This window comes from Streptomyces sp. NBC_00461, from assembly GCF_036013935.1.
In the GTDB taxonomy this organism is placed as follows: Bacteria; Actinomycetota; Actinomycetes; order Streptomycetales; family Streptomycetaceae; genus Streptomyces.
The window spans coordinates 2383938-2498027 of record NZ_CP107902.1; the positions used below are offsets into that span (position 1 = coordinate 2383938).

104 protein-coding genes and 1 pseudogene (1 of these 105 cut by a window edge) are annotated in these 114090 nt (G+C 70.5%); 42 read left to right on the forward strand and 63 right to left on the reverse strand.

Annotation, left to right across the window (positions count from 1 at the left end):
• The first annotated feature begins 199 nt into the window (after positions 1-199).
• From tkt to pgl, 5 genes are read left to right on the forward strand one after another with little or no spacing between them, the layout of a single operon-like run.
• Entirely contained in the window at positions 200-2287 is a 2088-nt protein-coding gene (gene tkt / locus OG870_RS11420; RefSeq protein WP_266841136.1) for a transketolase, read from the forward strand.
• 33 nt (positions 2288-2320) lie between these two features.
• The gene (gene tal / locus OG870_RS11425; RefSeq protein ID WP_266585518.1) at positions 2321-3439 is read left to right on the forward strand and encodes a transaldolase; all 1119 of its coding nucleotides are present in this window, start codon (positions 2321-2323) and stop codon (positions 3437-3439) included.
• Positions 3440-3443: 4 nt separating this feature from the next.
• Positions 3444-4982, forward strand: coding sequence for a glucose-6-phosphate dehydrogenase (gene zwf, locus OG870_RS11430; RefSeq protein ID WP_266512194.1), 1539 nt, complete (start codon positions 3444-3446; stop codon positions 4980-4982).
• Positions 4979-6091, forward strand: a complete 1113-nt coding sequence (opcA, locus tag OG870_RS11435; RefSeq protein WP_266585516.1) for a glucose-6-phosphate dehydrogenase assembly protein OpcA — start codon at positions 4979-4981, stop codon at positions 6089-6091. The genes zwf and opcA overlap by 4 nt, the downstream gene beginning before the upstream one ends.
• Positions 6088-6870 carry a 6-phosphogluconolactonase gene (gene pgl / locus OG870_RS11440; protein ID WP_266512205.1) on the forward strand — a complete coding sequence of 261 codons (783 nt, stop codon included), beginning with the start codon at positions 6088-6090 and terminating at the stop codon, positions 6868-6870. The genes opcA and pgl overlap by 4 nt, the downstream gene beginning before the upstream one ends.
• A gap of 147 nt (positions 6871-7017) precedes the next feature.
• Here pgl and OG870_RS11445 read toward each other — a convergent pair whose 3' ends face one another.
• The 5 genes from OG870_RS11445 to OG870_RS11465 all read right to left on the reverse strand — a co-directional run bounded on the left by OG870_RS11445 (position 7018) and on the right by OG870_RS11465 (position 13666).
• A complete protein-coding gene (locus tag OG870_RS11445; protein WP_266512208.1) occupies positions 7018-7857 on the reverse strand; it encodes a carbohydrate ABC transporter permease in 840 nt (279 codons plus the stop codon).
• On the reverse strand, positions 7854-9215 hold the full coding sequence (locus OG870_RS11450; protein ID WP_266512211.1) for a carbohydrate ABC transporter permease: 1362 nt from the start codon (positions 9213-9215) through the stop codon (positions 7854-7856). The genes OG870_RS11445 and OG870_RS11450 overlap by 4 nt, the downstream gene beginning before the upstream one ends.
• Positions 9216-9221: 6 nt before the next feature.
• The gene (locus OG870_RS11455) at positions 9222-10550 is read right to left on the reverse strand and encodes an ABC transporter substrate-binding protein (protein WP_327666808.1); all 1329 of its coding nucleotides are present in this window, start codon (positions 10548-10550) and stop codon (positions 9222-9224) included.
• A gap of 77 nt (positions 10551-10627) precedes the next feature.
• Positions 10628-12253 carry a glycoside hydrolase family 13 protein gene (locus OG870_RS11460; RefSeq protein ID WP_266512216.1) on the reverse strand — a complete coding sequence of 542 codons (1626 nt, stop codon included), beginning with the start codon at positions 12251-12253 and terminating at the stop codon, positions 10628-10630.
• A 141-nt stretch (positions 12254-12394) separates the two neighbouring features.
• Positions 12395-13666: an ABC transporter substrate-binding protein gene (locus tag OG870_RS11465; RefSeq protein WP_266585510.1), complete on the reverse strand. Its 1272-nt coding sequence runs from the start codon at positions 13664-13666 to the stop codon at positions 12395-12397.
• A gap of 123 nt (positions 13667-13789) precedes the next feature.
• Between OG870_RS11465 and OG870_RS11470 the strand changes: the two genes are divergently transcribed.
• From OG870_RS11470 to OG870_RS11480, 3 genes are read left to right on the forward strand one after another with little or no spacing between them, the layout of a single operon-like run.
• Positions 13790-14305 carry a PadR family transcriptional regulator gene (locus OG870_RS11470; protein WP_266512222.1) on the forward strand — a complete coding sequence of 172 codons (516 nt, stop codon included), beginning with the start codon at positions 13790-13792 and terminating at the stop codon, positions 14303-14305.
• 8 nt (positions 14306-14313) lie between these two features.
• Positions 14314-15063 carry an ABC transporter ATP-binding protein gene (locus OG870_RS11475; RefSeq protein ID WP_266520154.1) on the forward strand — a complete coding sequence of 250 codons (750 nt, stop codon included), beginning with the start codon at positions 14314-14316 and terminating at the stop codon, positions 15061-15063.
• A 39-nt stretch (positions 15064-15102) separates the two neighbouring features.
• Complete coding sequence (locus OG870_RS11480) at positions 15103-17637, forward strand: FtsX-like permease family protein (RefSeq protein ID WP_327690851.1); 2535 nt, start codon at positions 15103-15105, stop codon at positions 17635-17637.
• A gap of 18 nt (positions 17638-17655) precedes the next feature.
• Here the strand turns inward: OG870_RS11480 and OG870_RS11485 are convergent, their stop codons facing one another.
• From OG870_RS11485 to OG870_RS11550, 14 genes and pseudogenes are all read right to left on the reverse strand, one after another.
• Positions 17656-18624 (reverse strand): DUF3824 domain-containing protein, encoded by a 969-nt coding sequence (locus tag OG870_RS11485; RefSeq protein ID WP_327690852.1) that lies wholly within the window; start codon positions 18622-18624, stop codon positions 17656-17658.
• 100 nt (positions 18625-18724) lie between these two features.
• The gene (gene pgi / locus OG870_RS11490; protein ID WP_327690853.1) at positions 18725-20380 is read right to left on the reverse strand and encodes a glucose-6-phosphate isomerase; all 1656 of its coding nucleotides are present in this window, start codon (positions 20378-20380) and stop codon (positions 18725-18727) included.
• A gap of 52 nt (positions 20381-20432) precedes the next feature.
• Positions 20433-21704, reverse strand: a complete 1272-nt coding sequence (locus OG870_RS11495; protein ID WP_266841126.1) for an MFS transporter — start codon at positions 21702-21704, stop codon at positions 20433-20435.
• 163 nt (positions 21705-21867) lie between these two features.
• The gene (locus OG870_RS11500; RefSeq protein WP_003976875.1) at positions 21868-22203 is read right to left on the reverse strand and encodes an RNA polymerase-binding protein RbpA; all 336 of its coding nucleotides are present in this window, start codon (positions 22201-22203) and stop codon (positions 21868-21870) included.
• Positions 22204-22416: 213 nt separating this feature from the next.
• A complete protein-coding gene (gene secG, locus OG870_RS11505; protein ID WP_266520156.1) occupies positions 22417-22647 on the reverse strand; it encodes a preprotein translocase subunit SecG in 231 nt (76 codons plus the stop codon).
• A gap of 104 nt (positions 22648-22751) precedes the next feature.
• Positions 22752-23528 (reverse strand): triose-phosphate isomerase, encoded by a 777-nt coding sequence (tpiA, locus tag OG870_RS11510; RefSeq protein WP_266512232.1) that lies wholly within the window; start codon positions 23526-23528, stop codon positions 22752-22754.
• A 5-nt stretch (positions 23529-23533) separates the two neighbouring features.
• Positions 23534-24745, reverse strand: a complete 1212-nt coding sequence (locus OG870_RS11515; RefSeq protein WP_266512234.1) for a phosphoglycerate kinase — start codon at positions 24743-24745, stop codon at positions 23534-23536.
• A 133-nt stretch (positions 24746-24878) separates the two neighbouring features.
• Complete coding sequence (gene gap, locus OG870_RS11520; protein WP_266512237.1) at positions 24879-25889, reverse strand: type I glyceraldehyde-3-phosphate dehydrogenase; 1011 nt, start codon at positions 25887-25889, stop codon at positions 24879-24881.
• Positions 25890-26117: 228 nt separating this feature from the next.
• Positions 26118-29072, reverse strand: coding sequence for a M14 family metallopeptidase (locus OG870_RS11525; RefSeq protein ID WP_327690855.1), 2955 nt, complete (start codon positions 29070-29072; stop codon positions 26118-26120).
• A gap of 155 nt (positions 29073-29227) precedes the next feature.
• Positions 29228-30217 carry a DNA-binding protein WhiA gene (gene whiA / locus OG870_RS11530; RefSeq protein ID WP_266512242.1) on the reverse strand — a complete coding sequence of 330 codons (990 nt, stop codon included), beginning with the start codon at positions 30215-30217 and terminating at the stop codon, positions 29228-29230.
• The gene (locus OG870_RS11535; RefSeq protein WP_266512245.1) at positions 30208-31275 is read right to left on the reverse strand and encodes a gluconeogenesis factor YvcK family protein; all 1068 of its coding nucleotides are present in this window, start codon (positions 31273-31275) and stop codon (positions 30208-30210) included. Before OG870_RS11535 ends, whiA begins: the two co-directional genes overlap by 10 nt.
• The gene (rapZ, locus tag OG870_RS11540) at positions 31272-32240 is read right to left on the reverse strand and encodes an RNase adapter RapZ (protein WP_266512249.1); all 969 of its coding nucleotides are present in this window, start codon (positions 32238-32240) and stop codon (positions 31272-31274) included. The genes OG870_RS11535 and rapZ overlap by 4 nt, the downstream gene beginning before the upstream one ends.
• Positions 32237-34297: an excinuclease ABC subunit UvrC gene (uvrC, locus tag OG870_RS11545; RefSeq protein WP_266512252.1), complete on the reverse strand. Its 2061-nt coding sequence runs from the start codon at positions 34295-34297 to the stop codon at positions 32237-32239. Before uvrC ends, rapZ begins: the two co-directional genes overlap by 4 nt.
• A gap of 10 nt (positions 34298-34307) precedes the next feature.
• Positions 34308-34674 (reverse strand): annotated as a pseudogene (locus tag OG870_RS11550) (hypothetical protein); the annotation flags it as partial.
• A 331-nt stretch (positions 34675-35005) separates the two neighbouring features.
• On the opposite strand from OG870_RS11550, the gene OG870_RS11555 reads away from it, so the two are divergent.
• The 3 genes from OG870_RS11555 (at position 35006) to OG870_RS11565 (ending at position 38297) form a co-directional block, all read left to right on the forward strand.
• A complete protein-coding gene (locus OG870_RS11555; RefSeq protein WP_266512255.1) occupies positions 35006-35962 on the forward strand; it encodes a hypothetical protein in 957 nt (318 codons plus the stop codon).
• A 197-nt stretch (positions 35963-36159) separates the two neighbouring features.
• Positions 36160-37296 (forward strand): LacI family DNA-binding transcriptional regulator, encoded by a 1137-nt coding sequence (locus tag OG870_RS11560; RefSeq protein WP_266512257.1) that lies wholly within the window; start codon positions 36160-36162, stop codon positions 37294-37296.
• 89 nt (positions 37297-37385) lie between these two features.
• Complete coding sequence (locus tag OG870_RS11565) at positions 37386-38297, forward strand: carbohydrate kinase family protein (protein WP_327690856.1); 912 nt, start codon at positions 37386-37388, stop codon at positions 38295-38297.
• Positions 38298-38434: 137 nt separating this feature from the next.
• Here OG870_RS11565 and uvrA read toward each other — a convergent pair whose 3' ends face one another.
• The gene (gene uvrA / locus OG870_RS11570; RefSeq protein ID WP_327690857.1) at positions 38435-41500 is read right to left on the reverse strand and encodes an excinuclease ABC subunit UvrA; all 3066 of its coding nucleotides are present in this window, start codon (positions 41498-41500) and stop codon (positions 38435-38437) included.
• A 223-nt stretch (positions 41501-41723) separates the two neighbouring features.
• Here uvrA and OG870_RS11575 point away from each other — a divergent pair, with 223 nt between their 5' ends.
• The 5 genes from OG870_RS11575 (at position 41724) to OG870_RS11595 (ending at position 45997) form a co-directional block, all read left to right on the forward strand.
• A complete protein-coding gene (locus OG870_RS11575) occupies positions 41724-42410 on the forward strand; it encodes a maleylpyruvate isomerase family mycothiol-dependent enzyme (protein WP_266585498.1) in 687 nt (228 codons plus the stop codon).
• A 55-nt stretch (positions 42411-42465) separates the two neighbouring features.
• Positions 42466-43122 (forward strand): MBL fold metallo-hydrolase, encoded by a 657-nt coding sequence (locus tag OG870_RS11580; protein WP_266512268.1) that lies wholly within the window; start codon positions 42466-42468, stop codon positions 43120-43122.
• A gap of 327 nt (positions 43123-43449) precedes the next feature.
• Positions 43450-44334, forward strand: coding sequence for an ABC transporter substrate-binding protein (locus tag OG870_RS11585; protein ID WP_266512270.1), 885 nt, complete (start codon positions 43450-43452; stop codon positions 44332-44334).
• Positions 44331-45248, forward strand: a complete 918-nt coding sequence (locus OG870_RS11590) for an amino acid ABC transporter permease (protein WP_266841120.1) — start codon at positions 44331-44333, stop codon at positions 45246-45248. The genes OG870_RS11585 and OG870_RS11590 overlap by 4 nt, the downstream gene beginning before the upstream one ends.
• Positions 45245-45997 carry an amino acid ABC transporter ATP-binding protein gene (locus OG870_RS11595; RefSeq protein ID WP_266512275.1) on the forward strand — a complete coding sequence of 251 codons (753 nt, stop codon included), beginning with the start codon at positions 45245-45247 and terminating at the stop codon, positions 45995-45997. Before OG870_RS11590 ends, OG870_RS11595 begins: the two co-directional genes overlap by 4 nt.
• A gap of 25 nt (positions 45998-46022) precedes the next feature.
• Here OG870_RS11595 and aroQ read toward each other — a convergent pair whose 3' ends face one another.
• Positions 46023-46496: a type II 3-dehydroquinate dehydratase gene (gene aroQ / locus OG870_RS11600; RefSeq protein WP_266585494.1), complete on the reverse strand. Its 474-nt coding sequence runs from the start codon at positions 46494-46496 to the stop codon at positions 46023-46025.
• A 218-nt stretch (positions 46497-46714) separates the two neighbouring features.
• On the opposite strand from aroQ, the gene OG870_RS11605 reads away from it, so the two are divergent.
• On the forward strand, positions 46715-47986 hold the full coding sequence (locus OG870_RS11605) for an MFS transporter (RefSeq protein WP_266841117.1): 1272 nt from the start codon (positions 46715-46717) through the stop codon (positions 47984-47986).
• On the opposite strand, the gene OG870_RS11610 is transcribed toward OG870_RS11605, so the two are convergent.
• The 7 genes from OG870_RS11610 to OG870_RS11640 all read right to left on the reverse strand — a co-directional run bounded on the left by OG870_RS11610 (position 47976) and on the right by OG870_RS11640 (position 56672).
• Complete coding sequence (locus OG870_RS11610) at positions 47976-49076, reverse strand: calcium:proton antiporter (RefSeq protein ID WP_327690858.1); 1101 nt, start codon at positions 49074-49076, stop codon at positions 47976-47978. The two genes, OG870_RS11605 and OG870_RS11610, sit on opposite strands and share 11 nt — an antisense overlap.
• A 63-nt stretch (positions 49077-49139) precedes the next feature.
• Positions 49140-49439, reverse strand: a complete 300-nt coding sequence (locus OG870_RS11615; protein ID WP_443063460.1) for a hypothetical protein — start codon at positions 49437-49439, stop codon at positions 49140-49142.
• A 139-nt stretch (positions 49440-49578) separates the two neighbouring features.
• Positions 49579-50580: a TerC/Alx family metal homeostasis membrane protein gene (locus OG870_RS11620; protein ID WP_266512284.1), complete on the reverse strand. Its 1002-nt coding sequence runs from the start codon at positions 50578-50580 to the stop codon at positions 49579-49581.
• A gap of 230 nt (positions 50581-50810) precedes the next feature.
• Positions 50811-52805 carry a TerD family protein gene (locus tag OG870_RS11625; RefSeq protein ID WP_266585486.1) on the reverse strand — a complete coding sequence of 665 codons (1995 nt, stop codon included), beginning with the start codon at positions 52803-52805 and terminating at the stop codon, positions 50811-50813.
• A gap of 82 nt (positions 52806-52887) precedes the next feature.
• On the reverse strand, positions 52888-53466 hold the full coding sequence (locus OG870_RS11630; RefSeq protein ID WP_232648053.1) for a TerD family protein: 579 nt from the start codon (positions 53464-53466) through the stop codon (positions 52888-52890).
• A 160-nt stretch (positions 53467-53626) separates the two neighbouring features.
• Positions 53627-55765, reverse strand: coding sequence for an excinuclease ABC subunit UvrB (gene uvrB, locus OG870_RS11635; protein WP_266585484.1), 2139 nt, complete (start codon positions 55763-55765; stop codon positions 53627-53629).
• Between the two features lie 40 nt (positions 55766-55805).
• A complete protein-coding gene (locus OG870_RS11640) occupies positions 55806-56672 on the reverse strand; it encodes an MHYT domain-containing protein (RefSeq protein ID WP_266512307.1) in 867 nt (288 codons plus the stop codon).
• A 279-nt stretch (positions 56673-56951) separates the two neighbouring features.
• Between OG870_RS11640 and OG870_RS11645 the strand changes: the two genes are divergently transcribed.
• Both OG870_RS11645 and OG870_RS11650 read left to right on the forward strand, forming a co-directional pair.
• Positions 56952-57827 (forward strand): glycerophosphodiester phosphodiesterase, encoded by an 876-nt coding sequence (locus tag OG870_RS11645; RefSeq protein ID WP_327690860.1) that lies wholly within the window; start codon positions 56952-56954, stop codon positions 57825-57827.
• A 46-nt stretch (positions 57828-57873) separates the two neighbouring features.
• Positions 57874-58428, forward strand: a complete 555-nt coding sequence (locus tag OG870_RS11650) for a methylated-DNA--[protein]-cysteine S-methyltransferase (protein WP_327690861.1) — start codon at positions 57874-57876, stop codon at positions 58426-58428.
• Between the two features lie 427 nt (positions 58429-58855).
• Here the strand turns inward: OG870_RS11650 and OG870_RS11655 are convergent, their stop codons facing one another.
• The 3 genes from OG870_RS11655 to OG870_RS11665 all read right to left on the reverse strand — a co-directional run bounded on the left by OG870_RS11655 (position 58856) and on the right by OG870_RS11665 (position 60328).
• A complete protein-coding gene (locus OG870_RS11655) occupies positions 58856-59284 on the reverse strand; it encodes a VOC family protein (RefSeq protein ID WP_266512318.1) in 429 nt (142 codons plus the stop codon).
• 113 nt (positions 59285-59397) lie between these two features.
• Entirely contained in the window at positions 59398-60192 is a 795-nt protein-coding gene (locus OG870_RS11660; RefSeq protein WP_266512320.1) for a methyltransferase domain-containing protein, read from the reverse strand.
• A 7-nt stretch (positions 60193-60199) separates the two neighbouring features.
• Positions 60200-60328 carry a hypothetical protein gene (locus OG870_RS11665; protein WP_266512322.1) on the reverse strand — a complete coding sequence of 43 codons (129 nt, stop codon included), beginning with the start codon at positions 60326-60328 and terminating at the stop codon, positions 60200-60202.
• A 155-nt stretch (positions 60329-60483) separates the two neighbouring features.
• On the opposite strand from OG870_RS11665, the gene corA reads away from it, so the two are divergent.
• Entirely contained in the window at positions 60484-61611 is a 1128-nt protein-coding gene (corA, locus tag OG870_RS11670) for a magnesium/cobalt transporter CorA (RefSeq protein ID WP_266512325.1), read from the forward strand.
• Positions 61612-61629: 18 nt separating this feature from the next.
• On the opposite strand, the gene OG870_RS11675 is transcribed toward corA, so the two are convergent.
• The 3 genes from OG870_RS11675 to OG870_RS11685 form a co-directional block, all read right to left on the reverse strand.
• Positions 61630-62058, reverse strand: coding sequence for a CBS domain-containing protein (locus tag OG870_RS11675; protein ID WP_266512328.1), 429 nt, complete (start codon positions 62056-62058; stop codon positions 61630-61632).
• A 134-nt stretch (positions 62059-62192) separates the two neighbouring features.
• Positions 62193-62606 (reverse strand): PPOX class F420-dependent oxidoreductase, encoded by a 414-nt coding sequence (locus OG870_RS11680; RefSeq protein ID WP_266512331.1) that lies wholly within the window; start codon positions 62604-62606, stop codon positions 62193-62195.
• A 61-nt stretch (positions 62607-62667) separates the two neighbouring features.
• A complete protein-coding gene (locus OG870_RS11685; protein WP_266512334.1) occupies positions 62668-63309 on the reverse strand; it encodes a uridine kinase in 642 nt (213 codons plus the stop codon).
• Positions 63310-63447: 138 nt separating this feature from the next.
• Here OG870_RS11685 and OG870_RS11690 point away from each other — a divergent pair, with 138 nt between their 5' ends.
• The 3 genes from OG870_RS11690 to OG870_RS11700 all read left to right on the forward strand — a co-directional run bounded on the left by OG870_RS11690 (position 63448) and on the right by OG870_RS11700 (position 66498).
• The gene (locus OG870_RS11690; RefSeq protein WP_266512337.1) at positions 63448-64143 is read left to right on the forward strand and encodes a DUF2293 domain-containing protein; all 696 of its coding nucleotides are present in this window, start codon (positions 63448-63450) and stop codon (positions 64141-64143) included.
• Positions 64144-64344: 201 nt separating this feature from the next.
• On the forward strand, positions 64345-64824 hold the full coding sequence (locus tag OG870_RS11695; RefSeq protein WP_266512340.1) for an anthrone oxygenase family protein: 480 nt from the start codon (positions 64345-64347) through the stop codon (positions 64822-64824).
• Between the two features lie 186 nt (positions 64825-65010).
• A complete protein-coding gene (locus OG870_RS11700; protein WP_266512342.1) occupies positions 65011-66498 on the forward strand; it encodes a glutamate synthase subunit beta in 1488 nt (495 codons plus the stop codon).
• A gap of 80 nt (positions 66499-66578) precedes the next feature.
• Here the strand turns inward: OG870_RS11700 and OG870_RS11705 are convergent, their stop codons facing one another.
• Positions 66579-67097: a carboxymuconolactone decarboxylase family protein gene (locus OG870_RS11705; RefSeq protein ID WP_405626742.1), complete on the reverse strand. Its 519-nt coding sequence runs from the start codon at positions 67095-67097 to the stop codon at positions 66579-66581.
• Between the two features lie 89 nt (positions 67098-67186).
• On the opposite strand from OG870_RS11705, the gene pdxR reads away from it, so the two are divergent.
• Positions 67187-68674 (forward strand): MocR-like pyridoxine biosynthesis transcription factor PdxR, encoded by a 1488-nt coding sequence (gene pdxR, locus OG870_RS11710; protein WP_266585474.1) that lies wholly within the window; start codon positions 67187-67189, stop codon positions 68672-68674.
• Positions 68675-68820: 146 nt separating this feature from the next.
• Here the strand turns inward: pdxR and OG870_RS11715 are convergent, their stop codons facing one another.
• Both OG870_RS11715 and OG870_RS11720 read right to left on the reverse strand, forming a co-directional pair.
• Positions 68821-69075 carry a DUF397 domain-containing protein gene (locus OG870_RS11715; RefSeq protein ID WP_266512350.1) on the reverse strand — a complete coding sequence of 85 codons (255 nt, stop codon included), beginning with the start codon at positions 69073-69075 and terminating at the stop codon, positions 68821-68823.
• Positions 69076-69936, reverse strand: a complete 861-nt coding sequence (locus OG870_RS11720; RefSeq protein WP_266512353.1) for a helix-turn-helix domain-containing protein — start codon at positions 69934-69936, stop codon at positions 69076-69078. It lies immediately after the preceding gene.
• Between the two features lie 218 nt (positions 69937-70154).
• Between OG870_RS11720 and OG870_RS11725 the strand changes: the two genes are divergently transcribed.
• The 3 genes from OG870_RS11725 to OG870_RS11735 all read left to right on the forward strand — a co-directional run bounded on the left by OG870_RS11725 (position 70155) and on the right by OG870_RS11735 (position 73396).
• Positions 70155-70787: an ATP-binding protein gene (locus OG870_RS11725; RefSeq protein ID WP_266512355.1), complete on the forward strand. Its 633-nt coding sequence runs from the start codon at positions 70155-70157 to the stop codon at positions 70785-70787.
• Positions 70778-71218, forward strand: a complete 441-nt coding sequence (locus tag OG870_RS11730) for a hypothetical protein (protein ID WP_266512358.1) — start codon at positions 70778-70780, stop codon at positions 71216-71218. Before OG870_RS11725 ends, OG870_RS11730 begins: the two co-directional genes overlap by 10 nt.
• 315 nt (positions 71219-71533) lie before the next feature.
• Positions 71534-73396 carry an ABC transporter ATP-binding protein gene (locus OG870_RS11735; protein WP_266520160.1) on the forward strand — a complete coding sequence of 621 codons (1863 nt, stop codon included), beginning with the start codon at positions 71534-71536 and terminating at the stop codon, positions 73394-73396.
• A gap of 29 nt (positions 73397-73425) precedes the next feature.
• On the opposite strand, the gene OG870_RS11740 is transcribed toward OG870_RS11735, so the two are convergent.
• From OG870_RS11740 to OG870_RS11760, 5 genes are all read right to left on the reverse strand, one after another.
• A complete protein-coding gene (locus tag OG870_RS11740; RefSeq protein WP_266512360.1) occupies positions 73426-73611 on the reverse strand; it encodes a hypothetical protein in 186 nt (61 codons plus the stop codon).
• A gap of 151 nt (positions 73612-73762) precedes the next feature.
• Positions 73763-74452, reverse strand: coding sequence for a DUF899 domain-containing protein (locus OG870_RS11745; RefSeq protein WP_266585472.1), 690 nt, complete (start codon positions 74450-74452; stop codon positions 73763-73765).
• A 111-nt stretch (positions 74453-74563) separates the two neighbouring features.
• Positions 74564-75739, reverse strand: coding sequence for a cytochrome P450 family protein (locus OG870_RS11750; protein WP_266585470.1), 1176 nt, complete (start codon positions 75737-75739; stop codon positions 74564-74566).
• 56 nt (positions 75740-75795) lie between these two features.
• A complete protein-coding gene (locus OG870_RS11755; RefSeq protein ID WP_266585468.1) occupies positions 75796-76008 on the reverse strand; it encodes a hypothetical protein in 213 nt (70 codons plus the stop codon).
• A gap of 116 nt (positions 76009-76124) precedes the next feature.
• Positions 76125-77477, reverse strand: a complete 1353-nt coding sequence (locus OG870_RS11760; RefSeq protein ID WP_266512370.1) for an amidohydrolase — start codon at positions 77475-77477, stop codon at positions 76125-76127.
• A 137-nt stretch (positions 77478-77614) separates the two neighbouring features.
• Here OG870_RS11760 and OG870_RS11765 point away from each other — a divergent pair, with 137 nt between their 5' ends.
• Positions 77615-78568 (forward strand): endonuclease/exonuclease/phosphatase family protein, encoded by a 954-nt coding sequence (locus tag OG870_RS11765; protein WP_266923677.1) that lies wholly within the window; start codon positions 77615-77617, stop codon positions 78566-78568.
• A gap of 12 nt (positions 78569-78580) precedes the next feature.
• On the opposite strand, the gene OG870_RS11770 is transcribed toward OG870_RS11765, so the two are convergent.
• Positions 78581-78769: a hypothetical protein gene (locus OG870_RS11770; protein ID WP_266585464.1), complete on the reverse strand. Its 189-nt coding sequence runs from the start codon at positions 78767-78769 to the stop codon at positions 78581-78583.
• A 125-nt stretch (positions 78770-78894) separates the two neighbouring features.
• On the reverse strand, positions 78895-79686 hold the full coding sequence (locus tag OG870_RS11775) for a class I SAM-dependent methyltransferase (RefSeq protein WP_266512377.1): 792 nt from the start codon (positions 79684-79686) through the stop codon (positions 78895-78897).
• Positions 79687-79851: 165 nt separating this feature from the next.
• On the opposite strand from OG870_RS11775, the gene OG870_RS11780 reads away from it, so the two are divergent.
• Together OG870_RS11780 and OG870_RS11785 are read left to right on the forward strand one after the other, a co-directional pair.
• Entirely contained in the window at positions 79852-81093 is a 1242-nt protein-coding gene (locus tag OG870_RS11780; RefSeq protein WP_266585463.1) for a sensor histidine kinase, read from the forward strand.
• On the forward strand, positions 81090-81719 hold the full coding sequence (locus OG870_RS11785; RefSeq protein WP_266512383.1) for a response regulator: 630 nt from the start codon (positions 81090-81092) through the stop codon (positions 81717-81719). Before OG870_RS11780 ends, OG870_RS11785 begins: the two co-directional genes overlap by 4 nt.
• Positions 81720-81724: 5 nt before the next feature.
• On the opposite strand, the gene OG870_RS11790 is transcribed toward OG870_RS11785, so the two are convergent.
• Both OG870_RS11790 and OG870_RS11795 read right to left on the reverse strand, forming a co-directional pair.
• Positions 81725-83653 carry an FUSC family protein gene (locus tag OG870_RS11790; RefSeq protein ID WP_266512385.1) on the reverse strand — a complete coding sequence of 643 codons (1929 nt, stop codon included), beginning with the start codon at positions 83651-83653 and terminating at the stop codon, positions 81725-81727.
• Positions 83654-83929: 276 nt separating this feature from the next.
• Positions 83930-84724, reverse strand: coding sequence for a nucleotidyltransferase domain-containing protein (locus tag OG870_RS11795; RefSeq protein WP_266512388.1), 795 nt, complete (start codon positions 84722-84724; stop codon positions 83930-83932).
• 161 nt (positions 84725-84885) lie between these two features.
• Between OG870_RS11795 and OG870_RS11800 the strand changes: the two genes are divergently transcribed.
• From OG870_RS11800 to OG870_RS11810, 3 genes are all read left to right on the forward strand, one after another.
• Positions 84886-85293: a RidA family protein gene (locus OG870_RS11800; RefSeq protein ID WP_266512391.1), complete on the forward strand. Its 408-nt coding sequence runs from the start codon at positions 84886-84888 to the stop codon at positions 85291-85293.
• A gap of 69 nt (positions 85294-85362) precedes the next feature.
• Positions 85363-85962: a gamma carbonic anhydrase family protein gene (locus tag OG870_RS11805; RefSeq protein ID WP_266585461.1), complete on the forward strand. Its 600-nt coding sequence runs from the start codon at positions 85363-85365 to the stop codon at positions 85960-85962.
• Between the two features lie 65 nt (positions 85963-86027).
• The gene (locus tag OG870_RS11810; RefSeq protein WP_405623938.1) at positions 86028-86528 is read left to right on the forward strand and encodes a GNAT family N-acetyltransferase; all 501 of its coding nucleotides are present in this window, start codon (positions 86028-86030) and stop codon (positions 86526-86528) included.
• On the opposite strand, the gene OG870_RS11815 is transcribed toward OG870_RS11810, so the two are convergent.
• The 3 genes from OG870_RS11815 to OG870_RS11825 are packed head-to-tail and all read right to left on the reverse strand — an operon-like array spanning position 86510 to position 89796.
• Positions 86510-87541, reverse strand: a complete 1032-nt coding sequence (locus OG870_RS11815) for an MBL fold metallo-hydrolase (RefSeq protein WP_266841104.1) — start codon at positions 87539-87541, stop codon at positions 86510-86512. The two genes, OG870_RS11810 and OG870_RS11815, sit on opposite strands and share 19 nt — an antisense overlap.
• A gap of 24 nt (positions 87542-87565) precedes the next feature.
• The gene (locus OG870_RS11820; RefSeq protein ID WP_266512401.1) at positions 87566-88288 is read right to left on the reverse strand and encodes an aspartate/glutamate racemase family protein; all 723 of its coding nucleotides are present in this window, start codon (positions 88286-88288) and stop codon (positions 87566-87568) included.
• Between the two features lie 5 nt (positions 88289-88293).
• Positions 88294-89796 carry an NCS1 family nucleobase:cation symporter-1 gene (locus OG870_RS11825; protein WP_266512403.1) on the reverse strand — a complete coding sequence of 501 codons (1503 nt, stop codon included), beginning with the start codon at positions 89794-89796 and terminating at the stop codon, positions 88294-88296.
• A 145-nt stretch (positions 89797-89941) separates the two neighbouring features.
• On the opposite strand from OG870_RS11825, the gene OG870_RS11830 reads away from it, so the two are divergent.
• Positions 89942-90673: a GntR family transcriptional regulator gene (locus tag OG870_RS11830; protein ID WP_266841102.1), complete on the forward strand. Its 732-nt coding sequence runs from the start codon at positions 89942-89944 to the stop codon at positions 90671-90673.
• A gap of 11 nt (positions 90674-90684) precedes the next feature.
• Here the strand turns inward: OG870_RS11830 and pip are convergent, their stop codons facing one another.
• Together pip and OG870_RS11840 are read right to left on the reverse strand one after the other, a co-directional pair.
• Positions 90685-91647 carry a prolyl aminopeptidase gene (gene pip / locus OG870_RS11835; protein ID WP_266841100.1) on the reverse strand — a complete coding sequence of 321 codons (963 nt, stop codon included), beginning with the start codon at positions 91645-91647 and terminating at the stop codon, positions 90685-90687.
• 37 nt (positions 91648-91684) lie between these two features.
• Positions 91685-92392, reverse strand: coding sequence for a uracil-DNA glycosylase (locus OG870_RS11840; protein ID WP_266841098.1), 708 nt, complete (start codon positions 92390-92392; stop codon positions 91685-91687).
• Positions 92393-92465: 73 nt separating this feature from the next.
• On the opposite strand from OG870_RS11840, the gene OG870_RS11845 reads away from it, so the two are divergent.
• Positions 92466-92687, forward strand: coding sequence for a hypothetical protein (locus OG870_RS11845; protein ID WP_266512415.1), 222 nt, complete (start codon positions 92466-92468; stop codon positions 92685-92687).
• 44 nt (positions 92688-92731) lie between these two features.
• Here OG870_RS11845 and OG870_RS11850 read toward each other — a convergent pair whose 3' ends face one another.
• On the reverse strand, positions 92732-93487 hold the full coding sequence (locus tag OG870_RS11850; protein WP_266512417.1) for a PP2C family protein-serine/threonine phosphatase: 756 nt from the start codon (positions 93485-93487) through the stop codon (positions 92732-92734).
• Between the two features lie 208 nt (positions 93488-93695).
• On the opposite strand from OG870_RS11850, the gene OG870_RS11855 reads away from it, so the two are divergent.
• Entirely contained in the window at positions 93696-94217 is a 522-nt protein-coding gene (locus OG870_RS11855) for an RNA-binding S4 domain-containing protein (protein ID WP_266512419.1), read from the forward strand.
• A 97-nt stretch (positions 94218-94314) separates the two neighbouring features.
• Here OG870_RS11855 and OG870_RS11860 read toward each other — a convergent pair whose 3' ends face one another.
• On the reverse strand, positions 94315-94773 hold the full coding sequence (locus OG870_RS11860) for a DoxX family protein (protein ID WP_266841096.1): 459 nt from the start codon (positions 94771-94773) through the stop codon (positions 94315-94317).
• 98 nt (positions 94774-94871) lie between these two features.
• Complete coding sequence (locus OG870_RS11865; protein ID WP_266841094.1) at positions 94872-95771, reverse strand: acyltransferase domain-containing protein; 900 nt, start codon at positions 95769-95771, stop codon at positions 94872-94874.
• A gap of 69 nt (positions 95772-95840) precedes the next feature.
• On the opposite strand from OG870_RS11865, the gene OG870_RS11870 reads away from it, so the two are divergent.
• Positions 95841-96116, forward strand: coding sequence for a DUF6343 family protein (locus tag OG870_RS11870; RefSeq protein WP_266585451.1), 276 nt, complete (start codon positions 95841-95843; stop codon positions 96114-96116).
• A 16-nt stretch (positions 96117-96132) separates the two neighbouring features.
• Here the strand turns inward: OG870_RS11870 and OG870_RS11875 are convergent, their stop codons facing one another.
• The 4 genes from OG870_RS11875 to rpsA form a co-directional block, all read right to left on the reverse strand.
• Entirely contained in the window at positions 96133-96513 is a 381-nt protein-coding gene (locus OG870_RS11875) for a tetratricopeptide repeat protein (protein WP_266585449.1), read from the reverse strand.
• A gap of 50 nt (positions 96514-96563) precedes the next feature.
• Positions 96564-97193 carry a dephospho-CoA kinase gene (gene coaE / locus OG870_RS11880; protein ID WP_266841091.1) on the reverse strand — a complete coding sequence of 210 codons (630 nt, stop codon included), beginning with the start codon at positions 97191-97193 and terminating at the stop codon, positions 96564-96566.
• A gap of 48 nt (positions 97194-97241) precedes the next feature.
• Positions 97242-98180 carry a PAC2 family protein gene (locus OG870_RS11885; protein WP_266512435.1) on the reverse strand — a complete coding sequence of 313 codons (939 nt, stop codon included), beginning with the start codon at positions 98178-98180 and terminating at the stop codon, positions 97242-97244.
• A 284-nt stretch (positions 98181-98464) separates the two neighbouring features.
• Positions 98465-99976, reverse strand: a complete 1512-nt coding sequence (gene rpsA, locus OG870_RS11890) for a 30S ribosomal protein S1 (RefSeq protein WP_266512437.1) — start codon at positions 99974-99976, stop codon at positions 98465-98467.
• A 379-nt stretch (positions 99977-100355) separates the two neighbouring features.
• Between rpsA and OG870_RS11895 the strand changes: the two genes are divergently transcribed.
• The 3 genes from OG870_RS11895 to hrpB all read left to right on the forward strand — a co-directional run bounded on the left by OG870_RS11895 (position 100356) and on the right by hrpB (position 104186).
• Complete coding sequence (locus tag OG870_RS11895; RefSeq protein WP_266588479.1) at positions 100356-101168, forward strand: class I SAM-dependent methyltransferase; 813 nt, start codon at positions 100356-100358, stop codon at positions 101166-101168.
• Positions 101169-101323: 155 nt separating this feature from the next.
• Positions 101324-101650 (forward strand): hypothetical protein, encoded by a 327-nt coding sequence (locus OG870_RS11900; protein ID WP_266585447.1) that lies wholly within the window; start codon positions 101324-101326, stop codon positions 101648-101650.
• A gap of 37 nt (positions 101651-101687) precedes the next feature.
• A complete protein-coding gene (hrpB, locus tag OG870_RS11905; RefSeq protein ID WP_266585445.1) occupies positions 101688-104186 on the forward strand; it encodes an ATP-dependent helicase HrpB in 2499 nt (832 codons plus the stop codon).
• Here hrpB and OG870_RS11910 read toward each other — a convergent pair.
• The 3 genes from OG870_RS11910 to OG870_RS11920 form a co-directional block, all read right to left on the reverse strand.
• The gene (locus tag OG870_RS11910) at positions 104176-105168 is read right to left on the reverse strand and encodes a DUF3068 domain-containing protein (protein ID WP_266841089.1); all 993 of its coding nucleotides are present in this window, start codon (positions 105166-105168) and stop codon (positions 104176-104178) included. The two genes, hrpB and OG870_RS11910, sit on opposite strands and share 11 nt — an antisense overlap.
• Positions 105169-105189: 21 nt before the next feature.
• Positions 105190-105324 (reverse strand): SPW_0924 family protein, encoded by a 135-nt coding sequence (locus OG870_RS11915; protein ID WP_266512446.1) that lies wholly within the window; start codon positions 105322-105324, stop codon positions 105190-105192.
• Between the two features lie 156 nt (positions 105325-105480).
• Positions 105481-107205, reverse strand: a complete 1725-nt coding sequence (locus tag OG870_RS11920; protein WP_266512448.1) for a lytic transglycosylase domain-containing protein — start codon at positions 107203-107205, stop codon at positions 105481-105483.
• Positions 107206-107575: 370 nt separating this feature from the next.
• Here OG870_RS11920 and OG870_RS11925 point away from each other — a divergent pair, with 370 nt between their 5' ends.
• Positions 107576-108478: a DUF4184 family protein gene (locus OG870_RS11925; protein WP_266841087.1), complete on the forward strand. Its 903-nt coding sequence runs from the start codon at positions 107576-107578 to the stop codon at positions 108476-108478.
• 259 nt (positions 108479-108737) lie between these two features.
• Here OG870_RS11925 and OG870_RS11930 read toward each other — a convergent pair whose 3' ends face one another.
• Positions 108738-109106: a hypothetical protein gene (locus OG870_RS11930; RefSeq protein ID WP_266841085.1), complete on the reverse strand. Its 369-nt coding sequence runs from the start codon at positions 109104-109106 to the stop codon at positions 108738-108740.
• 228 nt (positions 109107-109334) lie between these two features.
• Complete coding sequence (gene polA / locus OG870_RS11935) at positions 109335-112067, reverse strand: DNA polymerase I (RefSeq protein WP_266585435.1); 2733 nt, start codon at positions 112065-112067, stop codon at positions 109335-109337.
• A 146-nt stretch (positions 112068-112213) separates the two neighbouring features.
• On the opposite strand from polA, the gene OG870_RS11940 reads away from it, so the two are divergent.
• Positions 112214-114090: the 5' portion of an FdhF/YdeP family oxidoreductase gene (locus OG870_RS11940; protein WP_266585433.1), read on the forward strand. Its footprint extends 403 nt past the window's final position; the window shows 1877 of its 2280 coding nt (coding positions 1-1877); it begins with the start codon at positions 112214-112216; the stop codon falls past the right edge of the window.

Consider the following 114090-nt stretch of genomic DNA (forward strand, 5'->3'; position numbering starts at 1 on the left):
ACTCGGACGAGCGCCTGCGTATTCAGTTGCCAAATGGCTGTCCAGCCCGGTCGGGAGGCAGATCTCGGCGACTCCCGGCAGTCTGGAATGACTCGAAAAGATGCACGTACTTACGGGGGTAGGCTCGACAACGGCCGGTGGGCGTCCAGTGCGCCGGCATTCGACATGCGTGACATGTGGAGAGGAGCCCTGACTCAGGGTGAGCACCAAGCCGACCACCACAGACCTCGAGTGGACCGAGTTGGACCAGCGGGCCGTGGACACCGCCCGCGTCCTGGCCGCCGACGCCGTACAGAAGGTCGGTAACGGCCATCCGGGTACGGCCATGAGCCTGGCGCCTGCCGCGTACACCCTCTTCCAGAAGGTGATGCGCCACGACCCGGCCGACCCGGACTGGGTCGGGCGCGACCGCTTCGTGCTGTCCGCCGGCCACTCGTCACTGACCCTGTACACGCAGCTCTACCTGGCCGGCTTCGGCCTGGAGCTGGACGATCTGAAGGCCTTCAGGACCTGGGGTTCGAAGACCCCCGGCCACCCGGAGTACGGCCACACCAAGGGTGTGGAGACGACGACCGGACCGCTGGGACAGGGTGTCGCCAACGCGGTGGGCATGGCCCTGGCCGCCCGCTACGAGCGCGGGCTGTTCGACCCGGACGCGGCGCAGGGCGAGTCCCCCTTCGACCACTTCATCTACGCGATCGCCGGTGACGGTTGCCTGCAGGAGGGCATCTCCGCGGAGGCGTCCTCGCTGGCGGGCCACCAGCAGCTGGGCAACCTGGTGCTGCTGTGGGACGACAACCACATCTCCATCGAGGGCGACACGGAGACGGCCGTCTCCGAGGACACCGTCAAGCGCTACGAGGCCTACGGCTGGCATGTCCAGCGCATCGCCCCGAAGCCGGACGGCGACATCGACCCGCACGCCGTCTACAACGCGATCGAGGCCGCGAAGAAGGTCACCGACAGGCCGTCCTTCATCGCGATGCGCTCGATCATCGCCTGGCCCGCCCCGAACGCGCAGAACACCGAGGCCGCGCACGGCTCGGCGCTCGGCGACGACGAGGTCGCGGCCACCAAGCGTGTCCTCGGCTTCGACCCTGACAAGAGCTTCGACGTCGCGGGCGAGGTCCTCAAGCACACCCGGCAGGCGCTGGAGCGCGGCCGCGAGGCGCAGGCGGAGTGGGACAAGTCGTTCCAGCTGTGGCGCCAGAACAACCCGGAGCGCGCGGTCGACTTCGACCGCATCCACGCGGGCGAGCTGCCCACCGGCTGGGAGGAGAAGGTCCCGGTCTTCGAGCCCGGCAAGGGCATCGCGACCCGCGCCGCGTCCGGCAAGGTGCTGCAGGCGCTGGGCGCGGTCATCCCCGAGCTGTGGGGCGGTTCGGCCGACCTGGCCGGCTCCAACAACACGACCATCGACAAGAACTCCTCGTTCCTGCCGGCGGACAACCCCCTGCCGGAGGCGGACCCGTACGGCCGCACGATCCACTTCGGCATCCGCGAGCACTCCATGGCCGCGGAGATGAACGGCATCACCCTGCACGGCAACACCCGTGTCTACGGCGGTACGTTCCTGGTCTTCTCCGACTACATGCGCAACGCCGTGCGCCTGTCGGCGCTGATGCACCTGCCGGTGACGTACGTGTGGACGCACGACTCCATCGGTCTGGGCGAGGACGGCCCCACCCACCAGCCCGTCGAGCACCTGGCCTCGCTGCGCGCCATCCCGGGCCTGAACGTGGTCCGCCCGGCCGACGCCAACGAGACCGCGATCGCCTGGCGCGAGATCCTCAGGCGCTACACCAAGGTCTACGGCAAGGGCGCCCCGCACGGCCTGGCGCTGACCCGTCAGGGCGTGCCGACGTACGAGCCCAACGACGACGCGGTCAAGGGCGGCTACGTCCTGTTCGAGGCCGAAGGCGGTGAGGCGCAGGTCGTCCTGATCGCCACCGGTTCCGAGGTGCACGTCGCCGTCGAGGCGCGCGAGCAGCTCCAGGCCGACGGGGTGCCGACACGGGTCGTGTCCATGCCGTGCGTGGAGTGGTTCGAGGAGCAGGACCAGGGGTACCGGGACAGCGTCCTGCCGCCGAACGTGAAGGCGCGCGTCGCGGTGGAGGCCGGTATCGGTCTCACGTGGCACAGGTACGTGGGGGACGCCGGTCGCATCGTTTCCCTGGAGCACTTCGGTGCTTCGGCCGACGGCAAGGTGCTCTTCCGCGAGTTCGGCTTCACTGCCGAGAACGTGGCTGCCAAGGCACGGGAATCCATCGCCGCCGCCCAGCGCTGACGCTCACATACGACACGTAGGAGATGTAATTCCATGACAGACGCACTCCAGCGCCTCTCCGAAGAAGGCGTCGCGATCTGGCTGGACGACCTGTCGCGCAAGCGGATCACGTCCGGCAACCTCGCCGAGCTGATCGACCAGCAGCACGTCGTGGGCGTCACCACCAACCCGACGATCTTCCAGAAGGCGATCTCCTCCGGTGACGGTTACGAGCAGCAGCTCACCGACCTCGCCGTCCGCAAGGTCACCGTCGAAGAGGCCGTACGCATGATCACCACGGCGGACGTCCGCGACGCCGCCGACATCCTGCGCCCGGTGTTCGACGCCACCGACGGCCAGGACGGCCGCGTGTCGATCGAGGTCGACCCGCGCCTGGCCCACAACACCAGGGCGACCGTCGCCGAGGCCAAGCAGCTCGCCTGGCTGGTCGACCGGCCCAACACGCTCATCAAGATCCCTGCCACCAGGGCCGGCCTGCCGGCGATCACCGAGGTCATCGGCCTGGGTATCAGCGTCAACGTCACGCTGATCTTCTCGCTGGAGCGCTACCGCGAGGTCATGGACGCCTACCTCTCCGGCCTGGAGAAGGCCAAGGAGCGCGGCCTCGACCTGTCGCTGATCCGTTCGGTGGCGTCCTTCTTCGTGTCCCGTGTGGACACCGAGATCGACAAGCGGCTGGACGACCTGGGCACCGCTGAGGCCAAGGCTCTGCGCGGCAAGGCCGCCGTCGCCAACGCACGTCTCGCCTACCAGGCGTACGAGGAGGTCTTCTCTTCCGACCGCTGGAACAAGCTGGAGAACGCGGGCGCCCGCAAGCAGCGTCCGCTGTGGGCCTCCACCGGCGTGAAGGACCCGGCGTACAAGCCGACCCTGTACGTCGACGACCTGGTGGCGCCGAACACGGTGAACACCATGCCGGAGGCCACCCTGCGGGCCACCGAGGAGCACGGCTCGATCACCGGCAACGCGATCGCCGGTACGTACGAGCAGGCCCGCGCGGACCTCGACGCCCTTGAGAAGCTCGGGATCTCGTACGACGACGTGGTCCAGGTCCTGGAGGACGAGGGCGTCGAGAAGTTCGCGGCGTCCTGGAACGACCTGCTCAAGTCGACCGAGGCGGAGCTGGAGCGCCTCGCCCCCTCGGAGGGCTGATCTCTTGGCTCCTTTCTCCGGTTCCGGAGCGAATCCGCTTCGTGACCCCGCGGACCGACGGCTCCCGCGCATCGCGGGGCCGTCGGGCCTGGTCATCTTCGGCGTCACGGGCGATTTGTCCCGAAAGAAGCTCATGCCCGCCGTGTACGACCTCGCCAACCGGGGTCTGTTGCCGCCGGGCTTCTCCCTCGTCGGCTTCGCGCGCCGCGAGTGGAAGCACGAGGACTTCGCGGCCGAGGTCCACGACGCCGTCAAGGAACACGCCCGTACGCCGTTCCGTGAGGAGGTCTGGCAGCAGCTCATCCAGGGGATGCGCTTCGTGCAGGGCACCTTCGACGACGACGACGCCTTCGAGCGGCTGCGCGCCACGATCGACGAACTCGACAAGGCACAGGGCACGGGCGGCAACTTCGCCTTCTACCTGTCGGTGCCGCCGCGCTCCTTCCCCGTGGTCATCCAGCAGCTGAAGAAGCACCACCTGGCCGAGCAGACCGGCGGCTCCTGGCGCCGCGCGGTCATCGAGAAGCCCTTCGGCCACGACCTGAAGTCGGCCGAGGAGCTGAACAAGGTCGTCCACGAGGTCTTCGCCCCGGACCAGGTCTTCCGCATCGACCACTACCTGGGCAAGGAGACCGTCCAGAACATCCTGGCGCTGCGCTTCGCCAACACGATGTTCGAGCCGATCTGGAACCGGTCCTTCGTGGACCACGTGCAGATCACGATGGCCGAGGACATCGGCATCGGCGGCCGGGCCGGGTACTACGACGGCATCGGCGCCGCCCGTGACGTCATCCAGAACCACCTCCTCCAGCTGATGGCGCTCACCGCGATGGAGGAGCCCGCCTCCTTCGACGCGGACGCGCTGGCCGCCGAGAAGACCAAGGTGCTCGGGGCCGTACGGCTGCCGAAGGACCTGGGCCGCGACACCGTGCGCGGCCAGTACGCGGCGGGCTGGCAGGGCGGCGAGAAGGCGGTCGGCTACCTCCAGGAAGACGGCATCGACCCGCAGTCGAAGACCGACACGTACGCGGCGATCAAGGTGGAGGTGGACAACCGCCGTTGGGCGGGCGTCCCGTTCTATCTGCGCACCGGCAAGCGCCTGGGCCGCAGGGTCACCGAGATCGCGGTCGTCTTCCAGCGGGCCCCGCACTCCCCCTTCGACCACACGGCGACGGAGGAGCTCGGCAAGAACGCGATCGTCATCCGCGTCCAGCCGGACGAGGGCGTCACGGTCCGCTTCGGCTCGAAGGTGCCGGGCACCTCCATGGAGATCCGGGACGTTTCGATGGACTTCGCCTACGGCGAGTCCTTCACCGAGTCCTCCCCGGAGGCGTACGAGCGTCTGATCCTGGACGTGCTGCTGGGCGACTCGAACCTCTTCCCGCGCACCGAGGAGGTCGAGCTGTCCTGGAAGATCCTCGACCCGATCGAGGAGTACTGGGACCAGAACGGCAAGCCCGCCCAGTACCAGTCCGGCACCTGGGGGCCCGTCGAGGCTGACGAAATGCTCGAGCGAGACGGACGGAGCTGGCGCCGGCCATGAAGATAGACCTCACGGACACCACGGCCAGCAAGATAAACAAGGCGCTGGTGCAGGGCAGGCGGGCCATCGGCACGCCTGCCGTGGGCATGGTGCTCACGCTGGTCATCGTCACGGACGAGGAGAACGCGTACGACGCCCTGAGGGCGGCGAACGACGCCTCGCACGAGCACCCTTCGCGCACCCTGGTGGTCATCAAGCGCGTCTCACGCACGCCCCGCGACCGTACGCAGTCCCGCCTGGACGCCGAGGTCCGGGTGGGCGCGGACGCAGGGTCGGGCGAGACGGTCGTCCTGCGTCTGTACGGCGAAGTGGTGCACCACGCGCAGTCGGTGGTGCTCCCCTTGCTGCTGCCGGACGCACCCGTCGTCGTCTGGTGGCCGGTGAACGCGCCCCTCGACCCGGCGAACGACCCCCTGGGCGCCCTCGCCCAGCGCCGCGTCACGGACACGTACGCCTCGGAACAGCCGGTACGGGAGCTGACGGCCCGCGCCGACACCTACACCCCCGGCGACACCGACCTCTCCTGGACCCGCATCACGCCCTGGCGCTCGATGCTGGCCGCCGCCCTCGACCAGGTCACCTGCAAGGTGGAGGCCGTCGAGGTGGAGGGCGAGGAGTTCAACCCGAGCTGCGAGCTGCTCGCGATGTGGCTGGCGGACCGGCTGGACGTGCCGGTGAAGCGGTCGCTGTCGAACGGCCCGGGTCTGACGGCGGTCCGTATGGCCACCGACACGGGCCAGGTCGTCCTGGACCGCGCGGACGGTTCGCTCGCCACCCTCTCCATCCAGGGCCAGCCGGACCGTGCGGTGGCGCTGAAGCGACGTGAGACGGCCGAGCTGATCGCGGAGGAGCTGCGGCGGCTGGATCCGGACGACACCTATGCGTCGGCGCTGCGGTTCGGGGTGGAACGGCTGAACCCGTCGGCGCCCTCGCCATCGGCGTCCGCATCGTCGGCGCAACCCGTGGCCGAGGATCCGGCCAAAGGAGAACCGGGCCGAGCGGGAGCCCCTGTCGAAACCCCTGTCGAGGACGCTGCGAAAGCTCCCGCGAAGGAAGCGGCGGAGGAGGCAGCGGTGACCGACGTGGCGAAGAAGGCGGCGGCGAAGTGAGCACTCCGCAGCTGGTCGTGCACCGCGACAAGGAACTGATGGCGCAGGCCGCCGCGGCCCGCCTCATCACGAAGATCGTGGACGCGCAGGCCTCCCGGGGCTACGCGTCCGTGGTCCTCACGGGCGGCCGCAACGGCAACGGCCTGCTGGCCGCCCTGGCCACCGCCCCGGCACGGGACGCGGTCGACTGGGTCCGGCTGGACCTGTGGTGGGGGGACGAGCGCTTCCTGCCCGAGGGCGACCCCGAGCGCAATGTCACGCAGGCCCGTGAGGCCCTGCTCGACGCCGTCGCGCTGGACCCGAAGCGCGTGCACGCCATGCCGGCGTCGGACGGCCCGTACGGCCCGGACGTCGAGGCGGCGGCGGAGGGGTACGCCCAGGAGCTGGCCCGTGCGGCCGGCCCCGAGAACCACGGTGCCGTGCCCACGTTCGACGTCCTGATGCTGGGCGTCGGTCCGGACACGCACGTGGCGTCCCTGTTCCCGGAGCTTCCCGCCGTCCGGGAGACGGAGCGGACGGTGGTGGCGGTGCACGGCGCCCCCAAGCCGCCACCGACGCGTGTGACCCTGACCCTTCCGGCGATCCGTGCGGCACGTGAGGTCTGGCTGCTGGCGGCCGGCGAGGACAAGGCGCAGGCCGCGGCGATCGCGCTCTCCGGGGCGGGCGAGGTCCAGGCCCCGGCGGCAGGCGCACGCGGCCGCTCCCGCACACTGTGGCTACTCGACGCGGCTGCCGCTTCACAGCTGCCGAGGTCGCTGTATCCGCCGGCTTCGCCGTAAGAACCCTGGGGGCTTCGGCCCTGAAGGGGCCTCGTCCTCAAACGCCGGACGGGCTGATTTCAGCCCCTCCGGCGTTTGAGGAGCAGGGGTCCGGGGGCGGAGCCCCCCGGGAACGGGACGGGTAGGGGCGGCGGGGGCGAAGAGCCCTCACTTCACCGACCCCGCCATGACCCCCTGCACAAAGTGCCGCTGGAACGCGAAGAACACGACGACCGGTACCACCAGCGACAGAAACGCCCCAGGCGCCAGCACATCGATGTTGCTCCCGAACTGCCGTATCTGCGACTGGAGTTGAACAGTCAACGGCTGCGAGGAACTGTCCGCGAACAGCAGCGCCACCAGCATGTCGTTCCACACCCACAGGAACTGGAAGATGGCCAGCGAGGCGATCGCCGGGCGGCCCACGGGCAGGACCAGCCGCGTGAAGATCCGCCACTCACTGCCACCGTCCATGCGAGCCGCTTCCAGCATCTCCTTCGGCATCTCGGCGAAGTAGTTGCGCAGGAGGAACACGGCGAACGGCAGGCCGTAGGCCACATGGAAGAGCACGACCCCCGGAATCGTCCCGAACAGCCCCAGCTCTCCGAAGAGTTTGGCCACCGGCAGCAGTCCGATCTGCACCGGCACCACCAACAGGGCCACCACGACCAGGAAGACGGCCTCCCGCCCGGGGAAGTCCAGCCAGGCGAAGGCGTATCCGGCCAGCGCCGCGAGGACGACGACCAGCACGGTCGCCGGCACCGAGATCAGCACCGTGTTCCAGAACGCCTGCGTCATCCCGGCGTTCTTCAGCAACGCCGAGTAGTTGTCGAAGGACAGCTGACCCGGACTGGTGAACACCGTCCACCAGCCACTGCTCGCCGAGTCCTGCGTGGACCGCAGCGAGGACAGGAACAGCCCCGCCAGCGGAGTGAGCCACACCAGGCCGATCAGGACGAGAAAGGCCTGCACCACACCGCTGCTCAGAGTGCGCCGCACCGCGTTCATCGCTGACTCCTTCGGAAACGACGGACGTTGAGGACCATGGCGGGCACGACCAGCAGCAGGAGCAGCACCCCGAGCGCACTGCCGAGTCCCTGGTTGTTGCCGCCGCCGAACGACACCAGCCACATCTGGGTGGCGAGCACGGTCGCGTCCTCCTGCACCGGGCCGGGCGCGATGATGTAGACGAGGTCGAAGACCTTCATCACGTTGATCACGAGGGTCACGAAGACCACGGTCAGCACGGGCGCGAGCAGCGGGACGGTGATCCGACGGAAGATCTGCCACTCGTTCGCGCCGTCCATCCGCGCCGCCTCCAGCGCGTCCCGTGGCAGAGCGGCCAGCCCCGCGCCGATCAGCACCATCGCGAAGCCCGTCCAGATCCACAGATACGCCCCGATGATCGCCGGGGTGACGAGCATCGGCCCGAGCCAGGAGACCCCGTCATACGGCTGCGCGAAGTTCGAGGCCGGCAACTGCACCGCGTACGAGCCGGACTTGAGGCCCGTGAAGCGGAAGGAACCGTCGGACCCGGTGGTCGTGTGCGCGGCTGTCGTACCGTCGTCCCGCACCGCCTCGACCCTCATCTGCGGCAGCCCGCTCTCCCGCCGGTCGACCTGCCCCTGCTTCCCTCCCCCGCCGGGTGTGAAGTCCAGGTAGACGACCCCGCGCAGTTCGTCGGCCGCCGCCCGCCGGTGCGCGGCCGTGTACGCGGGCCCCGCATCGCCCGGCAGGTCCTTCGGCGCGACGCCGACCAACCCCAGCGCCACCGAGTCCCCCGGCGACACGCGGTCGTTCGTGCGGTACGAGCCGTCCGGCCGCGCCGTCAGTCCCTGTCCCTCGCGAGCCCGCGCGGTCGGATACTCCGAGGTGCTCTTGAAGGCGTCGTGCACGCCGACCACGGCCGCGTTCAGCACACCCTTGTTCGGGTCCTCGTCGTAGGCGAGCCGGAAGATGATGCCCGCGGCCAGGAAGGACACCGCCATCGGCATGAACAGCAGCAGTTTGAAGGCCGTCGCCCAGCGGACCTTCTCCACCAGGACGGCGAGGATCAGGCCCAGGCCGGTCAGCAGCGCCGGGGCGACGACGACCCAGATGGCCGTGTTGCGGACGGCTTTGAGGGTCGCCGGGTCCCGGAACATCTCGGTGTAGTTGTCGCCGCCCACGAAGCGCGTGCCGGACGCGTCGAAGAAGCTGCGGCCGACGGAGAACAGCACCGGGTAGACGACGAGCGCGCCCAGCAGGAGCAGTGCCGGCAACGCGAACAGCACGGCGATGAACCGCGCCCGCCGCCGTGAGCGGCGAGCACGTTCAACCGCCCCGAGTCCAGGCGGACTTGTCTCTTTCACCAGAGTCGCGGTCATGGCCCGTCAGCCCTTGTACGCCTTGGCCGCCGCGGTCTCCAGCTGCGCCGCGGTGCCCTTCGGGTCGGACGGGTCGCGCAGGAAGTCCTGGAGCAGCTTCCACTCCCCCGCGCCCTTCGTCCCGCCGAAGGCCGCCGGCGCCTGGTCGGACATGTCGAAGCGGACCGAATCCCCGGCTCCGACAAGGGACTTGGCGGTGGCGCGGGTGACGTCGTCGCCGTACGAGTCGAGTGTCAGCTTCTTGTTCGGGGACAGGAAGCCGCCGGCCTTCGCCCACACGGCCGCGGCCTCGGGGGTCGCGAGGTACTCCAGGAGCTTCATGCCGGCCTTGGTGTTCTTGCCGTCCTTCAGGACCACCGCCGCGTCGCCGCCACTGACCACGGGCGCCTTGCCCCCGTCGACCGCCGGGAAGGGGAAGAAGTTCGCGTCCGCGCCGATGCTCCTGCCGAACTGGTCGTGGGCCACCCCGGCAACGAAGTCGCCCTCGTACACCATGCCCGCCTCGGGCTTGGGGCCGAACACCTTCTCCACGGAGCCCGGGAAGTCGGTGTTGAGGGCCCCCTTCTGGCCGCCGGCTATCAGCTGCCTGTCCTTGAACAGCTTGCCCAGCGTGCCGAGTGCCTTGACCACCGAGGCGTCGGTCCACTTCAACGTGTGGGCGGCCAGGGCGTCGTACTTCTCGGGACCGGCCTGCGAGAGGTAGATGTTCTCGAACCAGTCGGTGAGGGTCCAGCCGTCCTGACCGGCGACCGAGAAGGCGGCCAGGCCCGAGTCGGAGACGGTGTGTCCGGCCTTCAGCATCGCGTCGTACGTGGTCGGCGGCTTGACGCCGGCCTGGTCGAGGGCGTCCGGGCTGTACCAGACCGTCGACTTGTGGGCGGCCTTGAAGTAGAGGCCGTAGAGGTGGCCGTCGACGCTGCCGTACTTCTTCCAGACGGGCGCGTATCCCGCGTCCACGGACTTCTCGGTGGTGGCCGACAGCGGCTTGAGCCAGCCCTTCTTCGCGAACTGCTGCAACACGCCGACCTGCGGGACCATCACCACGTCCGGCGCGTTGCCGCCCTCGATCTTGCTGCCGACGACGGTGGAGACGTTGTCCCCGGTGGACGTGAACTGCGTCTTGGCGCCGGTCTTCGCGCTGAACGCGTCCAGCACCTTCTGGAAGTTCTTCTGCTCACTGCCGGACCAGACACCGGCCACGGTGACCGTCTGCCCGCTGAGCGCCTTGTCACCGCCGCCGGCCGAGACCGGACCGCCGCCTCCGCAGGCGGTAGCGCCGAGAGCCAGGGCGAGGGTGGTGCAGCTTGCGAGCATGGTCGTACGTCGTCGCATCATCGTTGATGTCCCTTCAAGGGGTGAGTAACTGACGAGCAATCAGGGGATGGGCGGTGATCAGCGGTCCGTGACGGTGGTCAGAGGTCGTTGATCCACCACGCGGCCGTCGAGCCGGGCAGCACCCCGATCGGGCACGGGCCGCTGGACAGCAGGGGGGTGCCGGAGACCGGCGCGGGTGTGGGCGCCGTACCGAAGTTGACGGCGCAGACGAGGCCGTCGCCCCGGGTGAAGGCGAGGACGCCCGGTGGGGTGTCCAGCCAGCGCAGCATTCCCTCGCCCAACTGGGGCAGCGCGGCGCGGAGTTGGAGGCCGTCGCGGTACAGGTGCCAGAAGGAGCGGGTGTCGGCGAGGGCACGGTCGGTGGCGTACTCGGCGAAGTACGACGGCTGCGGCAGCCACGGCCGGGCGCTCTCGGCGCCGGAGGTGAAGCCGAAGGGGGACGCCTGCCCGGACCACGGCAGTGGCACCCGGCAGCCGTCACGGATCCGGGCCCGGCTGCCGGTGCGGCGGAAGATGGGGTCGGTGAGCACGTCGTCGGGCAGGTCGACGACCTCGGGCAGACCCAGCTCCTCGCCCTGGTAGATGTACGCGGCGCCGGGCAGCGCCAGCATCAGCAGCGCGGCGGCGCGGGCGCGGGCGGCGCCGAGGCCGCCCCCGGTGGCGGGTTCGCCGTAGCGGGTGACGGTGCGGACCTGGTCGTGGTTGTTGAGCACCCAGGTGACGGTGGATCCCGTGCCTGCTATGTCCTGCATGGCCTCGGAGATGACCTTGCGGAAGGCGTCCGCGTTCCACGGGGCGCTGAGCAGGTCGAAGAAGAAGGCCTGGTGGAGCTCGTCCGAGCGTACGTACTTCGCGTGCTCGCGGGCGCTGGGCACCGACACCTCGCCGACCAGCAGCCGCTCGTGGCCGTCCCGTGCCGTGTACTCCTCGCACACCGCCCGCCAGTGCCGCCACACGTCGTGCACCTCGGGCTGGTTCCAGGCGAGCGGGTTCACGGAGTCGCGGGTGCGGGCGTCGGCCTCGGGGTCGTCCGAGTCGGGCAGGCCGGGGTGCTTGAAGAGGCCGGCGGCGACGTCGATGCGGAAGCCGTCGACGCCGCGGTCGAGCCAGAAGCGCAGCACCCGGTCGAACTCGGCGGCGACGTCCGGGACGCGCCAGTTCCAGTCGGGCTGCTCGGGCGCGAACATGTGCAGGTACCACTGGCCGGGGCGGCCGTCGGACTCGACGACCCGGGTCCAGGCGGGGCCGCCGAACATGGAGTGCCAGTTGTTGGGCGGCTCGCAGCCGTCCGTGCCGCGTCCGTCGGCGAAGTGGAAGCGGGCGCGGGCCGCGCTGCCGGGCGCCGCCGCGAGCGCCTCCTTGAACCACGGGTGCTCGCTGGAGCAGTGGTTGGGCACCACGTCGAGGAGCACCTTGACGCCGAGCCGCCGGGCGGCCGCCACCAGCAGATCGAACTCGGCGAGGTCGCCGAAGAGCGGGTCGACGTCGCAGTAGTCGGCCACGTCGTAGCCGTGGTCGTGCTGGGGCGAGGGATAGAAGGGGCTCAGCCAGATCCCGTCCACGCCCAGCTTCTTCAGATACGGCAGCCCGGCCCGGACCCCGGCCAGATCGCCGATGCCGTCGCCGGTGCTGTCCAGGAAGCTGCGGACGTACACCTGGTAGATCACCGCGTCACGCCACCAGCGGCGGTACTTACTCAACATGCATGCATGTTAGGTAGACGTGTCGAGAGGGTGTCAATGAAAAGACGGAACCTACCGAGGAGTCAACCCTTTATATGCGCATTTAATGGGTCAGAATCAGCCCAAGAGAGACCGTCGCGTTACCTAACAAGTAACTAGGAGCTATCGGCCGGGAATGGCGGCCAGTTCCCGCGCCAGCCGTCGCACCGCCGCCGAAGGCGTCTCGTGCCCGGTCATCGCGTCCTGCACGACCGCCTGCACCACGAGGCTGACCTGGTCGTAACGCGGGCTCTTGGGGCGCGGCTGGGCGGAGACGACGCTCTTGCGCAGGGTCGGCAGATACGGGAACTGCCGTATCAGCGCGGGATCTTCGTACAGCGCGGCGCGTACGGGCGGCAGCGCGCCGCGCGTGAGGACCTGGCGCTGGACGGGCTCGCTGGTGAGGTACGCGATCAGGCGGGCGGCCGAGTCGGGATGCCGGGTGTGCGTGTTGACGGCCAGGTTGGAGCCCCCGAGGACGCTCTTCCCCGGCCCGTGCGGCCCGGGCAGCGGCACCGCGCCTATCCTGCCGGCGACCGGGGAGCCCTTGGTGGACGCGGCGACATAGGCGTAGGGCCAGTTGCGGAGGAACAGCAGGTGGCCGTCCTGGAAGGCCTGCTTGGACTCCTCCTCCTTGTACGTCAGCGCCTTCTTCGGGATCCAGCCCTCGCGCACGCCCCGGGCGAGGAACCCGATGCCCTCGCGTGCGGCCGCCGAGTTCACGGTGACCCGTGCGCCCTCGTCGCCGAGGATGCTGCCGCCCGCGGAGTAGACGGCCTCCGCGGCGTTGACGGTGAGGCCCTCGTAGGGGAGGAACTGCCCCGCGTAGCCGTCGAGTCCGTACTTCGGCGCGACGGTCCTGGCGTCGTGCTCCAACTCGGCCCAGGTGCGCGGCGGCGGGACGCCCTCCTTGGCGAGGACGTCCTTGCGGTAGAGGAGCAGGCCGGCGTTGGTGACGTACGGGACGGCGTACAGATGGCCGTCGTAGGTCGCCGTGTCGACGACCGGATCCAGGAAGCTCTTCAGCGGGAAGCGGTCGCGGGGCAGTGGCCTTATCCAATCCGCCGCCGCGAACTCCGAGGTCCAGTTCACATCGATGTTGAGGACGTCGAACCGGCTGCGGTCGCCGCCGCGCAGGTCGGTGGCCATCTGGGCGTGGGTCTCGTCGGCGGAGTCCGGCAGTTCGACGAGGGTGACCTTCTCGCCGGGGTGAGCGCGGTTCCAGCCCTCCAGCAAGGGGCCGAGATAGCTGGTGAGGTCTCCCGCGGTGGCGAGCGTCAGGGGCCCGCGGCCGCCTGCCGTGCCCTCGTCGGCGCGCGCGCCGGAGGCGACGTACCCGGTCATGACCACGACGAGAACCAGGAGGCCCCTACCGGCGGCATGGATCCACCGCATAGGTTCCTCCCTGTACACCGGCACCACGGGCATCCTCGCCCGGGGACAGAGGCCATGTATACCTGTTAGGTATGCGCGATACTAGGGCCTGGAGCACATTACGAGGACGGGAGGACAGCACACGTGCGCCTGCCCCTCCTGGCACTCCTCGCACGCGGCCCGGCCCACGGCTACGAGCTGAAGCAGGACCTTGAGCAACTGCTGGGCTCCGCGTACCCTCAGCCGAACGTCGGCCAGATCTACGTAACCCTCGGCCGCCTCGAGAAGCAAGGGCTGATCGAGGGCAAAGACGTCGAGCAGTCGAGCAGGCCCAACAAAAAGGTCTACGACCTCACCGACACCGGGCGGGCGGCACTGCGCGCCTGGTTCGAGGAGCCCGAGGACGAGCCGCGGGTGCGGGACGAGTTCTTCATGAAGCTGGCACTCGCTCCGCAGACGGGTCTCGCCGAGCAGATCGCCCTGATCAACAAGCAGCGGCGCCAGTACCTCAACACCATGCGTGACCTGTCGAAGCTGGCGGCCGCCGAAGACCGCGACAACCGCATCGCCCATCTGCTGATCGAGGGCGCGATGCTGCACCTGCAGGCCGACCTCGACTGGCTGGAACGGTGTCAGGAAGAGCTGGAGGAGCTGGAGTGAGTGCTGGGTTGAGTGACGGCCCCGCTCCCGTGCTGCGCGCCGAAGGCCTGGTCAAGACGCACTACGGCGAGGGTGCCCCGGCGTGTGCCGTGCGCGGGGTCGAGCTGTGTGTGCGGCAGGGCGAGTTCGTGGCCGTCACCGGCCCGTCCGGCGCCGGCAAGTCGACGCTGCTGCACCTGCTGGGCGGACTGCAGCGGCCCGACGGCGGCAGCATCCTGCTGGACGGCGAGCGCACGGACGCCTGGAGTGAGGCGCGCTGGGCGGTGGAGCGCAGGAAACGGATCGGCATCGTCTTCCAGTTCTTCAATCTCGTATCCGGTCTGTCGGTCGCCGACAACGTGGAGCTGCCGGCGCTGCTGGCCGGAGTGGCGCCGAAGCGGGCTCGTGCCGAGCGGGAGGAGCTGCTGGCCGAACTGGGTCTTGAAGGCAAGGAGCGGAGCCTGCCGGGCGAACTGTCGGGCGGCCAGCAGCAGCGGGTCGCACTGGCCCGCGCCCTGGTCAACCATCCGCCGCTCCTGCTGGCCGACGAGCCCGCGGGCAGCCTGGACAGCAAGGGCACCCGCGAGGTGATGCGGCTGCTGTCCCGTTTCCACCAGCGCGGCCAGACGATCGTGCTGGTCACCCATGACGCGCGGCTGGCGAGCGCCGCGGACCGGGTGATCAGCTTCTTCGACGGCCGGATAGCCGACGACGCGGCGCTCGACGGCGCGCCGTCGCGCGGGACGGGCATATCCGGTGTGCTCGAACTCAGGGACTGACATGCGGGCGTACGACGACCCCCGGAAGGGCTGAGCCGCATGCGGGCGACGTTGCGCTGGGCGCACTCCGATCTGCGCACGCATCGCGGTGAGGCGCTGTTCCTGGTGCTCGCCACCGCTGGAATAGTGGTGTCGCTGCTGCTGGCCACGGCGCTGTTCGGGTACGCCACCAACCCCTGGCAGCGGATCTTCACGCAGGAGCGCGGGGCGCACGTGTGGATCCACACCAGCGAGTCCGCCAAGGTGCGCAGACTGGCGGACCTGGCCGGCGTCGAGTCGGTCTCCGGCCCCTACCCGACCGCCCCCACCACCCTCGCCTCACGCGGCACCCGCGCGTCGGTCGAACTGCGTGCGACGCCCGAGCGCCCCACCATCGGTCATCCGCTGCTCACCGCGGGCCACTGGCTGGACCCCGCCACGCCCGACGGCGTGGTCCTGGAAAGCCGACTCGCCCGCGCCCTGCTCGCCGAACCGGGCGACACGCTCACCCTGCCGGGCACGGCACGGACGGTGACCGTGCTGGGCGTGGCCGACAGCGCCGAGCCCCGCTACCGCCCCGGTGAGCAGCCGGGCCTGGTCTGGGCGCTCCCCTCCGTCGTGTCCCACCCCACCGGGCAGGTCATCGGCCTGCGCCTCAGCGACCCCGAGGACACGGCCTACGCCGTCCAGCGCGCCGTCACCGTCCTCGGTGCCGGCGCCATCGGCGAGGTCTCCACCTGGCAGCAGGCCCGGGCCGAGGCGCAGGGCGACAACCGGCTGCTCGGCCAGGTGCTGGGGCTGTTCGGGCTGGGCGCACTGATCGCCGCCGGGCTCGCCGTGCACGGCGCGATCGCCACCCGCATCCGCGGCCACCTGCGGGACATCTCGGTCCTGAAGGCGATCGGCTTCACCCCGGGCCAGGTCGTCCGCGTGTTCCTGCTCCAGCACATCGCCTACGCCGTCCTGGGCGCCGTGTCCGCGGCAACACTGGCCCAGGCCCTCGGCAGCCGCTTCCCGGGCCGCCTCGGAGACGCCCTCGGCGTATGGCAGAGCCTCCCCGGCCACACAGCGGCCCTCTTCGCCATCCCGGTGGGCGCGATCCTCTTCATCACCGGGACGACAGGTCTCGCGGCCTGGCGAGCGGGCCGAGTACCCCCGGTCCCGGTGACACGGCCTTCCGTGAGGGGCGGAGGGTTGTCGGGGGCGGCTCGGCGAGGAACAGGGACGGAGTCCCGGGAGCCGGGGGCGGGGTCCCCGGGGATGTCGGGCTTCCGACCGGCAGGTCTGGTGCGGCGGGCGTTCGGGCCAGGGCCGGCGACTCCGGCCGACGTCCAGGACACCGGCCACGTTTCGAGCCCGGCCCCACTGCCCCCGGCACAAGCCGGCGGGAATCCCAACCCGGCTCACAGCCCCTCCGGCCGGCCCCCCACCGCTCGCTCCGGCGGGCAGCTCTCGGGTATGGCCCGGTGGGCGCTCGGGGTGGGGGTGTCGCCCGCGTTGGTGCTGGGGTGGCACACGGCCTTTGTCCGCAGGATGCGGTCGCTGGCCACCGTGGCCCGGCTGGCGTTGCCCCTGCTGCTGATCGTCGTGGCGATGAGTGCCTGGACCACCATCGACCGTTTCCACAGCAGGCCCGAGCAGATGGGCCTGCCGACCGCACTCACCGTCCACACGGACGCGGGTCTCAGCGGCCCCGCCACCCGCACACTGCTGGATCGCGACCCGCAGGTCGCCGCCACGTACCCCGGCGTCGAGGTCGCCGCCCTGGTCCCCGGCCAGACGGCCACGATCGCCCTGCGTGGCCTGGGCACCCGCCAGAATCCCTACCCGTACGCCCTGGCCGAGGGCCGGCGCGCGCACGGCAGCGACGAGGCGGTGGCCGGGCAGGGCTTCCTCGACCTGCTGGACGCCCGTGTCGGCGACTGGGTGCGGATCACGGTCGGCGAGCAGCCGCAGATCCTGCACATCGTGGGCCGCAGCATCGAACCGGAGAACGCCGGCCGGGTGATCTCCACCTCGCTCGACACCCTTCGCGAGAACGACCCCCACCTCACCCCGAGCCTCTACCAGCTCCGCCTGCGCCCCGGCGCCGACCCGCACGCGGTCGCCGGCCGGCTGACCACCGCCGGGCACGGGCATCTGGACGTGCACGCCGTGACCAACCCGGCCGACGGGCTCTCCCCGCTGCGCTCGGTCGTCGTCGGCCTGATCGTCGTCCTCGCCCTCATCGGGCTCATCGAACTGCTCACCGCGATAGGCGGCACGGTCCGCGAGGGCGAACGCGATCTGCTCGCCCTCAAGGCCATCGGACTGTCCCCGCGCCAGATCACCGCGATCACGGTCACGGCCACCACCTGCACCGCGCTGGCCGCCGTCCTCGCCAGTACGGCCCTGGGCACACCCCTCGCGCACTGGCTGATCGACACCCAGGGCAGATCGAGCGGCGTCGGGGCAGGGATAGCCCAAGGACCGTCACCCGCGCTGCTGGTGCTGTTCGGCGCGGCCGCGGTGCTCGGCGCCGCCGGACTCGCGGCCCTGCCCGCGGCCCGTGCGGCACGACGACGGCTCGCGGACACCCTCAGCGCACTGGCCTGACCGCAACGCGCGAGCGGGTCAACTTCCGTACGGATTCCCTGGGTTGCCGTAAGGGTTCCCGGAGTTGCCGTAGGGATTCTGCGGGTGGTGCGGCGGGCGCGGGTCGTAGGGATTGCCGTACGGACTGCCGTATGGATTCCCGGACGGCTGACCCGCCGGATGACCCGGCGGAGGACCGTACGGGTTGCCCTGCCGAGGGACGAAGCCGTTCGGGGCGTACTGCGGCGGTGGCGGCGGAGCGATCCGCGGCAGCGTGAGCGGATGTGCCGCCAGCCGGACGCCGTAGCGCTGTCTGAGCCGCCGCAGCTCCAGGACCGCGATCGCGGTGACCGTCACGGGAGCGCCCAGGATGAACACGATGCCCATGGTGAGGCCCAGGCCGTGCAGATCGCCCGTGAACAGGTCGGGCAGCGCCATCAGCCAGGTCGTCACCGTGGCGAGCAGGGGCGGCAGGCCGCGGTGCACGGCGGCGGTGCCGAAGAAGTTCCCCGTGAGCTTGACCGCACCCGCGATCACGAACCACACCATCCAGAGTCCGGCGAGGCTCAGCACGAGTCTCGCGAGGATTCCGAACGCGTCGCCCAGCCGGAAGAGCAGCACGGTCACGAGGACCGAACCGATGAAGAGCAGCAGCAACTTGAGCGCGTTGACGAGTGGCACCCGCAACTGCCGCACCGTGCCGCCGCGCCGCCAGACGTAGAGCATCACGCCCACCGTCAGCGGGGTGAGGAACAGCAGGACGACGGAGGCGGTGACCGCGTTGTCCAGCATCTCGTCGAAGGCGAACCCGCCCTCGACGAAGGTGTAGACGCCGAGCCCCGCGAACGCCCCGGCGATGACCCGCACCCGCTTGAGCTGCTCCACGGACGGGTCGACCGCCGGGGGGATCCACGCCGGATGGAACACCGCCCGCGCCAAGTGATGAGGCTTCAGAAAGGACCGGGCTTCCAGCCTGTCGCTGAGCCAACTCCCCTGTGCGTTACTCACGGTGTGCTCCCCCGAGCGGTCGTGTTCATGATCGCCGAGGCAGTCTACGGGAAGCGGACGGCCAGGTGCCGCCTCGCTTCCCGAACCTGTGGCGGCGGTGTCACGCCCGCCCGCGCAGCTCCCGGTACTTGGCGACCAGTGCCCTGCTGGACTCGTCCAGACCCGGAACCTGCGCCCCTTCGGTCAGCGCCGGCTCGACCCGCTTGGCCAGCACCTTGCCGAGCTCGACGCCCCACTGGTCGAAGGAGTCGATGTTCCAGACCGCGCCCTGTACGAACACCTTGTGCTCGTACAGGGCGATCAACTGGCCGAGCACGGACGGCGTCAGCTCACGCGCGAGGATCGTCGTGGTCGGGTGGTCGCCCTTGAAGGTCTTGTGCGCCACCAGCTCCTCGGGCACGCCCTCCACCCGCACCTCGTCCGGCGTCTTGCCGAAGGCGAGGGCCTGCGTCTGCGCGAAGAAGTTGGCCATCAGCAGGTCGTGCTGCGCCTTGAGCCCGTCGCTCAGCTCGCCCACCGGCTCGGCGAAGCCGATGAAGTCCGCCGGGATCAGCTTCGTGCCCTGGTGGATCAACTGGTAGTACGCGTGCTGCCCGTTGGTGCCCGGCGTGCCCCACACCACCGGCCCGGTCTGCCAGTCGACCTCCCGCCCGTCACGGTCCACCGACTTGCCGTTGGACTCCATGTCCAGCTGCTGCAGATACGCCGTGAACTTGGACAGGTAGTGGCTGTACGGCAGCACGGCATGCGACTGGGCGTCGTGGAAGTTGCCGTACCAGATACCCAACAGGCCGAGCAGCAACGGCACGTTGGACTCGGCGGGCGCCGACCTGAAGTGCTCGTCGACGAGCGCGAACCCGTCGAGCATCTCCCGGAAGCGGTCCGGGCCGATGGCGATCATCAGCGACAGGCCGATCGCCGAGTCGACGGAGTACCGTCCGCCGACCCAGTCCCAGAACTCGAACATGTTGGCCGTGTCGATGCCGAACTCGCCGACCTTCCCGGCGTTCGTCGACAGCGCCACGAAGTGCTTCGCGACGGCCTCCTGACCGGCCTTCAGCTCGCGGAGCAGCCACTCGCGCGCCGATGTGGCGTTCGTGATGGTCTCGATGGTGGTGAAGGTCTTGGAGGCGATGACGAACAGCGTCTCCGCCGCGTCGAGGTCACGGGTGGCCTCGTGCAGGTCGGCGCCGTCGACGTTCGACACGAAGCGGACCGTGAGGTCGCGGTCGGTGAAGCTGCGCAGCACCTCGTACGCCATCGCCGGGCCGAGGTCGGAGCCGCCGATGCCGATGTTGACCACGTTCTTGATGCGCCTGCCGGTGTGGCCGGTCCAGGCGCCGGAGCGGACCCGCTCGGCGAAGCCGGCCATCTTGTCGAGGACCGCGTGCACAGCAGGGACGACGTTCTCGCCGTCGACCTCGATCACCGCGTCGCGCGGCGCGCGCAGGGCGGTGTGCAACACGGCCCGGTCCTCGGTCGTGTTGATCTTCGCGCCGCGGAACATGGCGTCCCGCAGGCCGAACACCTCCGTGGCGGCGGCCAGCTCGCGCAGCAGCCGCAGGGTCTCGTCGGTGACCAGGTGCTTGGAGTAGTCGACGTACAGGTCGCCCACCTGCATCGTGTAGCCGGTGCCGCGGCCCGGGTCGGTGGTGAAGAGCTCCCGCAGACCGGTGCCGGCGAGCTCCTCACGGTGCTTGGCCAGCGCGGTCCACTCGGGCGTCTGGTTGAGCCTGGTACGGCCGTCTGCGTTCATGTCCGACTTCAGCCTTCTTTCGTGCCTGTCCCAGCTGTTCCAACCTAATTGATCAGCGCGGGGCGTGAGCCGTCGTGGCGTCGTCGCCCGGCGCAACAACAGGTACGTCCCGCTTGCGGGCAGGTATCAGCGCGAGGACGGACAGGACGAAGAAAGCGGCGGTGAGCAGGGCCGGCATGTTCGGTCCCCAGGCGGTGGCGACGGCCCCGCCGAGCAGGGCGCCCACCGGGGCCCCGGCGACGGCCAGGGTACGGAAGGCCGAACTGACCCGGCCCAGCATGTCGGAGGGGGCGCGCTGCTGCATGAGGGTCGTGGTGTTGACGTTCCACACCATGCCCATGAAGCCGAAGACAGCGAGGGCGGTCGCCGTCACGGCCAGGCTGCGCACACTTCCCAGGACCACGAGGGCAGCGATCTGCACCAGCCCGGCGAGGATCACGGTCCGCGTGGGCCCGAACCGCGTGGCGATCCGCCCGTTCACCACTCCCCCGGCCAGGCCGCCGACCGCGTACGCCGTGGTCACCACCGCGTATCCGGCGGTGCCGGCGTCAAGCCAGCCGGTCACCAGGATCACCAGCGTGGCGATCAGGGCGCCCATTCCGATGTTGCACAGGGCCGTGGCGGTGCACAGTCCGCGTAGCGCCCGGTCGTGCCACAGGGTGCGCAGCCCGTCCGCGATCTCCCGGCGCAGGGTGCTGCCCGCCGGTCTCGGCGTGCGCTCGGGCGCTTCGGTTCGTTGCAGGGAGGCCACCAGCGCGGCGGCGAGCAGGAAAGTCCCCGCGTCGGCCGCGAAGGGAACGGCGGCCCCCGCGGCGATCAGCAGAGGCACCACGGGCGCCCCGATCAGGCCGCCCGCGATCTGCTGTCCGGTCATCAGACGCGCGTTGGCACGGCCTAGTGCCTCATGGTCGACCAGGGCGGGCAGCAGGGCCGTGGAGGCATTGTCGAAGAGCGTCTGGAGGGTGGTCAGTACGAAGGCGAGCGCGATGAGCAGCGCGATCGAGGCGTGACCGAGGGCGACGGCCACGGCGAAGACGGCGACGAGCAGTCCCCGTACCGCATCGACGGTCCACATGGCGCGCCGCTGGTCCACCCGGTCCGCGACCGCGCCGCCGAGCAGCCCGAAGACGATCCACGGCAGATAGCCGCAGGCGGTCACCGACGCGATGAGCAGGGGCCGGCTCGTCAGTGAAGTGGCCAGCAGGGGCAGCGCCACGCCACGCAGCGCGTCCCCGAACCGGGAGACCACCGCGGCCGTCCACAGCCGCCCGAATCCCCCACGCCACACGGGCGCGAACGTGCCCGTCCCCTCGACCGCCGCCACGTCTCCCCCTCACGATTCGCCGATGCACAAACCGTAGAGGGCACCACTGACAATCGGTCCGCAGGCGACCGGCCGCCGGTGACGAAACGGGCCGCTGACGGCAGAGGTCGGTGACGAAACAGCTCCGGCCAGGCACCCTGGGTACCCGGCCGGCTCTCAACTCCTAGATTTCTCCCCGCAGTTTGGCGAGCGCCTCGGCGAGGATCGCCTCGCCGTCCGCGTCGCTGCGCCGCTCCCGGACGTACGCGAGGTGCGTCTTGTAGGGCTCGGTGCGCGGCGGGTCCGGCGGGTTGTCCCGGTCCTGTCCGGCCGGGAAGCCGCAGCGCGGACAGTCCCAGGTCTCCGGAACCTGCGCGTCGCTGGCGAAGCTGGGCTGCGTCTCGTGCCCGTTGGAGCACCAGAAGGAGATGCGCAGACGCGGCGCGGACTCGCCACGCTCGGCCTCGCCCATCGGCCCCGCCCCGACCCGGCTTCCTCGGATCGCGTTGCCACTTGCCACGGTCGTAACTCCCTGCGTGATGGTGCCGCGAAGCGAGTCGGCGTGTCGCTTCGTTGCGGGCGCCTCAGTCTACGTAAGGCCCAACGCGCGTCCAGTGATGGGAGTTACATCCCCTACATCCAGACGCAAGCCCCATGATAGGCCGCGCTCAGCTGCGCGTACCGAACATGGGGCCTTACGTGCGGAATCCAGGTGCTGTGTGTGCGTTGCTGCTCAGCTGTTCGTCTTCATGATGATGCCGAGTACGACAATGCACGCGAACCACAGCAGACCGATCACCACGGTGATGCGGTCGAGGTTGCGCTCGGCGACCGAGGAGCCGCCGACGGACGACTGCATGCCGCCACCGAACATGTCGGAGAGGCCGCCGCCCTTCCCCTTGTGCATCAGCACCAGCAGCATCATCAGCAGGCTGAAGACGATCAGGGCGATCGAGAACCCCAAAACCACGGCTGGACCAACTCTCTCGGATTCGGATGAACGACGGGGGCACGGTAGCTCCCTACCATGCCCCCGCAAGGGTACGACGGATCGCCGCTATGGCCTACTCACTGGTCGCGGAAGCGCACGATCTTGACGAACTCGTCCGCGTCCAGCGAGGCACCGCCGACCAGGGCACCGTCGATGTCGGCCTTGGCCATGATCTCGGCGACGTTGCCGGCCTTCACGGAGCCGCCGTACTGGATGCGCACCTGGTCGGCGAGCTCCTGGGTGTACAGCTCGGCGATCTTGCCGCGGATGGCGGCGCAGACCTCCTGGGCGTCGTCGGCGCCGCAGACCTTGCCGGTGCCGATGGCCCACACCGGCTCGTAGGCGATCACGATCGTCTCGGCCTGCTCGGCCGGGAGGTCCTTGAGGCCGCCCTCGACCTGGGCGAGCGTGTGCGTGACGTGGTTGCCCGCCTCGCGGACCTCCAGCTCCTCACCGACACACAGGATCGGGGTCAGACCGTGCTTGTAGGCGGCCTTGACCTTGGCGTTGACCAGTTCGTCGGTCTCGTTGTGGTACTGGCGGCGCTCGGAGTGGCCGATCGCCACGTACGTGCACTTCAGCTTGGCCAGCATCGAGCCGGAGATCTCGCCGGTGTAGGCGCCGGAGTCGTGCGCCGAAACGTCCTGGGAGCCGTACTTGATCTTGAGCTTGTCGCCGTCGACCAGGGTCTGCACGGAGCGCAGGTCGGTGAAGGGCGGCAGGACGGCGACCTCTACGGCCTCGTAGTCCTTGTCCGCGAGGGCGAAGGCGAGCTTCTGGACGTGGGCGATGGCCTCGAGGTGGTTGAGGTTCATCTTCCAGTTGCCCGCCATCAGCGGCGTGCGCGTGCTCATAAAGGTCAGTCCTCCAGTGCGGCGAGGCCGGGGAGCGTCTTGCCCTCGAGGTATTCGAGGGAGGCGCCGCCACCGGTCGAGATGTGTCCGAACGCGTTCTCGTCGAAGCCCAGGAGGCGGACGGCCGCGGCGGAGTCGCCACCGCCGACCACCGTGAAGGCCTGGGAGTCGAGGAGGGCCTGGGCGACCGCCTTGGTGCCCTCGGCGAATTCGGGGTGTTCGAAGACGCCCATCGGGCCGTTCCAGAAGACGGTGGCGGCGTCGGTGATCTTCGAGGCGTACAGCTTGCCGGACGCCGGGCCGATGTCCAGGCCCATCCGGTCGGCGGGGATGGCGTCCGCGGCGACGGTGGTGGCGTCGGCCGGGGCCTTGGTCTTCAGGTCCGGGAACGCGGGGGCGACCACCGCGTCGACCGGCAGGACCAGCTCGACGCCGGTCTTCTCGGCCCGCTCGATGTACTCCAGGACCGCCGGGATCTGGTCCTCCTGGAGAAGGGACGCGCCGACCTCGTGGCCCTTGGCCTTGAGGAAGGTGAAGGCCATGCCGCCGCCGATGAGGATGCGGTCGGCCTTGCCGAGCAGCTGGTCGATGACGGCGAGCTTGTCGGAGACCTTGGCGCCGCCGAGCACGACCACGTAGGGCCGCCGGACCTCGTCGGTGAGCTTCTTCAGGACGCCGACCTCGGTGGCGATGAGGTGGCCGGCGTAGTGCGGCAGACGGGCCGGCAGGTCGTACACGGAGGCGTGCTTGCGGTGCACCGCGCCGAATCCGTCGCTGACGTAGACGTCCGCGAGGGCGGCGAGGCGGTCCGCGAACTCACCGCGCTCGGTGTCGTCCTTGGAGGTCTCCCCGGCGTTGAAGCGCAGGTTCTCGATGACCGCGACCTGGCCCGGCTGCAGGCCGTCCACGGCGTCGTGGGCGGCGGGGCCGACGGTGTCCTGGGCGAACGCCACGGGCGCGCCGAGCAGTTCACCGAGCCGCTCCGCGGCGGGCAGCAGCGAGAAGGCCGGGTCCGGCGCGCCCTTGGGGCGGCCGAGGTGCGAGGCGACGACGACGCGCGCGCCGGCCTCGGCGAGGGCCTTCACGGTGGGCAGCACGGCGCGGATACGGCCGTCGTCGGTGATGGTGGTGCCGTCCAGCGGCACGTTGAGGTCGGCGCGGACGAAGACCCGCTTGCCGGTCACGCCTTCGGCGAGGAGTTCGTCGATCGTCTTCATTGAGAGGGCTCCCGAGGAGGACTTGTGGTGCTCGTGATCGTAAGAGCGCTGATCCGTACGTGAGTCAGGGCCCGGGCGGCGCGTCGCTGCGCCGCCCGAGCCCTGCCGTCACATCAAGTGCCTGCTCTGTGGATCAGAGCTGGTTGCCGACGAAGACCGTGAGGTCGACGAGGCGGTTGGAGTAGCCCCACTCGTTGTCGTACCAGCCGAGGATCTTCACCGAGTTGCCCTCCTGGACCATGGTCAGGGAGGAGTCGAAGGTGCAGGAGGCCGGGTCGCTGACGATGTCCGAGGAGACGATCGGGTCCTCGGTGTAGGCCAGGTAGCCCTTGAGGTCGCCGTCCTCGGAGGCCTTCTTGAACGCGGCGTTGACCTCGTCCTTGGTGACCTCGCGCTGGAGGGTCACGACGAGGTCGGTGGCGGAACCGGTCGGGACCGGGACGCGCATCGCGATGCCGTCGAGCTTGCCCTTGAGCTGCGGGAGGACCAGGGCGGTGGCCTTGGCGGCACCGGTCGTGGTCGGGATGATGTTCTCGGCGGCGGCGCGGGCGCGACGCAGGTCCGAGTGCGGGAAGTCCAGGATGCGCTGGTCGTTGGTGTACGCGTGGACCGTCGTCATCAGGCCCTTGACGATGCCGAAGTTCTCGTCGAGGACCTTGGCCATCGGCGCCACACAGTTGGTGGTGCAGGAGGCGTTGGAGATGACGTGATGGTTGGCCGCGTCGTACTTGTCCTGGTTGACGCCCATCACGATGGTGATGTCCTCATCCTTGGCCGGAGCCGAGATGAGGACCTTCTTGGCGCCGCCCGCGATGTGCTTCTCGGCGTCGGCCTTCTTGGTGAAGATGCCGGTCGACTCGATGACGATGTCGACGCCGAGGTCGCCCCACGGGATGTCGGCGGGGTTGCGCTCGGAAAGGACCTTGATGGTCTTGCCGTCGACCGTGATGGTGTCGGCGGTGTGGGAGACCTCGTGCTTGAGGCGGCCCAGGATGGTGTCGTACTTCAGCAGGTGAGCGGTGGTCGCTGTGTCACCCAGGTCGTTGACAGCCACGATCTCGATGTCTGCACCCTGCTCCAGCAGTGCGCGGAAGTAGTTGCGACCGATACGACCGAAGCCGTTGATGCCTACGCGGATCGTCACGAACCGATCTCCTCGTTGGTACGCCGGCTATGCGGTGCCGGCGAGCTCTGTTTGGGATGTCCCCGACCAACCCCGACCCTACCTCCCTGCGGGCCCCGCGGTGACATCGAGACGCCCCATACATGGGCAGGCGGTCCGTACCCGCCAGTAGCGGTACGGACCGCCCGGCTCGAAAGTTCTGATCACTCTTTCTGACTACGAGGTGCTAGTCATCGTTGACCAGGTGATTCAGCCCCGGAGAGCCGCGAGTGCCTTCTTGACGAGGGCGTTGCGATCCGCGGCCGCGGGGACGTGCTCCAGACCGAAGCCCAGCAGCACGCTCCGGTCGGTGGTGATCGCGCCGTACGTCTTGAACAGTGCCCCGGTGCGCGCCCAGTCCTTGAGCACGGCCGGGCTGCCCGCGGGCGGTCCGCTCACGCTCCAGGCGCCGAGCGACGTCTCGAAACCCTCGGTCTGCGTCGCCGTGCCGCCGACGACGAGCGAGGCCTCGTCGGCGAGGACGCCGTGGCCGCCCGTGCTGGGGTCGGTGACATAGCTGATGGAGACCTCGACGGACTTTCCTGCGTAGGCGCTCAGGTCGTAGTTGACCTGCTGCCAGCCGCTGGAGGCGCCGGTGAGGCTGTTCCAGGACCCGCTGGTGCCGCTCGCGGTGCAGCCGCCGGAGGCGACGGTGAGGTAGTGCTTGAGCCACGGGTGCTCGTTCACCAGGAAGCCCGCCTCGCACTCCGCCGGCACCTTCTGGCTGGTGGCGCCGCCTGCCTCCGGCAACGTCGTCCAGTCGTCCGCGCCGGTGGTGTGCGCCTCGACGATCACATGGTCGTAGCCGGGTTCGGTGTCCCACAGCAGCCGGCTGCGCAGGGTGGGCTGCCCGGCCGCGGTCACGCCGGTGAGGTCGACGGTGCGGGTGAGGCGCTTGTAGGAGTCGTCGGTGTGGACGGCCGCTGCCATGGAGGAACCCGCGTACGGCGCGTACGGGTCGACGGTCCCGGCGAACCGGCCCGCGCCCGCGCTCGCGAACTGCGGGTAGGTGCCGACGGGCAGTTCCTCGGAGGTGGCGCTGTAGGTGCCCGCCTTGTCGAGCGGGTTGCCGGGAGCCGCACCGAGCGCACCGCTGAAGCCGTCGAGTTTGCCGGAACCGGTGATGCCGGTGGCCCCGGGCGTCGACGTACGCGAATAGGCGCCCAGGTAGTACTGGCTGAAGTCGTTCGACAGGGTGCCGCCGCCGAGATCGACGTTGCCGCCGGCCTGCTCGCCCGCCTCGATCAGCTTGCCGCCCTCGTTGAGGAAGGCGCGCAGCTGAAGCTGGGTGGCGTTGCCGGGGACGCTCGCGCCGGTGTAGTGGACGACCGTCCTGAAGTGCTTCAGCACGCCGAGCGCGTCGGGCGCGCCCTGGGTGGCGACGTCCCAGACGATCGCCTTGCGGCCGTTCGCCTTCAGCGCGTCCACGTACGTCTGCGCCTGCGTGGCGGCCGCGCCCTCCTCGGCGACGACGAGGGTGTCGGCCTTGGGCCGCTGGGCGACGGTGTAGGTGAAGTGCCCGCTGGAGACCTTCTTGCCGCTCTTCGACTTTCCGGTGAACCAGACCTCGACCCTGTCGCCCGGGTCGCCGTCCTTGACCCTGGCCCGGTACTCGTCGAAGTGCAGGTTGTCCGCACCGCCGTAGGTCTCGCCGCCCTTCCAGGACCTGAGCGCCACGTCCTTGGTACGGCCGCCGTCGACGCGGTACTTCAGCTCCTTGCCGCGGACGGCCTTGCGTGCGACGACGGAAACCTCCTGGTCGGCGCCGCGGGAGTACGAGGTGGAGAACGTCGCCGGGGTGAAGTCGGCCGCGGTCAGGCCGAGCGAGGAGGACGGCGTGTCGGGGTGCGGGGCGGTCTCGGCGACCGACAGCGCGAAGGGGACGTTCTTCGCGAACTCCGCCTGGATCAGCTTCTCGTCGTCCGGGAAGTTGAACACGGACTGGCAGTCGGCCGCGTTCCACTGGTCGCCCGGATCGACGTTCGAGGCGGTCTGGCAGGTCGACATCTCGGGGGTGAACATCGACATGCCGTTGACGTTCCCCGCGTGGCCGTCCGCCTCGCCGTTGGTCGTGTACAGCTCCGAGGAGACCTGCGGGTGGTAGCCGGGGATCGCGGAGTTGTCCGGCGAACCGGCGAGGGCCTTGTAGACGACGTCGTCCGGGGTCGGCGTGGCGACCTGCCAGCCGACGCCGTAGAGGAGGAGTTCGGCGGCGGAGTGGTAGTTGATGGCGTACCTGAAGCCGATCCGCTTCTCGAAGGCGTCGAGCGCCTTGGTCTCGGGCTCGGAGCCGGGGCTCGCGCCGCGATAGGTCTCACTGGTCGGGTTGGGCGACGAACCCTCGTCGTCGTAGCCCCACTTGTAGGCGAAGTTTCGGTTGAGGTCGACGCCGTCGCCGGTGGAGATGACACCGTCGCCGTTGACGTCCCGCAGGTTCTTGCGCCACAGGCGGGTGTCGGAGTTCCGGAACGTGTAGTCGTAGCCGTCGGGGTTGGCGGAGATCACGAACCACAGCTCGGTCGAGTCGACGATCTTCCTGATGCGTTTGTCCGTCTTGTAGTTGTCCAGGTAGTAGTGCATCAGCCGGCGGGTCATCTCCGGCGTGATCCACTCGCGCGCGTGCTGGTTGGACATGTAGAGGACGGAGGGCTTCGAGCCGTCCTTGGACTTCTTCGCGCCCTTGGTCAGTTTGAGCGCGAGGATGTCCTGGCCGTTGACGGTCTTGCCGATGGAGACGACCTTGGTGAGGCCGGGGTTCTGCTGCCCGGTCCGGACGATCTCCTCCTTGAGCCCACCGCTTCCGCCGTACGGGCGGAACACGCCCTGGGCGGCGGCATCGACACGCTTCTCCGCCTTGGCCGAAAGTGTGCGCTCGGTGAGGTCGACGCCCTGTTTCTCCAGCTTGTGGGCCTGCTGGTCGGTCAGATAGACCTCGACCGATGCGGTGCCCTTGTCCGGGACCTGCTGGCCGAGTTCGTGACTGTCCTGTCCGGCCGCCAGCAGCAGGGGTACCTGCCTGGCGGTGACGTCGGCGCGGAAGACCTTGACCTCGTTGGGGTCGGATCCCTGCGAACTTCCGTTCTGCGCCTGGGCGACGGGTGCGAGGCTCGCTCCGCCGATCAGAAGCGCGCCGGCAGCGAGGATCAATCTCGCTCTAGGTCTCATGAACCCCCCTAGCAGTGGTCCGCCACAGTGGCGAACTGCTGCCAGGTTCATGACACTCCATGATCGAGTCAAGGGGGCCACGGACAGACGGACGCCGGTGCCGACGCCCCAACAGGGCATCGGCACCGGCGTGTTGAACGATCCTTCGCTCGCCGTCAGCCGACGAGGTGGTCGGCCATCTCCTCGGTGATGCTGGACTCCGTGCCGGGAATGCCGATGTCGGAGGCGCGCTTGTCGGCCATCGCGAGAAGCCGGCGGATACGGCCGGCGACGGCGTCCTTGGTCAGCGGCGGGTCGGCGAGCGCGCCCAGCTCCTCCAGCGAGGCCTGCTTGTGGTCCATGCGCAGGCGCCCGGCGGCCGCGAGGTGCTCGGGGACCTCCTCGCCGAGGATCTCCAGGGCACGCTGGACACGGGCTCCGGCCGCGACCGCGGCGCGGGCGGAGCGCCGCAGGTTGGCGTCGTCGAAGTTGGCGAGCCGGTTCGCCGTCGCCCGCACCTCGCGGCGCATCCGGCGCTCCTCCCAGGCCAGCACCGACTCGTGCGCGCCGAGGCGGGTGAGCAGGGCGCCGATCGCGTCGCCGTCACGGACGACCACACGGTCCACTCCGCGCACCTCACGGGCCTTGGCGGCGATCGACAGCCGACGGGCGGCGCCGACCAGGGCGAGGGCGGCCTCGGGCCCGGGGCAGGTCACCTCCAGGGAGGACGAGCGGCCGGGCTCGGTCAGCGAGCCGTGCGCGAGGAAGGCCCCGCGCCAGGCGGCCTCCGCGTCGCAGGTGGCCCCCGAGACCACCTGCGGGGGCAGACCGCGGATCGGGCGGCCCCGGCCGTCCACCAGGCCGGTCTGCCGGGCCAGCTGATCACCTCCGGCGACGACCCGGACGACGTAGCGCGAACCGCGCCGCAGTCCGCCCGGTGCCATCACGATCAGTTCGGAACTGTGGCCGAAGATCTCCAGGATGTCCCGCTTCAGGCGCCGGGCCGCCATCGCGGTATCCAGCTCCGCCTCGATCACGATGCGCCCGCTGACCAGGTGAAGGCCGCCGGCGAACCGCAGAATGGCGGAGACCTCCGCCTTCCTGCAGCAGGTGCGGGTGACGGGGAGCCGGGAGATCTCGTCCTTCACCGCTGCCGTCATCGCCATGGGCCGATCCTTCCATGCATCCGAAAAATACGGTCGTACGCGGCGGCCAGCAGCTCCGGGTCGTGCCGAGGGGTTCCGTCCCTCCGGGCCACCGGCGCCAGCTCGACCGCGGCTCCGAGTCGCTTGGCAGCCTCGGTGAGCACGTCGCGGTCGGGCACGGCGGCCTCGTCGGCCAGCACCACGTCCAGGGCGAGTTTAGGGGCGTGTCGTCCCAAAACCTCCAAATGACGCTGCGGTGAGAAGCCTTCGGTTTCTCCGGGCTGCGGGGCGAGGTTCAGCGGGAGCACCCGGCGCGCCTTGGTCTCGATGAGCGCGTCCAGCAGATCGGGCACGAGGAGGTGCGGGATGACCGAGGAGAACCAGGAGCCCGGGCCGAGAACCACCCAGTCGGCGTCCAGGACCGCCTCGACGGCCTCGGGGACGGCCGGCGGGTCGTGCGGCACGAGGTGCACGGACTGCACCTCGCCGGGCGTCAGCGCCACGGTCGCCTGTCCGCGCACGGTCTCGACGTCCTCGGGCCGCTCCGGGAGATGGCCCTTGACCAGTGCCTGCAGTTCCAGGGGTACGGCGGACATGGGCAGCACCCGCCCGTGCGCGCCGAGCAGCTTGCCGACCAGGTCGAGGGCCTGGACGTGATCGCCGAGCTGTTCCCAGAGGGCGACGATCAGGAGGTTGCCGACGGCGTGCTCGTGCAGGTCGCCCTTGGACTGGAAGCGGTGCTGGATGACCCGGGCCCAGGTCTGGCCCCAGTCGTCGTCGCCGCACAGCGCGGCCAGCGCCTTGCGCAGGTCGCCGGGCGGCAGTACGCCCAGCTCGTCGCGCAGGCGTCCGCTGGAGCCGCCGTCGTCGGCCACGGTGACGACGGCGGTGAGGTCGCCGGTGATCCGGCGGAGGGCAGCGAGCGAGGCGGACAGGCCCATGCCGCCGCCGAGGGCGACCACCTTGGGCTGGGCGCCGCGTCGGCGGGGCCTGGCACCGCGGCTCTCGACGGGCCGGCTCGCACGCCCCTCCGGCACCGTCCGGCGCAGCCTGCTCAGCCGCGAAGAACGTCCTGTCATTCCCGTCCCATGTCCCGGTGCACGACCACCGTCTCCACACCCTCGGCCACGAGGCGCGCGGCGAGCTTCTCGGAGGTGGCGACCGAACGGTGCTTGCCGCCGGTGCAGCCGATGGCGATGGTCACGTACCGCTTGCCCTCGCGGCGGTAGCCGGCCGCGATGAGCCGCAGCAGCTCGGCGTAACGGTCGAGGAACTCCTTGGCGCCGGGCTGGTTGAAGATGTACGCCGACACCTCCTCGTTGAGACCGGTGAAGGGGCGCAGCTCCGGGATCCAGTGCGGGTTGGGCAGGAACCGCATGTCCGCGACCAGGTCGGCGTCGACCGGGAGGCCGTACTTGAAGCCGAAGGACATGACGGTGGCCCTCAGCTCCGGCTCCTCCTCGCCGGCGAACTGGGCGTCCATCTTGGCGCGCAGCTCGTGCACGTTCAGGCTGGAGGTGTCGATCACCAGGTCGGCGTCGCCGCGCAGCTCGCGCAGCAGTTCGCGCTCGGCTGCGATGCCGTCGACGATGCGGCCGTCGCCCTGGAGGGGGTGCGGGCGGCGTACCGACTCGAAGCGGCGCACCAGGGCCTCGTCGGAGGACTCCAGGAAGACGATCCGCCGGGTGACGTGCTTGGACTCCAGGTCGGCGAGGGAGTCGCGGAGGTTGTCGAAGAAGCGGCGGCCGCGGACGTCGACGACGACCGCGATCCTGGCCACGTTGCCCTGCGAGCGGGCGCCGAGTTCCACCATGGTGGGGATCAGGGCGGGCGGCAGGTTGTCGACGACGAACCAGCCGAGGTCCTCCAGACACTTGGCGGCCGTCGACCTGCCCGCACCGGACATGCCGGAGATGATCACCAACTCGGGGATGGCCGACTCGGGCACCCCGGGTGTTTCGCTGCCCGTACTCACCTGTGCTCCGTCTCCGGCTGAGCCGTCTCCGGCTGGGGTCTGCTGCCCGTCGTGCTCGTTCACATTCATGTCTCCTGCCCCCGTCGTTCGTCCGGGGCGCCCATCGTCACGGGCTCCCCACTGGAACCCATGGTGCCGGGTTCCTCCTCCATGATCTCTCCAGTCGCCGTGTTCACGGCGGGCGCGGCCGGGGCCGCCTGGGCGAGGGCCGCGGCAATGGTCTCGGCCGTCTTGCGGCCTATGCCGGGAACCTCGCAGATCTGGTCGATGGTGGCGGATCGCAGTTTCTTCAACGAACCGAAGTGCTTGAGAAGTGCCTGCTTGCGGGTGTCTCCGAGGCCGGGCACGTCATCCAGGGGGCTCGACCGGAAGCGCTTGGCCCGCTTGGTGCGCTGATAGGTGATCGCGAAGCGATGGGCCTCGTCACGGACGCGCTGCAGCAGGTAGAGGCCCTCGCTGGTGCGGGGCAGGACCACAGGGTCGTCGTCGTCCGGCAGCCACACCTCCTCCAGACGCTTGGCCAGGCCGCACACCGCGACGTCGTCGATGCCGAGCTCGTCGAGGGCCCTCTTGGCGGCCGCGACCTGGGGCTGCCCGCCGTCGACGACGACGAGCTGGGGCGGGTAGGCGAACTTCTTGGGCCTGCCCTCCTCGTCCTTGAGGCCGTTGCCGAGATCACCGTCGAGGTGGTTCTCCTGGCCGTCGTCGACCCACTCGCCGGTCTTCTCCTTCTCGACCAGGTACCGCCTGAAGCGGCGGGTGATCACCTCGTGCATGGAGCGGACGTCGTCCTGGCCCTCGAAGCCCTTGATCTGGAAGCGGCGGTACTCGCTCTTGCGCTGCAGGCCGTCCTCGAAGACGACCATGGACGCCACGACGTCGTCGCCCTGGAGGTGCGAGATGTCGTAGCACTCGATCCTCAGGGGTGCGCTGTCCAGGTCGAGAGCGTCGGCGATCTCCTCCAGGGCGCGCGAGCGCGTGGTCAGGTCGGAGGCACGCTTGGTCTTGTGCAGCACCAGCGACTGCTGGGCGTTGCGCTCCACCGTCTCCATCAGGGCCTTCTTGTCGCCGCGCTGCGGGATGCGCAGGGAGACGCCCGAGCCCCGGCGCTCGGCGAGCCACTGCTGGACGGGCTCGACCGGGTCGGGCAGGGCGGGGACGAGGACCTCCTTGGGGACGGAGTCGCCCTTCTCCTCGCCGTACAGCTGCTGCAGGGCGTGCTCGACGAGGGCGCCGGTGGTGATCTCCTCGACCTTGTCGGTGACCCAGCCGCGCTGGCCACGCACGCGTCCGCCGCGGACATGGAAGATCTGGACCGCGGCCTCCAGCTCGTCCTCGGCGACCGCGATCAGGTCGGCGTCGGTCGCGTCGGCGAGCACGACCGCGCTCTTCTCCATGGCCTTCTTCAGGGCCCCGATGTCGTCGCGCAGGCGGGCCGCCCGCTCGTACTCCATGTCCTCGGCCGCCTGAGCCATCTGCTTCTCCAGGCGGCGGAGGTACGTGCCCGTCCGGCCGGCCATGAAGTCGCAGAACTCCTCGGCCAGTTCGTAGTGCTCCTCGGCCGAGACGCGGCCGACGCAGGGCGCCGAGCACTTTCCGATGTAGCCGAGCAGACAGGGCCGGCCGGTGCGCGCGGCGTTCTTGAAGACGCCGGCCGAGCAGGTGCGCACGGGGAAGACGCGCAGGAGGAGGTCCACGGTGTCGCGGATCGCCCACGCGTGTCCGTACGGCCCGAAGTAGCGCACGCCCTTGCGCTTGTGGCCGCGCATCACCTGGACGCGCGGAAACTCCTCGTTCATGGTCACCGCGAGGTACGGATAGCTCTTGTCGTCGCGGTACTTGACGTTGAACCGCGGGTCGAACTCCTTGATCCAGGAGTACTCCAGCTGCAGGGCCTCGACCTCTGTGGACACCACGGTCCACTCCACGGACGCGGCCGTGGTGACCATCGTCCGGGTGCGCGGGTGCAGGTTCGTCAGGTCCTGGAAGTAGTTCGCCAGGCGCTGGCGCAGGCTCTTCGCCTTTCCGACGTAGATCACCCGGCGGTGCTCGTCGCGGAACCTGTACACCCCCGGAGAGTCCGGGATCGCACCCGGCCTGGGGCGGTAGCTGGAGGGATCGGCCATGTCTCACACCCTACTGGCGAGGGCTGACACTGCGACCGGCCTGTGGACAACCCCGCTGCGCGGACTGCCGGGACCCGAGGAACGTGAGAACGGCCAGGACGCGGCGGTGGTCGTCGGTGTCCCCGGTGAGGCGGAGTTTGCCCAGGATGCTGCGGACGTGTTTCTCGACGGTGCCCTCGGTGACCCACAGCCTGCGGCCTAGGGCGGCCGCCGGACGGGCGTGGCGGCCGGTGCCGTCCGGGCCCGCCGACTCCCGCGCGTTCGAGCGGCTCTCCGCCATCAGGGCCAGAACCTCGCGCTCCCGGGCACTGAGGTGGGACATGGGGTCGTCACGGCGGTTGGCGGCGAAGCTCCGCCACCAGCGAGGGGTCGACGACCCGGGCTTCCAGGCACTCGTCGCCGCCAGTGCCACCCGAGGGTTCCTGCAGAAGTCCGACCTGCCGGCGCGGGAGATCAGGGAGGTGCCCGGCCACGACGGGACGACCGCGCCGGCCTGAGAGAGCCGATCGTGTCTCGGCCAGGAGTGCGCCGCTGTTGGGCGTCAGGTGTTGTCGGGACTTGGTCAACACGCTTCAATGCGGGGGAACTCGGGGCCGTGAACGGCGGCGTACGGATGGGAAGACGCCCCGGCGCCGACGGGGTGGCCCCGACAGACAGCACGAACCCGGCCCGACCAGCCGTAGCGAGCATTCACAGAAAGGCCCCTGCATGCCGCACGCCACACAGCACGCGGACGTCGCCACCGTCGCCACAGCGGAACTGGACTCGGCCCTGCGGGGTGGCCCCTTCCATGCCGCGCTGCGCGCCGCGATCGCCGCCCGTGGGCTGCCTCTGCAGCGCGTGCAGCACCATCTGTCGCGCTACGGGGTCAAGGTCGGCGTCACCAGCCTGAGTTACTGGCAGCAGGGCGCCCGGCGACCGCAGCGCCCCGAGTCCCTGCGGGCCGTGCGGGCGCTGGAGGAGATCCTGCAGCTGCCGGAGGAGTCCCTGATCCGGTTGCTCTCGGAGACCGACGAAGGCCCGTCCGCACAACGGGCCGCGGGCCGTTCCTACCGCTCCCTCGTGGAGGCGTCGGGCGTCCTGGAACGACTGCTGGCCGAACTCGGCTCGCCCCTGGACAGCGGGCTGCACACCCTGGGGCATCACGAGCGGATACGGATCGGATCGCACCGCGAGCTGGCGGGGCGCGAGTCCCACCACATCGTGCGCGCCCACAAGGACGGCGTCGACCGCTTCGTGGCCGTCCACCACGGCGACCCGGGGTGCGCTCCGGAGCGCATGGGGGTGCACGCGCTGGAGAACTGCCGCACGGGACGCATACGCGTGCACCACGAGACAGGTGTACTCGTCGCCGAGCTCCTCTTCGACACCCGCCTGCGGGCCGGCGACACCTTCCTGTTCCGCTACGGCATCGAGGACGGCACCGCGGGTGTGTGCCGCGAGTACGTCCGCAGCTTCGGGCCCGCGGGCGGCCAGTACGCGCTCCAGGTGCGCTTCGACGAGCAGGCTCTGCCGTCCCACTGCCACCGCTTCGCCCAGCACTCCCCGGCGGCCCCACGCAGCGGCCGCCAGGAACTCGCCCTCACGGGCCGCCACCACTCGGTCCACCTCGTCGAGCCCCGGGTGCGGTCGGGGATCGTGGGGATCGGGTGGGACTGGGAATGAGGCGGACGTAAGGGGCCGGCTCACGCAGAGCCCCGGGGTGAGGGACTCCCTGCGAGGTGAGGGACTCCCCTCACATGTGTGCGGCCGGCGACGTAAACGTTTGCGCAAGCGTTTACGTCCGCTCTGGAATGAGATACCGTCCCGGCCGGAAGGCATGCTCTGCCGGCGAAGGGCCACGGTTCAGGAGGGGGTACGTCATGGTCACCATGGCCGACGTCGCTCGCAGCGCCGGTGTCTCCGTCGCGACCGTGTCGCACGTCCTGAACGACACCCGGCCCGTCCTCCCCCACACCCGCCAGGCGGTCCTGGACGCCGTCGACCTGCTCGGCTACAGCCCGAACACCCTCGCCCGCTCCCTGGTGACCTCGCGCACCCGGTCCATCGGTCTCGCGGTGTCGGCGATCAGCAACCCGTACTTCACGGAGATCCTCCAGGGCGTCGAGGCCGGCGCCCTGGAACACGGCTACAGCCTGCTCATCGCCGATCCGCACGACGACCCGGAGCACGAGCGCAAGGTCGTCCAACTGCTGCACGAACGCCGGGTCGACGGCATGATCGTCGCCCCGTCCGCGGACCCGGGCGAACTCGTCGCCTACCTCAGCCGGCACGGCGTACCGGCCGTGTTCCTCGACCGCCGCGTGGACTTCCCGGCCGACGGCACACCGCGCTACGACCAGGTCTGTACCGAGAGCACGCAGCCGACCGCCCGGCTGGTCACCCACCTCGCCGAGCTCGGCCACCGCCGGATCGCCCTGGTCGCCGGCGCGCCCGGGTTCAGCACCACCCGCGAACGCATCGCCGGATACCGCAGCGGCCTCGCCGCCTCCGGGCTCCTCCCCGACGAACACCTCGTGGTGCACGGCAACTCCGAGTCCCTCGGCGCCGAACGCGCCACTGCGCAGCTCCTCTCCCTCGCCGACCCACCCACGGCACTTGTCACCGCCAACAACGCGATGACCATCGGCGCACTGCGTGCGCTGCGGGAACGCAGCCTGTCCGTGCCCGATGACATCGCCCTGTGCTGCTTCGACGACTTCGCCTGGGCGGACCTGTTCTCGCCCCGGCTCACCGCCGTCGCCCAGCCCAGCAGGGAACTCGGCGCCGAGGCGGTGCGGGTGCTCCTGGAACGCCTCGCCTCCCCGGACCGCCCCGCCCGCACTCTGCGACTCCCCTGCACCTTGGTCCACCGCACCTCCTGCGGCTGCCCGGAGGGGTCGGTGCAGTTCGAGCTTTCGCAGTTCGCCCTTCCCGACGTCACCGAACAGCCCGAGCCACACGGCGAGTTCGAGGAGCGCGAGGCCGCGAAGGCCGACGGGGCCGATAGGGCCCGATGAGGCCGAACGGCCCGAGCGTGAAAAGACCGCAGAGTTGGAGCAGTCCGAGCAGTTCGAGAAGTTCGAACAGTCGAGAAAGGAACCGTCTCGTGATCGTCGTCGCCGGTGAGGCTCTGATCGACCTGGTACCGCACGGCACCGGTGCCCTCGCGGCCCTCAAACCGGCGCTCGGCGGCGGCCCGTACAACACGGCCGTGGCGCTCGGCCGCCTCGGCTCCCCCACCGCCTTCTGCTCCCGTACCTCGCACGACGCCTTCGGCGAGGCGCTGCTCGACCGACTCCGGGAGGCGGGCGTGGACGTCTCGGCCGTGCAGCGCGGTCCGGAGCCGACCACCCTCGCCCTCGCCACGCTCGACGGGAACGGCTCGGCCGCCTACTCCTTCTATGTCGAGGGCACCGCGGACCGGCTGTTCGCCACACCGCAGGCGCTGCCCGCCGAGACACGAGCCGTGTCCTTCGGCACCTGCTCGCTCGTCCTGGAGCCCGGCGCGACCGCCTACGAGAGCCTGATGCGGACCGCTGCCGCCCAAGGCGTCTTCACCGCGCTCGACCCCAACATCAGGGCGGGGCTGATCCCTGATGCGGACGCCTATCGTGCCCGCTTCACGAGCTGGCTGCCCTCGGTGACGCTGCTCAAGCTCTCCGAGGAGGACGCCCTCTGGCTGGGCGGCACCCCGCGCGAGTGGCTGGCCGCCGGACCCGCGGCGGTCGTGATCACCCATGGCGGGGACGGGCTGACCGCCTTCACCCGGGACGGAACGGTGCACGCCGTACCGGGCGAGAAGGTCGACGTGGTGGACACGATCGGCGCCGGTGACACCGTGAACGCCGCTCTCCTGCATGCTCTGGCCGCCCAGGACGCCCTGTCCGCCGAGTCGCTCCTGGGACTGGGCGCCGACGGCTGGACGAGGCTGCTGCGATTCGCGGCGCGCGCAGCCGCGATCACCTGCTCCCGGGCAGGCGCAGAGCCGCCGTACGCCTCCGAACTCGGGGACTGGTAAGGGGCGTTCGGCTTTCCTTCGCTGATTCCGCTGTTCAGGAGTCAAGGTTCGTCGTAGCCGTGGATCAGGCGGCTGATCTTGCAACGAGCGGCGCCCCGCGGGGAGTTCCCACGGGGCGCCGCACTTTTCCGGATTGTTCAGGCTTTCCGCGCCCGCGTCGTCTTCTTCGCGGGTGCCGCCTTCTTCGTGGCGCCGGCGGCCTTCTTGGTGGCCGTGTTGTCGGCGGTCCTGGCGGTCGTCGTCCTCTTCGCCGTCGACTTGGCTGCGACCGTCTTGTTTGCCGCGACCGTCTTCTTGGCCGCGACGGTCTTCTTGGCCGTCGTCTTGCGCGGGGCCGGCACCAAAGCCGCGTCACTGATCCGGTCGGCGCCGAGGATCTCCCTCAGGAACTTGCCGGTGTGGCTGTTGGGGACCCCGGCGATCTCCTCGGGTGTGCCCTCGGCGACGACGAGTCCGCCACCGGCGCCGCCCTCGGGGCCCATGTCGACGACCCAGTCGGCGGTCTTGACCACATCGAGGTTGTGCTCGATGACGATGACCGTGTTGCCCTTGTCGACCAGGCCGGACAGGACCGTCAGCAGCTTGCTGATGTCCTCGAAGTGCAGACCGGTGGTCGGCTCGTCCAGGACGTAGACGGTGCGGCCGGTGGAGCGGCGCTGCAGCTCACTGGCGAGCTTGACGCGCTGCGCTTCGCCGCCGGAGAGGGTGGTCGCGGACTGGCCGAGCCTGACGTAGCCGAGACCGACGTCCTTGAGGGTGTTGAGGTGGCGGGCGATCGCGGGGACGGCCTCGAAGAAGTCCGTCGCCTCCTCGATCGGCATGTTCAGGACCTCGGCGATGGACTTGCCCTTGTAGTGGACCTCCAGGGTCTCCCGGTTGTAGCGGGCGCCGTGGCAGACCTCGCACGGGACGTACACGTCCGGGAGGAAGTTCATCTCGATCTTGATCGTGCCGTCGCCCGCGCAGTTCTCGCAGCGACCGCCCTTGACGTTGAAGGAGAAGCGGCCGGGCAGATAGCCGCGAACCTTCGCCTCGGTGGTCTCCGCGAACAGCTTGCGGACATGGTCGAAGACGCCGGTGTACGTCGCCGGGTTGGAGCGCGGGGTGCGGCCGATGGGCGACTGGTCGACGTGTACGACCTTGTCGACGAGGTCGTCGCCGTCCACGCGTGTGTGCCGTCCGGGCACATTGCGGGCGCCGTTGAGCTCGCGGGCCAGGTGCGTGTAGAGGATGTCGTTGACCAGCGTCGACTTGCCGGAGCCGGACACGCCCGTCACGGCCGTGAACACGCCCAGCGGGAACGAGACGTCGATGTCCTGGAGGTTGTTCTCCCGCGCGCCGTGCACCGTGAGCCGACGTGTCGGGTCCTGCGGGCGCCGGATCTCGGGCAGCGGGATCGACTTCTTGCCGGACAGGTACTGGCCGGTCATCGACTCGGCGTTGGTGAGCAGTTCCTTCAGGGAGCCGCTGTGCACGACCTTGCCGCCGTGCTCGCCCGCGCCGGGGCCGATGTCGACGATCCAGTCCGCGATCTTGATGGTGTCCTCGTCGTGCTCGACGACGATGAGCGTGTTGCCCATGTCGCGCAGCCGGACCAGGGTCTCGATCAGCCGGTGGTTGTCGCGCTGGTGCAGGCCGATGGACGGCTCGTCGAGGACGTACAGGACGCCGACGAGGCCGGAGCCGATCTGGGTGGCCAGACGGATGCGCTGGGCCTCGCCGCCGGAGAGTGTGCCGGCCGCGCGATTCAGCGAGAGGTAGTCCAGGCCGACGTCGACCAGGAACCGAAGCCGTTCGTTGACCTCCTTCAGCACGCGCTCGGCGATCTTCTTGTCGCGGGCGTCGAGCTTCAGCTCGCCCAGGAAGTCCGCGCAGTCGCTGATGGACATGCCGGAGACCTCGGCGATCGACTTCCCCATGATCGTGACCGCGAGGACGATCGGCTTCAGGCGCGTGCCCTCACAGGTGGGGCAGGGCACCTCGCGCATGTAGCCCTCGAAGCGCTCGCGGCTGGCGTCGCTCTCGGCCTCGCTGTGTCGGCGCTTCACGAAGGGGACGGCGCCTTCGAAGGGCGTCGTGTACACGCGCTCGCGTCCGTACCTGTTCCGGTAGCGGACCTCGATCTGCGTCTTGTGACCGTGGAGGAGTGCCTTCCTGGCGCGCTGCGGCAGGCCGGCGAAGGCGATGTCCGTCCGGAATCCCAACGCGTCCGCCAGGGCGCCGATCAGGCGGCCGAAGTAGTCCTTGGTGTGGCCGTGCGACCAGGGGTGGATGGCACCCTCGTCGAGGGACTTGTCCTCGTCCGGGACGATCAGCTCGGGGTCGACCTCCATGCGCGTGCCGATACCGGAGCAGTCGGGGCAGGCGCCGAAGGGCGAGTTGAAGGAGAAGGAGCGCGGCTCCAGCTCCTCGAAGGACAGGTCGTCGTACGTGCAGTACAGGTGCTCCGAGTACATGCGCTCGCGCTCGGGGTCGTCCTCGGGGAGGTCGACGAAGTCGAGCACGACCATGCCGCCGGACAGCCCGAGAGCGGTCTCCACGGAGTCGGTGAGGCGACGCTTGGCGGAGTCCTTCACCGTGAGGCGGTCGACGACCACCTCGATGGTGTGCTTCTCCTGCTTCTTCAGCGTGGGCGGGTTGGAGAGCTGGACGGTCTCGCCGTCCACGCGCGCGCGGCTGTAGCCCTTGGTCTGCAGGTCGGCGAAGAGGTCGACGAACTCTCCCTTGCGCTCGCGCACGAGCGGCGACAGCACCTGGAAGCGGCTCCCCTCCGGCAGCTCCAGGACCTTGTCGACGATGGCCTGCGGCGACTGGCGCGAGATCGGACGGCCGCACTCGGGACAGTGCGGCTTGCCGATGCGCGCGAAGAGCAGACGCAGGTAGTCGTAGACCTCGGTGATGGTGCCGACCGTCGAGCGCGGGTTGCGCGAGGTCGACTTCTGGTCGATGGAGACGGCCGGGGACAGACCTTCGATGAAGTCGACGTCCGGCTTGTCCATCTGGCCGAGGAACTGGCGGGCGTACGAGGAGAGCGACTCCACGTAGCGCCGCTGCCCCTCGGCGAAAATGGTGTCGAAGGCCAGCGAGGACTTGCCCGACCCCGACAGGCCCGTGAAGACGATGAGCGAGTCGCGCGGCAGGTCGAGCGAGACATTCTTGAGGTTGTGCTCGCGCGCGCCACGGACGATGAGACGGTCGGCCACGCCGGTCCGCACCTTTCTTGAGAGAAGTGACAGGGGCGAGGCCCCCGTGCTTTCTCAGACTAGGGGGAGCCACTGACAACGCCGGTCGGATTCCGGGATGCATAACAATCCCCGACCATCCAGCATGCCCGACGCCACTCCCGACCATATAGCACGTGCATTCGATTTATGGCACGGCTTCACCACCTTCACCCAAAGGTGTGGCGGGGCTAGGGTCAGCACCATGATTGATCACGGTCATGACCTGGCGTCTGTACGTGACGCGACCGACCGGCTGCTCACCGCAGCCGCCAAACTGGACAACGCCTCGGCGGCCGGACCGTCACGGCTTCCCGGCTGGACCCGCGGCCACGTCCTCGCCCACCTCGCCCGCAACGCGGACGCCCTTGTGAACGTCCTCCGGGGTCGTCCCATGTACGCATCCGGGGACGCCCGCGACGCCGACATCGAGCGGGACGCCCCGCGCCCGATCGACGTCCAGCTCGCCGACCTGCGCGACAGCGCGGCCCGCTTCCAGGAGACGGGAGCCGCGCCCGCGGACTGGTCGCGCACGGTGGAGCTGCGCAACGGGGTCACCGACTCGGCGTCCATGGTGCCGTTCCGTCGATGGGCCGAGGTGGAGCTGCACCACGTGGACCTCGGCATCGGGTACGAGCTGGAGGATCTGCCGACGGAGTTCTCGGAGCGGGAGATCGACTTCCTCGCCGAGCGCTTCTCGGGGCACCCAGGGGTGACCGCCGCACGTCTGACGGACGCCGCGCGCGCGTGGCGGACGGGCCGGGAGGCGACGGAGCCGGAGGTCACCGTCTCGGGCCCGGCGCCCGAACTGCTCGGCTGGCTCGCCGGACGCAGCGACGGCTCCGGGCTGACCGTGGAGGGCGGCTCGCTGCCGGCGCTTCCCCCGCTGTGACGTCGCCGCCTATGGCGGGGGACCGGGTGCGCTCCCCCGCTATAGGCTGGCCGTCATGACGTACAGCGGACAGGTGACGGTCGGCGGCCCGGCGGACGTGCACGAGCTGAAGGACCTGATGATCACCAAGATCGCGGTCGGCCCGATGGACAACAACGCCTATCTGCTGCGCTGCCGGGCCACCGATGAGCAGCTGCTGATCGACGCCGCCAACGACGCGGACACGCTGCTCGGCATGATCGGTGACGACGGCATCGCCTCCGTCGTCACGACGCATCAGCACGGCGACCACTGGCAGGCGCTCGAGCGGGTCGTCACGGCTACCGGCGCCCGCACGTACGCGGGCCGGGACGACGCCACCGGCATCCCCGTGCCGACCGACGTCCTCGTCGACGACGGCGACACGATCCGGGTGGGGAGCGTGGAGCTGACCGCGCGCCATCTGGTCGGGCACACGCCGGGCTCGATCGCCCTCGTGTACGACGACCCGCACGGGCACCCTCATGTGTTCACCGGGGACTGCCTCTTCCCCGGGGGTGTCGGCAACACCCGTAAGGATCCGAAGGCGTTCGCCAGTCTGATGCGCGACGTCGAGACGAAGATCTTCGGTGCGCTCCCGGACGAGACGTGGGTCTACCCGGGACACGGCAACGACACGACCCTGGGCGCGGAACGACCGCATCTGCCGGAGTGGCACGCGCGCGGGTGGTGAACACCGCCGGACGGGGGCGCGCAGAAGTTGTCTGCGCGCCGCGCATAGTCCACCGCACGCGCCCCGTGTGAACCGTTCACACACGCCGGAGCCAAGTGCACGCTCCCGGCGCACCTTGTTGCGCAGTCAACTGGAAGCAGCCCCGCACAGGATGACGGCTCCTGGGCGGTACGGGCCGCCGGTCTTTCGATCCCCGCCCTCGACCGGCGGCCCCGGCGCGTTCCCTGTCCGGAAACTGTTCACAGGACTGCAACACCCGTTCCCACTATGCGGACAATTGTAGTCGTGACCTCGACAAACGGGAGGTCGTACTGCCAATCTCCCGCCATGTACCTCGCCCCTCGCGCACTGCGCCGCGCCGTCGCCGCGGCAACCATCGCCCTGCTTGCCACAGCCGTCGGCTGTGCCCCGCAGCCGGAGGAGAAGGCGGCGGCCGCGCCGTCCGGGTCGGCCGGGAACACCTGCGCCAAGGGCAAGTTGGCCACCCAGACGTCCGGCAAGCTGACGATCGCCACCGACGAGCCCGCGTACGAGCCGTGGTTCAAGGACGACAAGCCCGCCAACGGCAAAGGCTACGAGTCGGCCGTCGCCTACGCCGTGGCACAGCGGCTCGGCTACGGCAAGAGCGCCGTCGTCTGGCAGAGCGTGCCCTTCAACAAGGCCTTCGCGCCCGGTGTGAAGACCTTCGACTTCGACATCAACCAGGTGTCGATCAGTGCCGAGCGCAAGAAGGCCGTCGACTTCTCGTCCGGCTACTACGACGTACGCCAGGCCGTGATCGCCCTCAAGAGCTCGAAGGCCGCGAAGGCGTCCAGCATCGCCGATCTGAAGGGCCTCAAACTGGGCGCCCAGGTCGGCACCACCAGCCTCGACTACATCACCGACGTGGTGAAGCCGAAGCAGGAGGCCGCGGTCTACGCCAAGAACGACCAGGCCAAGTCCGCGCTGAAGAACGGCCAGGTGGACGCCATCGTCGTCGACCTGCCGACCGCCTTCTACATCACCGCTGCCGAAGTGACGGACGCGAAGATCGTCGGGCAGTTCGAGAACCAGGGCGGTACGCCGGAGCAGTTCGGGCTCGTGCTCGACAAGGGCAGCGCGCTCACCTCGTGCGTCACGAGCGCCGTGGACGCCCTGCGCAAGGACGGCACGCTCGCGAAGATCGAGAAGCAGTGGCTCTCCGACGCCGTCGACGCCCCGGTCCTCAAGTGACGGTCGCGAAGGAGGAGTCCGGCCGCGACAGCGCGGACGACACGGGTGACATGCCCGGCGGGGGCGACGACTACGTCCCGTCGCAGCGGCGGATCGAGCGCGAGGCCTTCAAACGCGCGCGTGCCCGCCGCGCGACGGCTCTCGCGGCGCTCTCGACCCTCGTCACGGGCATCGTCCTCTACCTGATCGTCGTCAACGCGCCCGGCTGGCCGCGCACCAAGGAGACGTTCTTCGACTGGCAGTACGCGCGCGAGGCGTTCCCCAAAGTCCTCGAAGGGCTGTGGCTGAACGTCCGGCTGCTGCTGATCTGCGGCGTGGCGGTGCTGGTCCTCGGCATGATGATCGCCATCGCGCGCACGCTGCGCGGGCCCGTGTTCTTCCCTCTCAGGTTCCTGGCTGCCGCGTACACCGACTTCTTCCGCGGGCTGCCGCTGATCATCAACCTGATGATCGTGGTCCTCGGCGTTCCGGCGCTGCGCCTGCAGGGTGTGACCGTCGACCCGGTGCTTCTCGGCGGTACGGCGCTCACGCTCACGTACTCGGCGTATGTGGCCGAGGTGTTCCGCGCCGGCATCGAGTCCGTGCACCCCTCGCAGCGCGCGGCGGCCCGCTCGCTCGGCCTCAGCAACCGGCAGGCGCTGCGACACGTCGTCCTCCCGCAGGCCGTGCGCCGCCAGGTGCCGCCCCTGCTCAACGACCTGGTGTCGCTGCAGAAGGACACCGGTCTCGTGTCGATCGGCGGTGCCATCGACGCCGTACGGGCCGCGGACATCATCGTGGGGCGCAGCCTCAACTACACGCCGTACATCGTCGCGGGCCTGGTCTTCGTGGCGCTGACCATCCCGATGACCCGCTTCACGGACTGGGTGACGGCCCGGATGGACCGCCGGCGGGCCCAGGGAGGATCGATATGAGCGACGCGCCCGTGCTGCGCATGGAGTCCGTGCGCAAGGCCTTCGGCGACTCGGTCGTCCTGCGGGACGTCGACCTGGAGGTCGCGCCGCACACGGTGACCGCGCTGATCGGCGCCTCGGGGTCCGGGAAGTCGACGCTGCTGCGGTGCGCCAACCTCCTGGAGGAGATCGACGACGGCGCGATCTGGCTGGACGGCGAGGAGATCACCGATCCGCGCGTCGACCAGGACGCGGTACGCCGTCGTATCGGCGTCGTCTTCCAGGCGTACAACCTCTTTCCGCACATGACCGTCCTGGACAACATCACCCTCGCCCCGCGGCGCGTGCACGGCGCCTCCCGCGCGGAGGCCGAGGAGCGCGCCCGGGAGCTTCTGGAGCGGCTCGGCCTTGCCGGGAAGGCGGGCGAGTTCCCGGACCGGCTGAGCGGCGGTCAGCAGCAGCGTGTGGCGATCGTGCGTGCTCTCGCGGTACGGCCCCGGCTGCTGCTGTTCGACGAGATCACCGCGGCCCTCGACCCGGAGCTCGTCGGTGAGGTCCTCGCCGTCGTACGTGACCTCAAGGACGACGGCATGACCATGGTGCTGGCGACGCACGAGATGGGCTTCGCCCGGGACGTCGCCGACCAGGTTTGTTTTCTGGACGGAGGCGTGGTCCTGGAGCGCGGAACCGCCGCGCAGATCTTCGGCGATCCGCAGCAGGAGCGCACACAGCGGTTCCTGCGGCGGATCGTGGAAGCGGGGCGGCTGTAAGGGGCGCGCGCCTGGACGTCGGGGCTTACGCGTCGGCCTGAGCCGCCCCCGCCAGCGCCGCGACGCGTTCCACGCCGAACACGTAGCCCTGCACACCGCACCCGGCGATGACGCCGTCGGCACGGAGCGAGACGTACGAATGGTGCCGGAACGACTCGCGCTGGTGGATGTTGGAGATGTGCACCTCCAACACGGGCAGCCCGTCACAGGTGTTGAGAGCGTCCAGAATCGCGACCGAGGTGTGGGAGTAGGCACCGGGATTGATGACGATCCCGCAGTGGTTGAGCCGCGCCTCGTGGATCCAGTCGACCAACTCGCCCTCGTGGTTGGACTGACGGAAGTCCACCGTGCCGCCGTGCGCGGCCGCCGCCTTGGCGCACAGGGCCTCGACGTCGGCGAGGGTGTCCTTGCCGTAGATCTCGGGCTGGCGCTGGCCGAGCAGGTTCAGGTTGGGCCCGTTGAGAATCATGATCGGGGCGTTGGCCAGGGTGCGGGGCACGGTTCCTCCGGTCCGGTCGGGGTGGGGCGATCCGGCGAAGGACCGCTGCTCGGACCGGTCTATCACGCTGTATCAACGGTGGACCGGCCCGTATCCTCCCGGCGCATCACCCTCACGTACTGACGCTGCCCACACGCACCCGCGCGCCCCCGTAACCCGCGATCACCGTGGGTAGTTGACGCGGCATGCACGACGTACGCACCGTAACGAAACCCTCCATGCGGCGGCTCGCGGCCGCCTCGCTCGCCGGGACGGCCATCGAGTTCTACGACTTCTTCGTCTACGGGACCGCCGCGGCGCTGTTCCTGGGGCCGCTGTTCTTCCCGGCGTTCTCGCCGGTGGCGGGGACGCTCGCCGCCTTTGCCACGTTCGGTGTGGGATTCGTGGCGAGGCCACTGGGTTCGGTGCTCTTCGGGCACATCGGGGACCGGCGCGGACGCCGGCCGGTCCTCGTCGGCTCGCTGCTGCTGACCGGCGCCTCCACGGTCGCGGTCGGCTGCGTGCCGACGTACGAGTCGATCGGTGTGGCCGCGCCGTTGCTGCTGCTCGTGCTGCGTTTTCTGCAGGGGCTGGGGCTCGGTGGGGAGTGGGGCGGGGCCGTGCTGCTCACCGCTGAGCACGCGCCCGCCGAACGGCGCGCACTGTGGTCGAGCTTCCCGCAGGTCGGACCCGCCCTCGGGTTTCTGCTCGCCAACGGTGTGGTGTTGGCGCTGTCGGCGACACTGCCCGAGGCGCAGTTCGCCCAGTGGGGATGGCGTGTGCCGTTCTGGGCGGCGGGGGTGCTGGCCGCGGTGGGGCTGTGGCTGCGGTCCTCGCTCGCCGAGAGTCCCAGCTTCCTGGATATCGACGACCACGCGCGCGTGCCGCTCGTGGAGGTCGTGCGCGAGCACTGGCGGCTCGTCCTGCTGACGGCCGGGGCGCTCTCGGTCGGCTACGCGATCTTCTACTCCGTGACGACCTGGTCCCTCGCGTACGGGACGGAGCGACTCGGAGTGAGCCGTACCGTCATGCTGACCTGCATCATGGCCGCGGTGGTGGTGAAGGGCGCGCTCACGCCGGTCGCCGCCCTGCTCGGAGACCGCTACGGACGGCGTCCCATGTGCCTGGCCGGCTGCGCCGCTGCCGTCCTGTGGATGTTTCCCACGGTCGCGCTCCTCGCGACGGGTGAGCCGCTCCTGATGTTCACGGGCTTCCTGGGTGCGCTGATCGCGTTCATCACGATGTTCGGAGTCATCGCCGCGTATCTGCCCGAGTTGTACGAGCCACGGGTGCGCTGCACGGGAGCGGCGGTCGGCTACAACCTCGGCGGGGTGCTCGGGGGTGCGCTCACGCCGATCGCGGCGACGGCGCTCGCCGAGCACGGGGGCCGGGTGCCGTGGGGCGTGGGCGCGTATCTGACGGCGATCGCGCTGCTGAGCCTGGGCTGTTTCGCGCTGCTGCCCGAGACGCGACCGGTACCGGTGGCCGTCGCGAAGCCGGTCATGGATTGATCGCCAGCTCCAAGTAGGCGGCGAACAGCACCAGATGGACGCCTCCCTGCAGCGGCGTGGCCCGGCCCGGCACCACGGTCAGGGAGCTGACCACCACGGTCAGCGCGAGCAGCACCATGTACGTGGAGCCGAGGCCGAGGACGAGCGGGCCGGAGAGCCAGACGGACGCCAGGGCCACCGCTGGGACGGTCAGGCCGATGCTGGCCATGGCGGAGCCGAGGGCGAGGTTCAGGCTGGTCTGCACCCGGTCCCGGCGGGCGGAGCGCAGGGCGGCGATGGTCTCGGGCAGCAGGACCAGCAGGGCGATGATCACGCCCACGACGGCCTGGTGCAGTCCGGCGTCCTCCACCCCGGACTCGATGGTCGGCGACACTCCCTTGGCCAGCCCGACCACGCCGATCAGTGCCAGGCCGAGCAGCCCGAGACTGGTCCAGGCGGTGCGGGCGGACGGCGCGTCGGCGTGGTCGTCCGCCGTGATCACCTCGCCCTGACGGGTGATGGGCAGGAAGTAGTCGCGGTGCCGCACGGTCTGGGTCGCGACGAACAGGCCGTAGAGGATCAGCGAGGAGATCGCGGCGAAGGTGAGCTGTACGCCCGAGAACTCCGGGCCCGGCTTGCTCGTGGTGAACGTCGGCAGCACCAGGCTGAGCGTGGCCAGGGTGGCGACGGTCGCGACGGCGGCGCCGGTGCCCTCGGGGTTGAAGACCGCCAGGCCGTGCCGGAGTGAGGCGACGAGGAGGCAGATGCCGACGATGCCGTTGCAGGTGATCATCACGGCTGCGAAGACGGTGTCCCGGGCCAGGGTCGAGCTCTTGTCGCCGCCGTCCACCATGAGGGTGACGATCAGGGCGACCTCGATGACCGTGACCGCGATGGCGAGCACGAGGGAGCCGAAGGGTTCGCCGACCCGGTGGGCGACCACCTCGGCATGATGGACGGCCGCCAGCACCGCGCCCGCGAGGACGAGTGTCACGAGGGCGACGACCGCGCCGGGCAGGTCACGCCCCCAGGTGAAGGCCAGCAGGACGACCGCGAGAGCCGGCACGACGGACGTCCACTGTGTCGTGAGCGACCTCAGCCGAGCGATCATGGAGTGATCGTCGCAGAGGCGTACAGGCCCCGCACTCCGGCGGTGCGGGGCCCGTGGGCATCGCTAGAACTCGGTCATGCCCACCACGTCGCAGTCCGTGAAGGACGGCGGCCTGGTACACAATGCGGCCATCTGTTCGGCAATCTTCGTCGTCTCGGGGTCGTTGCTGTTGCGCATGGCCTCCTCGTACGAGTTGAACTCGATCACGACGAGATAGCGGCCCGGGTTGTTGCGGTCGTGCAGGACGAGGCGGTGCGTCGGGCCGCCACTGCGGCCGGCGAACTTCTTCTCCATCTCCTCGGACAGGGTCCGCATCTCCTCGATGCGGTCGGTCTCGAAGTCGACGATCTGCACGAACTTCATCGGTGCGTCCACGGTGCCTCCACCCGGCCATGGCTCTCCCGGGGCGGGAGCGCCAAGCACCCAACGAAGCACCGGGAGCGGTGGTCGGCAATTCGCCGCGCACCGCTCCCGGAGGTGGTTGTCCCTACGTCGGTCGTGGTCAGGCCTGGATGCTGTCCTTCGGAGCGCCTTCGCTCTCCGCCTGCGCCGCCTCGGCCGCCGCCTGCTTCTTGGACGCCCTGAGGCTGGTGATCGTGGTGATCGCCAGGACGAGCACGATGAAGCCGAGTGAGAACGGGATGCCGATCTCGGGGACGTGGACCCCCGACTCGTGCAGCGCGTGCAGTACCAGCTTCACGCCGATGAAGCCCAGGATGATCGACAGGCCGTAACTGAGGTGGACCAGCTTCCTCAGCAGTCCGCCGATGAGGAAGTACAGCTGCCTGAGGCCCATCAGCGCGAACGCGTTCGCCGTGAACACGATGTAGGGGTCCTGGGTCAGACCGAAGATCGCGGGGATCGAGTCGAGCGCGAACAGGACGTCGGTGGTGCCGATCGCGAGCATCACGACCAGCATCGGCGTCATGACCCGCTTGCCGTTCTGGGCGATCCACAGCTTGGTGCCGTGGTAGCGGTCGGCGACGCCGAAGCGGCGCTCGACGGCCTTCAGCAGCTTGTTCTCCTCGAACTCCTCGTCCTCCTCGTCGGCCCTGGCCTCCTGGATGAGCTTCCAGGCCGTCCAGATCAGGAAGGCGCCGAAGAGGTAGAAGACCCAGGCGAAGCTGGCGAGGATCGCCGCTCCGGCGGCGATGAAGATCGCCCGCAGTACCAGGGCTATGAGGACACCGACGAGCAGGACCCGCTGCTGGTACTGGGACGGCACGGCGAACTTCGCCATGATCAGCACGAACACGAAGAGGTTGTCGACGCTCAGCGACTTCTCGGTGATGAAGCCCGCGAAGAACTCACCACCCGCCTGGCCGCCTCCGAAGACGAGCAGGCCGAGCCCGAAGAGCCCGGCGAGGGCGATCCAGACGACCGTCCAGATCCCGGCTTCCTTGATCGAGACGTCGTGCGGCTTGCGGCCGATGAAGAAGTCGACCGCGATGAGGGCGGCAAGGCCCACGATGGTCAGGACCCACAGGGTCGGGGAAACATTCACTGCGCCTCCGGCAGTACGTAACGGCAAATGTCAGCGTCGTCGCTACCGGAGGTCTCTTCCACCCAGGCACGGGCCCTGGGCCGACGCCCCGGGATCTGGTTGATCCGTACTGACGGGTGCGCCGCAGCAGACAGGGAGTACTCCCCTCCGTGAGGAAAACAGTACCCCAATCACCAAGGAAAGGTAAAGCGATTGGTAAAAGAAAGGCCAAAACAGCTGGTCAGAGAGCTTCACATGTACTTGGTGCGGCCCTGCGCGATCTGACTGAGCACCTGCTGGAGCACCTGACTGCCGGGCGGCACGAGCGCCGGCTCGTACGTCCAGGCATGGCCGACCCACGGGTCGGCGAGGTGGTCGTCGGGCAGCGGTGTGAGTCGCATCAGCGAACGCCACAGGGGGTCGAGCAAAGGCCCGTATCCGGCGGCCTCCTCGCGGTCCGCGACCATCATCAGGTGGACGCCGACGGCCGGGCCCTCGTCCGCGAGATAGCGTAGCTGGGTCACGGCACGGTCGTCGAAGCCGTGCGGGAAGTCGTTGACGATCAGGAGCTGTTCGGCGGTGTCGAAGCCGGGCGGCAGCGAGTCTGCCGCACCACCGCGCACCGCCATCTGCACCAGGTCGACGCGCTGGGTGAGCCGGGTCAGGACGTCCGACACCCCTGCCGCACCCGGGGCAGGTGGTGAGGCGAGCAGGCCGGTCCGCACCAGCGGCGCGAGCGCCTGAGCCCCGGAGCCGGCCGGGTCGATGACGTGCACGGCGAACTCGCCCGCCGGGTAGACCGCGAGCAGCCGGACCGCCAGCGCCACCGCCGTGTCCATCGCGAGGCGTCCAGGTGCGTGGGCGTCCGCGTACGACTCGTCGAGTGATCCGGTGCGTCCACTGTCGATCCACAGACCGCGTTCGAGCGGCAGGCGGACCAGCATGGGGATGCGCAGCAGCTCGCTCTCGGGCAGGTACAGGTCGCCCAGGCGCAGGGCCATGGGGATCTCCATCGGCACCCGGTAGGCGTGCCAGACGGGGTTGTCCCAGCGTGCGTACGCGGGCGGCAGCGCGGGCTCGACGACATCGGACTCGGCGGCCAGCTGGGCGAGGTCCCGGTCCAGGGCCTGGCGGGCCTGGTCGACGAGTTGCGCGTGCTTGACCCGGGCCGCCTCGCGGGCGGCGTCACCCTGTCCACCGATCCTGCTGCGCGGGTCGGACAGGGCCTGGTCGAGCTCCTTCTCCATGCGTGAGTCGGCGAAGTCGACGGCGCTGCGGTACGCGGCCGCGGTCCGGGCCAGGTCCTCGAACATGCCCCACACCTGGTTGTACAGCCGTTCGTCCATCGACCAGCCGGTGGCGTCGCCCGCGACGGGCTGCGCGGGCTGCCCGGGCGGGGCCTGAGGCGCGGTCGGCGGGGGCGGAGGCGGTGCGGCGTTCTGCCGCCCGGGGTGGCTGTAGTCGACCGGGCTGCCGACGTGGGGAACGGACGGCTGGGTGGCCGCGGAAGGGTTCGCGGGATACCCCGACTGCGTGCCCTGTGGACCGTACGGCGACGTGGGCTGCGGGATCGCGTGACCAGGGGTGGCCTGGGGCGCGGGCCCGCCCTGGTCGGGGCCGAGCGCCGGTGCGGCGGCCTGGCGGGTACGGTCGCCGTCCGCCGTGCGCTGCGGAGGTGCGGGCACCGAGCGGGCCAGGCCTTGAGCCACCGCCTCGTTGATCGTGCCCGCGAGCTGGTGGGCCTCGGACAGGCCCTGGTCGGCGAAGAGTTCGGCGAGGCCGCCTGCGTAGCCCTGGCCGACGGCGCGCACCTTCCAGGCGCCCTGCCGTCGGTAGAGTTCCAGGGCGACGACGGCCGACTCGGCGTCCAGGCCGGTGATGGTGTAACTGGCGACCTCGGTGCCGTCGAGGCCGGTGACCGCGACGAACGGGGCCGCCACGGCGCCGAAGCGGACCGGTCCCCCGCCTCCGGTGGGCAGGGCGAGCAGCACATTGACGCGGTGCACGGCCTCCGGCATGGCGCCCAGGTCCACCGCGAGACGGTGGTCGGCGGCGGCCTGCTTGGAGACCTCCAGCCCCGGGAGAGTGGGGGCACCCGGATGCGCCACCCATTCCACGCCGCGGGCCCTGCCGTGCTCGTCGCTGAGCGTGGCCGAGGCCACGACCGGTGCACCGGCCGAGACCCGGATCTCCAGACGGGCCTGGGAGAGCGAGTGGTTCTGCCCCCGCACCAGCTCGGCCGTCATCGCCCTCGTCCCCCTGTGTCGCTGGTCCGTCGTGTCGTGTGCCGCCAGGGCCTGCACTCCGACAGGCCCCGGCGGGATTGCCCTACAGGTGCGGCAGGATCGACGGCATCAGATCCTGGAAGGTGCGGCCGTTGGCCGGGGTGCCGAGCGCGGTCATCGTCCAGCCCGGGCCCGAGCGGTGCACCTTCGCCATGATCTGGGCCGTGTAGGCGCCACCGCCCGCCAGCGTGTAGCGGGCCAGCTCCTGGCCGTTGGTCTCGTCGACCAGACGGCAGAACGCGTTCTGCACTTCCTGGAAGGTCTGGCCCGTGAAGGAGTTCACGGTGAAGACGATCTGGTCGATGTGGACCGGGATGCGCGCCAGGTCGACGAGGATCGCCTCGTCGTCGCCGCCCTGGCCGACACCGCCCACGAGGTTGTCACCGGTGTGGCGCACGGAGCCGTCGTCGCTCACCAGGTGGCGGAAGAAGACGACGTCGACCGGCTGCTTGTCCGCGAACAGGACCGCGGAGGCGTCCAGGTCGATCTCCCGCGTGCGCGAGCCGAACAGGCCGCGCCGGGGAGCCGCCTGCCAGCCGAGACCCATGCGCACCGCGGTCAGGCTGCCTCCGTCGTTCTTCTGCAGACTGATGGCCTGACCCTTGGTCATGTTGACGGTCACGCGCTGATTCCCCTCTCGAACTGTCCCCTGTTGCCGCGGAGTCCGCGGTTGACCAGAACCCTACGCAGGGCCCCTGACCGTGCCGTACCCCGGCTCGTACTTTGTGTCGGTCTTGCAACACACAGCGCGTATGCCGAGGCCCGGCGGTCGCCCGCGGAGGTCAGGCCAGGCCCGCCTCCCTCATCTGACGCAGTTCCTTCTTCATCTCGGAGACCTCGTCGCGCAGCCGGGCCGCGATCTCGAACTGGAGGTCGGCGGCCGCGGCCCGCATACGCGCCGTCATCTCCTCGATCTGCTCGGCGAGTTCGGCCGCGGGCCGGTCGGTCGGGACCGTCTCCTTGGCCTTGCCCTTGGCGGACTTGGCACCGCCGGCCGCCTTGCCGCCGAGGGCGGGCACGGGTGCCTTGGCGCCCTTGCCCTCCTTGAGCTTGCGGTAGCCGGAGCCGAGCAGCTGTTCGGTGTCGACGTCCTCGCGGGCGATCTGCGCGACGATGTCGTTGATCTTCTTGCGGAGAGGCTGAGGGTCGATGCCGTTCGCCGTGTTGTACGCGACCTGCTTCTCCCGGCGGCGGTTGGTCTCGTCGATGGCCTTCTCCATCGCCGGGGTGATCTTGTCGGCGTACATGTGGACTTGGCCGGAGACGTTGCGCGCCGCGCGGCCGATGGTCTGGATCAGGGACGTGCCGGAGCGCAGGAAGCCCTCCTTGTCGGCGTCGAGGATGGCCACCAAGGACACCTCGGGCAGGTCGAGGCCCTCTCGCAGGAGGTTGATGCCGACCAGGACGTCGAACTCGCCGGAGCGCAGTTCGCGCAGCAGCTCGACGCGGCGCAGGGTGTCGACGTCGCTGTGCAGATAGCGGACCTGGATGCCGAGCTCCAGGAAGTAGTCCGTGAGGTCCTCGGCCATCTTCTTGGTGAGGGTGGTGACCAGGACGCGCTCGTCCTTCTCGGTACGCGTCCGGATCTCGTGCACCAGGTCGTCGATCTGCCCCTCGGTGGGCTTGACCACGACCTCCGGGTCGATCAGGCCGGTGGGGCGGATGATCTGCTCGACGGCGCCGTCGCCGCGTGAGAGTTCGTACTTGCCCGGGGTCGCCGACAGATAGACCGTCTGCCCGATGCGCTCCTGGAACTCCTCCCACTTCAGGGGACGGTTGTCGAGGGCCGAGGGCAGGCGGAAGCCGTGGTCGACGAGGGTGCGCTTGCGGGAGGCGTCGCCCTCGTACATGGCGCCGATCTGCGGCACGGTGTTGTGTGACTCGTCGATGACGAGCAGGAAGTCGTCCGGGAAGTAGTCCAGGAGTGTGTTGGGCGGGGAGCCGGGCGAGCGGCCGTCGAAGTGCATCGAGTAGTTCTCGACGCCCGAGCAGGAGCCGATCTGGCGGAGCATCTCGAGGTCGTACGTCGTGCGCATCCGCAGGCGCTGGGCCTCCAGGAGCTTGCCCTGCTTCTCCAGCTCGGCCAGGCGCTCGCCGAGCTCCTTCTCGATGTCGTTGGCGGCCCGCTCCAGGCGCTCGGGGCCCGCTACGTAGTGGGTGGCCGGGAAGATGTACAGCTGCTGGTCGTCGCTGATGATCTCGCCGGTCAGCGGGTGGAGCGTGGAGAGTGCCTCGACCTCGTCGCCGAACATCTCGATGCGGACGGCGAGTTCCTCGTAAACCGGGAAGATCTCGATGGTGTCGCCGCGGACGCGGAAGGTGCCGCGCGTGAACGCCGTGTCGTTGCGCGTGTACTGGATGTCGACGAAACGGCGCAGCAGCTGGTCCCGGTCGATCTCGTCGCCGACCCTGAGGGGGACCATGCGGTCCACGTACTCCTGCGGGGTACCGAGGCCGTAGATGCAGGAGACCGAGGCGACCACGATGACGTCACGGCGGGTGAGCAGCGAGTTGGTCGCGGAGTGGCGCAGGCGCTCGACCTCCTCGTTGATCGAGGAGTCCTTCTCGATGTAGGTGTCCGACTGGGGGACGTAGGCCTCGGGCTGGTAGTAGTCGTAGTACGAGACGAAGTACTCGACTGCGTTGTTCGGCAGGAGTTCTCTGAACTCGTTCGCCAGCTGGGCGGCCAGGGTCTTGTTCGGCGCCATCACGAGCGTGGGGCGCTGGAGCTTCTCGATCATCCACGCGGTGGTGGCGGACTTGCCGGTGCCGGTCGCGCCCAGCAGGACGACGTCCTTCTCGCCTGCCTCGATGCGTTTGGCCAGCTCGGCGATGGCCGTCGGCTGGTCGCCGCTGGGCTGGTAGGGGCTGACGACCTCGAAGGGCGCCACCGTGCGTTCGATGTTGGAAACGGGCCGCATGGAAACCACCGTACGACCCGGCACTGACAACGCGGACCGATCAGCGGTTCTGCGGGGTGCGGGAGCCGCTCCGGCCGGGCTGCCGGACCGGGCGGAGCGGGGGGCGGTGGGCCGGGTGGTGGACCGCCGGATGGGCCGGGACGCCCGGCTTGTGCTCGACGGGGGTCCAGTCGGGTTTCCCCATGACCATCAGCGGGTCGAACATCACGACCACCCCCGCGAGCAGGAGGAAGGCGAGCGGGCCGACGAGCATGGGCCACAGCAGCGCGGCGGGCGATGCGCCGGCGGCGGGTGCCCCCGTGCCGTGGAGGTGGACGCTGAGGGCCGCCATGCCCGTGTAGTGCATGCCGCTGACGGCGAGGCCCATGACGAGGCTCGCGCCCACGCTCCACAGGAAGCCCCTGACCTGCCCGGCCGCCCACAGAGCGGCGGTCGCGGCCACCATCGCTATGACGACGGAGACGGCGACGGTCACCGTGTTGTACTCCAGCTGTCCGTTCAGGCGCATTCCGGCCATGCCCAAATAGTGCATCGAGGCGATACCCAGGCCGGTGATCGTGCCTCCGGTGAACAGGGCCGTACCTTTCGCGCCCTTGTAGCCGACGATGAATATGCCGATTCCCACCATGACGATGGCGACTCCGAGACTGGCGAACGTCATCGCTCTGTCGTAGTGGATGGGCGCCTGTTTGACCTTGAACCCCATCATCGCGACGAAGTGCATGGTCCATATGCCGGAAGCGATGGCCGCCGAACCGAGGGCCAGCCAGCCGGGCCGCCAGGAGTGCGAGACGACCATGGATCTGGTGGTGCAGCGCAGGCCCAGAGCGCCGCCGAGGGAGGCCATGAGAAAGGCCACCAGCGGTGTGACGAGTCCGTAGCTGAATCCGTCGACCGTGCCTTGCATGCGCGGCTGCCCTTCCCGCCTTCGTACGTCCTGTAATCCCCTGAAATACGCCCCTCCCGGGACCGCCCGGGCGGTCAGGGGTGAGGCAGAGAGTATGACTCCCACCGGAATGGTCGAACGATTTTCCGGCAAAGAAACACGTCGTTGCCTCAGTTGTGCGGCAACAGTGAGCGCACTTGGGCATCTGCATTCAATGTGTGGCCATCTTGCACCCCTCCGTCGTTGACGCTCTGCTGTCACAGTTGATCTGACCGTGATCGACCGACGCGAGGAGTACGCATGCACGCGCGCGCAGTCGCCGCCATCACCGCCGCGCTCCTGGGGACCGCTGCCCTTCTGCTGCCCGGCTCCGCCGCCCGGGCGGGCGACGTCGGAGTGCGGCCCCTGGTCATCGGCCACCGAGGGGCAGCCGCCTACGCGCCCGAGAACACACTGGCCTCCATCGACAAGGCGGCCGAGCTGGGCATCACCTGGGTCGAGAACGATGTCCAGCGCACCAAGGACGGCCAGCTCGTCGTCATCCACGACGACAGCCTGCAGCGCACCACGGACGTCGAGCAGGTGTTCCCCGACCGGGCGCCCTGGAAGGTGAAGGACTTCACCGCTGCCGAGATCGCACGCCTCGACGCGGGCAGCTGGTTCGGCCCCGGGTTCGGGTGCGCGCACGTGCCGACGCTGACGCAGTACATGCGCCGCGTCGAGCACAACCACCAGAAGCTGCTGCTGGAGATCAAGAACCCCGACCTGTACCCGGGCATCGAGGGGCAGACCCTGAAGGTCCTCGGCAACGAGGGCTGGCTCGACCGGCAGCACCTCGCCGACCGGCTGATCGTGCAGAGCTTCAGCGCGGACAGCCTGCGGATCGTCCATGACCTCAAACCCGCCGTCAGGACGGGCTTCCTCGGCACACCGCGCGTCTCGGAACTGCCCGGGTACGCGAGCTTCACCGACGGGATCAACCCGTCCTACGGCTCGATCTCGCGGGGTTACGTCGCCGCCGTGCACGCCGTGACGGGACCGCACGGCCGGCCGCTCGCCGTCTTCGCCTGGACCGTCGACGACGCGGACACCGCCCGCCGGGTCGCCCGGTACGGCGTGGACGGCCTCATCACCGACAAGCCGGATGTGGTCAGGGCCGCCCTGCAGGCCCCCTGAGCCCCGCTCGCCGGGCGTTGTCAGTGGCGGGTCGTACGGTGGGCGCATGGACAGCGATGGGCAGTACGAACAGCAGGTCGTGTGGGCGGTGGTCGGCACCGGGATCGGCCCGCTGCTGCTGGCCGCGACCCGCGAAGGCCTGGTCAACGTCGTGTTCCACGCCACCGGGGCGGCACGCGACAAGGCGCTCGACCGGCTGGCGTCGCGGCTGGGCTGCCAGCCCGTCGAGGCACCCGGCTCGCCGCTGCTGACCGAGGCGATACGCCAGGTCGAGGCGTACTTCGCGGGCGATCGGCGCGACTTCAAGCTGGCGCTGGACTGGTCGCTGATCTCGGGCTTCAACCGGCAGGTACTGCGCGAACTGGCCTCGGGTGTCCCGTACGGCGCGGTGGTGGGCTATGGCGACCTCGCAGGGCGGGTGGGCCAGCCGGGCGCGGCCCAGGCGGTCGGGGTGGCGATGGGGTCCAATCCGCTGCCGGTCGTCGTGCCCTGTCACCGGGTGGTGGAGAGCGACGGGGGCATCGGCGGGTTCGGGGGCGGGCTGGAGACGAAGCGCAAGCTGCTCGCTCTGGAGGGGGTACTGCCCGAGCCGCTGTTCTGACGCTCTGACGTTCTGAGGGGCGCGCGAAGGGTGGTCGGGAAGCGGGGCCGGTAGCAGACTCCGCCATGCGCACAGCCACTGGCATCCGAGGGCTCGGAGCCGAAGGGACGGCGATCACGCATGAGCGGAAACAGGGCAGTCGCGTATCTCAAGCCGGGCGCGGTGGAAGTGAGGACCATCGACTACCCGACGCTTGAACTCCAGGACGGGCCGGGGTCGCATCCGAGAACGTCGGCCGAAAGTGCCGGCACGGTGTGATCCTCAAGGTGCTCGCCGCAAGTACGTGCTCGATCCGCACGGGGCGCTGACCGGCGTACGGCCGGTCTGAGGCGCTGAGGCAGGGGGTGCCCAGGCACGCGTGGGCACCCCCTGTGCCCTGTCGGCCGTAGTTCCCTGTGCCCTGCCGCTCGTGGTCCCCCGTGCCCTGTCAGTCGTAGTGCCGGGCCTCGAAGACGTTTCCGTCCGGGTCGCGGAAGTAGAAGCTGCGCCTGGCCTTCCCGCGGGCGCCGTAGGAGTCGTACGAGAACTCCGAGACGGGGACGGAGCGTTCCGCCAGGCGGCTGTGCAGGGCGTCGAAGTCGTCACCGGGCAGGGCCAGGCAGACGTGGTTGACCGGGTGGCCCGCGCTTTCGGGGGCGCCGGGGAGCATCGTCATGTGCTCCGCCATGGTGTGGGGCATGAGGTCGATGATGGTCTCGTCGTTGAGCCGTACCGAGGGGAACGGCGCCTTCCCTGCGGAGAACTCGCTGGTCCTGAGGGGGCGCAGCCCGACGGCCTTCTCGTAGAAGCCGGCCGCGGCGACCGGGTCGTGTACCCACAGGACGACATGATCGAGACGTGTCGTGTTGTCCGTCATGTTCTTCAGGCTGGTGCCGTCTCCCACAGGCCGCAAGGTCCTGACCGGAGCTGCCGCTCGCCGGAGACGAGGGGACGGGGGACGGGGGGACGGGAGGTGGACGGGGTCGCGGGTTACGCCTTGCGTCCCCATGCCGAGATCATCGGGGCCGTGGCCAGGTCCATTGCACCGGATGCGATGTTCGCCAGGTGGCGGTCGACGTCCTCGTTCGTGGCGATCTTCGCGCTGACGAGGCGGTCGCGGATCTGGCGGATCGTGGCCGATTCGAGGGCGGCGCAGGCCGGCGAGGTGAGGGGGAAGTACGCGTCGGCCTCCACCTGGCGCAGGCCTGCCTCGCGGAGCAGGCGCGGGAGGCGGCGGCCGTAGGCGAGGTCGGCGCCCCGGTCGGCGAGCAGGTGACGGAAGCCGTGCCGCAGGCGGTTGGCGAGCTCCTGCTCGGGGCCGTGCTCGTCGGGGCAGACCAGGGGCTGCAGGGCGGGGTCGGCGTCCTCGATCAGAAGCCGGCCGCCGGGGCGCAAGGCCTTGACCATCGAACGCAACGCCCGTTCGCGGTCCGGCACATGGACGAGGACGAGCCGGGCGTGCACCAGGTCGAAGCCCTCGCCGGGCGGCTCCTCGGCACCGACATCGTGGACCCGTACGTCCACCGGCGGACGGGCGACGGAGGCGAGCAGGGACGTGTCGATGTCCGTGGCGACGACCTTTCCGGTCGCACCGACCTTCTCGGCAAGCCAGGACACCACGGAGGTGCCACCCGCACCCACCTCCCAGCACCGCCAGCCGGAACCGACGCCCAACCCTTCGAGGTGCCGAAAGGTCGTCGGGTCGAAGAGGGTGGCGAAGGCGTCGAAGCGCTCTCCCGCCTCGTTCTGCTGGTTGTCGAGGAGGTACCCGTCGGATCGCGTCATGGCGCGATCATCCCAGCCGCTCGCCCGGCTCGGCGGAGGCCGTCGAGGTCTCGGCGGAAGCCGTCGACGCCTCGGCGCACGGCGCACGGCGTACGGCGTGACGGCCGACCCGGTCGTCGGGGAACCCTTCGTCCACAGTCGGGAACCAAGCGGAATGCCCTGCTCCCACAGGCTCACCCGCCGCTTACACAGACCTGGCACACTGGCGCGCCAAGGCACAAGCAGGCGGTTCATCGCGCAGGTGAACCGCGCACCACGCATCGAGCCGGAGATCCACGCAAGGAGATCCAGATGTCCATGGCAGGGAATCTGCGGAAGGTCACGCACCTCGGCAGGGTCGGCGGCCTCCGCACGGTGGCACGGTTGGCCAGGCGGCGCCCCCGCGTCGACCTGAGTCACCCGGCCAGATCCCCGCTGGGCTCCTCGGTGGTGAACTGCGTGACCTACCGGGACGGCGTGCGGGTCCCCGGCGGGAGCGATCTGGTGGACGCCGTGGAGCGCGTGCGCAAGAAGGGGGACGGGTTCGTGTGGCTCGGGCTGCACGAGCCGACGGACCAGGAGTTCGCCGGCATCGCCGAGCTCTTCGACCTGCATCCGCTGGCGGTCGAGGACGCGGTCGAGGCACATCAGCGTCCGAAGCTGGAGCGCTACGGCGAGACGCTGTTCGCGGTGTTCAAGACGGTTTGCTACGTCGAGCACGAGGAGCTGACGGCGACGAGCGAGGTGGTGAACACCGGCGAGATCATGCTGTTCGTCGGTGAGGACTTCGTGATCACCGTCCGGCACGGGATGCACGGCTCGCTGGGCCCGCTGCGCGAGGAGCTGGAGTCCAACCCCCACCAGCTCGCGAAGGGGCCGGCGGCGGTGCTGCACGCCGTCGCGGACCACGTGGTCGACGACTATCTGCACGTCACCGACTCCATCCAGGCGGACATCGACCAGGTGGAGATGGACGTGTTCGCGGAGGGCGGCGCGCGGGCCGACCCGGGCCGGATCTACCAGCTCAAGCGTGAGCTGCTGGAGCTGAAGCGCGCCGTCGTCCCCCTGGGCCGCCCGGTCGAGGACCTCGCCACCCGGCCGGTACGGGTGGTCGACCCGGAGATACAGACCTACTTCAGGGACGTCCTCGATCACCTCATGCGGGCGAAAGAGCAGATCGCCTCTTTCGACGAACTGCTCAACTCGATCCTGCAGGCTCATCTCGCGCAGGTCACGGTCGCCCAGAACGAGGACATGCGGAAGATCACGGCCTGGGCCGCGGTGATCGCCGTACCGACGATGGTGTGTGGTGTGTACGGCATGAACTTCGATCACATGCCGGAGCTGCACTGGAGGTTCGGCTACCCCCTGGTCATAGGCGTGATGTCGTTGGCGTGTCTGGTGCTGTACCGCGGCTTCAGGCGCAGCGGCTGGCTGTGACGCGCCGCGTCCGACGGGTCAGCGGGTCGTACCCCTCGCGTACACGCTGTGGGCGAAGTCGGCGATCTGGTCCTCCGTCAGGTGCTGGGCCAGGTCGGCCTCGCTGATCATCCCGACCAGCCGCTTGTTCTCGATGACGGGGAGCCGGCGGATCTGGTGGCCCTGCATCTCCCGGAGTACGTCGCCGACGTCGGCGCTCGCGTCGATCCAGCGCGGGGTGCCGTGAGCCATCTCGCCCGCGGTGACCTTGGCCGGGTCGTGGCCCATGGCCACACAGCCGACGACGATGTCGCGGTCGGTGAGGATGCCGCAGAGCCGCTCGTTCTCGTCGCTGATGGGCAGTGCTCCGACGTTCAGCTCGCGCATCAGCTGGGCCGCGCGGTCCAGCGTCTCGTGCGCGGGGATCCACTGGGCGCCACGGTGCATGATGTCTCCGGCGGTGGTCATGGAATACCTCCCGGTGCCGGACGGCCGGCGCGGCGCGGGAACGCTCCGCTAGTCCCGGCGCCCTACATTCTCGCCGCGCGGCCCGCCCCGTGCACCCTGAACCCCGCGGTAACAGGCGGCCCGGGAAGGCGATGTCAGGCCGAGAAGCCGACGATCCTCCGCGGGACGATGCGGATGATCACGCGGACCTCGTCGTCCTTCTCCGCGGGCGGATCGATGCCGAGGTATTTGTGCGAGAGCTCGTGCGGGAGCCGCTTGCCCTCGTCGGGGAGGATCTCGGCGGTGCCGCGGATCTCGACCGACGTGTAGGGGTTGGCGAGGTCGAAGACCGAAAGGCTGATGCGGGGGTCGCGGCGGAGGTTGCGCACCTTCTGGCGCCCGTCGGTGGAGGAGAAGAGCACGGTGTCGCCGTCGCGCTTGATCCAGACCACCGAGTTCTGCGGGGCGCCGTCGGGGCCGAGGGTGGCGACGCTGGCGAAGTTCTTGCCGTCGAGAAGGGCGCGGACGGAGTCGGCGAAGGGGACGGGATCACTCGATGAGGTCGGCATGGGATCACAGTAACTAAATGCACGCGCATATAAAAGTGGTGGGGCGCCACCTAGTGGCCTCTCACCCCCTCCATGCCGGATGCCGTGGATCGTCGGCACGCACCAGGACGTCGGCCGTGTCCGCCGGGGCGGTCTCGTCCGCGTAGCGCTCGAAGGCGGGGAGCGTCCAGTGGTCGGCCTCGGGGGTACGGCGGCGCAGGGCGCCGGGTGAGAGGAGGACATGGACGGTCAGGTCGAAGGGGAACCAGTGACGCAGCAGGAGGGGACCGTGGAGCAACAGGAAGCCGCCGGGCGGGAGTTGGACGTAGGGGCTGCGCGTGGCGCGGTCGGTGGCCGGGTCCCACAGGTCGGGCAGGACGCGTCCGTCACCGCCGGCTTCGAGAGGTCCGAACACCTCGCGCCACAGGGCGCCGGAGTCCAACCAGCCGTCGTAATAGGTGTCGACGTCCTGGCGGCCGTACTCCAGACGGAGCGAGGCGGGCCGCAGGAAGCCCTCGGCGCCGACGGCCAGCGAGGGCCGGCCGCGTATGCGCAGGGCCTCGGCGACGCGCTCGGCGAGGTCCCCGGGACGGGCCGCCGGGGCTCCGTCGAAGGCGATGCGGGGCCAGGAGCCGCCGTCGGCCGGCTTGAGGTCGAGCAGACGCTCGGCCAGGAGGTCGCCGAGCCGGTCCCAGGTGATCGCTTCGAGTCGCACACGGCCCATGATGCGTCAGCCGCCCGCCCGGATGCGTCGCGTACCCGCGGGGAGGGAAGGTGTACCGGAGGAGGGTGCGCGGAGCGCGGGCGCGGAGGGCGTGATGGCGCGGTGGTCCCAAGTCCTGTCAGGGGGAATGAATCACCCATGGCACGTCTGGCAACTCCCCCGCCCCGCACCGGACTTCTCGTCTTCCAGCCTCTCCGCAGACGACACTGCAAGGAGTGTCAAGCCGGACCGTTGACGCTGCTCGTGCTCGAAGAGGGAGCGCCGCGGTGTCTCGACTGTGCCGATCTCGGGCATCTGGTGTTCCTGCCGCGCGGCGACACGGCGCTGACGCGTCGGTCGCGGGAGGAGAGCACGCTGTCGGCGGTCGTGGTGCGCTTCAACCGGCGCAAGGCGCGGTACGAGCGGCAGGGCGTCCTGGTCGAGGAGGCGGGGCTCGCCCGGGCCGAGCGGCGGTGCCTGGCGGACGCCGAGGCGCGGCGGCGGCGTCGGGTGCGGGACGCCCGGCGGCGGGCCGCGGAGGACGTGCGGTTCACGAAGGCGTTCGCGGCGGAGATACGGCGGCTGTTTCCCGGGTGCCCGGTGGAGCGGGCCCGGGAGATCGCGGAGCACGCGTCGGTGCGGGGCAGCGGGCGGGTGGGCCGGAGCGCCGCGGGGCGGGCGCTGTCCGAGGGGGCGGTGGTCTCGGCGGTCGTGGCGTCCGTACGGCATGTGGACACGCCGTACGACCAGCTGCTGATGAGCGGGGTGCCGCGGCACGAGGCTCGGCGGCGGATCGGAGCGGGGGTGGAGACGGTGCTGCAGGGGTGGCGGTCGGACAGGGTGGAGGTCGGTTGACGAAAAGGGGACGAGAAGAAGGGGCCGGGCGGCGAGCGCCGGGCCTGCCGTGCACGGTCGGCGGACCAACGGTGCGCGCCTGGACGCTCGCGCATGCGCCCGCGTCGTTCGGCCATGGTCACCGATCGCGTGCGGGATTTCACTGGTGGTGACTGGAGGTGCCGGGCGCGGTCTCGGCTCGATACGGGGAGTTGACCTGAAGTGATCGATGGGCCGTACCTCTGGCTGACGGTGTTGGGGGTGCTCGGGACCGGTCTGGTGGCCGGGGTCTTCTGCGGTTTCTCGACGTTCGTGATGAGGGGGCTCGCCGCGCTGCCGCCGGCGCAGGGCGTCGCCGCGATGAACGCGATCAACGTGAGCGCGGTGATGCCCGCGTTCATGCTCGTGTTCGTGGGGTCGGCGGTGCTGTGCGCGGTGCTCGCCGTGGTGACGTTCGTGTTGTGGCCGGACCAGGGCACGGTGGAGCTGCTGGTGGGCAGCGCGCTGTATCTGTTCGGCTGCTTCGGGGTGACCATGGTCGCGAACGTGCCGCGCAACGACGCCCTGCTCAAGCTGGACCCGGGCACCGCGGAGGCGGCCGCGTACTGGCCGTCGTACGTGCGCGAGTGGACGTTCTGGAACCACGTCCGCATGGTCGCCTCGGCCGGCTCGGCGATGGCGTATGTGCTGGCGCTCATATGAGAGGGCGCTGAGAAGTTCCGGGGGCGTTGAGAAGTTCCGGGCGGGCGTTGGGGGAATGCCGGGAGGGGTGGGGCGGAAAGCGCTGTCCGTCCCCTCTGCGCACAGGGCCGAGGAGTCGTATCGTGGCCGAAAGAATGCCGCCCGATGACGCACGGCTCGTCGTACGCGTAGGCAAGGAAGACGGCCATGGCCGATCCCAAGGGTTTCATGACCACGCCTCGCCGGGAGTGGCCCCGCCGTCCGGTCGAGGAGCGGGTCCGGGACTGGAACGAGGTCTATGTTCCCGGTGCGCTGCTGCCCATCGTCACCAAACAGGCCGACCGCTGCATGGACTGCGGCGTCCCGTTCTGCCACGACGCCTGCCCGCTGGGCAATCTGATCCCCGAGTGGAACGACCTGGTCAGCCGGGACGACTGGCGGGCGGCCGCGGACCGGCTGCATGCCACGAACAACTTCCCGGAGTTCACCGGCCGGCTCTGTCCGGCGCCGTGCGAGGCGGGGTGCGTGCTCGCCATCAACCAGCCCGCAGTCACCATCAAGAACGTCGAGGTCGCCATCGCCGACAGAGCCTGGGAGTTGGGCCTCGCGCCTCCAAGGCCACCGGACCGGCTGTCCGGGCGGACCGTCGCGGTGATCGGGTCGGGGCCCACGGGGCTCGCGGCGGCACAGCAGCTGACCCGGGCCGGGCACACGGTCGCCGTGTACGAGAAGGACGACCGGCTCGGCGGGCTGATGCGGTACGGCATCCCCGAGTTCAAGATGGAGAAGCATCATCTGGACCGGCGGCTGGAGCAGATGCGGGCCGAGGGCACGAAGTTCCGTACGTCGACGGCGGTCGGGCGGGACGTCGGCGCGGCGGAGTTGCGGACGCGCTACGACGCCGTGGTGATCGCGACAGGAGCCACCGCATGGCGCGAACTACCCGTGCCGGGGCGGGAGTTGACTGGGATACAGCAGGCGATGGAGTATCTGCCGCTGTCCAACCGGGTACGCGAGGGGGACCTGGAGAGTTCCCCGATGTGCGCCGCCGGGAAACACGTCGTCATCGTCGGCGGCGGTGACACGGGGGCGGACTGCCTGGGCACCGCGGTGCGTGAAGGGGCCGCGTCCGTCACGCAGTTGGACATCTACACCCAGCCCGGCGCCGAGCGCGACGAGGACATCGAGCCCTGGCCGACGTACCCGAAGATCTACCGGCTGTCGGCCGCCCACGAGGAGGCCCGCGATCTTCGGACGGCGCCGGCGGCGGACGCGGACGCACGCCTGTTCGCGGCGTCCACGCTCCGCTTCGAGGGCGACGCGAACGGGCATGTGACTTCGCTGCACCTCGTCGAGGTCGACGCGCGGCGCCGGCCGGTGGCGGAGAGCGGGCGGACGTTGCCCGCCGACCTCGTCCTGCTCGCGCTCGGTTTTTCCGGACCGGACCGGGCGGACGGGCTCGTCGACGAGTTGGGGCTGGCGATGGAGCCTCGCGGGACGATCACCCGGGACTCCGGGTTCGCGACGAACGTGCCCGGCGTGTTCGCGGCCGGGGACGCCGCGCGCGGGCAGTCACTGATCGTGTGGGCGATCGCGGAGGGCCGGGCGGTGGCGGCGGCCGTCGACCGCCACCTGACGGGCAGTTCACGACTGCCCGCGCCGATAGGGCCGTACGACCGGCCCATGACGGTCTAGCCGATGACGGTCCAGCCGACGGCGGTGTGATCGCCGGCGCGGCGGCGGGCCAGTGGGCGCTGGGGCGCTGCGGCCGAGGGTCAGCGCCGTCCGTCCGTCCCCGCCACCTTGGCCGTCGACAGCGCCACCCGGTTCCACGTGTTGATCGTGAAGATCAGGGCGAGCACGTGAGCCAGTTCCTGCTCGTCGAACTGGGCCGCGGCCTGGGCGTAGACCTCGTCCGGGACGCCGCCGTCGGCCACCAGCGTGACCGCCTCCGTCAGGGCGAGAGCCGCCTGCTCCCGCTCGGTGAAGAAGTGGCGGGCCTCGCGCCACACGGAGATCATGTGCAGCCGTTCCTCGCTCTCACCGGCCTTGCGGGCGTCGCCCGTGTGCATGTGCAGGCAGTACGCGCAGTGGTTGAGGTGCGAGGCACGGATCTGGATCAGTTCCACGAGGGCCGGGTCGAGGCCCTCGCGGGCGGCGGCGTCGAATCCGATGAGGGCGCGGAACACCTTGGGGGCGGACTTCCCGAAGTCCAGGCGGCCCTTTTCGGCCACGGCCGCGGTGACCTGACCGCCAGTCGTGCTGGTCGTGCTCGTCGTGCTCGTCGTGTTCATCGTGCCTGCCGAGACCGTGGTGTTCGTCGTGTTCGTCGTCATGTGCATCAATCTACGAGCTGGAAAGACCCGCTGTAGGGTGCATTTCCATGGCGGAATCATGGGTCAATTCGGCGGAGCGGATCGGGGCCGACCTGCATCTGGAGCTGACCGCAGCGGGCGGGCGGCGGGCCGCGCTCATCGAGGCGCTGCGCGAGGCCGTGCGCGGCGGGCGGCTCGCCCCCGGCACCCGGCTGCCGCCGTACCGCTCGCTCGCCGCCGACCTCGGTGTCGCCCGCAACACGGTCGCCGACGCGTACGCGGAACTGGTCGCGGAGGGCTGGCTGACCGCCCGCCAGGGCTCGGGCACCCGGGTGGCGGCCCGTAGCGAACCTCTCCGCCACGCTCCACGCGTGCCCCGGAACGCACCTGCACGCGCGCGTGGGTCCAAGGCACCCGCACACACGCGTGGCCCCCGGCACGATCTGCGCCAGGGCACCCCGGACGCGTCCGCTTTCCCGCGTGCGGCCTGGCTCGCGTCCTACCGGCGAGCATTGCAGCAGGCGCCCAACGAGGTGTTCGGGCCCGGTGATCCCGCCGGTCGGGTCGAGCTCAGGGAGGCGCTCACGGAGTATCTGGCACGCGCGCGCGGTGTGCGCACCGAGCCGGACCGGATCGTGATCTGCTCGGGCTTCGCGCACGCGCTGCGCCTGCTCTTCGCCGGCCGGAACCGGATCCTCGGCGGACCACTGGCCGTGGAGGCGTACGGGCTGCCCTTCCACCGGGAACTGCTCACGGCCGCCGGCGTACGGACGGTGCCACTCCCCCTCGACGAACACGGCGCCCGTATCGACCGGTTGGCACGCGAGCGCGCCGTGCTGCTCACGCCCGCCCACCAGTTCCCGACCGGCGGACCGCTGGCCGCCGACCGCCGTTCCGCGGTGGTCGACTGGGCACGCGCGCGTGGCGGAGTGGTCCTGGAGGACGACTACGACGGGGAGTTCCGTTACGACCGCAGGCCCGTCGGCGCCGTCCAGGGTCTCGATCCCGAGCGGGTGATCTACATCGGCTCGGTCAGCAAGAGCCTGTCACCCGCGGTGCGGCTCGGGTGGATGGTGCTGCCCGGGCGGTACGTGGACGGCGTGCTCGCGGCCAAGGGCGAGCGGGAGGCGTGGGCGAGCGTCCTGGACCAGCTGAGCCTCGCCGACCTCATCACCTCGGGGTCGTACGACCGTCATGTACGGCGCATGCGACAGCGATACCGGAGCCGCCGCGACCGACTCGTCACGGCACTCGCCCCGCACGCGCCGCGGATCGAGGTGACCGGAGTCGCGGCCGGACTGCACGCGGTGCTGCGACTGCCGCCGGGCACCGAGCCGTCCACCGTCAAGGCCGCCACCTGGCAGGGCGTCGCGCTCGACGGGCTCGCCGAGTTCCGGCACCCGGACACCGACGCGGCCTCGGCCGCGCCCGACGGTCTCGTGGTGGGCTATGCGACGCCCTCGGAACACGCCTACGGGACCGCACTGGACGCGCTGTGCCGGATCCTGCCGCCGGGCGACCCCGACCACCCCGACGACCCCGACGACCCCGCGTGATCCACTCGCCGACGGGACAGTTCTCACCGCTGCTCGGCACCCATCAATTCAGCAGCAGCACAAGGGAGTTCAGAGGTCCAGAAGTCCAGAAGTCCATAGGTTCCGGAGCCGGAAGCCAGAGGTTCAGCGAACATCACGCAACGCCGTCACGAGAGCAGGAAGTCGGCTTCCCCCGCCTTGGCACCCTGGATGAACGCCGTCATCTCGTCGGTGGTGTAGATCAGCGCCGGCCCGTCCGGGTCGGTGGACTGGCGTACGGCGATCCGGCCGTCGGCGAGCTTCATCGCCTCCAGGCAGTTCCCGCCGTTGCCGCCGCTCCACGGCTTGTGCCAGCCCTCGCTGCCCAACTCCCGCGCGGGCATGCCGTTGTAGACGTGTTCGCGCGGCTTGATGCGATCCATTCACAGCTCCTTGCGGAGGTCCCGGAGGATCTCCTTCGTGCGATGTGCCGTCGCGGCCTGCGCCGCCATGCGGTCCATGACCTCGAGGTGGGTCGCCACCTCCGCGCGCGCGTCGAGATAGACGGCGCCGGTCAGGTACTCGCTGTAGACCATGTCCGGCAGTTCTGACATGGCAAATCGGAACAGCACGAAGGGCCCGTACGTGCCGGGGTGCGGCCCGTTGGTGAACGGCGCGACCTGCAGGGTCACGTTGGGCAGCTTCGCGGCCTCGAGCAGCTTGTCGATCTGGGCACGCATCACCTCCGGGCCGCCGACGGGGCGGCGCAACGCGGTCTCGTCGAACACGGCCCAGAACCGGGGCGCGCCCTGACGGGTGAGCAGTTCCTGGCGTTGTATGCGCAGGGCCACATGACGCTCGATGTCGTCCGGCCTGGTCTGGCCGATCGCGCCCGACCGCAGCACTCCTCGCGCGTACTCCTCGGTCTGCAGCAGGCCGGGCACGAAGTGCGGATCGTACGAGCGGATCAGGGCGGCCGCACCCTCCAGGCTGACGTACATGGAGAACCAGCCGGGCAGGATGTCGTGGAACCGCTGCCACCAGCCCGGCCTGTTGGCCTCCTCCGCCAGCCGTACGAAGGCGTCGGCCTCCTCGTCCGAGACGCCGTAGGACTTCAGGAGCAGCTGGAGGTACGGGATTTTGAGGCCGACCTCGGCCATCTCCATGCGGCGGACGGTGGCGGGGGCGACACGCAGGACGCCAGCCGCCTCCTCGCGCTTGAGGCCGGCGCGCTCCCGCAGTTCCAGCAGACGGCGGCCGAGGACGACTTGACCGACCGTCGGCGCGGACCGCGGTTCACTCACGCTCCACCTCCACTGGCCGCCGAGAGTCCGAAAAAGCATGCTGACAGCCCTACGGCGCCATTCGAAGACCTATTCGAAGATCTGTACGGATCTCCGTCGATCCCAACTGGCGCCGCTCAAGGTGCTGTTGCGAGCAGTGTGCCACGGCACTTCACCGTGTCACACGCACTCTGCATTTTTCAGAGTGACACTTGCCAAGTGTTCACGGCGGGGCGATAGTGGCAAGCGTGATTCCGTCCGCGCCCTTAGGAACAGACGCTGCCGCAGGCCGCCCCCTCGGTCTCGGTGCCGCCCCGGGAGTGAGGCCCGACAGGGCCGCTGCCGAGCGCCGGTTCCGTTTCGAGCTGGCCGCACATCCGGGCTCTCCCGCGCAGGCCAGACGCCTGACGAGGGCCCGGCTGAACGTGTGGTCGGTGTGCGAGGACATCTGCGACACCGCGACTCTGGTCATCTCCGAGCTGGTCACCAACGCCCTCATGCACACGGCGAGCAGCCACATAGTCTGCGAGCTGCACGGCGGTGACGACCTGGTCCGCATAGCCGTGCGTGACGAGGGTTGCGCACCGGGTGAGCCCCATCCGTCGCGGGCGCGGCCCGATGAGGAGCACGGGAGGGGATTGCTCCTCATCGACGCGCTCTGTGACGCATGGGGCGCCCATGAACACGGCCCGGGGCTGCTGGTCTGGGCGGAGCTGCCGCGCAAGGCGGACACACCCCGTCACGACTGCGGCCCCTGCAACGATCTGGGCTGGGGAGCCCGCCCCAAGCCGGGCCCGGCCGGCGGTTCGGGCGACGAGGACGAGACCGAGGCGCACCACCGGCAGCACGGGACGGGAGGCGCATGGCGGTGAGGGCTGCGTCCGGGGGTCAGGTGCTGAGCCTGGACACGCTGGTCCGCCTCCGGCGCGGACTGCACACGCCGGGTGCGCCCCAGCGGCTGCCCTTGCCCGAGGGCATGACGACCCCGCTGGGCTGCGACGCGGTGGAGGTGCCCGCGCGCTTCGGCCCGCTGGTGCTGCCTCGGCTGCCACGCGTGGGGTGCGTCTACGCCGACGAGGCGCACTGGTGGTGGCTCGTCCCCTCCGACTCCGACTACGCGCTCGAGTGGCCGGAGCCCACGCAGTACGCCGCCGGGGCGGTAGTTCCGGACGCCCCGGCGGTCCCCGACCTCATCCACCGGCCGTCCGGCACGGTCCCCTACACCCCGCCGATCCCGCTGTATCTGGTCCTGTGCCGGGTCACGGGGACGACACCCGTATGGTCACGACCGGCCGCCGCGTGACCCTCGTGATTGCGTAAACATCGCCCTCTCAGGGCGTACGCCAGCGCGCTGATCCCTCTCCGACATACGCCCTCCCCCGATGGACCCGGCCCCGCGATAGTGGCCGTTCGTCGAGGTGAACCGGGGGAGGCTTCGGTGGGGATGACACAGGGCTCGGGCCGACGGGGGAAGACACAGGGCCCGGGAGGGCGAGGGAAGACACAGGGCCCGGGAGGGCGGGGGAAGAGGGGCAGTGTCGAGGCACCCGAGGTTTCCGAGGCACCCGAGGTCTCCGAGTCGGAGCAGCTGCTCTTCGGGGGGCCGTTGCGCTACGACATGGGCTGGAACCAGCACCGGGACGCGTTTCTGGAGCTGAACTTCCGGGCCATGGTGACGCGGCTGCCGGCCCTGCTGGGGTCGAGTTTCCGGCTCGCCTGGCAGGCCGACCGGCGGGCGGCGCGGACCGTGCTGATGGCCGAGGTCGGCCGGGGCGCGATGCAGGCGGTGAGCCTGCTCGCGGTCAACAGCGTGCTGGGCCGGCTGATCACCGGCGGTCCGATCGAGGACCGGCTGCGCGGCGCCGTTCCCGCGCTGGTCGCGATGGCCGCGGTCATGCTGGTCGGGGCGCTGCTGCGGGCGGCGTCGACGTATGCCACCGGACGCCTTGAGCCCAAGGTGGAGCGGGTGGCCACGGAGCTGTATCTGGAGCGGGCGGCGGCCGTGGAGCTGGCCGCGATCGAGGACCACGCGTTCCACAAGCTGCTGGACACCGCGCAGTACGGCGCCTCCTCGGCCCGGCGGATGATCTCGTACGCCACGCGCGTGGTGAACGCGATGATCTCGCTGATCGCGGCGGCGAGCGTGCTGACCGTGCTGCACCCGGCGCTGCTTCCGCTGCTCGCGACGATGACGCTGCCGAGCGCGTGGAGCGCGCTGACGAACGCCCGGCGCCGCTACGAGTCCTTCCACATCTGGGTGCAGCACGCGCGTGCCGGGCATCTGATCAGCGGGCTGCTCACCGAGCCCGCCGCCGCACCGGAGATCCGGGTGCACGGCATCGGCCCCTTCCTGCTGCGTCACTTCCGCGCGATGTCGGAGGCCGCGGAGGCGGAGCAGGCCCGGCTGGCCCGGCTGGCCGCGCGCACCGGGCTGATCGCGGCGACCTGGACGGGCCTCGCGACCGTGGCGACGTACGCGACGCTCGGCGGGCTGCTGCTCACCGGAGCGATGGCCCTGTCGGTGGCCGGCACGGCCGTGATCGCGATCCGCACGGGTTCATCGAGCCTGGACAGCCTCGTCCTGGAGATCAACGCGCTCCACGAGGAGGCCCTGTTCGTCGGCGATCTGCAGAAGCTCTACGTCGAGGCGGCCGAGCGGGCGATTCCGGTCGGCGGCCACCCGCTGCCCGAGGACCCGCGGGAGATCCGCTTCGAGAACGTCACCTTCAGCTATCCGGGCGAGTCGGCCCGCCCCGCCCTCGACGACGTCACGCTCACCCTCCCGCTCGGCCGGATCGTGGCGCTGGTCGGCGAGAACGGCTCCGGCAAGACGACCCTGATCAAGCTGCTCGCGGGCCTGTACACGCCGGACGCGGGCCGGATCCTGTGGGACGGCGTGGACGCGGCGACCGCGGACCGGCACCAGCTCGCCGAACGGGTCGCCATGCTGGCCCAGGACTTCAAGCGCTGGCCGTTCACGGCCCGTGTCAATGTCGCCGTCGGACGCTCCTCGGTGCCTCTCACCGAGGAACGCATGGCCACGTCACTCGCCCAGGCCGGGGCGCAGGACGTGGTGGAGGATCTGCCGCGCGGCCTGGACACCCTGCTGGCCCGCAACTTCAGCGGCGGCCACGAGCTGTCGGGCGGTCAGTGGCAGCGGCTCGGCATCGCGCGGGCCGCCTACCGGCGCGGCCGGATCCTGGTCGTGGACGAACCGACGGCGGCGCTGGACGCGCGGGCCGAGCTGGAGGTCTTCGAGAAGATCCGTGCGCTGGCCTCGGCCGGCCAGACCGTCGTCCTGATCACCCACCGGCTGGCGTCGGTGCGCCACGCGGACCTGGTGCACGTCCTCGACCAGGGCCGCCTCGCGGAGTCCGGCACCCCGGACGAGCTGCTGGCGAGCGGCGGCATCTACGCGGAGCTGTACTCGCTCCAGGCGGAGCAGTTCACGGCGCCGGTGCCCGCCCCGAAGGCGGGCTGACGTCACCTCGGACCGTCACCTGAACCCGCTCAGGCCGTCACGTCGGCCGCCTCACCCGGGCGGACGATCACCAGGAACATGTCCGTCGCCAGGTCCATGACCACCTCGGCGGGCAGTCCTTCCAGTCGCCGCGCATGCGCGAACTCCTCCGCGGGCCACGAGCCTCGCGGCCCACCTGCGGGAAAGCGTTCGAGCACTGTTCGCCCGTTCACCATCTCGCACCTCCAGAAAGCGTCGTTGTTGGAGTTAACGCCTTCCAGGGGCCGAACGCCTCGCTCAGTTGCGGGACTGAGACGTAGTTGACACTCGTTCACTGCGGAGTGTGAAGTTCCGGTCACCATGCGGTCACATGCGCTACCGAACGTGTCAGCTCTCGTACTCGTCGTGATACCGGACGCGCTCGCTCCCCGCCGGCGCCCCGAGAGCAGAGGCGCGCCCCTTGGGCTCCTCCCACTCCTCCTGCCGGCCCAGCGCGGTCAGGTCGAGGAAGCCGGTGGTCGAGCCGAGCCCGTCGAGGCCTCGCTCGTACGTCGAGTAGGTGTGGAAGACCCGCCCGCCGTCCCGCAGGAAGCAGCTGACGCCGGGCCGCTCGACCGACTCCCCCTCGCGCTGCAGGGTCACGTCGAAGTCGCGGTTGAAGTCGCTGCCGTACGACGAGTACCAGGGCACCGTCCACCCCATCCGCGCCTTGAACGGCAGGATCTTCGTGTACGGCGCCCGGGAGACGGTCGCGAACGTCGTCCCCCGCGCCCCCAGATGCGCCAAATGCCCGATCTGATCCAGGAACCCCGAACAGCTGCGGCAGCCGGTGTCCCACTCGGGCGCGAACATGAAGTGGTAGACGACGAGTTGGAGCCGTCCCTCGAACAGGTCGGGCAGGGTGGCCTTCCCGTCGCCGCCCTCGAAGACGTACTCCTCGTCCACCTCGACCATCGGCAGCCTGCGCCGCTCGGCGTTGAGCGCGTCGCGCGCGCGTGTGGCGGCCTTCTCCTTGGCGAGCAGTTCCTCGCGTGCGGCACGCCACTGCTCGCGCGAAACGATCTCCGGAAGCGACATGGCCCCTCCTGTACAACGGTCCGTTCCGGGTGGTGACCGACGGGAGGGGCGGAACTCATCGCCGCCCGGCAGATTTTTTCGAGCAGTTCCGGCAGGTTCTTCTCGACGGGTTCAGGTCGAGTACGTCACCGGGAGTTCGACCAGGCCTCGAGCGCGCAGGGAGCGGCGCCACCGCAGCTCGTCGTCCGCGAGGCCGAGTTCGGGGAAGCGCTCCAGCAGAGCGGCCACGGCGATCTCGGTCTCGGCGCGGGCCAGGGGTGCGCCCAGGCAGTGGTGGATGCCGTGGCCGAGGGCGAGGTGACCGGAGGCGTCGCGGGTCAGATCGAGTCGGTCGGGGTCGGGGAAGCGGTCCGGGTCGCGGTCGGCGGCGGACGGGGACACCCAGACCGTCTCGCCGGCGGGGACGGTGACACCTCCGATGGTCACGTCCTCGACGGGGAAGCGCCGGATGGCGAGCAGCGCGGGGCCTTCATAGCGGAGGAACTCCTGTACGGCGGCCGGCAGTTGCGTCATGTCCTTGCGCAGGGCGGCCAGCTGCTCGGGGTGTTGCAGCAGAGCGAGCACGGCGTTGCCGATGAGCTGCACCGTGTTCTCGTAACCGGCGAAGAGGATGAGGAAGGCGAGGGACATCAGTTCGTCCTCGCTGAGCCGGTCGCCCTCCTCGCGCACGGAGATCAGGTCGGACAGCAGGTCGTCGGCGGGCGCGCTGCGCTTGTCCGCGAGAAGCCTGGTGAAGTAGCCGAGCATGGCGACGACCGCTTCCCTGGCGGCATCGGGCCGCGCAGCCGGGTCCGGGGCGACGAGGGTGTCGGTCCAGACGCGGAAGTCCAGGCGGTGCTGGTCCGGGATGCCGAGCAGGTCGCAGATGACGGTGATCGGCAGGGGCGCGGCATAGGCGGCGATCAGGTCGGTGGTGCCGTGCGGGCCGAGCGCGTCGAGGAGTCGGTCGGCGGTGCGGCGGATCGGCCTGCGGAGCTGCTCCATGCGGCGCGTGGTGAAGGCGCGGCCGACCAGGCGGCGGATGCGGGCGTGGTCGGGCGGGTCCATGTTGAGGAGGTTGGCGTCGAGCGCGGGCGGCAGGGAGAAGCCCTTGTAGGTGCCCGCGGTGGCATGCCGTTTGTCGAGCGAGAGCCGCGGGTCGGCGAGGGCCGCGCGTACGTCGTCGTAGCGGGTGACGAGCCAGGCGGGCGTGCCGTCCGGTCCGGCGATGCGGTGCACGGGCGCGGTGTCGCGCAGCCGCCGGTAGACGTCGTAGGGGTGGTCGAGGAGGCCGTCGGCGGGATCCATGGGTTCAGCCTAGGGGCGCCGGGGCCCAGCCTGGGGGCGCCGGGGCCGCTGCGAGATCACCTGCCCGACTGCGTTATGCCCTGGGCGAGTTGGCCGACTACGTCAAGGACTCCCTGGCCGAAGGCGGTCGGGGCGATCAAAATGCCGAACACCAGCACGATGGCCACGGTCAGCTTCTCGTCGTTCCTGCTTCGGGCCTCCGTGCGGCGCCCCAGCCGCAGGACGATGATCACTGCGAGCAGCACCGCGACATCGATCGTCAGCTCCACCGGCCGGCCCCCCGTCAGGCGTCTGCGTCCCGGCCTTCATGTGTAGCGTGAAACCACTTCGTGTGACTCCCCGGTCACTGGTGGTTGGCGCCAAAGTACTGCTCTGCGACCGGTTTTCAGGTCTTGTATTCCTGGACGCGTCGGCCATGGCTCCGGTCGAGAAGCGCCGGCATCCGCTCCCCCAACTCCCGTACCACCGCAGGGACATCGAGGACGAGCAGCTCGCGGTCGCGCATCAGCACCCGCCCGTCGACGATGGTCGTCCGTACGTCGGAGGACCGGGCGCTGTGCACGAGGGTGGCGGCGAGGTCGTGGACGGGCTGGGTGTGCGGGCCGGTGAGGTCGACGAGGATGATGTCCGCCCGCCGGCCGGGGGCGAGCGCGCCGAGAGTGTCGCCGAGGCCGACCGCGCGGGCGCTCTGCAGCGTCGCGTGGTGCAGGGCCTGACGGGAGGTCAGTCGGCGCGGGTCGCCGGTGGTGGACTTCTGGATGAGCGCGGTCAGCGCCATCGACTCCCACACGTCGAGGGAGTTGTTGGAGGCGGCGCCGTCCGTGGCGAGTCCGACGGGCACGCCGATGTCGTACAGGGCCCGGATCGGTGTGGTGGTGGGCCAGGCGAACTTGAGGTAGCCGCGGGGCGCGGTGGCGACGGCCACGCGGCCGGCGGCGCCTTCGAGGACGGGCAGGTCGCGATCGACGATGCCGGTGCCGTGGGCGATCAGGACGTCGGTGTCGAGGATGCCGGTGCGCTGGAGGATCCCGATCGGGGTGACGCCGTGGCGGTCGAGGCAGGCCTCGGTCTGGTCGCGGTTCTCGGAGGCGTGGATGTGGACGGGGAGGCCGTGTTCGCGGGCGAGTCGGGCGGTGGCGGTGAGGTCGGCGTCGTCGACGGTGTACGGCGCGTGCGGGGCGAGGGCGGTGGTGATGCGGCCGCCCGCGCCGCCCCGGTGCCGTAGCGCGAACTCCAGTGATTCCTCCCGGCCTTGAGGGCCCTGGGAGGAGAAGTACGCCTGCCCGAGATGAGCACGCATGCCGCTCTCCTCGACCACGGCGGCGACCGCGTCCATGGCGAAGTAGTGGTCGGCGAAGCAGGTGACGCCGCCGCGGATCATCTCGGCGCAGGCGAGCCGGGCCCCCAGCTCCACGTCCTTCTCCGTGAGGTTGGACTCGACGGGCCACACGACGTCGTTGAACCACTCCTCCATGGGCAGGTCCTCCGCGATCCCGCGCAGCGCGACCATCGGTGCGTGCGTGTGACAGTTGACCAGGCCGGGCATCGCGACCTGTCCGCGCCCGTCGATGTGCTCGGCCGCAGCGAGGTGCTCCACCGCTGAGGCGGTCGTCACCGACTCGACGACTCCGTTGCGTACGACGACGGCGGCGTCCTCCTCGAACCCGATCCGTTCCTGCTCGTCGTGCACGAGGACAGTGCATCCGGTGATGACGAGATCGGCGGGAGAGTCCGTCATCCCGCCAACGTACGACGCCGTCGTCGGCCGGCGTGAGCCGAACCGCGCATCCTGTCGCCCCCGGTCGCGGAAATGGCCGGTCTCGGGGACCCTGTCCTCACCACAGCTCGCCGCACGGCTTCTGGAAGGGGCCCGGCATGCTCCTCGGCACCTGGAATCTGGAGAACCTGTACCGGCCCGGCGGCCCCTTCGGGCCCAAGGACAAGGCCGCCTACGAGACGAAGCTCGCCGCCCTCGCCGCCGTCATCACGGAGCTCGACCCGACGCTGCTCGGCGTGCAGGAGGTCGGCGAGCCCGAGGCACTGAAGGACCTGGTCGGCATGCTGGACGGCGACTGGCATGTCGCGCTGTCCGGGCACCCGGACGGCCGGGGCATCCGGGTCGGCTTCCTCAGCCGCACGGCGGTTCAGGTGCTGGCCGACACGAACGCGCTCCCGGCGACGCTGCGCCCCGTGCAGGAGGACGACTCCGGCGCGCAGGTGTCGGCGGCGGGGCGCGGCTTCCTCGCCGTGGAGGTCGCTACGGACGCCGGGCCGCTGCGGGTCGCCGTGGCCCACCTCAAGTCGAAGCTGCTGTCGTACCCGGGAGGCCGTTTCTTCCCCCACGACGAGGGTGAACGGGCCCGCTTCGGCGCCTACGCCCTCTACCGTCGGGCCGCCGAGGCGACGACCCTGCGCGCGCTGGCCGACGACCTGCTGGCCGGGGACGGACGCGCACGGGACGTCGCCGTGCTGGGCGACCTCAACGACGAGGTGCAGGCCGCGACCACCCAGATCCTGCTCGGCCAGCCCGGCTCCGAGATCGGCACACCGGGCTACGACAAGCCGGACAAGGGCGACGCCGAGCGGCTGTGGGACGTGGCCCCGCTGATCCCCGCCGAGCAGCGCTACTCCCGCGTCAACTCCGGGCGACGCGAGCTGATCGACCACATCCTGTTGAGCCACCGCCTGGTCCGGCGGGTGACGGCGGCGGGAACGGGGCTGCCCGGTGAAGGAACGCTGCGGCTGCCGTCGGTGGGTCCGGATCCGGCGGAGCGACAGGGCGAGCCGGGGTCGGACCATGCGCCGGTGTGGGTGCGGGTGGGGCAGTAGAACCATGGCTGGTCAGCGGCCCTGTTCATGGTTCAGGCGGGCCAGGAGCAGGTTCGGGTCCGGCTCGGCGGCGAAGTCGAAGTGGGCGACGACGCGCGGCTTGGACACGACCGGTTCGTCGCCGGACGCGGGAGCCGACGCGAGCACGCCCAGGGCGACGGCGATCACGGCGATACCGGCCAGGTGCGGGAGTCGGGGCATGGGCCTCTCCTCGGGCTGGGGCGCGGGCCACCGGTGTGGCGCCAGGGGCAGCCTGCGGTACGCCGGTCGGCGCGCCCCGGAATCGCGGCCTGGAGATCGCCCGCGCGGCTCACGGGCTCCGGGACTCAGTGCGCCTCACCGTCCGGCCGATGGGTGACCCGGATCTTGGACTGCCCGTGCGGAAGCTCCTCCCAGTCCTCCATGAACCGGGCCCGCAGTCCGTACCTCCCGGCCAGCGCGACCAGGGTCTCGGTCCGGTAGTAGAAGTCCTCCCGCAGCACCTGGTGCTCCTCCCCCTCCGTACGGTCGAAGGTGAAGTCGAACCAGCCACCCGGCGCGAGCACCCGCCCGACGTTGGCCAGGCACTCCTCGATGACGGGCAGCGGCGAGTGCGAGAACACGCTGTGCGCGTGTACGACGTCGAAGTGGGCGTCGGGCAGGAAACGCAACGTCAGGTCGCGTACGGGCGTGAGGGTGGGCAGTCGCTTCTCCAGGCCCATCTCCACGAGCGTGTCCTGCGCGGCGCCGAGGATGTCGGGTGAGATGTCGATGCCGTAGTAGTGCCCGGGCTCCAGATGGCGGATGAACCGCCAGCCGCCGCGCAGGTTGCCGCAGCCGATCTCCAGCATGCGGTGCTCGGGCCGCAGGCCGTGGCCGACGAGGTAGTCGAACTGCATGGCCCCCAGCGCCAGCCAGCGCTCCCGGTCGCGGCTGCCGACGGCCGCGTCCGGGTCGGCGCGGGTGTCGGAGCGCATCACGGCGCGGTAGTAGGAGATGTGGTCCGGGTGACGGTGGCTGAGCCACAAGTCCCGGGCGGCACGGGCGAGATGGCGGGGCACGCGGTCGGGGTGGCGCAGGGCGTAGGTGATGCGGTGGCCGAGGGCGGCTCGGTTGGCGGTGAGGTTCCTGGCGGGCATGTTTCCCGGCCTTTCCGAGGTGGCGGTGGGTACTGCTGCAAGCCTCGGTGCGGGAGCACGGGCTCCTGCTCGGCCGACGGGCGCTGTTCGCCGGACGGTTCGGGTGATCGCGATGTCAGCCGATCGGTTGATGCGGTCCCGGGTCGGCCGCGTTAGACACGGAGCATGGAGAACTCCACCGAACCGGACGAGCGCCGGCTGACCGCGGTCGTCCATGCCGCGTTCTTCCTGCTGCTGTGCTCCTCGTTCGCGCGCTTCCTGACCCGCGACCAGGGCGGCGTACGTACGGGATGGGTGGTGGCGCTGTTCGCGGCGTTCCTCCTGCTCTACGTCCTAGGCCACTTCCTGGCCCCGCCCCCGCGCGCCGGAACCCCGCCCACCGTCCGGCACCTGGCCTGGCTGGGCTCGGTGTCCGCGGTCTGGGTGACCCTGCTGGCCCTCGCGCCGAGCGCCACCTGGTGCGCGATGCCGCTGCTGTTCGCCGGTCTGTACGCCCTGCCGCCGCGGATCGCGGTGCCGCTGGCCGCCGTACTCACGGCGTTGGTCGTGGTGTCCGAAGTGCGGGTGGCGCAGGGCGCGTTGAACCCCAACATGGTGGTGGCCCCGCCCGCCGTGGCCGCGGTCGCCACCGCCGTCTTCGTCCATCTGCAGCGCCAGGCTTCCCGGCAGCGTGCGATCGTCGACGACCTGCTCCGCACCCGCCGCGATCTCGCGGCCACCGAACGGCGGGCGGGCGTCCTGGCGGAACGCCAGCGCCTGTCCTGCGAGATCCACGACACTCTCGCGCAGGGCCTGTCCAGTCAGCGGATGCTGCTCCAGGCCGCCGAGCGCGTGTGGGAGACGGACCCGGACGCGGCCCGCGCGCACATCGGCAGGGCGGCCGACATCACCTCCCGCAGCCTCGCCGAGGCCCGCCGTTTCGTCCACGACCTGGCACCGGCCGACCTCGCGGAGAACGCCCTGCCGACGGCGCTGAGTTCACTGGCCGACCGGGAGAGCGGGCCGGGTCTCACCGTCGGCTTCCGGCTCGACGGCGACGTCGGCCCACTCCCCGAACGTATCGAGTCGGCCCTTCTGCGGATCGCCCAGGGCGCCCTGGCCAACGTACGCGAACACTCCGCCGCGACCCGGGCCGCGCTCACCCTGACCTGCCTGGGCGACGAGATCTCGCTGGACGTCGCGGACAACGGACGGGGGTTCGACACGGCCGCACTGCCGACGGAACCGGACAGGACACGCGGCCACGGGCTGCCGGCCATGCGCATCCGGGCCCACCAGTCGGGCGGCACGCTCACCGTGGAGTCGACGCCGGGCGAGGGCACGGTCGTGTCGGCCGCGATCCCGCTGACCCCGAACAAGCCCTCGGCTCCTCAGAAGGCTCAGACCCTGAAGGAGGTGGCCACATGAGTACGGCGCCCGTCCGTCTCCTGCTGTGCGACGACCACGCGGTGGTACGGGCCGGACTGCGCGCGCTGCTGTCGAGCGCCGACGGCATCGAGGTGGTCGGTGAGGCGGGCAGCGGTGAGGAGGCGCTCGCCATGGCCGCGCGCCTGCACCCCGATGTCGTACTGATGGACCTCCAGCTCGGTGAGGGCATGGACGGCGTGACGGCGACCAGGCGGCTGACCACTCAAGGAGACACGCACGTCCTGGTGTTGACCATGTTCGACACGGACGCCGACATCACCCGTGCCATCGAGGCGGGCGCCACGGGATACCTGCTGAAAGCGGAACGCCCGGACGAGCTGTTCGCGGCGATCCACAGCGCCGCGTCCGGCCGTACGGCCCTGTCGGCACCCGTCGCCGACCGCCTCCTGGCCCAGCTGCGCAGCCCCCGCCCGACCCTCTCCGAACGCGAACACGAGATCCTCGGCCGGCTGGCCCAGGGCCTCGGCAACCGGGAGATCGCCCGAGCGCTGTTCATCAGCGAGGCCACGGTGAAGACCCATCTCGGCCGGATCTACGGCAAGTTGGGAGTGGAGACGCGGTCGGGCGCGGTGGCGGTGGCGAAGGAGCGGCGGTTGCTGAGGTGATGCCGCTACACGGCCAGGGGCAACTCGGGAAGTCGTAGCCTTGTCCGCTCGCGCTCCGTCTCCAACTCGCCCAGGATCTTCGTGAGTTGCTCCCGATCGCTGTCCGAGAGGCGACCCGAGTCGTCGAGGTGCACGGCGCAGGCGGTGGTGGTGTCCACGAGCCGTTCGAGGGTGGCGACGACCTCGTCCGCGCCCTTCGAGTGCCGGGCGAGCGCGGGGAGTTCGGCGGCGGCGAGGACGATGGCGGCGTGGGCCTCGGCGAGCGTGCGGTAGGCCTCGCGGCGGAGGGTCCAGCGGGTGGCGCGGGAGTCGGCGGCGGGTTCGAGGGAAGCGTGGCCCGATCCGATGGTGACGGGGCCGGTTGCCGGGTCCGGGTCGTGGGACTCACGCAGGACGTGCGCGAGGTAGGCGTACGCCGCGCGGCTCGCCGCCGAGACGCGTGCCCGCACCCCCCCGCCCCGCTGCCCCGGCATCGGCAGATGCCCGACGAGGAGCACGATCGCGCAGGCCAGCAGCGTCTCGCCGATCCTGCTGGCGGAGGCCTGCGGCTCCCCGCCGACCATCACCAGGGCGAGGACGAGGACGGTGACGACCGCGGTCTGGGCGGCGAAGTGCCGTGTGGCGACGGGGATGAGGGCGCCGCTGACGGCCACGAGCGCGATGAGCCCCTCCGGCCGGGGCAGTACGGCGGCGAAGCCGGCGAAGAGCAAGGCCCCCAGAACCGTCCCTGCCGCGCGGTTGAGCACTCTGGACGCGAGCGGCCCGAGGTCGGGCTTGACGAGGAAGACGGCGGTGGCGGGCAGCCAGTACCAGTGCGCGTGCTGCCCGTACCAACGGCTGTGATGCAGGGCCTGCGCGACGGCGGCACTGGCCCCGAAGCACAGGGCGACGCGCAGGCCGTACTCCCGCCCCCCGGCGCCGAAGGTGAGCCGGAGCAGGTCCCGGGCCGACCGCCGCCGGGTGTGCAGGTCACCGCCGTTGCCCTGGTCGAAGGCCTCCGCGGCGCGCAGCAGGGCGTCATCGAGGGCGCGCAGGGCGGGACCCGAACGGTTGGGGGCCGGCAGCGGCCCGGTGTGCGTGTTCTCCCGTACGGCGGCGGCGAGTCGCCGGGGCGCTTCGGACGCCCGCCCGGTGACGGTCTCCCCGGCCCACGCGAGGGCCGTCGCGGCCTCGCCGAGCGGCAGCGCGGCGGCGTACTGCGCGTGCAGCCGCCGCTCGGCGGAGGAGGAGGCGTAACGCCGCAGCCGGGGCCCGGCGAGGGCGTCCTGCGCATGGTCGAGGGCGGCGGTGAGCGCGACGCGACGGGCGGTGGCGTCGTCGGTCCCGGCGGCATCGAGGAGGTCGGCGACGGCGTCGTACACGGCGGCTACGGCGTCCCGCTCGCCGTCGAACCGGAAGTCGCCGGCGATGGCGCCCGGGGTCGGAAGGGCGAGGCGCAGCGCGAGCAGCCACCCTGCCCCGGCGAGGAAGGCAACCGCCCTCAGCCACCCGGCCTCCGGGACCGGCATCCCGGCGCCCACGGCGGAGGCGACGAGCACCTGCGTACCCGCGGCGGAGGCGACGGGCCCGATGGCACTGACACCGCCGGCGAGCAGCCCGATGCCGGTGAGGAGAAGGGTGAGCGCGACCGCTCCGACATGGTCCCCGGCGTAGGTCCCGACGAGGAGCCCGCCGGCCCCGGCGAGCGCGGGCAGCCCGAGCCGCCTGACGGACACCCGACGGCTGCCGGGCCGGTCGTTGATCCCGGCGAGCATGGCGGCGATGGCGGCTACGACGCCGAGGGAGGTGCGGTCGAGAAGGACGGCGGCGAGGAGGAGGGGGCCGGCGGCGAGGGTTCCGCGTACGACCGCGCTCCAGGGAACCGGGCCGCGCTGGGCACGGAGCGCGTGGGCGAGCCAGGGCGGTAGGGCGAACGGTACGGCGGGGCGGGACACGGGGCTCCTGTCGTCTCGACGATGGCGGGGTGAGCCTTCGGGCGACGGTGGCCGGGCTGTGGACTGGTGTGGTGTCCACGGTAGATCGCGACCTTGGAGGAATGGGGACGCTCGTATTTCCAGGATGTGACGATCGAAGGGAAAGCCGCGTTCTTTATGAACAGAATCCCGGTACGGCGGCTGCGCGCCTGCGGAAACGAAGGCGGACCCGGGGGCGTAGCCTGCCCCCGGGCCCTGTGATGCCGCCCCTGTTCACCCGCCGGCACGCTTGAGGGCTCAGGTCAGCGTCATGTCGCCCGCCACCGTGAAAGCGGACGCGAAGAGCGCCTCCGCGCCGGTGATGACTTGAGCCAACGCCTCGGGATTCGCGGCCAGTTGACCGAGGACCGCATCGATTTCCCGCAGCCCGGCCCGCTCCAGCAACCGCTTCTCGTTCGTCACCCACTCCCCTCGCGCCGCCAGCACGGCGTGCCCGTTCTGCACGGCGGCCGCGGCGACGGCGCCCGCGACCTCCGTGAGGTGGCCCGCTGGGGCATGGTTGGCCTTCGTGTAGGCGAGGGTGGCGTGGGCGGTGCCACGCCAGCGCGCGGCAGCGGAGAGGCGCAGCTTCTCCGGATACGCGGCCGGTCGGGGAGCCTCGCCCCGGAGCACCTGGTTGATGGCCAGCTCCGCGACAACCAGGTAGCTCGGAATGCCGACGAGGTGAAACATCAACGGCTCCACCCGAAACCGCCCTTCCTCCGCCTCCACCAACTCACGCTCCACGACGTCGAGATCGCGGTAATGGACGTCGACGCGTCGCCCGTCGATCGTCAGCCAGGCACCGCCATTGAACACACCGCCGCCCCAGCCTCCGACCTCGGAGACCTCGCCCTCCCAGCCGAGGGCACGGAGGTCGGCGGGGTCGAAGGGTCCGCGATAGTAAACGGCCATGTCCCAGTCGCTGTCGGGCCGGTGAGTGCCCTGAGCGCGGGAACCACCGAGGGCGACAGCCTGGACGGTGGGGAGGGTGGCGAGGCGGTCGGCGACGGTGTCGAGGAAACGCTGGTCGTCTCTGTTCATCTCAGCCATGGGGCCAGCCTGCCCTTCACGCGCCCGCCGGTGCCATGCGTTATCAACGAAGCCGGGCCAACTTCGGTACCACGCACACATCCCGTGAAATTCGGATGCGGCCCCGGTCGGCAGCCCGGACCATCGTTCAGTTGTCCCGCGTCTGTTCCAGGAGCCGCCCCGTGATCCGCCGTGTCACCTCTTCCGCCCTCTTCCCGCCGCCCACCTACTCCCACGCCTCCGTCGTCGAGGCCGGGACCAAGCTCGCGTTCCTTGCCGGTTCCGTCCCCCTCGACGCCGAGGGGAAGCTGGTCGGCGAGGGAGATCCCGTGCGGCAGGCCGAGCAGGTGCTGGTGAATCTCAGGGAGCAACTGCGCGCCGTCGGCAGCGACTTGGCGCATGTCGTCGCGACCGATGTGTACGTGGTGAGCGGTGAGACCGCCGTACTCTCCGCCGTCTGGGACGTCGTCGAGGCGTCCGGGCTCAGCGTCGGACCGCACTCTTCGACGCTGATGGGCGTGGCGTGTCTCGGGTACAGCGGACAGCTGGTGGAGATTACGGCTACCGCTGTTGTTCCCGAAGGCTCATGACGACCGTAGGCCTCCGTGGAGGCCCGCAGGTCTCCGTAGGTCCCCCCATTTCTCAATAGGAGGCTGCACATGTTGATCGAGCATCGCGGGCGCCGTCCCGTGGTCCCCGAGTCCGCCTACGTGGCGCCGACGGCCGTTCTCTGCGGTGCCGTCACCCTCGGCGAGCGCGTCCGCGTGCTGCACGGCGCCGTACTCACCGCCGAGGACGGCGAGGTCCGGGTCGGCTCGGACGTCGTCGTCATGGAGAACGCGCTGGTGCGAGGGCGCGCCGGGCACCCCGCCGTCATCGGTGACGCCGTACTCGTCGGACCGCACGCCCATGTCAACGGGGCGGCCATCGAGGACGAGGTCTTCGTCGCCACCGGGGCCGCCGTCTTCCCGGGTGCCGTCGCCGGCGCCGGATCCGAGCTGCGGATCAACAGCGTGCTGCAGGCCAACTCCGTACTGGCGCCCGGCACGGTCGTACCCATCGGTTGGATCGCGGCCGGAGCACCGTCGGCGCAACTCTTCTCACCCGAGCAACATGACGAACTATGGGCTGTGCAGCGTGAGTTGGACTTCCCGGGCACGGTCTACGGGGTCGCCCGCGGCACCTCCATGCGGGACATCATGGCGCGCCAGGTCGACTTCTACGGCGCCCATCAACACGACCGCCCCCTCGACCGTTGATCACGGCAGACGATGACTACGACTTCGCCTTCGACTACGACCACGACTACTGACGGGATCCGCACTTGCCTGCCGAACCATCCGCAGCTTCCGCACCGTCCGCGGTGGAACTCCGGCGGGCCGCCTCGGTCCCCGATGCCGACGCCGACGCCTCTGCCGCAGCCGACGTCTGGCTGAGTTCCTTCGCCGCCGCGCTGCCGACGGTCGTCAGCCCCCGTTCAGCCGACGAGGTGCGCGGCTACTTCCGGGATGTCGTGGTGCCCCTGCGGGAGACCTGGGTCGCGGACGCCGGGGCAGGTGGCGGGATCGTCGGGGTGATGGTGCTCCACGACGACGAGCTCTCCCAGCTCTACCTGCAGCCCGACTGGCGTGGGCGAGGCATCGGTGATCGGTTCGTCGCGCTCGCCAAGGAGCGCAGACCGGACGGGCTCGGTCTGTGGACCTTCCAGGTCAACACGCCGGCCCACCGGTTCTACGAGCGCCACGGCTTCGTCGCCGTCGAGTACACGGACGGCAGCGGGAACGAGGAGCGGGAGCCGGACGTGCGCTATGAGTGGCAGCCCTGAGGGCGGCCCGCAGAGGCCTGCCGCCCCGCCTCCCCGCCCCTAGTCCGATGACCGGGACCGTGATGCCGGTAGGCCCAGTCAGCCGCCTGTGCCGCGAGCTGGACCAGGTCCGGGTCGCTGTCGTCGCCGTCGAGGTGGCGGTATTCGACGGCGGTGAGGATGACGATCCGTTCCCGCAGGCCCAGGTGGTCGTAGAACCCGGAGGTGAGGATGTCCGCGGCGGCCTCGCCCGCCGGGGCGCCCGCCGCGTGGTGGGCATGCACGAGCGCTTCGAGCTCGCGCAGGTAGGTGACGTAGTCGCGTACGTCCTGCGGGCCCATCACCGGACCGTGTCCGGGGACTACCACCTCGGGGTCCAGGGCGAGGATCGTCTCGGCGGCGGCGGCGATCCGGGCGAGCGGGCCGTTCCAGTGGACGGGGTGGTCGTCGGCGAACAGGACGTCCCCGGCGCAGACGACTCCCTGCTGAGGGAAGTGAACGATGAGGTCGCCGGCCGAGTGCGCCGGGCCCACCTCGATCAGTTCGGCCTCGATGTCACCCACCCGCAGGGCATGCCGGCCGGAGAAGGTGGTGGTGGGCGGGACGGACTCGACGCCCTCGTACGTGTAGCGGCCGAAGTGTTCGCGCGCGTACCAGCCGAGCGGCTGGTCGGCCGGTGTCTGGTGGGTGAGGAAGTGCATCTGCTGCGGGGAGGGTTCGCGGCAGAGGTGCTCGGCGCTCGCCTTCGTGGCGATGATCTCGGCGCCCGGGAAGCAGCCGTTGCCGAAGGTGTGGTCGCCGTTGACGTGGGTGTTGACGATCGTCCGCACGGCCGCGGCCCCCGCGGGCAGGACCGGCCGGGCGGCGGCGATGAGGGCCTCGGTCATGGGACGGTCGTACGGGGTGTCGACCAGGGCCGCCTGCTCGCCGGAGGTGACGAGCAGACAGTTGGCGAAGCCCCAGGTGCCCGCGTGGCCCGGGGACCACAGGTGGAGTCCGTCGGCGACCGGGGTGAGTCCGTCGGGAAGGTTCATGCCGTTCATTGTCGGTGAAGGTGATCACAGGTTCTGCGGTCGCCCCCACACCCGCCTCTTGCGCTCCGGCGTCGCGTAACTCCCGACCCTGCTCGTCCTCAGCCCCATCGTCACCAGCGACTCCGCCAGCTTCACCGCCGCCGCGACCCCGTCCACCACCGGCACCCCGAGCTTCTCCCCCACCACCTGCTGCAGTCCGGTCATCCCGGCGCACCCGAGCACCAGCACCTCGGCGCCGGCCTCCAGCGCCCGTTCGGCCGCCGTCAGGAACGCCGCCTCCGTGCGGTCGGCGTCCCCCAGATCGAGAACTCCAAGACCAGTGCCGACCACCGCGGCGCAGTTGCGCCCCACCCCGGCCAGCTCCAGGCTGTCCTCGATCTGGCCGCAGGAGCGCTCCAGTGTCGTGACGACCCCGTACCGCCGGCCCAGTAAGCACGCCAGATGCGCCGCGGCCTCCGTGATGTCGACCACCGGCGCGTCGACCAACTCCCGTACGCCCTCCCGCCCGTGCTCCCCGAAGCCCGCCATGACAACGGCGTCGTACGGCGGCCCCTCGTACGTCCGCAGCAGATCGATGACGGCCGCGGCCGACAGATAACTGTCGAGCCAGCCCTCCGCCGACTCGGGGCCCCAGGTGGGGGTCAGCCCGAGCACGGTGGTGCCCGGGCCTGCTGCGGCCCGGGCACCCCGTACGATCTCCTCGGTCATCTCCTGCGTGGTGTTGCAGTTGGTGACGACGATCCGCACTCCGCTCAGGCCTCCGCAGGCTCGTCGGAAACGGCAGACTCAGCGGACGCAGTCGGCAGAGCGGCCGCGGCCGCCCGCTCCGACCGGCACAGCAGCGCGTACAGCCCGGCCCCCAGCGCCGTGCCGATGAACCACGAGTACGGGGCCACGTCGCTGAAGGTCTTCACGAGCGCGAGTACGGCCGCGACCCCCGCCGACGGCAGGAACGCCCACAGGGCCTTCGGGTTGACGCCCTTGCGGTAGTAGTAGCGGCTGCCGGGGCGGGCGTCGAACAGGTCGTTCACGTCGACACGGCCACGCTTGACCCAGTAGTAGTCGAGCATGATCACGCCGAACAGCGGGCCGAGGAAGGCGCCGAGACCGCCGAGGAAGTAGTTGACGACCGTGGGGTTGGAGAAGAGGTTCCACGGGGTCACGACCAGGGCGGCGACCGTGCTGATCAGGCCGCCGACCTTGAAGGTGATCTTCTGCGGCCAGACGTTGGCCAGGTCGTACGCCGGTGAGACGAAGTTGGCGACGATGTTGACGCCCATGGTGGCGACGGCGAAGGTGAACGCGCCCACCACGAGCACCCAGGTGTTGCCCACCTTCGCCACCAGCTCCGCGGGGTCCGTGATCGCCTCGCCGAACACCTTCAGCGAGCCGGCCGTGACGATCACGGAGACGACCACGAAGGCGGTCGAGTTGATGGGCAGGCCCCAGAAGTTGCCGCGCCGGACGGTGCGATTGTCCGGTGCGAAGCGCGAGAAGTCGCAGAAGTTGAGCATCAGCGTGCCGTACGTGGCGAGGATCAGCCCGATCGCGCCGAACCACTGCCGCCACTGCTCGCCCACGGAGACCGGGTGCGGGGTGGACGTGAGCGAGATGCTCCAGTCGGCCTTCCACAGCACCCACACCGCCAGCGCGATCATCACCAGCCAGATCGCCGGACCGCAGAAGTCCTGGAACTTCCGCACGGATTCCATGCCCTGGTTGATGATCAGCGCCTGGATCAGCCACAGCGACAGGAACGACACCCAGCCGAGCGCGTCGAGTCCCAGGAAGGAGTGGTGCGTCCAGGACTCCAGGCCCGGCCAGGCGGCCAGCAGCATCACGTTGACGGCGACGGAGGCCAGATAGGTCTGGATGCCGTACCACATGATGGCGATCACGGCCCGGATGAGGGCCGGGATGTTGGCCCCCCAGACGCCGAAGCTGATGCGGCTGACGACCGGGAAGGGCACGCCGTGGCGCTGGCCCACCTTCCCCATCCAGTTCATGCCGACGTAGATGAGTACGAAGCCGACGAGCAGGGACGTGAAGACCTGCCACACGTTCATGCCGAGGACGAGCAGACCGGCGGCGAAGGTGTAGTTGCCGAGGTTGTGGACGTCGGACATCCACATGGCGAAGAGGTCGAAGACCTTCCAGTTGCGCTTCTCGGCGGGAGCCAGGTCTTCGTTGGTGAGCCGGGGGTCGGGGGTGAACGGTGGGGCGCCGACGACTTCGGCACGATCGGCGAGGGACACGGGGCCTCCAGGGACGGGCGGGACGGAGGACTGCAGCCGTTTGGTATACCAAACTGCGGTCATGGTCCCCCCGTCAAGCGTTCGGACCGATGTCGCCATCGTTAACGCTCGGTAAAACAGCCCCGAGGTCGGAGAGGATGGCTCCATGAGTTCCCCCACGAGTTCCCCCACGATGAAGATCGAGCCTCTGGGCGCGGTCCGCGAGCGGGTCCTGGCCGGCCTGCGGCAGGAGATCATCGCCGGCACCCTCCTGCCGGGCGACCGACTGGTCGAGCGGGAGCTGGCCGAGCGCTTCGGGGTGTCCCGGGTGCCGGTGCGCGAGGCGATCCGGGCGCTGGTCGCCGAGGGCTTCGTCCACTTCGAGACGCCACGCCGCACGGTCGTACGCCGTCTCACCCCGACGGACGTCCGGGAACTCTTCGAGCTGCGCGAGGCCCTGGAGGTCTACGCCGCCGGGCTCGCCGCGTCGCACGCGACACCGGAGGATCTGGCCGAGGCCGAGGAGCTTCTCGGCCGCGCCGCCGCCGCGACCGAGGCCGGGGACGCCGAGGTGATCACCGACATCAACAGCCGTCTGCACGACCGCATCATGGCCATGGCGGGCAACAGCCTGCTGACCGAAGCGCTGGAGCCGGTCGCCGGCCGACTGCGCTGGATGACCCGGCGGAACGAGGAGTGGCCCCAACTCCTCGTCGAACACCGCGAGTTGTACGAGGCGATCGCCTCCGGCGACCCGGACCGCGCCCGCGCGCACGCGCTCGCCCATGTGCGGACCAACTACCGCTCCACGGTGCGGCATCTGTTCGGTGACACAGAGGACACGGAGGGCGAGGGGAACAAGGGGAACAAGGGGAACAAGGGGGACGCGGAGGTCTGACGGGCGTCAGGTCAGCGGCGGGCGTACCTGTCGGTCGCCGCCACCAGTGCGTCGGCAACTCCGGGCGCCCCCACGTCGTGCCCGACCTCGTCGACGACGATCAACTCGCTGCCGGGCCAGGCGTGGTGGAGACGCCAGACGGTTCCGAGGAGGTTGCCGAAGTCGAGACTCCCCTGGACGAGGGTGCCGGGGATGTCCTTGAGCAGGGGCGCGTCCCGCAGGACCACGCCTTGGTCGTTGCCCTCGCCCAGGAAGCAGTCGTTGCCCCAGTAGTGCGTGACCGTCCGGGCGAAGCCCATGCGGAAATCCGGGTCCTCGAAACGCCGGACCGAGCGCGGCGGCGCGGGAATGATCGCCGTCTCCCAGTCGGTCCAGGCGCGCGCCGCCCGCGTCCGCACCGCGAGGTCGGGGGACTCCAGGAGGCGGTTGTACGCGGCGGCGAGGTTGCCGTCCCGGTCGTCGGCGGGCAGTTCTGCCAGGAACCGCTCGTACGCTTCCGGGAAGATCTTTCCCAGTCCCCTGGTCAGCAGCGCGTGTTCCGCGTCGGCGCCGGTGGCGACCAGGGTCAGGACCAGCTCGGACACCGCCGCGGGATGCGTCTGCGCGTACCGCAGCCCGAGCACCGACCCCCACGAACCGCCCCACACCAGCCACCGCTCGATCCCCAGGTGCGCCCGCAGCAGCTCCAGGTCGGCGATGAGATGCGCCGTCGTGTTGACGCTCATGTCGGTGTCGTACGCGCTCGCATGCGGTGTGGACCGCCCGCAGCCGCGCTGGTCGAGCAGCACGATCCGGTACATGTCCGGGTCGAAGTAACGCCGGAAGAACGGGCCGCAGCCGGATCCCGGCCCGCCGTGCAGCACGACCGCGGGCTTGCCCCCGGGGTTTCCGCAGGCCTCCCAATGGATGCGGTTGCCGTCGCCGACGTCGAGCATGCCGTGGTCGTACGGTTCGGTCTCCGGGTAAAGAGGCATCCGGGCACCGTAGCCTCCGTACGGTCGGCCCGTCGCCTCATTTCCCGGCCGTCCGGACGGGCAGTCCCGCCGCCTCCCCCGCTCTGCGCAGCACGTCCCGCAGCATCTCGGGGGTGAGCTTGCCGGTGAAGGTGTTGCGCTGGCTGACGTGGAAGCAGCCGAAGAGGTCGAGGCCGCCGCCGAGCGACACGCGCGTGCCGTGCGCGAAGACGGGCCGCGGGCGGGGCACCGTCCAGCCGGCCTCGGCGAAGGCGGGCAGCGCGGCCTGCCAGCCGAACGCACCGAGCACGACCACCGCGCGCAGGGTCGGCCGCAGCAGCCTGAGTTCCTGGACGAGCCAGGGCCGGCAGGTGTCCCGCTCCCTGGGGGTGGGCTTGTTCTCCGGCGGGGCGCAGTGCACCGGCGAGGTGACGCGCACGCCGAGCAGCTCCAGGCCGTCGTCGGCGCTGACGGAGGTCGGCCGGTTCGCCAGCCCGACGTCGTACAGCGCCTGGTACAGCACGTCCCCGGAGCGGTCGCCGGTGAACATGCGGCCGGTGCGGTTCCCGCCGTGGGCGGCGGGCGCGAGGCCGACGATCAGGAGCGGGGCGTCGGCGGGTCCGAAGCCGGGCACCGGGCGCGCCCAGTACGTCCAGTCCTGGAAGGCCGCCCGTTTCGTCCGGCCGACCTCCTCACGCCAGTCCACGAGCCGAGGACACGCGGTACATCGGCAGACGCGGGCGTCGAGATCGGCCAAGCTGTCCATGCCCCCACCGTAGAACCACCGGACTGGCCGCCGTTGACCTGCGGTCCTGCTCGTCCCGACGCATGCTGGAGGCATGGACGAGAGCCCCCCTGTCGTCGTGCTTCCGCCGCAGTCGGACGGCGGACGGCGGGTGACGGTCAACGGCGAGCGTGTCGGTACCGCCTACAACCTCTTCGACGTGCTGGATTTCGTGCATCGCGCGGGCCTGCCCGCCGAGGAGGACCGGGCCGTCGACGACCCCGAGCTGATCGAATGGCGCGGCGGCGGACCGTATGTGTGGAACAGCACGGCGTAGTCCCGGGCCGGGCGGGCCGTGCACCGTCGCCCCCCCCGAGCGGGCTATTCGCCCTCGCCCCCGATACGTACGACGGCCAGCGTGATGTTGTCGGGGCCGCCGGCCTCGATCGCGGCCTTCCACAGCTCGAAGGCGGCCCGGCCGTCGTCGTGCTCCCGCATGGCCTCCTCGATCACGTCCGTCGGCAGCGGGTCGGTCAGACCGTCCGTGCAGACGAGGTGGCGGACGCCGGGCGCCAGGGGCACGGTCGTCACATGCGGGCGGACGGCACGGTACGTGGGAGAGCCGCCCAGGCACTGGGTGACGAGTGAGGTGCTGTGCTGTCCGGGGCGGAGCGGCGGGCTGTCGTCCACGCTCACCTGGCGCAGCCCCTCGGGCGAGGACGCGAAGACGCGGCTGTCGCCCACGTTGAACACCATCAGTGAGTCGGGTTGCACGACGAGTCCGGCGACGGTCGTCCCCATGGCGGTGAACTCGCCTCCCGCGTCGCCGCCGGCCGCCTCGTACACGGCGCGGTTGCAATTGTCCAGGGCCGCACGGACGGTGTCCTCGCCCGTCAGGGCGGGGCCGAGCGAGGCGATCCGGCGGACGACCAGGGCGCTGGCCACGTCGCCGCCGGGATGCCCGCCGAGCCCGTCGGCCACGGCCACGACGAGAGGCCCCCCGAGCGGGAAGACCAGGGTCTGCGGGCAGTCGGTCACGGTGGCGCACAGGGTCCACGGTCCGGCGACGAGACTGTCCTCGTTCCGCTCACGGAGCAGCCCGGGATGGCTCAGCGCACTCACGGCGACGTACAGCATGATCCAGCGCCACCGCCTTCCCGCACCGCGCCGGACCCACCGTCTCAGGCCGGGTGCTGGGCTCCAAGTGTAGTAGTGGATCGTCATCGCCGCAGGTCAGAGGCGGGTTCCCGGCTACGTCGCCGGGGCGGCCGCCAGATGCCGTTCCTGCGGGCCGCGCACGGAAATCAGTCCGGCTCGGCCGCTGCGACGGACTAAGGTCGGGGCTATGGCTTCCGAAGCTGACGAGGAGACGGGCGGACCGGGCTCCGCCGAGGTTGCGCCTGCCGAGACCGATCCCCAGATCGCCGCCGCCATCGCGGCCGCGGAGGCCGCGGGCCCGGACGACGGAAAGACGGTGCGGATCGACAGCTGGATCTGGGCCGTACGGCTGGCGAAGACCCGCTCGCTCGGCGCCGCCGCCTGCAAGGGCGGGCATGTGCATGTGAACGGTGAGCGCGTGAAGCCCGCGCACTCCGTGCGGATCGGCGACGAGGTGCGCGTACGGCAGGAGGGCTGGGAGCGGATCGTCATCGTCAGGCGGCTGATCCGCAAGCGGGTGGGCGCCCCGGTGGCGGCCCAGTGCTACGTCGACAACTCCCCGCCCCCGCCGCCCCGCCAGGTCTTCGCCCCGGCGGGCATCCGCGACCGCGGCACGGGCCGCCCGACCAAGCGGGACCGCCGCGACATGGAACGGCTGCGGGGCCAGACGGGCGGCGGCGACGACACGGGGCGTCCGGACGGACGCTGACGCTGCCGTAGGAAGCCGCTGTACATACGGCGGTGGCGTCCGGCCCGGACCTCTCAGGTCCCGCCGGACGCCACCGCTGCCGTTCGCGGAAAGGGCGTCACGCCCGTCGTCGCACCAGTCGCAGCAGATCGGCGTTCGAGCCGCGCCGGGCCCAGGCGATCACGGCGAGCGGCACGATCAGGATCAGCGGGGTCGCCGCGTTCTCGCCGTCGAAGACGGTGGTCTGGACGACGAACGCGCCCACCATGAGCCCGCTCAGCGCGATCGCGGCCACCGACTGCAGCACCGGGATCAACAAGGCCACGCCACCGGCCAGTTCGAGAGCGCCGATGGTGTACATGCCCGCGCTGCCCCAGCCGATCTTGTCGAAGGCGTCGACGGCGTAGGAGTTCCCGATCAGCTTGGGCAGGGCGCTCGCGACGCCGTAGAAGAGGGCGATCAGCACCTGCACGGTGCGCAGGGCGATCCGGGCGCGGCGGCCGCGGGGCGTCGCGGACTCGGCGACGGTGCTGCCGGAGGAGGCGGCGGAGGCGGCGGGGACGGTGGTCTCGGACATGGGGTTCTCCTGTGGTGAGCGGTTCGTCGTGCTGTCACAGGGGTGGACCAGCCGTCACGCCGGAACTCATCGCCGCCGAGCGGACTTTCGCAGGCACCCTAGAGCGGGAACCACCCATGCCCGATGTACCAGTGCCGGCCCGCCCTCAGGTGGTCCCCGACCGCCCGCTCGACCGCCGTGCGCCGGGGCAGGCTCTCGATGGGCAGCCCCGGGTCGCCGAAGACGAACTGCACCGGTTCCGTGTCGGCCGCCTCCCTGTCTTCGCGGGCGACCCGGAAGCGCTCCTGGAACCGGACGATGTTGGAGCCGGCGGGCAGATACTCCCTCAGCTGCGGGTCCAGCAGCCAGGAGTGGCACAGCGCGGCCCGGTACTTCTCCTCGGGGTAGCACCGGGTGAAGAACTCCCCGGCCAGCGCCAGCGAGCGCTCGCACGCCGCCGGTGACAGCGGGCCGAGGTAGTCGGGGATGTGGATGTTCAGGCACGGCATGCCGGGTGCCACGTCCAGGCCGGCCGACGCGAGCACCCGCGAGGTGCGCTGCCCGTGCTTCGTCCGCTCGAACTGCAGCCGCCCCAGCTGGTACAGCTCGCCCCGGAAGTGGTGGGTGAGCCACCACGGTGCCTGTACGCCCGCCCGGCCGTGCCGCCTGCGGTGCACTGCCATGTTCCGTCCCAGGTCGGCGAGGGTGCGCCGGGACACCTCGTCCGGCACGCCCCGCGCGCGGTGGTAGGCGCGCGTGTACGGCAACGCCGCCACGAACACGTACACGGGGAAGCAACGCTGCAACGGCCCCGACGCCCAGTCCAGCTGGGGCAGGTCGACCGCGCCGTCGATCTCTCCCATGCCCCGGACCAGCTCCTCGACCGACGCCTCAAGGATGTGCAGGAGCTCCGGGTCGTCGGTCACGCGTCGGCCCATCCGGACGAGTTGGTTGATGTCCTCGTGCGGTACGGCGAGGTCCAGCAGCACCTCGGCGAGCTCGTCGGCATACGGCAGCACGCGGCGACCCCCTAGTCCCGTTCCCTTTGGTGAACGTCCGTCCCGAAGAGTACGTTGCAAACAGGAGTGATGTTCCCGATGCGTACGGGCAGTGAGCCGACGACCGCGCGCAGTGCGCTGCGTGCGCGCTTCTGGCTGAGCATGTGGGGGCTGGTCTGGGCGGTCTTCGGCACGGCCGTGTTCGCCCTCGTGGGACGCCCCGGGTGGGCGGCCGCCTGCGGTGTGCTGTGGCTGGTGATCACCGTGGACATGGCCGTCATCCTCAGGCACATCCGGCAGGGCCCGCACTACCAGCCGGGCCCGGACATCCCCCCGTACCGCCCGCCCGGGAGCCGGCCCCGCTGACGCTCCGAGCCGGCGCTCACGCGTCGAACTGCGCCGCCTTCAAGTACTCCGGGTTGGGGTCCAGTGCGGCCGCCAGTCGGAAGTGACGCTTGGCCAGCTCGGGTTCCCCGCGGCGCTCGTAGGTCCGGGCGAGCGCGAAGTGCGCGAACGCGTTGTCCGGCTCGCGCTCCAGGACGATCGTGAACTCCAGTTCCGCGGGCCGCAGTTGAGCGGCGGCGAAGAAGGCACGCGCGCGCAGCAGCCGGGCGGCGGTGTTCTCCGGGTGCGCGGCGATGACTGAGTCGAGCAGCTTCACCGCGCCCCGCGGGTCCCGTGCGTTGAGCAGTTGCTCGGCGGCACGGAAGTCGATGACATGCGTCTCCGGAGTACGTCCGGTCGAACCGCTGATCTCGGGCACGGCACAGTCCTTCCCTCACTGGGAGCGTTCAACGCCCCTGAAGGGGGCCGCTATTCCTGAGGCTGCCGTGACGACGCCGGCTGCGCCCCCGCTCTGCGCACGAGGTCCGCCCAGACGTCCCGCACCCGGCGCTGGAGCTGTTCCAGCGGTACGTCGTTGTCGATCACGACGTCCGCGATCTCCCGGCGCTTCTCGCGGGTCGCCTGGGCGGCCATGCGGGCGCGTGCGTCCTGTTCCGTCATGCCGCGCAGTCGCACCAGCCGGTCGAGCTGGGTCTCGGGGCTCGCGTCGACGACGATCACGAGGTCGTAGAGCGGAGCCAGGCTGTTCTCGGCGAGCAGCGGCACGTCGTGGACGACGACCGCGTCCTCGGCGGCCGCCGCCTCGAGCTCACGCGACCGCCCGCCGACGAGTGGATGCACGATCGAGTTGAGGACGGCCAGCTTCTCCGGGTCGGCGAAGACGATCGACCCCAGCTTGGGCCGGTCGAGGCCGCCGTCGGCGCCGAGCACCTCCTCGCCGAAGGCCTCGACGACCGCCGACAGTCCTGCGGTGCCCGGCGCGACGACCTCGCGCGCGATGCGGTCGGCGTCGATCAGCACGGCACCGCACTCGACGAGCAGCCGCGACACTTCACTCTTGCCGGCACCGATCCCGCCGGTCAGGCCCACCTTCAGCATGAGTGGGAGCTTAGGCCCTGGTCCTGACGGCGGCGCACCGGGTGTCCGTCAGTTGTCGCCTTCGCGTTCCGCCAGGAACCGCTCGAATTCGAGGCCGATCTCGTCCGCCGACGGGATGTCGACGGGCTCGGCGAGCATGTTGCCCCGGCTCTCGGCGCCCGCGACGGCGTCGTACTGGTTCTCCAGGCCCGAGACGAGGGTGGTGAGCTCGTCGTCCCCTTCCTGGATCTGCCGGTCGATCTCCGTCTGCGTGCGGTGCGCGTCCGTGCGCAGGGCGTGCGCGATGCCGGGGAGCACCAGACCGGTGGCGGCCGTGACGGCCTCCAGGACGGTCAGCGCCGCGTCCGGGTACGGGGAGCGGGCGATGTAGTGCGGCACGTGCGCGGCGACACCGAGGACGTCGAACCCGGCCTCCATGAGGCGGTACTCGACCAGGGACTCGGCGCTGCCGGGTACCTGCGCCTCGTCGAAGGGGCTGCGGTGGCCGGGGACGAGGTCGTTCCGGTTGCCGTGCGGGGTGAGGCCCACGGGGCGGGTGTGCGGAACACCCATGGGAATGCCGTGGAAGTTCACCGAGAGGCGGACGCCGAGCCGCTCCACGATCTGCTGGACGGCCGCGGCGAAGCGCTCCCACTCCACGTCCGGCTCGGGGCCGGACAGCAGCAGGAAGGGCGCTCCGGTGGCGTCCTGGACGAGCCGCACGTCGAGGGTGGGTTCCTCGTAGTCGGTCCACCGGTCTCGCTTGAAGGTCAGCAGCGGGCGGCGGGCGCGATAGTCCACGAGCCGGTCGTGGTCGAAGCGGGCGACGACCTGGTGGGGCTGCGAGTCGAGCAGCCGGTCGACGATCTGGTCGCCGGTCTCGCCCGCGTCGATGTATCCGTCGAAGTGGTAGAGCATGACAAGGCCGGCCGACTCCTGGGCGAGCGCCATGTCCACCACTGCCAGGCCCTTCGGCTCCCATGCGTACAAACCCTGCGGATCAAGCACTGTGACCGCTCCTCCTCGTGTTCGTACGTTCCAACGCGCCCTGGAACAGGGGCATTCCCGCCCGGACCCCTGATCAGCCATCTCTTACGGCCTTCTCATGGCAGGGGGCAGGACGACGCCCCTCGTTCTGGGGGCGCGGGGCTGTATCGATATGCGGCTCCGCCGCGTGGGCGCGACAAGCCCCCACCGGCCCGCAGCCGAAGCACAGGCCGGGGCAGCGCTGAGGGGCCGCACCTCGAAAGGTACGGCCCCTCAGTTACCGGCTAAACCTCAGCGGCGAGCGTTCAGCTCTGCCCGCCCGCCAGCTTCTCGCGGAGCGCGGCAAGCGCCTCGTCCGAGGCCAGCGCGCCGGAGTTGTCCGGGCCCTCGGAGGAGTAGGAACCGCCGCCACCGCCACCACCGGACGCGGCCGGAGCCGCAGCCGCAGCGTCGCCGCCCTCGGCCGCAGCAGCGGCGTCGGCCTCGCGGGACTTGATGACCTGCTGCTGGTGCTGCTCGAAGCGGGTCTGCGCCTCGGCGTACTGGTTCTCCCACACCTCACGCTGGGATTCGAAGCCCTCGAGCCAGTCGTTGGTCTCGGGGTCGAAGCCCTCGGGGTAGATGTAGTTGCCCTGGTCGTCGTACGACGCGGCCATGCCGTACAGGGTCGGGTCGAACTCGACCGTCGCCGGGTCGGCACCGAAGGCCTCGTTGGCCTGCTTCAGCGAGAGGCTGATGCGACGGCGCTCGAGGTCGATGTCGATGACCTTGACGAAGATCTCGTCGTTGACCTGGACGACCTGCTCCGGGATCTCCACGTGGCGCTCGGCCAGCTCGGAGATGTGCACCAGACCCTCGATGCCCTCGTCCACGCGGACGAACGCACCGAACGGAACCAGCTTCGTGACCTTGCCGGGCACGACCTGGCCGATCTGGTGGGTGCGGGCGAACTGCTGCCACGGGTCTTCCTGGGTCGCCTTCAGCGACAGGGAGACACGCTCGCGGTCCATGTCGACGTCGAGGACCTCGACGGTGACTTCCTGGCCGACCTCGACAACCTCGGAGGGGTGGTCGATGTGCTTCCAGGAGAGCTCGGAGACGTGCACCAGACCGTCGACGCCACCCAGGTCCACGAAGGCACCGAAGTTGACGATCGAGGAGACGACGCCGGAGCGGACCTGGCCCTTCTGCAGGGTGGTGAGGAACGTCTGGCGAACCTCGGACTGGGTCTGCTCGAGCCAGGCACGGCGGGACAGGACCACGTTGTTGCGGTTCTTGTCCAGCTCGATGATCTTCGCCTCGAGCTCCTTGCCCACGTAGGGCTGGAGGTCGCGGACACGGCGCATCTCGACGAGGGAGGCCGGCAGGAAGCCACGGAGGCCGATGTCGAGGATGAGACCACCCTTGACGACCTCGATGACGGTGCCGGTGACGATGCCGTCCTCTTCCTTGATCTTCTCGATCGTGCCCCAGGCGCGCTCGTACTGGGCGCGCTTCTTCGAGAGGATCAGGCGGCCTTCCTTGTCCTCCTTCTGGAGAACAAGGGCTTCGATCTCGTCACCGACGGCGACGACCTCGTTCGGGTCGACGTCGTGCTTGATCGAGAGTTCGCGGCTCGGGATGACACCTTCGGTCTTGTAACCGATGTCGAGCAGGACCTCGTCCCGGTCGACCTTCACGATGACGCCGTCGACGATGTCGCCGTCGTTGAAGTACTTGATCGTCTCGTCGATCGCGGCGAGGAAGGCTTCCTCGTTACCGATGTCGTTGACCGCAACCTGCGGGGTGGTGGCGGTGGTCTCGGTGCTGCTCGTCATGTGGGAAAGGGCTCCGGTACGGACGGTGAGTCGTAGGTACTGCTACGCCGGGAGCCCGTATCGCTCTGAAGAAGCCGGACAGCCAAGGAAGCGCCCCACCGGAAAACGGTGATGGCGCCTCGACAACCGAGGGGACATACGACAGATGCGAGCGCAGCCTGCTAGGTCTGAGGTGCGCAGGCCCGCAGCGCAACTTGTAGCATACGGGGGCAGCCAGGCAGGGTCAATGCGCGAAGGCGCACACCCGGGGCGGATCGCCCCATACCCGGCACAAGAACCGTCTCCGGAGGCCACGCAGGCCTGTGAGACCCCTTCTGTGACACCGCCAAGAGGGTGGACGGCGTCGTGAAGGTGACGGAAGAGTACGACGAGGGAGCCGATCATCCAAGAGGCCGAAGCGTTCGAACCGGAAGCGACCCGGCGTGAGTCGGACATCGCGGAAAGCGCCCGGGCCAACCGGGGCTGGTGGGACCGGAACGCGGACGAGTACCAGGTCGAGCACGGCACGTTCCTCGGCGACGACCGTTTCGTGTGGGGTCCCGAGGGCCTCGACGAGGTGGAGGCGGTGCTGCTCGGCCCGCCGGAGGAGCTGAAGGGCAAGGACGTCCTGGAGATCGGCGCGGGCGCGGCCCAGTGCGCGCGCTGGCTGGCCGGCCAGGGTGCCCGCCCGGTCGCCCTGGACATCTCGCACCGCCAGCTCCAGCACGCGCTGCGCATCGGCGGGCCGTTCCCTCTGGTGTGCGCCGACGCGGGCGCGCTGCCGTTCGCGGACGGCTCCTTCGACCTGGCGTGCTCGGCGTACGGCGCGCTGCCGTTCGTCGCCGACCCGGTGCTGGTGCTGCGTGAGGTGCGCCGGGTGCTGCGCCCGGGTGGCCGCTTCGTCTTCTCGGTGACCCACCCGATCCGCTGGGCGTTCCCGGACGAGCCGGGCCCCGAGGGGCTGGGCGTGTCGGCGTCGTACTTCGACCGCACGCCGTACGTCGAGCAGGGCGAGGACGGCAGTGCGGTCTACGTCGAGCACCACAGGACGATCGGCGACCGCGTGCGCGACGTGGTGGCGGGCGGCTTCCGCCTCGTCGACCTGGTCGAGCCGGAGTGGCCCGCGTGGAACACCTCGGAGTGGGGTGGCTGGTCGCCGCTGCGCGGCAATCTCATTCCCGGTACGGCGATCTTCGTGTGCGAGCGGGACTGAGCGGCGCGTTCCGGCCAATCCCCGGCGCGCACGGCCGCAGGGAGCATGCTCCGGGCGCCGTCAGGGAAAAACCGTCTGGCCGCCACATCGTCCTGGACCGCGGTTCCCGGTCCTGAACTGCGGTTCCCGCGAGGTACGCACACGGGGGTGCGCGCATGGCCGTCTGCACGCGCTGCAAGCTGGGCGACAGGCTCACCAGCCTCGGGCGCCACTGGAGGACGCTGTCGGTCGACGGCCGCGCCGAGGCACCGCACCTCGCGCCGCCCGTCCTCTGCGACGCCCGGTACTCGCCGCCCGTCGGGCTGCTGGCCCTGGGGGGCGGGCTGCTCGTCACCGGCTCGCTGCTCGGGCTGCCGGTGGTGGCCGGGGGGCTGGTGTGGCTGACGGCGGTCAGGAACAGCGCCTTCGAGGCGTACCGCCGCTACGGCGAGTGGAAGAGGAAGCTGATCTGCGCGCGTTGCGACCTGATGCTCCTGCCGTGACGGTCTCGCCCGACGCCTCGGCTGGAACACTGAGGCGGTGATCCGCCAAGACGCCCTCGACCTCCTGCCCGTCCGTTCCGCCGTGCCCGCCCTGCGGGACGCGCTGGAGGGGCACGGTACGGCCGTGCTGTGCGCGCCGCCCGGCACCGGCAAGACCACTCTGGTGCCGCTCGCCCTGGCCGGACTGCTCGGGGAGGGTCCCGCACGACGGGTCGTCGTCGCCGAGCCGAGGCGGATCGCGGCGCGGGCGGCGGCACGGCGGATGGCGTGGCTGCTGGGCGAGAAGGCCGGCGACAGCGTCGGCTACACCGTGCGCGGCGAGCGGGTCGTCGGACGCCGCGCGCGCGTGGAGGTCGTCACGACGGGTGTGCTGCTGCAGCGGCTGCAGCGCGACCAGGAGTTGACCGGCGTCGACGTGGTGGTGCTCGACGAGTGTCATGAGCGGCACCTGGACGCGGACACCACGGCGGCGTTCCTGTGGGACGTGCGGCAGACGCTGCGGCCGGAGCTGCGGCTGGTGGCCGCGTCGGCGACGACCGACGCGCAGGGGTGGGCGCGGCTGCTGGGCGGGGCGCCGGTGGTGGAGGCGGGCGGGGTCCTGCATCCGGTCGACGTGGTGTGGGCGCCGCCCCCGCGGCCCATGCGTCCGCCGCACGGCATGCGGGTCGATCCGGCGCTGCCGGCGTACGTGGCGTCGGTGGTGCGGCGGGCCCTGGCCGAGCGGGAGGGGGACGTGCTGTGCTTCCTGCCGGGTGTCGGTGAGATCGCGCGCGTGGCAGGGCAGCTGGGGGACCTGGGCGGCGTCGAGGTGCTGCAGGTGCACGGGCGGACGCCCGCGGCCGTGCAGGACGCGGTGCTGGCTTCGGGGCAGCGGCGCCGGGTGGTGCTGGCGACCTCGGTGGCCGAGTCGTCACTGACGGTGCCGGGTGTGCGGGTGGTCGTCGACTCGGGGCTGGCGCGGGAGCCGCGCGTCGACCACGCGCGCGGGCTGAGCGCGCTGACGACGGTGCGCGCCTCGCAGGCGGCCGGGCGGCAGCGGGCGGGGCGCGCCGGGCGTGAGGCCCCGGGTGCGGTGTACCGGTGCTGGGCGGAGGCCGAGGACGCCCGGCTGCCGCGTTTCCCTTCGCCGGAGATCAAGGTGGCCGATCTGACGGCGTTCGCCCTGCAGACGGCGTGCTGGGGCGATCCGGACGCGTCGGGCCTCGCGCTGCTGGATCCTCCGCCGGGCGGGGCGATGGCCGCGGCGCGGGGTGTGCTGACGGCCATCGGCGCGGTGGACGCCGCCGGCCGGGCCACGGACAGGGGCGTTCGACTGGCCCGCCTTGGGCTGCACCCTCGGCTCGGGCGGGCGCTGCTGGACGCCGGTGCCGATCGGGCCGCCGAGGTGGTGGCGCTGCTGAGCGAGGAGGCGCCACGGGAGTACGGGGACGACCTCGCCGGTGCGTTGCGGGCGGCCCGGAGCGGGGGTGACGGGTATGCGACGCGCTGGCGTACGGAGGTGCGGCGGCTGCGGACCGTCTCGGCACAGTTCGCCGAGCCGGCCGCCGGTGCCCCTCTCCCCGGGGAACACGACCTTGCCGGACTCGTCGCCGCCCTCGCCTTTCCCGAGCGCGTCGCGAAAGCCGACGGCGGCTCCTACCTCATGACCTCCGGCACCCGCGCCGAACTGCGTGACGGATCCGCCCTCCGCGGGGCCCCCTGGATCGCCGTGGCCGTCGCCGACCGGCCCGTCGGCAAGGGGCACGCGCGCGTGCAGCTCGCCGCCGCGGTGGACCAGGACATCGCCCTGACGGCGGCCGCGTCCCTGTACTCCGAGGCCCAGGAGGTCCACTGGGCCGACGGGGACGTCGTCGCGCGCCACGTCGAGCGGCTGGGGGCGATCGAGCTCACGGCGCGGCCGTTGCGCGACGCCGACCCCGCCCTCGTACGGACCGCCCTGCTCGAAGGTCTACGGCAGGAATGGCTCGGCCTGTTGCGCTGGTCCCCCGACGCCGGCGTACTGCGGCAGCGGCTGGCGTTCCTTCATGCGCACCTCGGTGGTAGCTGGCCCGACGTGTCCGACGACGCGCTCCACGCGCGCGTGGACGAATGGCTGGAGCCGGAGTTGAGCCGGGCTCGACGGCGCGCCGACCTGGCGCGGATCGATGCCGGGCAGGCGCTCGCCCGGCTGCTGCCGTGGGCCTCCGGGGAGGCCGGCCGGCTGGACGAGCTCGCCCCGGAGCGCATCACCGTACCGAGTGGATCCAGAATCCGGATCGACTACGGCAATCCCGAACAGCCCGTACTCGCCGTGAAGTTGCAGGAGATGTTCGGGCTGCACGAGTCGCCCGCCGTCGCGGGGGTGCCGTTGCTCGTGCATCTCCTGTCCCCCGCCGGGCGCCCGGCCGCCGTCACCGCCGATCTCGCCTCCTTCTGGAAGGAGGGCTACAAGGGCGTACGGGCGGAGCTGCGCGGCCGGTATCCGAAGCATCCCTGGCCCGAGGATCCGGCCGCCGCGGAGCCGACGCGGCACACCAACGCGCGGCTCAGGCGGTGACCGGTTCCGGCGTGGACGACTCGGCCGGTTCCGGATCGCCCGGGCGGCGGCCGCGTGCCTCCAGGTAGAGGGAGAGGGACAGGAGCAGGACGCCCAGGGCCAGGAAGCCCCAGGGCAGGTACGACGTCAGCAGCAGGACGAGGGTGCGGTTGGACTTGACCAGGTCGACCGTGTGCCTGATGTAGTCCTCGCGCATCTTCACGTCACCGGCGAACGCCGTTACCTTGTCGCGGCCGCCGAGCAGGGTGCCGCCGCGGAGTTCCTCCTTGTGGAGTTCCTCGCCGTAGACGGGAGCACCGGTGACGGGCTCGACCCAGAACCTGCGGACCGTGGTGTACCAGCGGGTGGTGCCGGTCTTGGCGACCGAATCGGGGGTGATGCCCTTGACCGGCATGGTCCTGGGGAACGCCACCTTGGTCCAGGGGATGGTCTGCTCGAAGTAGTAGACCTTGAGGCCGCGGAAGTTCCGCGTCCCCTTGTAGTGGATGGGGTTGGTGGTGCGGGTCTGGGCGTCGAAGTACTCGTAGTCCCGTTGCTGCGTCAGGAACGGCCACTTGAACTCGATGCCGTCCCGTTTCACCGGTGCGCCGTCGACCATCTCGCCGGTGGCGTGGACCGGGGCCTGGCTGTGGGCATCGAAGATGTAGCGCTCGGGGATGCGGGAGACCATCTTCCCGTCGGGGCCCTGGACGTAGGACAGGCCGTCCCAGACGACGACGTCACGGCCTGCCGTCCTCTCGATCTCCTTCGCGGCCTCCACGTTGCCCTTGAGGGTCTGCACGATGGTGACCTCGGAGACCCTGCGTGCCTTCATCGTGCCGTAGTCGAGGAGGGTCGCGCCCTTCGCCTCCAGCACCATGTCCTGGTACTGGTCGGCCGGGATCTTGGCGAGACGGGGGAAGGCGTACCAGCGCAGCATCGGGGACAGAGCCGCGAAGAACACGGCGAAGGCGAGCAGGACCAGACTGGCCTTGCGGCGCATCTCGGCCTCCCTACCGGGCGGTTACGGGTGTGCGGGCACCGTCGTCAGCAGCGGTTTCGGGGACGTCTTGCCCGTGGGACCGCCCATGGCCGTGATCGTGAGGATCAGCGCGAACGCGAGGGCGAGACCGGTCGCGGCGGCGATCAGGGCGCGCATGCCTGCCTCCCGACGGAGTGGAACCGCATGGAACTGATACATCGTCAGGTCCGGCACCGTAGCAACGGGTGGGCGAGATGAGAACACGTTGCACACACAACGAGCGCGGCGCTCCCTCCGGTCGGGGGGAGCGCCGCGCTCGTCTCGTACGGAGAACTACGAGCTGGGGCTCGGGCTCGGGCTCACGGACGGGCTGGGGCTTGCCGAGGCGGCGGGAGCCACGGTCAGCGGGACGTTGAGCGCGGCACCGCCCGCGGTGGTGACGCGGAGCATGAAGGTGCCGGTGTTGTCGTCGGAGTACAGCTTCGGCAGCTTCAGCACGCCCTTGGCGTCCGTCTTGAGGCCCGTCAGCGTGCGTACGGGCTTGCCGTCGGCGTCCTTGAAGTACGGGCCCTTGTCGTCCTCGGTCGGGTCGAGCACCGACTTGATCAGGGTCGCGGTGACGGCGACTTTGTCCGCGACGGCGCCCTTGTAGGTGGCCTTCACCTCGGCCTGGTCGGCGAACTCGCCGCCCGGGGTGCAGGTCAGCGCCGTGTCGCTGGTACGGACGAGGGTGTCGGCGACGCGCTCGGTGACGGTGGCGGTGTAGTCGAGGCCGGTGACCGAACGGCCCACGACGGTGGCGCGGACGGTGACGTCGCCGGTCTTCTCGCCCGCCCGCAGCGCGGGGGCGACGGCCACGCCGGAGCTGTTGGTGACGACCGTGGCGACGCGCTCGCCACCGGTGAAGGCGGTGTCGGTGTCGCCGACGACGGTGAAGCGGACCCTGACCCTGCCGACCGCCATGCCGGCCTTGGTCTCGGCCCTGGTGCTGATCTGCTTGGTGAACGCGTCGCCGGCCATCGCGGTGAGCTTCGCGGTGCCCGCGTCCTCCAGGTGGTCGACCGTGTCGGTGGGGGTCGGGGTGGGAGTGGGGGTGGGCGACGGACTGCCGGGCGTCGACGGGGCGGTGGGGCCGGTGCCGTTGCCCGGCCTGGTCGGGCCCGAACCCGGCTTCGACCTGCCCGGCTGCGAGGGCGACGGAGACGGGCCGGCGCCCGGCGAGTCGTCGCTGCGGCCCGAGGGGACACTGCCGCTGCCGTTCGGGATCTCGTGGGTGCCCTTGCGGTAGTACTCCAGCCACGACAGGACGAGGTTCAGGTAGTCCTGCGAGTTGTTGTAGCTGAGGATCGCGCGGTTGAGGTCGGACGGGGTCGACAGGTCCCAGTCGTAGCGGCACAGGTAGTGGCCGGCGGCGAGGGCGGCGTCGTACACGTTGTTGGGGTCCTTGGCCCCGTCGCCGTTGCCGTCGCGGCCCGCCCAGGCCCAGGTGGAGGGGATGAACTGCATGGGGCCCACGGCCTGGTCGTACGAGCTGTTGCCGTCGTACTTGCCGCCGTCGGTGTCCTTGATCATCGCGAAGCCGTTGCCGTCGAGCTGCGGACCGAGGATCGGGGAGATCGTGGTGCCGTCGGCGGAGACGCGGCCGCCGCGGGCCTGGCTCGACTCGACCTTGCCGATCGCGGCGAGCAGCTGCCAGGGCAGGTTGCAGCCGGGCTTGGACTCGCGCAGCTCGGCCTCGGCCTTCTTGTAGGCGTCGAGGACGGTCGCGGGTATGCCGGACTCGGAGCCGCCCTGCGCCACGGGGGTGCCGCTGGCGGACGGTGAGGGGCTCGGGCTGTGCAGCGGCGGCAGATCCGTGTAGTACGGCGAGTTGCCGGTGGCGGCGCCGGCGTCCGCGGTCGCGTCGGGAGAGGGCTGGGCGTCCGAGGCGGTCCGTCTGCCGTGGTCGTCGACGGTCACCCCCGGAGCCTGAGAGGCGGACAGAGCCGCTACCGCGACCGCTGCCACGGCGGTGGTCGCCGCCCCTTTGGCCAGCCTCCTGCCGAATTGCGCCGCCATAGAGTGAACCCCTCCCGTGAACGCACCAGCGTCCGTCTTCGTCCTGTCGGGCACTCACTGCGCCCGCCCTTGTTGTGACGATCGACCCGGCGTGCGGGTTGCCCTCGATGTTGCTCTTGTATCGCTCGTGTCACTGGTGCCACCGGCGTCCCCGGCATCGCTGTCGAGTTGCCCTGTTCGCGTGTTCGAACGTGCTGTCGGCGCGGTGACCCAGGCGACCCTACGACAACTTCCTTTCCACGGGGACCCGTTCGTGCCCGATATTCACCGGTTGGCCATGTGCGGCCGGGGCACAATCGCGGCACGCATACTGGACCGAAGTGATCACCCGGGCTGCCCGCTCGGGCAACGCCCCGTGTGAGGAGCCCAGTTGCCGTTCACGCTGAGCCATGCGGCCGCCGTACTGCCCGCGGTGCGCGCCGACGGGACCGGTCGAGGTCGGCTGATTCCGGCCGTGCTCGTGGCCGGCTCCTTCGCGCCGGATATGACCTATTACGCGGCGAGTGCGGTGTCCCGGGCGATGGAGTTCGGAGACGTCACGCACTCCTTCCCCGGCGTCTTCACGGTCGATGTGCTGGTGGCCTGGGCGCTGGTCGGGCTGTGGCTGCTGCTGCGCGAGCCGCTGGTGGCGCTGCTGCCACGGGCCTGGCAACCTCGGCCGGCCGCCCTGCTGCACTGCGGGGCCCCACGCGCGCGCGTCCGGCCGTCCCTGATGGCCCGGTGGTACGCCTCCGCCGCACTCGGCGCCCTGACCCACGTCGTGTGGGACGCCTTCACCCACCTCGACCGCTGGGGCATGCGACTCTTCCCCGTCCTGGGACACAAGGTCGACGGCTTCCCCCTGTACTGGTACCTGCAGTACGGCGGCTCGGCGGTGGCTGCGGGCGTGATCGCGGTGTGGGTGGGGTGGGCGTTGCGGCGGGAGTCGGCGGGGGTGACGTCCACCGGCGGGCCGGTGAGCGCGGGACCATCTGGTGACGGGCCGACGGGTGTCGCCTTGCTGTCGGTACGGGACCGGTGGTGGGCCGGTGCCTTGATCGGCGGGTGTGCGGCGGTTGGGGCCGTGCAGCGCGCGACCCGGTGGTGGGCGTACTGGGGCTCGACCGCGAAGCCGTGGGAACTCATCCCGACGTTGTGCTTCGGAGCGGGCGCGGGGCTCGTGCTGGGTCTGCTGCTGTACGCGGTGGGAGTCAGGATGTGGCGCCGCCCCACGCCGAACGCCGCGGAACCGGAGCCGGTCACTGCCGACTGGGGTCGACCGGGACGTGGGTGAGGGGGCCTGCGGTCACGACGCACACCCTGACCGCCGGTCAGTGCCCGAAACGCCTCCGCCCCGGCGAACAGAGTAAGGGTGCTCGCAAGTCCCCCACGTACACCCTGACCGTTGGTCAACGCCCGGCGCCGCCGTCCCGGCCCAAGAAAGAAGGGTGCGCGGGCCCGAGGCACACCATGACCGTCGGTCAGTACCCGGCGCCGCCGTCCCGGCCCAAGAAACAAGGGTGCGCGGGCCCGAGGCACACCATGACCGTCGGTCAGCGCCCAGCGCCGTCGTCCCGGCGCTCGGTGAGGGTGCCCGTGGTGACGATGAAGACGGGGATCGTAGGGGTGGCTCGGGCGGCACTGGCGTGGCGGGTACGGGCGATGAGTGCGGTCAGGTAGCTGCGGCCCAGTCCGGCCCATAGCCGCCAGACGGACGGCTCTCCCGGGGTCGGTGCGGGGCGGCGCAGTCGGCGGCGGAGTCTCTTCGCCGTGCGGCGCAGGACGACAACGAGGTCGGTGGGGATGCGGGCGGTGCTTGCGCGGGCTGCGAAGGCCGGCATCGGCGCGGGCGGTGCGGCGGACGCCGCCTCGGCACTCGCCTGTGCTCTCGCCGGCCGGCGGTTGAGCATGCGTATACCCATGCCCGCATCCTGACGGGGCCAAGGCGGTGGCGCCCTTTTCGCGGGGGCCACCTGAGTGACGGGCCCTGCGGCGACCAGCCGTAGAGCACGCAGAGCGCTCCGCACCACCGCAGCCGCCCCCGGCTCCGTCGATCCACACCGGTGGCGGGCCGCCCGCCAGGCCGGCGGAGCGTGGGTTTCGGCATCGAGCGGCTGCGCGCAGCCGAACCCCCGCTCCGCCGCCGGAGGCTAGTGCGCCGCCGACTCCCAGTCCGTGCCCACGCCCACCGAGACGCCCAGTGGCACTGTCAGGTGAACGGCGTCGGACATTTCGCGGCGGACGATCTCCTCCGCCTTCGCACGCTCCCCGGGGGCGATCTCCAGGACGACTTCGTCGTGGACCTGGAGGAGCATGCGGGAGGTGAGGTCCGCCGCCCGCAGCGCGTCGTCCACCTTGAGCATGGCGATCTTGACGATGTCCGCCGCGGTGCCCTGGATGGGCGCGTTGAGGGCCATGCGCTCGGCGGCCTCGCGGCGCTGCCGGTTGTCGCTGTTGAGGTCGGGGAGGTAGCGGCGGCGACCGAAGAGCGTCGCCGTGTAGCCCGTGGCACGGGCCTCGTCGACCGCCCGGCGCAGATAGTCCCGGACGCCGCCGAAGCGCTCGAAGTACGCGTCCATCAGGCCGCGCGCCTCCCCCGCCTCGATGTTCAGCTGCTGGGACAGTCCGAACGCCGACAGCCCGTACGCCAGGCCGTACGACATGGCCTTGATCTTGCGCCGCATCTCCGCGTCCACCCCGGCGGGCTCGACGCCGAACACCTGGGAGGCCGCGGTGGTGTGCAGGTCCTCGCCGGAGGTGAACGCCTCGATCAGGCCCTCGTCCTCGGAGAGGTGGGCCATCACGCGCAGTTCGATCTGGCTGTAGTCGGCGGTCATCAGCGACTCGAAGCCCTCGCCGACCACGAAGCCCCGGCGGATGGCGCGGCCCTCGTCCGTGCGGACCGGGATGTTCTGCAGGTTCGGGTCCGTGGACGACAGACGGCCGGTCGCGGCGACCGTCTGGTTGAAGGTGGTGTGGATACGGCCGTCGGCGGCGATCGTCTTGATCAGGCCCTCGACGGTGACCCGCAGCTTCGCCTGCTCGCGGTGGCGGAGCATGACGACCGGCAGTTCGTTGTCCGTCTGGGTGGCGAGCCAGGCCAGGGCGTCGGCGTCCGTGGTGTAGCCGGTCTTGGTCTTCTTCGTCTTGGGCAGGCCGAGCTCACCGAAGAGGACCTCCTGCAGCTGCTTGGGCGAGCCGAGGTTGAACTCGTGCCCCGCGGCCGCGTGCGCCTCCTTCACCGCCTGCTGGACGGCGCCGGCGAACATCTGCTCCATGGCCTCCAGGTGGGCCCGGTCGGCCGCGATGCCGTGCCGCTCCATGCGGGCCAGCAGAATGGAGGTGGGCAGCTCCATGTCGCGCAGCAGGTCCGCGGCGCCGACCTCCTCAAGGCGGCCCCGGAACGCCTCCCCGAGGTCGAGGATCGCGCGGGCCTGCACCATGAGCGCCTCGGCCTCGGCACCGTCGTCGGCACCGAAGGCGAGCTGGCCGTCGGCCGCGGCGGCGGGAGCAAGCTCACGGCCCAGGTACTCCAGGGACAGCGCGTCCAGGTCGAAGGAGCGACGGCCCGGCTTGACCAGGTAGGCGGCCAGCGCGGTGTCCATGAAGACACCGGCGATGCTCCAGCCGTGCTCGGTGAACACACGCATGGCGCCCTTGGCGTTGTGCAGCACCTTGGGCCGGTCCTCGGCGGCCAGCCAGGCCAGCCACGCCTTCTCGTCGGCCTCGTCCAGCTGGGACGGGTCGAACCAGGCGGCCGGTCCCCCGGCGGCGGCGAGCGCGACCTCGGCGACCGAGCCGGTGCCCAGCGCCCACGTGTCGACCGTGGCCACGCCGAGCGTCTGCGTGCCGTGCTCGGCGAGCCAGCCGGCCAGCTCGCCGGTGCCCAGCACCGTCCCGTCCAGCTCCACGCCGGGGGCCACCGGCGTCGCCTCGGCCTCCTCGCCGCCCGGATCCACGGCGAGCAGCCGCTCGCGCAGCGAGGGGTTCCTGATCTCCAGGGTGTCCAGGATCATCGCCAGGGCCGTGCGGTCGTACGCGACGCGCTCCAGGTCGGTGACCGCCTTGGGCAGCTCGACCGTACGCACCATCTCGGTGAGGCGGCGGTTGAGCTGGACGGCCGCCAGGTGGTCGCGCAGGTTCTGCCCGGCCTTGCCCTTGACCTCCTCGACGCGCTCGACCAGCTCCGCGAACGAACCGAACTGGTTGATCCACTTCGCGGCGGTCTTCTCGCCGACGCCGGGGATGCCCGGCAGGTTGTCGGACGGGTCGCCGCGCAGGGCGGCGAAGTCGGGGTACTGCGCGGGCGTCAGCCCGTACTTCTCGAAGACCTTCTCCGGGGTGAACCGGGTCAGCTCGGAGACGCCCTTGGTCGGATACAGCACCGTCGTGTGCTCGGTGACCAGCTGGAAGGAGTCCCGGTCACCGGTGACGATCAGCACCTCGAAGCCCTCGGCCTCGGCCTGGGTGGCGAGAGTGGCGATGATGTCGTCCGCCTCATAGCCGTCGACCGCGAACCGCGACGCGTGCATCGCGTCGAGGAGCTCGCCGATCAGCTCGACCTGGCCCTTGAACTCGTCGGGGGTCTTGGAACGGTTCGCCTTGTACTCCGTGAACTCCTCGGAGCGCCACGTCTTGCGGGAGACGTCGAAGGCCACGGCGAAGTGTGTGGGCTCCTCGTCACGCAGGGTGTTGGCGAGCATCGACGCGAAGCCGTAGATCGCGTTCGTCGGCTGGCCCGTCGCGGTCGTGAAGTTCTCCGCGGGCAGCGCGAAGAACGCGCGGTAGGCCAGTGAGTGCCCGTCCATGAGCATGAGGCGGGGCCGCTTGCCGCCGGAGGTCTTCTCGGTCTTCTCGGTCTTCTTCGATGCTGTCTCTGCCACGCCCCCGATCCTGCCACGAGCCACTGACACTGAGACCCCCGCACGCCCTGGCCCCCTCGCTGTCACCGCCCCGTGCGAGGATCGAGGAGATGGCTCGCACGCGTAGGTGAAGCGTGTATGTGCGTGTATGCGAAGGAGAGTGCGCGATGGCGACGAAGCCGCCCAAGGGCGACCCGGTTCAGGACGCGCCGCAGGTCGTCGAGCCGAAGCACGCCGCGGCGGGACTCCCCGCCATCGGGCACACGCTGCGCATCGCCCAGCAGCAGATGGGTGTGAAGCGCACCGCGCTGACGCTGCTGCGCGTCAACCAGAAGGACGGCTTCGACTGCCCGGGCTGCGCCTGGCCGGAGCCGGAGCACCGGCACAAGGCGGAGTTCTGTGAGAACGGCGCGAAGGCGGTGGCCGAGGAAGCCACCCTGCGCCGGGTCACCCCGGAGTTCTTCGCCGCCCACTCCGTCGCCGATCTCGCGAACCGCAGCGGCTACTGGCTGGGCCAGCAGGGCCGGCTGACGCATCCCATGCATCTCCCCGAAGGGGGCACGCACTACGAGCCGGTGAGCTGGGAGCGCGCCTTCGACATCGTCGCCGAGGAGATCGCCGCCCTGGGCTCCCCGGACGAGGCCCTGTTCTACACGTCGGGCCGCACCAGCAACGAAGCGGCCTTCCTCTACCAGCTGTTCGCCCGACAGCTCGGCACGAACAACCTGCCCGACTGCTCCAACATGTGCCACGAGTCGTCCGGTTCGGCACTGAACGAGACGATCGGCATCGGCAAGGGCAGCGTCCTGCTGGAGGACCTCTACAAGGCCGACCTGATCATCGTCGCCGGCCAGAACCCCGGCACCAACCACCCGCGCATGCTCTCCGCGCTGGAGAAGGCCAAGGCGGGCGGCGCGAAGATCGTCAGCGTCAACCCGCTGCCCGAGGCCGGTCTGGAGCGCTTCAAGAACCCGCAGACCCCGCAGGGCATGCTCAAGGGCGCCGCGCTCACCGACCTGTTCCTGCAGATCCGCATCGGCGGCGACCAGGCCCTCTTCCGCCTCCTCAACAAGCTGATCCTGGAGGCGGACGGCGCGGTCGACGAGGACTTCGTGCGTGAACACACCCACGGCTACGAGGAGTTCGCGGCAGCCGCCCGCACCGCCGACTGGGACGAGACGCTCGCCGCCACGGGTCTCGCCCGCGAGGAGATCGAGCGGACCCTGCGGATGGTCCTCGCCTCCAAGCGCACCATCGTGTGCTGGGCGATGGGCCTCACCCAGCACAAGCACTCCGTGCCGACCATCCGCGAGGTGGTCAACTTCCTTCTGCTGCGCGGCAACATCGGCCGCCCGGGGGCCGGAGTGTGCCCGGTCCGCGGACACAGCAACGTCCAGGGCGACCGCACGATGGGCATCTTCGAGCGCCCCGCACCCGCCTTCCTGGACGCCCTGGAGAAGGAGTTCGGCTTCGCGCCGCCGCGCGAGCACGGCTACGACGTCGTCCAGGCCATCCGCGCCCTGCGCGACGGCGCGGCGAAGGTCTTCTTCGCCATGGGCGGCAACTTCGTCTCCGCCTCCCCCGACACGGAGGTCACCGAGGCGGCCATGCGGCGCGCCCGGCTGACCGTGCACGTGTCGACGAAGCTCAACCGCTCGCACGCGGTCACGGGCGCGCGTGCCCTCATCCTGCCCACGCTCGGCCGCACCGAGCGCGATCTCCAGGGCGGCGGCGAGCAGTTCGTGACCGTCGAGGACTCCATGGGCATGGTGCACGCCTCCCGCGGCCGACTGGAGCCCGCCGGCACCCACCTGCTGTCCGAGCCGGCCATCGTCTGCCGTCTGGCCCGCCGCGTGCTCGGCGAGGAAAGCACCACACCGTGGGAGGAGTTCGAGAAGGACTACGCCACGATCCGCGACCGCATCGCCCGCGTGATCCCCGGCTTCGAGGACTTCAACGCGCGCGTGGCCCACCCCGACGGCTTCGCCCTCCCGCACGCCCCCCGCGACGAACGCCGCTTCCCGACCGCCACCGGCAAGGCCAA

Bases quoted from the DNA above. Each gene is read 5' to 3' on its own strand.
- OG870_RS11930 (WP_266841085.1), bottom strand. From the start codon at position 109,106: ATGGGTATACGCATGCTCAACCGCCGGCCGGCGAGAGCACAGGCGAGT.
- OG870_RS11840 (WP_266841098.1), bottom strand. From the start codon at position 92,392: ATGGACAGCTTGGCCGATCTCGACGCCCGCGTCTGCCGATGTACCGCG.
- OG870_RS11740 (WP_266512360.1), bottom strand. From the start codon at position 73,611: ATGGTGAACGGGCGAACAGTGCTCGAACGCTTTCCCGCAGGTGGGCCG.
- OG870_RS11910 (WP_266841089.1), bottom strand. From the start codon at position 105,168: ATGCGCCGCAAGGCCAGTCTGGTCCTGCTCGCCTTCGCCGTGTTCTTC.
- OG870_RS11575 (WP_266585498.1), top strand. From the start codon at position 41,724: ATGATTGATCACGGTCATGACCTGGCGTCTGTACGTGACGCGACCGAC.
- OG870_RS11815 (WP_266841104.1), bottom strand. From the start codon at position 87,541: ATGAACCTTCCCGACGGACTCACCCCGGTCGCCGACGGACTCCACCTG.
- OG870_RS11900 (WP_266585447.1), top strand. From the start codon at position 101,324: ATGGCCGTCTGCACGCGCTGCAAGCTGGGCGACAGGCTCACCAGCCTC.
- OG870_RS11525 (WP_327690855.1), bottom strand. From the start codon at position 29,072: ATGAGACCTAGAGCGAGATTGATCCTCGCTGCCGGCGCGCTTCTGATC.
- uvrC (WP_266512252.1), bottom strand. From the start codon at position 34,297: ATGGCCGATCCCTCCAGCTACCGCCCCAGGCCGGGTGCGATCCCGGAC.
- OG870_RS11805 (WP_266585461.1), top strand. From the start codon at position 85,363: ATGTTGATCGAGCATCGCGGGCGCCGTCCCGTGGTCCCCGAGTCCGCC.
- OG870_RS11845 (WP_266512415.1), top strand. From the start codon at position 92,466: ATGGACGAGAGCCCCCCTGTCGTCGTGCTTCCGCCGCAGTCGGACGGC.
- OG870_RS11580 (WP_266512268.1), top strand. From the start codon at position 42,466: ATGACGTACAGCGGACAGGTGACGGTCGGCGGCCCGGCGGACGTGCAC.
- OG870_RS11680 (WP_266512331.1), bottom strand. From the start codon at position 62,606: ATGCCGACCTCATCGAGTGATCCCGTCCCCTTCGCCGACTCCGTCCGC.
- OG870_RS11615 (WP_443063460.1), bottom strand. From the start codon at position 49,439: ATGAAGTTCGTGCAGATCGTCGACTTCGAGACCGACCGCATCGAGGAG.
- OG870_RS11780 (WP_266585463.1), top strand. From the start codon at position 79,852: ATGGAGAACTCCACCGAACCGGACGAGCGCCGGCTGACCGCGGTCGTC.
- tpiA (WP_266512232.1), bottom strand. From the start codon at position 23,528: ATGAGCACGCGCACGCCGCTGATGGCGGGCAACTGGAAGATGAACCTC.
- OG870_RS11770 (WP_266585464.1), bottom strand. From the start codon at position 78,769: ATGCCCCGACTCCCGCACCTGGCCGGTATCGCCGTGATCGCCGTCGCC.
- OG870_RS11870 (WP_266585451.1), top strand. From the start codon at position 95,841: ATGTTCCCGATGCGTACGGGCAGTGAGCCGACGACCGCGCGCAGTGCG.
- OG870_RS11795 (WP_266512388.1), bottom strand. From the start codon at position 84,724: ATGGCTGAGATGAACAGAGACGACCAGCGTTTCCTCGACACCGTCGCC.
- OG870_RS11655 (WP_266512318.1), bottom strand. From the start codon at position 59,284: ATGACGGACAACACGACACGTCTCGATCATGTCGTCCTGTGGGTACAC.
- OG870_RS11860 (WP_266841096.1), bottom strand. From the start codon at position 94,773: ATGTCCGAGACCACCGTCCCCGCCGCCTCCGCCGCCTCCTCCGGCAGC.
- OG870_RS11465 (WP_266585510.1), bottom strand. From the start codon at position 13,666: ATGCGGTGGATCCATGCCGCCGGTAGGGGCCTCCTGGTTCTCGTCGTG.
- OG870_RS11730 (WP_266512358.1), top strand. From the start codon at position 70,778: ATGGCGGTGAGGGCTGCGTCCGGGGGTCAGGTGCTGAGCCTGGACACG.
- OG870_RS11560 (WP_266512257.1), top strand. From the start codon at position 36,160: ATGGTCACCATGGCCGACGTCGCTCGCAGCGCCGGTGTCTCCGTCGCG.
- OG870_RS11760 (WP_266512370.1), bottom strand. From the start codon at position 77,477: ATGACGGACTCTCCCGCCGATCTCGTCATCACCGGATGCACTGTCCTC.
- OG870_RS11535 (WP_266512245.1), bottom strand. From the start codon at position 31,275: ATGACAGGACGTTCTTCGCGGCTGAGCAGGCTGCGCCGGACGGTGCCG.
- OG870_RS11775 (WP_266512377.1), bottom strand. From the start codon at position 79,686: ATGCCCGCCAGGAACCTCACCGCCAACCGAGCCGCCCTCGGCCACCGC.
- OG870_RS11700 (WP_266512342.1), top strand. From the start codon at position 65,011: ATGGCCGATCCCAAGGGTTTCATGACCACGCCTCGCCGGGAGTGGCCC.
- OG870_RS11765 (WP_266923677.1), top strand. From the start codon at position 77,615: ATGCTCCTCGGCACCTGGAATCTGGAGAACCTGTACCGGCCCGGCGGC.
- OG870_RS11785 (WP_266512383.1), top strand. From the start codon at position 81,090: ATGAGTACGGCGCCCGTCCGTCTCCTGCTGTGCGACGACCACGCGGTG.
- OG870_RS11515 (WP_266512234.1), bottom strand. From the start codon at position 24,745: ATGAAGACGATCGACGAACTCCTCGCCGAAGGCGTGACCGGCAAGCGG.
- corA (WP_266512325.1), top strand. From the start codon at position 60,484: ATGTCCATGGCAGGGAATCTGCGGAAGGTCACGCACCTCGGCAGGGTC.
- OG870_RS11675 (WP_266512328.1), bottom strand. From the start codon at position 62,058: ATGACCACCGCCGGAGACATCATGCACCGTGGCGCCCAGTGGATCCCC.
- OG870_RS11645 (WP_327690860.1), top strand. From the start codon at position 56,952: ATGCACGCGCGCGCAGTCGCCGCCATCACCGCCGCGCTCCTGGGGACC.
- whiA (WP_266512242.1), bottom strand. From the start codon at position 30,217: ATGGCGATGACGGCAGCGGTGAAGGACGAGATCTCCCGGCTCCCCGTC.
- OG870_RS11450 (WP_266512211.1), bottom strand. From the start codon at position 9,215: ATGACCGCGACTCTGGTGAAAGAGACAAGTCCGCCTGGACTCGGGGCG.
- OG870_RS11445 (WP_266512208.1), bottom strand. From the start codon at position 7,857: ATGAACGCGGTGCGGCGCACTCTGAGCAGCGGTGTGGTGCAGGCCTTT.
- tal (WP_266585518.1), top strand. From the start codon at position 2,321: ATGACAGACGCACTCCAGCGCCTCTCCGAAGAAGGCGTCGCGATCTGG.
- OG870_RS11595 (WP_266512275.1), top strand. From the start codon at position 45,245: ATGAGCGACGCGCCCGTGCTGCGCATGGAGTCCGTGCGCAAGGCCTTC.
- OG870_RS11555 (WP_266512255.1), top strand. From the start codon at position 35,006: ATGCCGCACGCCACACAGCACGCGGACGTCGCCACCGTCGCCACAGCG.
- OG870_RS11920 (WP_266512448.1), bottom strand. From the start codon at position 107,205: ATGGCGGCGCAATTCGGCAGGAGGCTGGCCAAAGGGGCGGCGACCACC.
- rapZ (WP_266512249.1), bottom strand. From the start codon at position 32,240: ATGAATGTGAACGAGCACGACGGGCAGCAGACCCCAGCCGGAGACGGC.
- OG870_RS11855 (WP_266512419.1), top strand. From the start codon at position 93,696: ATGGCTTCCGAAGCTGACGAGGAGACGGGCGGACCGGGCTCCGCCGAG.
- OG870_RS11650 (WP_327690861.1), top strand. From the start codon at position 57,874: ATGGACAGCGATGGGCAGTACGAACAGCAGGTCGTGTGGGCGGTGGTC.
- OG870_RS11915 (WP_266512446.1), bottom strand. From the start codon at position 105,324: ATGCGCGCCCTGATCGCCGCCGCGACCGGTCTCGCCCTCGCGTTCGCG.
- pdxR (WP_266585474.1), top strand. From the start codon at position 67,187: ATGGCGGAATCATGGGTCAATTCGGCGGAGCGGATCGGGGCCGACCTG.
- pip (WP_266841100.1), bottom strand. From the start codon at position 91,647: ATGCCTCTTTACCCGGAGACCGAACCGTACGACCACGGCATGCTCGAC.
- OG870_RS11610 (WP_327690858.1), bottom strand. From the start codon at position 49,076: ATGATCGCTCGGCTGAGGTCGCTCACGACACAGTGGACGTCCGTCGTG.
- OG870_RS11715 (WP_266512350.1), bottom strand. From the start codon at position 69,075: ATGGATCGCATCAAGCCGCGCGAACACGTCTACAACGGCATGCCCGCG.
- OG870_RS11850 (WP_266512417.1), bottom strand. From the start codon at position 93,487: ATGCTGTACGTCGCCGTGAGTGCGCTGAGCCATCCCGGGCTGCTCCGT.
- OG870_RS11830 (WP_266841102.1), top strand. From the start codon at position 89,942: ATGAGTTCCCCCACGAGTTCCCCCACGATGAAGATCGAGCCTCTGGGC.
- OG870_RS11690 (WP_266512337.1), top strand. From the start codon at position 63,448: ATGGCACGTCTGGCAACTCCCCCGCCCCGCACCGGACTTCTCGTCTTC.
- OG870_RS11745 (WP_266585472.1), bottom strand. From the start codon at position 74,452: ATGTCGCTTCCGGAGATCGTTTCGCGCGAGCAGTGGCGTGCCGCACGC.
- OG870_RS11640 (WP_266512307.1), bottom strand. From the start codon at position 56,672: ATGCAAGGCACGGTCGACGGATTCAGCTACGGACTCGTCACACCGCTG.
- OG870_RS11480 (WP_327690851.1), top strand. From the start codon at position 15,103: ATGCGGGCGACGTTGCGCTGGGCGCACTCCGATCTGCGCACGCATCGC.
- OG870_RS11625 (WP_266585486.1), bottom strand. From the start codon at position 52,805: ATGACGGCCGAGCTGGTGCGGGGGCAGAACCACTCGCTCTCCCAGGCC.
- OG870_RS11460 (WP_266512216.1), bottom strand. From the start codon at position 12,253: ATGTTGAGTAAGTACCGCCGCTGGTGGCGTGACGCGGTGATCTACCAG.
- OG870_RS11750 (WP_266585470.1), bottom strand. From the start codon at position 75,739: ATGGATCCCGCCGACGGCCTCCTCGACCACCCCTACGACGTCTACCGG.
- uvrB (WP_266585484.1), bottom strand. From the start codon at position 55,765: ATGCGGCCCGTTTCCAACATCGAACGCACGGTGGCGCCCTTCGAGGTC.
- OG870_RS11455 (WP_327666808.1), bottom strand. From the start codon at position 10,550: ATGATGCGACGACGTACGACCATGCTCGCAAGCTGCACCACCCTCGCC.
- OG870_RS11735 (WP_266520160.1), top strand. From the start codon at position 71,534: ATGGGCTGGAACCAGCACCGGGACGCGTTTCTGGAGCTGAACTTCCGG.
- OG870_RS11585 (WP_266512270.1), top strand. From the start codon at position 43,450: ATGTACCTCGCCCCTCGCGCACTGCGCCGCGCCGTCGCCGCGGCAACC.
- pgi (WP_327690853.1), bottom strand. From the start codon at position 20,380: ATGAACGCAGACGGCCGTACCAGGCTCAACCAGACGCCCGAGTGGACC.
- OG870_RS11660 (WP_266512320.1), bottom strand. From the start codon at position 60,192: ATGACGCGATCCGACGGGTACCTCCTCGACAACCAGCAGAACGAGGCG.
- OG870_RS11605 (WP_266841117.1), top strand. From the start codon at position 46,715: ATGCGGCGGCTCGCGGCCGCCTCGCTCGCCGGGACGGCCATCGAGTTC.
- coaE (WP_266841091.1), bottom strand. From the start codon at position 97,193: ATGCTGAAGGTGGGCCTGACCGGCGGGATCGGTGCCGGCAAGAGTGAA.
- rpsA (WP_266512437.1), bottom strand. From the start codon at position 99,976: ATGACGAGCAGCACCGAGACCACCGCCACCACCCCGCAGGTTGCGGTC.
- OG870_RS11705 (WP_405626742.1), bottom strand. From the start codon at position 67,097: ATGAACACGACGAGCACGACGAGCACGACCAGCACGACTGGCGGTCAG.
- opcA (WP_266585516.1), top strand. From the start codon at position 4,979: ATGAAGATAGACCTCACGGACACCACGGCCAGCAAGATAAACAAGGCG.
- OG870_RS11685 (WP_266512334.1), bottom strand. From the start codon at position 63,309: ATGGGCCGTGTGCGACTCGAAGCGATCACCTGGGACCGGCTCGGCGAC.